The sequence below is a fragment of the Streptomyces sp. NPDC059224 genome (genome assembly GCF_042754285.1).
Classification (GTDB): domain Bacteria; phylum Actinomycetota; class Actinomycetes; order Streptomycetales; family Streptomycetaceae; genus Streptomyces.
In genome coordinates this window covers 74,698-185,787 of record NZ_JBHZAN010000019.1, presented here as the reverse complement: position 1 = coordinate 185,787, position 111,090 = coordinate 74,698, and the positions used below count along the sequence as shown (strand labels likewise).

Genomic DNA, 111,090 nt, shown 5'->3' with positions numbered 1-111,090 from the left:
ACAGCAACGACCGGCCTCGCAGCCGGTATGGCCCTGGGCTTCGCCGGTTACTTCGGCGGCTTCTGGGCGTTCCTGCTGGTGCTGGTCCTGGGTGCGGCGGGGCTGCTCGTCGGCCTCGTCGTACAGGGCGACCTCGACCTCCGGACACGGAGGCAGCGGTGAAGACCCTGCCCGGTTCCCCCGGCGAAGGGTCGGGCCCGCAGACGCCGGCCGCCGGGCTGCCGCCCCCGGCCGAGCGGGGCGCCACCGTCATCCCGGACAGGGTGGTCGCCCGTATCGCCGCGCAGGCCGCACGCGCGGCGCAGTCGCGGCGCGCCGCCGTACCGCCCGATCGGGGCGGACCTGCGCCACCCCACGCCACCGCCGCCGTCCGCAGCGGATCGGTGCGCCTGCATCTGACCATGGACCTGCCCTACCCCACCGACATCCCGCGTGTCTGCGAGCGGATCCAGCGGGACGTCGCCGAACGGGTCGCCCAGCTGACCGGGCTGCGGGTGGGAGAGGTCCTCCTCACCGTCCGGCGGCTGGTGACCGCCGCCGACTCCAGTCGGGGGCGGGTCCGGTGAGCGGCCGGGCGGCCCGGGCCGCCGGGCACGCCGTGCAGGAGGGGCGATCGCGATGACATCCGGTCCACGTCCTCCGGCCCGCGGCTCCGTGTCGTCCGCGCACCGTGCCGCAGTGCCGCTGACGAAGGAGCCCGACCCTCCAGAACGCGACGTGTCCGCCTCGGAGCTCACAGCCGGTGAGCGCGAGGAAGGGCACCGAACCCATCGCGGGTGGTCGGCGCGCCGCATCACGGCGGCGCTGGTCGCCGCGGTGATCCTCGTGGCCGCGGTCGCCACGCTCGTCGACGTCGTCGCCGTACGGGCGGGGCGTCCGGCCGCGGCCTGGCGACGGCACCTGGCCGACGAACTGGCAACCCGTCCAGTGGACGACGTGTGGATGCTGACGGGGGCCGCCGTGGCCGCCGCCGTCGGCGTCTGGCTGATCGTCCTGGCCCTCACCCCCGGCCGGCGCCGTTGGCTGCCCCTGCGCTCACCCGCCGGCTGCCCGCGAGTGCGGGCCTTCGTGGACCGCGACGGAGCCGCCGTCCTGCTGCGTGACGCCGCCATGCGGGTCCCCGGAGTCGGCGCGGCGCACGTCCTGGTGGGCCGCCACCGCATCAGAGCTCGCGCGGACGTCCGCTTCCGCGACCCCCGACAGGTGAGGGACGACCTCACGGCCGTCCTCGACGAGGAACGCGACCGGCTGGCCCTCGCACGTCCTCCCCGCATCGCCGTACGGGTGCGGCGACGCTCCCACTGACGCAGGACCCGTAACACCGGAGCCCGCCATGACACCGCGATCCGCACTCAACCGCACGCTGCTGGCCCTCGCCGGACTGGCCCTCCTCGGCGGCGGACTGCTCATCCTCTTCGCCGGACTGGACCTCTACCAGCGGCACGATCTGGCCCCGCCCGCCGGCTGGCCCCTGACCCATCCGGCCGACGTCCTGCTCGGCTCCGCCGACCGGGCTCGCTGGAGCGGCCAGGGCTGGTGGTGGTGGCCCGCGGTCATCGCCGCCCTCGTCCTCACCGCCCTGCTCGCCCTGTGGTGGCTGCTCGCCCAGCTGGGCCGACGCCGCCCCGGCTCCCTGACCGTCGGCCGCCCCGCCCCGCAGGAGGGTGTCGAACTGCGCGACCACGCACTCAGCGAAGCGATCGCGAACGAAGCCGGTGCCCTCCCAGGGGTAGGCCATGCGGCCGTACTCATCACCGGCCGACAGGGCCGCCCCCGCACCCACATCAAGCTCACCCTCACCCCCGAGGGCGCGCCCGGCGCCACTCTCGGTGCCCTGTGCGAAGGCCCGCTCAGCACCGCGCGTCGGTCCACCGGCGTCAGCGACATGGCCGCCGAGGTCCGCCTGCAGGTCAGCCGCCACGGGCCACACCGCGTGGAGTAAGGAGGAGAGAGAGCGGCCGTTCCCGCCGACGCCCTTGCGGCCCACAGCAGTTCGCGGGCGCGCCGACACCACTCCCCGGGGGAGAGATCGTGATCATCCTGGGCGCTTCGCCGACGGGCTGACAGAGGAGCGCGATGTCGGCGGCGAGGAATTCGGTGAGGAACAGCTCATCGGGTGGGTGAACCGCCTTGAGCCCACGGCCCGACAGATCCGGACACGGCCGACGGCACGCAACCTCCCGCCTGTGATGCTCACCGGCCCCGAGATCACCGCCGCCACCCAGGACAGCCGCTGGGGGATCCCGCCGTTCGCTCCCGACCAGGTCAACTCCCAACAGCTACAGCGCCCGACTCGGCCCCGCCCTGCTCACCCACGCACACCTCCGGCGTGCTCGATGCCCACCAGCCCAACCCCACCACCGAGTTCACGATCGGCCACGTCCTCCAGCCCGGCGAGCTCCACCTCGGCCACACACCCGAAGAGGTCGGCTCCGGCACCTTCGTCCCGCTGCCGGCGTGACGTGACGAACGATCCTCACGCCTGGGTCGTCCCGAGACTGACCGGACGCGCCAAGGCCGCGATGGCAGCCGTGGAGTACGACGAGTTCGGCGCCGGCCGGGCCGATCTCGTCCACGCCCGGCTGTTCACCGACCTGATGGCCGACCTCGAACCGGACAGCGCCTACGGGCGTTACGTCGACACGGCCGGCGCGGAGATGCCGACCAGCGTCAACCTCATGTCCCTGTTCCCTGTCCGGACTCCACCACGCGCTGCGCGGGGCACTGGTCGGTCACTTCGCGGCGGCGGAGACCACCTCGTCGCCCGGCTCACGGCGCGTCGCACACGGGCCGCGACGGGTCGGTGCGGACCCCGCCGCCGTCCACTTCCACACCGAGCACGTGGAACCTCCTCACCGCCCGGCGCGACGGCCGCACCGCACTGCGCACCCCGTTGCGCCCTCGACGCGTCCGCCGGACAGGCGAGGCGGCGCGTACGCCGTACAAGTGGACTGCCCGGGTACCCGAAGGCGGCGCCGCACCCTTCGCTCGGACGACCTGCGCGTGGGCGATGACACAGGGGGGTGAGTGGCGGTCGGGGATACCGCGGCGACCGCCACGCCCCACGAGGCAGTCGAGGAGAGGCATCGCGATGTCTGCACAGTCCGCGCCCGAGTCGGCTCGGGAGGAGCACGGTTCGCCGGACGGGACGGGCCCGAACGGGTCCCGCCCGAGCCCGGCCCAGCGCGAACAGGGGGGAGCGCCGCGGGAACCGTCGAACTCGGAGCCACGCGGCGCGCGCACCCGGTCCTGGGTGACGGTGGGTTTCGGTCTGGGGCTGGGGGCGAGCCTGGCGTGGCTCGCGGTGCAGACGGTCACGCGGGTCAGTTCGATGCTGACCCTGCTGATGCTGGCCGTGTTCATCGCGATCAGCCTGGAACCGATCGTCGCGTGGTTCACGCGCCGTGGGCTGCGCCGCGGCTGGGCCGTCGCGATCGTCCTGACGGGGTTCGTCGTCGTACTCGGCGGCTTCCTGGCCCTGGTCATTCCGCCCGTGACCAAGGAGGTCACCGCGCTGGTGAACGCGGTGCCCGGCTGGCTGAAGCAACTCCACGACCACCAGTCCACGATCGGCCACCTGGAGGACCGCTTCCACCTGGTCGAGAAGGGCAAGGAACAGATCGGTACGGGAGGCGGGGCGTCCGGCCTCGCGGGAGGGATCCTCGGCGCGGGCCAGAAGGTCCTGAGCACGGTCGCATCCACCGCCATCGTGATCACCGTGACCCTGTACTGCATGGCCGCGCTGCCGGCCATCAAGGAATTCTGCTACCGCTTCGTGGCGGCCAGCCGCCGCGAGCGCGTCGAGGGCGTGGCCGAAGAGATCATGAACCGGATAGGCAAGTTCATGCTCGGCAACCTCGCCACCTCGGGGATCGCCGGGCTGGCCACCTTCGGCTGGTGCGCGGCGACCGGCGTCCCGTACGCCGCCGCCCTGGGCGTCTTCACCGCCCTCATGGACCTGATCCCGATCGTCGGCTCCACTCTCGCCGGTATCGTCGTCAGCCTCGTCGCCCTGTCCGTGTCCCTTCCCATCGCGATCGCGACCGCGGTCTTCTACGTCGTCTTCCGCGTCGCCGAGGACTACCTCATCGTGCCGAGGGCGATGAAGTTCGCCGTCGACGTCCACCCGTTGGTCACCGTCCTCGCGGTACTGGTCGGCGGCGCGCTCCTGGGCATCATCGGCGCCCTCGTCGCCATCCCGGCGGCCGTCGCTGTCGGCCTGGTCCTCGACGAGTACGTGTTCCCCAAGAAGGAACGAAACTGACGGCGCGTCGTTCGTGGGCGATTCCGGACGCGGCGGTGGCCTGGGCTGACGGCGTTCTCCTGAGCCGTTCGGGAAGCTGTGCGTCGCGCCCTCGCGGTGCGCCGATCCCGACTGTGGTAGTCGACGGGTATGCCGAAGAAGTCGCCGACTGCCGCAGGCCGTTCCTCTCTCTTCGAGCGGCTGGGCCGCGTGTTCGGCCATTCACCGGTCGGACGCGGCTGGCGGCGCGGCAGCGATCTGCAGCTGGGGCAGCGCTCGCTGGGTTTCGCCGCCCTGGGATTTCTCACGCTGGTGCCGCTGCTGACCATTGTCTCCTCGGCCGACCCGGAGCACGGACGGGGATTCGCGCAGTGGCTGGGGGAAGGACTCGGCGTGTCGACGAACGCCAGGAGACATGTGGAGCAGTTGTTCACCAGCCCCACTCAGGCCCTGCGGACCACGACCGCCTTCGGAATCGCCGTCCTCGCCGCCTTCGGCCTGACCTTCGGGGCCGCCGTACAGTCCGGCTACGAAAAAGTCTGGGATCTGCCCCATGCCCGCTGGTGGGCCAGGTGGCGCCACGTGGTGTGGCTCGGTGTACTCGTCGGCTACCTCTTCGCCTCCGCCACCACCACGCTTCGAACCAAGTCCTTGGCCGGCACGTTCACCGCGTCAGTGAGCGCCGTCCTGTTCTTCTGGTGGTCGCAGCGCATACTGCTCGGCGGGCGGGTTCGCTGGCGTGACCTGCTGCCCGGCGCGGTTGCCACCACAGTCGGGCTGCTCGGTCTGAGGGTCTTCTCCCGGCTCGTCTACTCGCCGCTGATCGCGTCCAGCGTCATCACCTACGGTCCCGTCGGAACCGTCCTTGTCATCCAGTCCTGGCTGGTCGGTGTGGGTACTGTCGTCTTCGGCGGTGCTCTGGTCGGCCGGTTCCTTCGCGAGGAACTCCCACGCGTGGCGTGCGCGCTGAAGCGGCGCGGATGAGACCAGACCCCGAAGCTCGGGACTCCTAGACCGGCCTCGCCGATGGACGGTCCCCGTCCCTGAAGCCCACGTGGAGCGGGGATCACTCCTCCTCTTCTTCGTCCTCCTCCTCTTCCTCCTCGTACTCGTCCTCCGGCTCTTCGTCTTCTTCGTCCTCGTATTCCTCCCCCTCGTCCTCTTCCTCTGGGTACTCCTCGTCGCTGTCGTCCTCGGCCCCTTCTTCGTCCTCGGCCCCTTCTGCCTCGGCGGCCTCTTCTTCCTCGATGGCCTCTTCGTGGGTGCGGACCACTTCACCATCGCGGATTTCACCACGCCAGCCTTCCGGCTCCTCGTTGGTCAGGGTGACGTAGCGCTGGAAGTGCTTGAAATCCAGCCGCAGGCGCCGTCCCTGAGCGCGCCAGATGTTGCCGGTCTTCTCGAAGAAACCCGAAGGGTAGTACTCGACGACCAGGACGATGCGCGTCAGCGTGGGAGTCAGTTCATGGAAACTGACACAGCCGCGTGTGGTGCCCTTGGCCCCTTCCGAGGTCCACACGATGCGTTCATCCGGAATTTGTTCCTGAGTTGTGGCCTTCCATCCGCGGGTGGAGGGCCCGACCTTCACCTTCCAATCGCTGTCGGCCTCCTTGCCCTTGGAGGCGCTGCGGACGCCCTTGGTGAATCCGCTGAACTTCTCGTACTGGGTCCAGTGGTCGTAGGCGTCGCGTATCGGTATGCCTACATCCAGCACTTCAATGATGTTCATGACCTTCGTCGTGCCAGACCCACGGCCCTTGCCACCGCCGCCACCGAACGTCTCTTTGACCTTGCCGAACAAGTTGTCCTTGACGCTCTTCGCCTTCTCGCCGATCAGAGCCTTCAGCGGTGAATCACCTTGGAGCATCCGCATACCAGCCTTGGGGAGCACCCCGCCGTTCTCCACCACGCCCGTGAGGCCGCTGGTGATGTCACCCAGTTTGTCGCCGGCCTTGTCAGCCAGGTTCTCCACCTGAGCGCCCACGAAGCTCTTGACCGCGTCGCGCAGTTGGTCGAGTCCCGAGCCCTGCTCGCTTCCGGAGTCGCGCGCATGATCGGCCATGGTTCTACCTCCGCCGCCCGGGAGATGTCTTCTTCGCGGTCGTCTTCTTTGCCGTCGTCTTCTTTGCCGCGGCCTTCTTGGGCGGGACCGTGGACTTCCTCGCCCCTGGTGCCTTCTTCGAAGGCGCCGCCTTCTTTGCCGGAGTCGCCTTCTTCGCCGGCGTCGCCTTCTTCGCTGGCGTCGCCTTCCTCGCCGGCGTCGCCTTCCTCGCCGGACTCGCCTTCTTGGCGGGTGCCTCACGAGCGGCGGGCTTCCCGGCGCGACGCTCACGGCCGCGATCGTGCCGAGCGCTCCCCTTGTGATCCATGTCCTGCTTCCGGGCCGCACGGGGGCGTCGCGCGGGCTTTCGCGGCTCCTCCTCTTCTTCCGGCTCCTCTTCTTCTTCCGGCTCCTCCTCTTCTTCCGGCTCCTCTTCCTCCTCCGGCTCCTCTTCTTCCTCCAGTTCCTCCTCAGGTTCCTCTTCCTCGTCCTCTTCGTACGCGTCTTCGGCTTCTTCCTCTTCCTCCTCCGGCTCCTCCTCTTCCTCCTCGTACTCGTCCTCCGGCTCTTCGTCTTCGTCCTGCGGCTCCTCCTTGCCCCTGCCGCCTATGCGGTCGGTGCGCTGGTGGAGAGAGTCGGCCAGGTCGGCAAGCTTGCGGTCGGCTACCGCGCTCAGCGCCTTGCGCCCCGCGTCCAGCGCCTCGCCGCGGAGCTGTTCGTTGAGGTCGGCGAACTGGGGAAGCTCGCGTAGCCTCTTGACTCCCTCCGTCAGCAGCTGTTGTGGTTCCAGCCCGAACCGGCGGCCGGCGAGGTAGGTCGCCGCACCGAACGCGACCCGCCCTTTCTTCGTCCGGCCTAGCACGTACCCACCGAGAACGGCGGCGGCGAGAGCGATCTTGGGTACCTCAGCCATCAGACTTCCCTTTCGAAGGGCTGCCGGGCGAACGCTCCGGCAGGCGCGGGACGCCCTCGCAAGGGCTTCGCGCCTCGCAGGCGGAGGAATCGAATGGAGCAGCAGCCCACGGCCACGCTCATCACTCCGCCTCTCCCAGTCTGTGCGGAAACGCCAGCAACTGCACGCGGAGGGCGGAACCTCACCGGACGGCCGCACTCACCTGCCTTCAGCCGGCGGCGACAAGGACCGCCGCAGCTGGCAGGTGCGGGGCGGTCCCTGGACTCGCCGCTGGAAGGCGGCAGTTGAGATCGGCTCCCGGGCGACGGAGCGCTGCTCGGGCGGCGTTCGCTCCGGGAGCTCCGTGGACTCCGCCGCCGGGATGGGCGGCCGCGGAGGCGAGGTAGAGGCCCTGGGGACGGGACGGAAGACGGCCTGCTGGTGCGGCGCGGTGGTGCCGTTGTCGATGGCGCCGTTGTGGAGGTTCTCGTCCATCGCCTGGAGAGTGGTGGGGGCCAGGATCCTGCGGGCGAGGATCCGGGTGCGGAAGCCGGGCGCGAACCGCTCCACCTGGGCCTCGACCCGGTCCGCCATGGCCTGCTGCTCGCGGACGTCCCAGCGCCCGGTGATGCGGTCGGGGCCGGCGTCGGAGGTGATGTGCTGCGGGACGTGGGTGCAGGCCCACGCCGATTCGGTGCCGGCGGGCGAGCGGCTGGGATCTGCCCTGGTCATCTGTCCCAGCAGGGCGAACGGCTCATCGGGTGCCTGTCCCATGGCGATCTGCGAGGCGAACCGGGTCCTGAGCGGGTGGGCCGGCACGCGCGGGGCGTGGCTCCACCGCATTCCCTCCGCCGCGAGATCCAGCCGGGCGAGGACCGGGGACGCGGCAGCCAGCGGGTAGAAGGCGCTGAAGAGATCGGAGACGTCAACCATGGCGGTGAGTGACACCGCTCGGCGGACGAAGACGTCCGACGTTCCCGAGCGTTCCGGCCTCGTGCGAGCGCTGTGTGCCGGTGCGATCACAGGCAGGCGCTACCGGTGCCGCGGCAGAGGGGGCTCCTCCGTGGCCGCCCACCATCAGTTGATCCGGCGTCCTCCGCACGTCGTAGGGCGGTGCTGGCCGATCCCGCGTGCTACGGGAGTGGGTGGTGGGGCCCACCGGGTCCGTGCCGCTTCGACCGGACCTGGCCCGTCGTCGGTTCCAGGCTCCACTACACCGTGCGGCTGGGTCCCTGGTCGGCCCAGGGGATCACCACGGTCCGCCGCCAGGAATCCGGGAGCGAGCTGGAGCTGGAGGCCTCGTTCAAGCCGCTGGGCACTGCGAGGATCTTCCTCCAGTTCAGGCCAGGTTCGTGGAAGAGGGTCCCGCCGAGGAGGCTCACGCCGGGGCCGGCCATGCCTGACGCGGTGGTGATCGGCGCCGGCCCCAACGGGCTGATCGCGGCCAATCCGCTGGCGGATGCCGGGTGGAGCGTGGACGTCCTGGAGGCCCAGCAGGAGCCCGGGGGCGCCGTGCGCAGCGACCGCGGCGTCCACCCCGGCGCGCGCACTCGAATGCCCTCGCTTCTCCCCCGGGCCGGAGGGTCTCCGTGGAAAAGTGTGACCCGGCCTTCGTCGGCGCATTCCACCCCGTGCCTGGCCGCCCGGCGCCGAAGCAGCGGTTCCGGCCGCGCCGGTCGGCACGCCGCTCGCTGTTCTACGATGCCGTTGAGAACCGCCTCGGGCGGCGGTACCGGAGGGGCACATGGCGGAGCAGATCCGGAAGCCCGCAACGGACACGGGCCCGGACGCCGCACGGCAGCAGGCGGTGCGACGAGCCGGTCTTTCGACCGCCCCCGATACCGGCATGGACCGGTTCGCCCGGCTGGTGACACGACTGCTCCGCGTGCCCGTGGCCCTCGTGTCGCTGATGGAGCGGGACAGGGTGATCCTGCCCGGGATGGCCGGTCTGCCCGACCCCTGGGCAAGCAGCCGCGCGCTACCACTGTCGCATTCGCTGTCCCGGCACGTGGTGGCGTCCGGGCAGCCGCTGATCGTGCCCGATGCCCGTGCCGACGACCGGCTGCGCACCGACCCGGCGATCGCGGCCCTCGGGGTGGTCGCGTACGCCGGAATGCCGCTCACCGACGCCGACGGCCTTGTCCTTGGATCCCTGTGCGCCCACGTCCACGAGCCCCGCGCTTGGAGCGGCACCGAACAGCAAGACCTGGCCGACCTCGCAGCCGCCTGCTCCGCCGAACTGCGCCTGCGGATCCTGTCGGCTCAGCGCCGGTCCACGCAAAAAGTACTGGAGACCGCACGGGCCACCGCAGAACAGGCCCGGCGCGACGCGGAGCGCCTGGAGCACGAGGCCCAGGCCGGCCTCGACCACGCCGAGCTGCTCCTGAGAGCCTCGGAAGAGCTGGCTCAGACCTCCGGCCTCGAGGACGTCCGCCGGCGGCTGCGGGATCTGTTCAGCGGCGTCGGCAAGCCCGCGTACGTGGGACTGCTGGTCGCCGACGAGCAAGAGCTGCGCCGGATCCCCCACCCGGACATCGTGTACGCGCTGGAGCGGGAAGTCCCCCTCCTCGCCACTGACGCCGCCTTCCCGAGCGCCCTGGCCTTCCGTGAACGCCGGACGGTGTTCGTACCCGACCGCCAGGCGCTCGTCGCCGACCACAGCCCCGAGGCGGTCGCCGCCTTCGACCGCATGGGCTTCAGCACGGTGCTGTGCCTGCCACTCTGGGGCAGCCGCGCCCTGCTCGGAATCCTCACCATCTGCTGGACCAAACCACACCAGGTGAGCATCACCGAGCGGGCCACGCTCACCGCCGCGGCCGGCTACATCGCGCAGGCGGCGGAGCGTGCTCTCTACCTGGACGAGCGGATCTCGGTCGCCCGGCAGCTGCAGGAAGCCATGCTGACCGATCTCCACCTGGCCGACCACATCGAGCTCAGTGCGCTGTATCAACCGTCCGCGAACGACAACATGATCGGCGGAGACTGGTACGACGCCTACCACCTGCAATCCGCCCCCTCCGGCGGACCTGCTCCTCTCATGATCACGGTAGGCGACATCACCGGCCACGACATGCACGCCGCGACCGTCATGGGCCAGGTCCGCAGCATGCTGAGACAGGCCACCCTCGACCATCCCCCCTACAGCCCCGCAACCGCTGTCACCGCCCTGGAGGCGGCATGTGCCGTCCTGCCCATCGAGGCCGGCGGCACACTGGTCCACGCGCGCCTGGACCCCGTCCACGACGGCCCGGGCTGGAACCTGACCTGGTCCAACGCCGGACACCCCCCACCGCTCCTACGTACCCCTGACGCCCGCGTCGCCCTCCTCACCGAGCACGACATCCTCCTGCACCAGGACTTCGAACCGTCCCACCGCACCGAGCACCGGATCACACTCCCCCCGAACTCGACCCTGCTGCTCTACACCGACGGCCTCATCGAGCGCCCGGGCCACGACATCGACACCGCCATCGCGCAACTTGTCGCCCTGCTGGCCCGCCACGGGGACGAGCCGCTGCCCCAGCTGGTCCACCGGATCAGCAAGCGGCTGGCAGACCCGCGTCCCGGGGACGACGTCGTCGTGCTCGCCGTGCGCGTGCCCTGACGCCGTCGGGTCTCGTCGCCCACGTCGCGGTGTCTCCCGACGCACCATTCAGCACAGAAGTGGTATGTATCGGATAAAAGGGAACTCGGGCGAGGCCCCACCTCTCCGTAAGGAGCCTCACCCATGTTGGTGCCGGCCATTGCCGCTGCAGTGACGCGCTCATGGCGCGAGGCCGCCGTCCCAGCGAGCGCTTCGGCCCGGAATACGAACGGACCATGAAGGGATCCGACGGCCGGCTCGCCGCCGAACGTGAACTCAGGGAACGCGGGAAGCGGCACGACGGGGTGGACATCAAGCCACTCCGCGCCCCTCGAGCACTCCCGCGCCGCACACGGAGTGGAAGCCCTCAGCGCCCACAGCCAGGAGACGACCGAGCAACTGCGGGGTGCCATGGCGCACTACCGCAGTGAACGGCCCCTCCGGTCTCCCTCCGGCATTTCATACGCACCACCGCTCCGGCGGTTCAGCCGACCCCCCGGTGCGCGGCGGCCGGGCGGGACCGGGCGCCGGGGCGTCTTCCGTCGGGTCGCCAGCCCGAACCCACCTGTTCCTGCGTCACCCCGCGGCGGCGGTGAGCGCTCCGAGGGCGCTGGCCTGGGTCCGCCAGTCGGTCTGGTTGGGGCTGGTGCCGGCCCAGCGCTCACCGAGGGCGTTGAGGGAGGTCCGGTCCTGCGCCCACAGGGTGTCCGCCTGTTTCTGCGCGTAACTCCGGTACGTGCCCGAGCCGGTGACGGCCGCCAGGTCGGAGAGGTTCCGCATGAAGATGCCCTTGAACTGCTTCTGGTTGTCGTCGCAGGCCGCCGAACCGACGTCGCAGGACTCGGTGAGCACGCCGCCGACGGTCAGCGCCGCGTTGCCGATCGCCGCGTCGGCGAGGGTCCGCGCGGTGGTCAGCAGTGAGCCGTCCCCGGTCGACTTCCACAGTTCGGTGAAGCCGCCGATGGCCAGCCCCTGGTTGTAACTCCACACGGTGGAGCCGTTGTTGGTGCACGCCGAGGTCAGCCCGTCGTTCACCAGACCCGAAGAGCTGATCATTCCGCTCGACCTGTACCAGGCGGCGGACGTCTTCGCCCGCTGGAGCCAGACGGTGTCGCCCGGGATGCGCTGGTGCAGTGCGGTGGTCAGCCACAGGTACTGCCCGTTCGTCACGGCGTTCTTGTAGGTCCGTTCGCGGTCCCACCACACGCCGCCGCCGCAGGTGCCGGTGTCCCAGTACTGCTGGACGTAGCCGGCGATGGTGACGGCCTCGTCGAGATAGCGGGAGTCGTGGGTGTAGTCGTACGCGTCGATCCAGGCGATCGCCCACCAGCCCGAGTCGTCGATGGAACGGCTGATGAAGTCGCCCTCGATCGCGTCCGAACTGCGCACTCCGGCGGCGAAGACACCCTTGTTCCGGTCGAAGGTGCGCGCGATGACCCAGTCGTAGTCGTGCGTGCCGGAGGTCTTCGCGAAGTCGATGAGGGAGGTGAGGGTGGCGGCCGAGTTCCACCAACTGCTGGGCCACCAGCCGTTGTAGGGGTCGTACGAGGTCATCAGCGTGTCCGCCGCCGCGCGCGCCCTGGTCGGTGCGGGCCTGACCCAGGCGGTGCAGCTGCCCTCGTTGTGGCTCGCCTCCCGGCCGCAGGCGCGGACCGCGCCGCCGTAGAGCAGGCCGCGCGGGTCGCGGGTGGCGTACATCGCGGTCCGGGTGCCGGTGGCTCCGGACGGGGTGCTGGTACGGCCGAGGGACGAGCCGTCCGGCCAGGACGAGCCGCCGTCCCAGGAGCGGTCGAGCCAGATCTCGTCACCGGCGCCACCGGTGTCGATGCTCGCCCAGGCCATGGAGTTCTTCTGGTCGACGTGCAGGCGGATGGTGCGGCCGTAGAGGGTGGTGGACGGCACCGGCTGGTCGTCTCCGGCTGCCTGGCCGGCGCCGGTGCCGTCGCAGAGGGTGTCGCAGACGGTGGGACGGACCCAGTTCGTGCAGCCGACGCCTGCCGCGTCACCGCAGGCCCGGATAAGCCCCCGGCGGTGGTTGCGCGGGTCGGTGATGTTGTACATCAGCGTCCTGGTACCGGTCCAGGTGCCCGGAACACTCGCCTTGCCGAGCAGTCCCTCCCAGGTGGCGCCGCCGTCCCAGGAGCGGTCCAGCCACACCGAGTCGCCGGTCACGCCGTCGTCGATGCTGGCCCACGCCATGTCGTCGGCGTCGGACACGTGCAGTTGCAGGCGGCGGCCGTTGAGGTTCTTCTCCGGCACCGGGAAACCCTCCTGCCGGGCCTGCGAGGGGTCCAGTGTGTCGCAGGCGAGGACGCAGACCTGGGTGGCGGCGGACGCGGGTGCCGCGGCCGGCAGCAGGGCGGCGAACGCGAGCGCGACTGCCGGCAGGAGGCCGAGAAGACGTGATGTGACAACGATGTCTGAGCTGCGTGAGGACACCGGGACTCGCCTCGATTCCACGATGGGGACGACGGTCGGCGCGTGGGTGGCGGAGGCCGCGGGCTCTTGTCGAGCCGGGCCGGGTTCGAGCACCGGTCCGTACCTGTCTGCGAGGCAGTGAACCGGCTTGGCGAGTCCCTGTCAATGTCGCCGACGCGCCTTCGGGTCACTCCGGTTGTGCCACCGCGTCCCTCTGGAGTTGCACCGCCGCGAGCAGGCTCAGCTTCGGCTCCGCCTGCCGCAGTGCCTTCACCGCGGCGACGGAGGTGATGTCCCCGGTGAAGCCGACGGCCGCCAGCCGGGAACGGACCCAGCGGGCACGCAGCCCGCTCTCGGTGGCGCAGGCGGTGGACTCGACGAGCGCGACGGCTTGTTCCAGGCCCGGACGGTCCTCCGGCGGGGCTTCCGCCAGCGCCTGCCGCAGGGCCGCGGCGATCACGTCCGCGTCCCGGATGGCCAGCACGAACGTGTTCTTCTTGCTCAGTCCCGTGATTCCTGTCATGGGGAACAGCCTGGCGGTCATGCCCGCGCGGGCCAAGCGACTTGAGGAGGCTCAGAGGTGCCGTCGGGAGGGCGCGGGTTCGGCAGCCCCTCCCGGAGCGCGGAGTTCGCCGCGCCCTGCGGGCGTCGGGCCGATCCGGCCGGGACGGCTGATGCCTTTGCGCGGACCGTCGTTCCGGTGATGAGGTGGCAGGGTGACCGATCAGGATGACACGGGGGCCGTCCGGCCGTTGACCCTGGCCTGGGTGAACCGGCAGCTGAACCCCGGTGAGCGGGTCCTCAGGACGGAGGCGTTGCACGGCGGCATCACCGCCGAGATGCGGCGGCTGACCATCGGTACCCGGGACGGAGAGACCCGCAGCCTGGTCCTGCGGACCTTCGTCGACCCGTCCTTCGTGGCAGAAGCCGAGGACCTGCTGGAGCGGGAGGCCCGGGCCCTCGCCCTCCTCACCGCCACCTCCGTGCCGGCACCGAGGCCGGTCGCGTCCGATCCGACCGCCGCGCGGTGCGAGTACCCGTCCCTCCTGATGACACATCTGCCGGGCCGGACGGTCCTCGACGACCAGGACGTGGAGACGCGGCTGCGCCCGCTGGCCCGTCAGCTCGTCGCCGTTCACGCACTGCGCCCTGCCGAGCGTCCCCGGACGTACGGGGCGTGGACGAGCGCCGACGCCGTCACAGCTCCCGACGGCGCCGACGCGGCCGCGTGGGCCGCGGCGGCCGACGTGATCCGCAGGCCCGCGCCGCCGTACGACGGGCGGTTCCTGCACCGGGACTTCCACCCGGGCAACGTGCTGTTCGACGTGTCCGCCCCGAGCCCGGCAGGCCCCCGGATCACCGGGGTCGTCGACTGGGTGCAGACCTCCTGGGGGCCGGCGGACCTCGATGTGGCGCACTGCTCCACCAATCTCGCACTGCTGCACGGCCCGTCGTGGGGTCTGCGGTTCGCGGAGGCGTACGAGGAGGCCGGCGGCGTGCTGGCCGCGGCCGCGGACGAACGGTTGTACTGGCGGCTGCTGGACGCTCTGGCCTTCGCGTCGGATGTCTGCTCGGTGGCGAGGCCGTGGCGGCAGGCGGGCCGGGCGGAACTGACGACGCGGGCCGTGGAGCGGCGACTGGACGCGTACGTCACCACGCTGCTGTACGCGCTGGGCTGAGCCCGGGCCCCTGTCGGTCCCGGGCACGGCACGAGCCGCCGTTCCCGCACCGGACTGCGGGGCGCGGCAGCTACGGCGTGCGCACTCTTGGCGTGCGCGCGCGGCCGGGTCCGTCTCGTTTCGGGTGGCGGTGGCCTCGCCCGGTCCCGCCACCCGCCGGGACCACCGTAGGTCGTCGACTCCCCTGTGAGCGCGACAGGTTCACGTGCCTGCAAGGCGACCCCCTGGTGATCGGGTTCGTGAGCGGAGGGTCCACCCCGTTCCACACCTGTCTGCGACGGGCCGTGGTGAAGACCGCCAGGCACAGCTTCGCCAGGATCCTCACGGCGGACTCGCATCAGGACGCGGCACGGGAACTGTCCAACATCGAGGACATGACCGCGCGCAAAGTGGGTGTGATCATCATCCAGACGGTCAGCACCGACGCGCTGGAGAAGGACATCGCGAAAGCGGCGCCGCCTCCGGCCTGCTCGTCGGCGGCTCCACCAGGGCACTGCCGGCCAACGCGAAGGTGGTCGCCGCCCAGCCGGGCATGTTCGACGCGGCGAAGGCGAAGAGTGCCGCCGCAATCATGATCAAGCCCCGTCCCGACCTGGACTACGCGTTCGTCGCCAACGAGGAGACGGCCTTCGGCGTGCGCGAGGCGTTCGACGCGGCCGGGGCCACGGACGTCAGGATCGTCACCGTCAACGGCACGGACGAGGGCCTGGCCGCCCTCAAGGACGGCCGGTTCGCCGCCACGGTCTCCAACTCGGTCTCCGGCATGGGGCGGATGGCGGTGCAGAACACGATCGCCCCGCTGCACGACGAGCACGTGGACAAGATCGCCAAGGCGCGGATCAGGCTGGTCACCAAGGACAACGCGGGCACCGCCCCGCTGTACTGCCCCACGGACCAGTGACCGGCGGCCCTCAGTCGGCGTCACTGCCACGGGTGGGTGCGGACCCGGGCGCGTCGTCGTCGCGAGTGCGCCACGCAGCGACGGCTCGACGCCAGGAAACGATGACATCCGGCAGCTGGTCCAGCAGCTGCTTCACGCCGTATATGACGGCGGAGGCGACGCCGCAGGCCGCCAGCACGAAGAGGATCGACTGCTCCAACTTCCCGACTCCCGTCTTGTGAGCGGTAGTCGGGCTGGGACGCGGGCCGGGAAGAAACATGGCAGGTCTCAGATCGACCACCGCGGTATCCGCTGTGATCAACTGAGGCCCTGCCGACGTACAGGCCGCGTATGGAGTTGGGCTCGTTGCCGCGCGCAGTCCGGGTGACTGCTGGTCGGCCATGAGGACGTCGGACCGTTCCCCCCGAATGAGGCCGAGATTACGAAGGGTGCGCGGGTGATCGCAAGAGGGTGACGCCGATGCGATGCTCCTGTGGCGAGCTGCGCGTCGTGGGATCCGGCCGGAGCACACGCCGGCCGCTCGACGGCCCGGACTCCGGTGTCGCCGCCCGATGCCGGGCGTCGGCCACCTCGCCGTAGCGCCGGCCAGTGATCATTGTCTCGTGCCCCAGGGCGGCCCCGCGGGCTGTCCCGGCCGACGGCGCACTCCGCCCGCCCCGCCGCCGGCCTGCGGAAGGTCCACGAAAACCCTTTGCCGGCGGGTTCGTTGAGATCTTGGGGAACCGGCACCGGCCGCGGGCGGCCGGCACCCGCCCGAGCACGGTGTGCCGTGTGCGACACGTGTGGGGATACAAGGGGCAGCGGTTCAAGGGGAGGTACTGTGTTCGAGGCTCGAACGGTCCTCCGTGAGAACCGCGGTGACCACCGCGATGGGCAAGTCACCCGTCTGAGCCGCCTGCACGCGACCTCTGAAGATGGAGCCGATGAACGTGTCGACCGGCGGCAGACAGCTGCGCAGCCGTGCCGCCATAGCAGCCTTCGTCTGTGCGATCACCCTGTTACCCGGCCCGAGTTTCGCGGCCCCGGGCACACCCGATCCACGGAGCGACCAGTCGATCGAGGACATCCACAACGAGCTGAACGGCCTCTACCGCGAGGCGGAGGTGGCCACCGAGGCGTACAACACCGCCGACGTGAAGGCGACGGAGCAGGAGAAGCGGCTCACGTCGCTGCACAAGGACCTGGCCCGCGCCGAGAGCCGGCTGGATGATCTGCACACCCTCGTGGGCGTGGCCGCCCGGACGCAGTACCGCGGGGGCAATCTCGACGCCACGGGCATCCAGTTGCTGCTCGGCGACCACCCCGACCAGGCCCTCGACGAGGCCTCCCAGGCCCGCCAGGCGATGCGGAACCTGGTCAACGTCTCCGAGACGCAGAAGCGCGCCCGCGCGGAACTGGACCGGCAGACCGACGCCGCCGCCGACAAGCTGCGGGAGCTGAAGAGCAGCCGGGCGCGGCAGGCCGAGGCGAAGGGGAAGATCGAGAAGAAGATCGCCGAGGCCGAGCAGATCGAGGCGGGGCTCAAGAAGGAACAGACCCGCAAGCTCGCCCAGTTGGAGAACCAGGAGGCGCAGGAGGCCAAGTCCAAGTGGACGGGCCCCGGTTCCGGCGGCACCTCCACGGGTCCCGGCTCGGGCAGCGGTGGGCCGAAGGCGAGCGGCGCGGCCGCGAGGGCCGTCGACTTCGCGATGGCCCAGATCGGCAAGCCGTACGTGTGGGGCGCGGTGGGCCCCTCGTCGTACGACTGCTCGGGACTGACCTCCACGGCCTGGGCGGCGGCCGGACACCCCATACCCCGGACCTCGCAGGCACAGTGGCAGGGGCTGACCCGGGTCAGTCTCGCCTCCGTGCAGCCCGGGGACCTGATCATCTACTACGACGCCACCCACGTGGGCATGTACATAGGAGGCGGGCGGATCGTGCACGCCCCGCGTCCCGGACGCACGGTCACCATCGCGCCGGCCGCCTCCATGCCCATCGTCGGTGTCGTCCGACCCGGAGTCTGAACGGATGACCTACTCGCTGACCCCCCGTAACGAGGGAAACCTGCCCGCGCTCAGCGCACCGCCTCTGATCCGGCTCGACGCCTACGTGGCCGAGGACGGGTCGACGGTGGTCAACGGCCATCTGCTGGAGATGGGCGGCACGCGGCCCCCGAACGAGGCGATACTCGACGCCATCGCCATGTTCGCCCGCACCCTGCGGGCACCGGTGGCGGCCACCGTCATCGACCGGACCGTGCAGCAGGTCGCACGGCTGCGTGTGTACCCCGACGGCTCCAGCCGGACCATCGCCGACGAGGAGGACCTGCCGCCCGGCCGTGAGCGTACGGCCGCGGAGGAGGAGTCGTTCCCGCCGCTCGCCCGCGTCGAGCGGATCATCCAGCACGCGCAGCGCGAGGAACTGCACGCCGCGTTCGTCCTCGCCAGCGCGCTGCGCGAGCACCTCACGCTGCGCCGGGGCGCGGAGGACGAACTCTCGCTGGAGGCACGGGCGATCGAGGCGTACCTCGCGTACCAGCGGGGCGACTACATGCTCTCCACCGTCCTCGCGCTGACCGTCGCACGCATCCGCTGCCGCACCGATCTGAACCGGGCGGCACCCGAGGTGGCCCGCGCCACCGCGGCCTGGCAGCGGCTGATCGACGACGGCCAGGTGGCCACCCGGGGGCAGGAGCTGCTGCACATGTGGGAACACCTGTCCGCGGGCGGCGTACTGCTGGAACCGTCCCATCAGGCGATGGCCCAGGCCGTCCGGAGCCGGCTCGGCCGGGGCGGCCGGTCCGTACCGGCCCCGGCCACGGCACCGGCCGTGACCTCGGGCCAGGAGCCGCTCGCCCCCGAGGACAAGCCGCTCAAGCCCACGCGACGGGGACTCAGCCGCTTCACCCGGTGGCCCGGCCGGTCCACGGAGGCACCGTCCTAGCCGGGTTCGGCGACGCGCCGCCCGAGGGCACGGGTCAGCCCTCGGCGGCGCGGTGACCGTGCCGGCCTGCGCGGGTTCACCCGCGGCAGCGCGGGGTGCCGGGCCGGCTCAGAGCGTGAGCAGCTCCTCGTAGAAGCCGCCGAACTCCCGCCGCGGATCGATGAGATGGATCTCCAGGATCCAGTGGCAGGTACGGCCCGCCTTGTCGGTGCGGCGCAGCGGCGTGTCGTTGGCGGGTGCGATGTACGACTCGGTGTCCGCGCCGTCGATCTTCTCGTGCGGGAACTCGCCGACCAGGTGGCCGGCGTGCCAGCCGCCCAGCTCCCAGCCGGCCTCGGCGGCCAGCCGCTCCACCTCGGCGTACAGCCGATCCCCGGTGACGGCCGGGTCGGCCTCGAAGAACCGCTTGCCCGCGGCGAACACCTTCGGCAGGTCGTCGCGCAGCCGCCGCTTGACCGGGTCGTCGCCGAGTACGAAGGTCCGCCCGAAGTCCGCCTCGTACTCCTCGAAGATCGGCCCGAAGTCGGCGAACACGATGTCGTCCGCGCCGATCAGGCGGTCCGGCGGGTTCTCCCGGTACGGCTTGAGGGTGTTCGGGCCCGAGCGCACGATCCTCTTGTGCCAGTGCCGGGTCGTTCCGAAGAGTTCGTTCGCCAGGTCACGGACGCGGTCGCTGACCGCCCGCTCCCCTGCGCCCGGCGCCACCAGCCCCCGCTTCTCGATCTCGGTGAAGAGCCGCTCGGCCTTGGCCTGGGCGTCCAGCAGTCGGGCCGCCCGCGTGGGTTCGTCATGAGCCATAGCAGGGAAGCTAGGTTTGGCTGCGCTCGCCAGTCAAACACATTGAACGTCACCTTCGCCCCGTTCCCTGTCCCTGTCCCTGTCCCTGTCCCTGTGAGGCGCCTAGTCATGAGCCTGAGCATCCGCAACCAGATCCCCGGCACCGTCACCTCCGTGACCCCCGTGACCCCCGGCGAGGTGATGGCGACCGTGAAACTGCGCCTGGCCGGCGGCCAGGACCTCACCGCGGCCATCACCCTGGAGGCGGTCGAGGATCTGGCGCTCGCCGAGGGGTCGGCCGTCCGGGCCATGGTGAAGTCCACCGAGGTCGCCCTCGCCACCGGCCCGGTGACGGGGCTGTCCATCCGCAACCGGCTGCCCGGCACGGTGCGCGATGTCGCCGTGGGCGGGGCGATGGCCACGGTCAAGGTCACCGTCGAGGGAGGCGAGCTCACCTCCGCCATCACCAGGGACGCGGTCACCGACCTGGGTCTGCGGGCCGGGTCGCCGGTCGTGGCGCTGATCAAGTCGACCGAGGTGTCCCTCGCGACTGCGTGACCCAAGTCGTCCGTGGCCGGGCGTTGACCGGCCCGGCTCCCTCGCGCGGCGCCCGGGCCCCGCGCCCGTCGAAGGCGGCCAGCGCTCGACGGCGGAACGGGGGCGGTCCCCTCGCTCCGGCTGCCGCGGGTGCCCCGGCTGCTCGATGTGGCGACGGTGCCGGCCGTCCGGGTCCTGGCCGCCTCCAGCCGGGTGACCGCTCCCGAGTCGGGGACCTCGGCCGGCAGGGCCCACCGGCGGGTGGGGACCGGGGCGAGCGGCTGCCGCAGGACCTCAGCCCGCCCGCCGCGGGTCGGGCCCGCCGACTCGTCGTGACCTCAGCCCGCCCGCCGCGGGTCGGGCCCGCCGACTCGTCGTGGTGGTCGAGACCTCGTCGACGCGTGCCGCGTGCCCCGCGGCCGAGGGTACGCGCCGCCCGGGCCAGGCTCGCCGTACGTTCGCCGTCCTGGAGGGGCGGGGGCCCGCCTCGTACGGGCCGGTGCCGGCCACCGTGACGCCGTCTGCGCCGGCTCGCGGAGGATCGTGGCACTGCGCGTAGCCGAAGGCGCCGGCCTGCGGGCACCCGGCGCGCTCCGGTCCGGCCGCGCCCCGGGTGAGCGCCTACCCTGCGCAGGGAAGGCAACCGTCACCAGAGGGGATCCGCATGGCAAGCGACCGACCGGGCACGGTCGAGACCGCCGGCCGGATTCCGCCAGGCCGGCGCTGGTGCACGGCTGGCCGGTCTCGCACTACGGCCCGGTCCCCCGCTTCCGCCCCGAGCGCTGGAACCTGCGGGTCTTCGGCGCCACCGCCTCGGGCGGGACACACGAGTGGGGCTTCGACGGCCTCTCCGCCCTTCCCCACGTCACGGTCGTCGCCGACCTGCACTGCGCGAGCGGTCCCACCTCCGCCGGCCACGAGTGGTACGGCGTCCCCGCCGCCACCGTCCCTCGTCTGGTCCCGCCCGCCCCCGGGGCCACCCACGTCATGACCTGGGCCGAGTACGGCTTCTCCGCCAACCTGCGCCTCGCCGACCTCACCTCGCCGCACACCCTCATGGCCACCCACCACAACGGCGAACCCCTCACCGCCGAACACGGCTTCCCGCTGCGCCTGGTGGTCCCCCACCTGTACGGCTACAAGAGCCCCAAGTGGCTGCGCGGCATCGAGTACATGACCGCCGACCGCCGCGGCTTCTGGGAGGAACGCGGCTACCACAACATCGCCGACGCCTGGCAGGAGATGCGCTGGTCCTACCAGGAGGCAGAAACCGACTGACCGGCTCCCGCGGCTCCCTAGCGGCTCGGTCAGGTGGGGCGGGCGTGGCTCGCCGCCGGCCGGAGGGTCTCGGTGACCGCGCGCGGGATGTCGTCGGCCGGGAACGGGGGGGTACGGCCGCCGGCGCCCTCGCGCGGCAGCACGTTCCACCAGTACCCGAGGACCACGGCGGACTGGGCGGTCCCGCGGGTCTCGTGCGGCCGGACCAAGACCGGCGCGCTGTCCCGCTCGGACCGGACCGCCGAGGTCAACAAGCTCTTGCGGATCGACGAGGAACCGGGCGCGCTACGCGGGCGGGAGGCGCGCGGGCTGCGCCGCTGATCCGGGTCCCCCGCGGCGGGCCGGGGTCAGGAGGGCTGGTCGGCCGCCAGCAAGGAGAGGGACTCCGGGGTGATCTCTCCCTCGCAGTGCCCGCATCCGGACTCCATCCGCAGGAGGTGACCGCACTCGTGCCGGAAGGCGACGGCCGGGGTGTCCACGGCCCATCTGTCGCCCCATTGCAGCAGGCCGATCATGACCGGGAAGAGCTCCCGCCCCGCCTGCGTCAGGTGGTACTCGTGGCGGGGCGGGTGCTCGCTGTACTGCCGTCGCTCGATCACGCCCGCCGCCTCCAGCTTGCGCAGCCGGTCGGCGAGGATGTCGCGCGGTGCGCCCGTGTAGCCGGCGATCTTCGCGAAGCGGTGCACGCCGTACGCCATCTCGCGCAGCGCGAGCAGCGACCACCGCTCACCGACGATCTGCAGGGCGGCGGCCATCGAGCAGGGGCGCACACCCGCCGGTACGCCCGCCATCACTGAGGTCAGCGGCTTGGCGACGGTCGCGGTGCGGTCCGTCCGCGACTCCCCGGCCTGCTGCGGTTGTACGTCCATGAACCCACGTTACCCCCGGTTGGTTGTGGTTCACGACCCACTCGGGATAGCGTCCCTCTCAGTAAGTAGGAAAATCAAACTCACCTGTGAGGACACCATGGCTGTACCCGAGGGGGCCTCCACCGCCGCGGCTGCCGGGCCGGTGACGACGGAGGACCCGCTCCAGGACCCGGCCGCCCGCCGGCACGCGCTCCGGGTGCTGGTACTGAGCAGCCTCGGCGCGTTCGTGGTGTTCCTCGACACCACGATCGTCAATGTCGCCTTCGAGACCATCGGCCGGAGTTTCCACGCCACGGCCGGACACCTGGCGTGGGTGCTCAACGCCTACAGCCTGGTCTTCGCCGCCGTCCTGATCCCGGCCGGCCGGCTCGCCGACCGCTACGGGCGCAAGCGGGTCTTCCTCATCGGCATCGTCGGCTTCGCGGCGACGAGCGCCCTGTGCGGGCTGGCGCCCGGCGCCGGCACACTCATCGCGGGACGGGCCCTGCAGGCGGCGTTCGCCGCCCTGGTCACCCCGACGTCGCTGTCCCTGATCCTCCCGGAGTTCCCGGTGGCCCGGCGGCCTGTCGCGATAGGCACCTGGGGCTCCATGGGCGCGGCGGCCGCCGCGCTCGGCCCCACCCTGGGCGCGCTGCTGACCCAGTACGCCTCCTGGCGCTGGATCTTCCTGGTCAACGTGCCGATCTGCGCCGCGATCGCCTTCTTCGGTCTGCGGCTGCTGCGCGAGGCCCGCGACCCGCACGCCCACGGCCTGCCCGACCCGCTCGGTGTCCTGCTGATCGCCGCGATGCCCGCCGCGCTGAGCCTCGGCATCATCGAGGGACCGAACTGGGGCTGGTCCGATCCGCGGGTGGCCGGCGCCTTCGTGCTCGCCGCGCTGCTGCTCGCGGCCTTCGTCCTGCGCGACCGCGCCACCGCGCAGCCCGTGATGGACTTCGGCCTCTTCCGGGTCCGGCAGTTCCGGCTGGTCAACGCATCGACGCTGGTGTTCGCCGCCGCCTTCTACGGCATGTTGCTCAGCAACATCATCTTCCTGCAGACGGTGTGGCACTACTCGGTGCTGCGCGCCGCTCTCGCCACCGCGCCGAGCCCGCTGGTGGTCACCGCCGTGGCCCGCACCGCCAGCCGTCTCTCCCACACCTACGGGGCGCGCCGGGTGCTGTCCTTCGGCGCCCTCTCCTGGGCCGCCGGGCTCGCCCTCACCGCGGCCTTCGTGGGCGCCACCCCGCACTGGGCCACCCACTGGCTGCCCGCGGCACTGCTCACCGGACTCGGCGTCGGGCTCACCCTGCCCGTCCAGTCCGGAGCCGCCGTGCAGGCGCTGCCGCCGGGGCGGTTCGCGCTCGGCTCGGCGATCAACGCGAGCCTGCGCCAGCTCGGCGCGGTCCTCGGCATCAGCCTCTTCGTCGCCGTCCTCGGCACCACCACCGCGGCCACCGCCGTCGACTCCTTCCACCGGGTCTGGTGGCTCCTCGCCGCCCTCGGCCTGGCCTCCGGCGCCCTGCTGTGGACACCGAGCCCGCGCAGCGCACCCGAGGAGGCGCCCGGCCGCTGAGGACCGGCGGCCGAGGAGCGGGACCCGTGCCCCGGAGTCACTCCGGGGGCACGTCCGTGCCCGGCGCGCCGCCCGCCGACGGCTCAGCGCGGGGGCGGCACCGGGAAGAGCATGCAGCTGCTGGTGGCATGGGCCAGCAGCCGGTCCGTTCCGTCGACCAACTGGGCCTGCGCGAGGGCGGTTTGACGTCCCTTGTTGATCACCGTGCCGATGGCGCGCACAGTGCCGGTCTCCACGGTGATGCGGCGCAGGAACTTCACGGTCAGGTCGAGCGAGGTGTACGCCATGCCCTGCGGGAGGGTGGACTGCACGGCGCATCCCGCGGCCGAGTCCAGCAGGACGGCGAAGATGCCGCCGTGCACGCTGCCGATCGGGTTGTAGTGCTCCTCACCCGGGGTCAGGGAGAAGACCGCCCGCCCCGGCTCGACCTCGTCCAGGGCGAAGTCGACGGTGTGGTTGACCGGCGGTCCCGGCAGCCCGCCCGCCTGCAGCTCGCGCAGGAAGTCGATACCGGTCATGCGTCCGGCGGCTTCCGCCAGGACCGCGGGATCGTCCCACTGATACGTACGCGTCCGTCCCACAGCACTGAGCCCTTCCATCTGACTTTTTCAAGCGAAGCTAGCTTCCCGTTCACCTGACTGTCAATGACGAAGCCAGGCCCTTACGATGGCGTCATGGAGTGGCTAGAGGCGAGCACGGAGAACTGCCCCGTCCAGCGCACGCTCGACGTGGTCGGTGAGAAATGGACCCTGCTGATCCTGCGGGACGCGGTCAACGGGGTCCGCCGCTTCGACGACTTCCACCGGCACATCGGCCTGTCGGAGGCGGTGCTCAGCGACCGCCTCCGGAAGCTGATCGCGGCCGGCGTCCTGAAGACGGTCCCCTACCGGGAGCCGGGCAGCCGCGCCCGCAACGAGTACCGGCTGACCCGCAAGGGCTGGGACCTGTGGCCCGTCCTCCTGGCACTCAGCCAGTGGGGCGAGACATACACCCTCGGCCCTGGGGAGAGCCCCCCGCTGGACGTGCGCCACACCGGCTGCGAGGCTCCGGTCCACGTCGTCGTCCAGTGCTCCGCGGAACACACCGCCCTCGCCCCCGACGAGGTCACCGCCCGGGTGGGCCCGGGCGCCCGCCTCCGGCCGTAGGGCGCCGCGCCACCGCCCACGGCTCACGGTTCGGGCCCGGCGCCGGGCCCCGTCGGGTGCGGCCCGCCGACCGGCCCATGCTCCAGCGGCCCGGCCCCGGACGCCCGCCTCCGGGGCAAGGCGCCGGGCGGACGCCCGCGCACCGCCGCCCCCGCCCGGCCGTGCGGCGGGCGGAGGACCTCCCGGCCATGCGTGCCACCACCGGGCGACCCGTACGCGGGACCAGCCGGGCAGAAGCACCATGCCCGCCGCCCAGGACCCGGCGGCCTCCTCCGGACTGCCGCCCGCCACCCGCGGTCCGCCCGCCCGGGCCGGCGGTCGGGCACGGCCCGGCGTGGATGCCCGCCCCACCGAGGCCTCACCGGCCTCATCGCTCCAGTCCTCCGCAACGGAACGGGCGAGCGCGGCCACCGGCGCCACGCCCACCGCATCGCACCCGGACCGCCCCTGCCCACCACTCGCGCGCCCCGGTCGGCCACCAGGCACGGTCCGGAACGGACCGCCGAGCGCACCGAGCGCCGCGGGACCGCGGACCGCCGCGACGGAACGGCCGAGCGCCCACCAGGACGTACGCCGTCGGGCGAGCGCAGGTGCGGCCCGCCGTGCCTCTGCCGGCCGGGCGGCCGCCTCCGGGCCGGCGTCCGCGCGTCGCGGCCTGCGGAGTGCGGAGTGCGGTTCGCGGGGTCGGAGCAGGCCGACGGCCGACCGGCGTCCGTGTCCGGGGGCGTTCGGGGGGCCGCAGGGCGCCTCGGCGGGGCGTGTCACCATCGGCTGGCCCGTGTGTGACCGCCTGCCGAGGAGATACGCCATGTCCGCCCGCCCGAGCCTGCTGTACGTGACCGACCTCGCCTACCCGGCGCGCGGGCGGCGGTACGGCGACGAGGACGTGTTCCTGACCTCCCGGCTCCGCGCGGACTTCGACATCGCCCTGTGCCATCCGCTGGACGCCGCGGCCCTGATGGACCGCTTCGACGCGGTCGTGGTCCGCAACAGCGGTCCGGTACTGCACTACCAGCAGGAGTACGACGCCTTCCGCGACCGGGCCACGGCGTGCGGCACCCGGGTCTACAACCCGTTGCACGGCCGGGCCGACATGGCCGGCAAGGGCTACCTGCTGGACCTGACCGAGGCCGGGCACCCGGTCATCCCGACCGTCGACAGGGCGGACCGTCTGGACCGGCTGCCCGAGAGCGACCAGTACGCGGTCAAGCCCAGGACGGGTGCGGACTCCATAAGCCTGACCTTCGTGGACCGGGACGGGCTCGCGGACCTCGCCTACGGCGACATCCTGGTCCAGCCGCGCGTCGACTTCCGCTACGAGGTGTCCTTCTACTACGTCGACGACGCCTTCCAGTATGCGCTGTACGCACCCGACCCCGGCCGCCGCTGGGTCCTCGAACCGTACGAACCCTCCGCGGCCGACCTCGTCTTCGCCCGGCGTTTCATCGACTGGAACACGCTCGGCCACGGCATCCAGCGGGTGGACGCCTGCCGGACCCGGCAGGGCGACCTTCTCCTCGTCGAGCTGGAGGACCTCAACCCCTATCTCTCCCTCGACCTGGTCGACGACCGGACGCGCGACGTCTTCGTCACCGGCATGACCGCCTCGCTCCACCACTTCCTGGAGGCCGGTCCGCGCGGCTGACCCTAGAGCGCGTACGGACCGGGCAGGTTGACCACGATCGCCTCCTGGGTGCTGCGCGCGATGACGACCACCGCCTCGTCGTCGGAGTCGGGGTTCTCCTCCCGGTGCGGCACGAACGGCGGGTCGAAGACGTAGTCGCCGGGCGAGGTGCGCAGCCGTACCTCCTGCGGCTCCGGGCCCGAGTCGTCCAGGAAGACGAACTCCGGGTGTCCGCCGACCACATAGATCGCGGTCCCGGACTCGCCGTGCCAGCACCGCTCGGTCGCAGCCGAGGTCGTGACCTTCCTGGAGGCACTGCGGACCGGGCTGGTGCCCGCGATCACGGTGGAGTCGAGCGCCTGGTGACGGCCGCCACCGCGGGCCCCCGGCCTCGCCTCTCCCCCGACTGCCGAAAGGAAAGGGCATGACCGCCCCGATCCGCCGGAGTCCGTCGCCGTCGGCCACCGTCCCCGACGGCGCGGACGTCCTCCGCGACACCCTGCGCCGGCATGCCGCCGGAGTCACGGTGATCACCTTCCCGGGCCCCGTCGGCTTCACCGCCACCTCCTTCACCTCCGTCTCCCTGCGGCCTGCCCTGGTGTCGTTCTGCATCGGTCTCGAAGCGTCCAGCACCCCCGCGGCGCGTCTCGCGGACCGCTTCGCCGTCCATGTCCTCGGCACCGCGAACGCCGGCCTGGCGGCACGGTTCGCGCGCAGCGGGATCGACCGGTTCGCAGGGGTGCGCTGGCAAGCGCAGCCGGACGGTCTGCCGGTCCTCGACGACGTCACCGGCTGGCTGTCGGCCCGCGTCACGCTCCGTCAGACCATCGGTGACCACCTGCTGGTCGTCGGCGAGATCGACTCGGGCGCGGTGGCCGACGCCGCCCCGGCCCTCGTCCACCACAACGGTTCCTTCGCGTCGGCGCACCCACTGGTGTGACCCGGGGCGGCCGGGAACGGCCGGGGTACGGTGCGGGCCGGGGAGCAGGTGGCCCGGCTCACACCATCCGGATGACGGACATATCGCCGCTCTCCGCGGCGGTACCCCGTAGGCTGGGCGGCGCAGCTGGTTCGCCCCGTCCGCCAGGCGGGATGCGTCGTAAGAGGGAACCCGGCGGGAATCCGGGACTGCCCCGCAGCGGTGAGTGGGAACGAACGCCGTCATACGCACTGGGTCCGACGTACGGAGCTGGGAAGCGACGGCCGGTGGGGGTACGCCCGCAGACCCAGATCCACACCCACATGTGCTACGCCGAGTTCGGCGACATCGTCCAGGCCATCGACGACCTCGACGCCGACGTCATCAGCCTGGAGGCGGCCCGCTCGCACATGCAGGCCGCCCGCGAGCTCGCCGCGCACGGTTACCCGCGCGAGGCGGGACCCGGCGCGTACGACATCCACTCGCCGCGTGTCCCGAGCGCCGCGGAGGCCGCCGACCTGCTCCGTACCGTCCTGCTCCGTACCGGCCTGAAGGCGATCCCCGCCGAACGGATGTGGGTCAACCCCGACTGCGGCCTGAAGACCCGTGCCTGGCCCGAGACCCGTGCCTCCCTGGAGTACCTGGTCAGCGCGGCCCGCACGGTACGCGAGGAACTGCCGGCCTCCTGACGGCACCGGCCCCGCCGGGCCGGGGCACTCCCGGTGCACCGGCCCGGCGTGGTCACTTCCCGTGCGGCTTCGGCTGGTGCGGCTTCCTGCCGCAGTTCTTCACGTCGATCCGGACGACCTGGGGGTCGTGGTCGCTCGCCTGGTCGGCGAACTCGGCGTTGATGTGGACGACGTCGTAGTCGTAGTGGGTGAGGGAGGGGCTGGTCAGGATGTGGTCCAGGGTCTGGCTGTTGCCGTCGTAGACGTAGCTGTAACGCTGGGACACCGGGAGGGTGTTGATCAGGTCGGTGAGGTCGTTGCCGTTCCCGGTGAGGGTCTTGACGGCGTCGGAGAACTCGAAGTCGTTCAGGTCACCGGCGGCCACGATCCGGGCCCGGGGGTCGGCGGCGAGCAGCGACTGGACGAAGGCGTTCTCCACCTCGGCCTGGAGCCCCCGCTGTGTCTCCGAGGAGCGGGTCGGCTCCTGGTAGCGGCCGTGGACCGGGTCGTCGCCGCCCTTGGAGATGAAGTGGTTGGCGATGACGAAGACCGTCTTGCCCTGGAACACGAACTCGCCGACGAGCGGCTTGCGGCTGTCCGTCCAGGCGGCGCTCGCCGGGTCGATCCGGCCCGGGGAGGCGGACAGGTGGGCCTGGCCCTTGCGGTCCTTGACCACCGAGACGGGCGTGGTGGAGGCGTCGCCCGAGGCGGCGCGGTCCACGAAGGAGACCCGCTTGGGGTTGAAGAGGAACACCTGGCGGATGTTGCCGCCGGGCTCGCCGCCGTCCTTGTCGTCGACCGGGTCGACATAGCGCCAGGAGTACGTGGGGCCGCCGGCCGCGACGATCGCCGCGGTGAACTTCTTCAGGGTCGCCTCGGCGGAGACGGTGCCGTCGTCGGTGGCGCCGTTGTCGTCCTGGATCTCCTCCAGGGTGACGATGTCGGGCGAGGAGAGGTTCTTGACCACACCCCTGGCGAGCCGGGCGAACTTGTCGTCGCCGTCGGTCGGGTCGAGGTTCTCGACGTTGTAGGTGGCGAGCGCCAGTTCGTCGCGGGACTGCTTGCGCGTCACCTCCTGCTCGAGGCCGTTGTCGACGGCCGTGCCGGTGGTGGCCGCGGAGGGGGCGAGCAGGTAGCCGCCGAAGTCGGAGTAGTCGACCGGGCCGGTGGTGGTGCCGGACAGCTCGTCACCGACGTTCAGTACGGGGGTCGTTCCGTCGGCCGAGACGATCTCGATGCGGCCGGTGTTCTGCTGGTCGTAGCCGCCGTAGAGGGTGCCCCCGCGCCGGGTGGGGTTCTCGTGCGGCTTGGCCGTCACGAACATCTCGCCGTAGGTGTTCGTCGCGCCGACCACGCGGGCGTCGGAGACCGAGGCGCGCATGCCCTCGAGGGACTCGTAGAAGTCCTGGGAGTACACGGCCGGCCGGAGGGTGAGGCCCTCGATGCTGCCACCGTCGGCCGTGGGGGTGTACTCGCCCGGGACGGTGGAGGCGTTGAGCGCGACCGCGTCCGGGAGGGCGTTGCCGGTGGACAGGGTGGTGGAGACCGGGCTGCCCAGCTCGGTGACCGACTGGGCGGCGGAGGCCGGGTAGTACTCCGAGACCTTGCCGCTGACCAGGACCGAGTCGCCGACCGAGACGGTGGGCGCGGCCGAGCCGGTGTACACGAACAGTCCCTCGCTGGTGGCGGGGTCGGCGTCCGGGGTGGGGTCCTGGATCCAGTAGCCCTTGCTGCCGGTGGTGCGCACGGCGGTGACGATGCCGGGGACGCCCACCACGTTCTGGCCCTTCAGGGGCGAGAGGCGGGTGCTGCCCTGGATGTCGTGGATGCGGAAGGCGCCGGGCTCGGTCGGGCCGCCGGGGCCGCCGCCGGTGCCGCCGCTCGCGGTGTCGCCCGCGCTGTTGGCCGGAGTGGGCGTACCGGCCGTGAAGTCCGCGGCGTTGTCGTCGGTGTCGGCGAGCGAGGCGGCCCGGGAGACGGAGGTGGTGTTGCTCGTCGCCGGGGCGTCGCCGCCCTCGCGGACGACGGCGGTGCCGTAGCCGAGGAGGTCCACGACGTCGGTGTTGCCGGTGCAGTCGGCGGCCGTCTTGCAGGTCAGTGCCGTGGTGCCCCTGACCAGGGCCACGGTGCCGGCGGTGGCGGACATCGCGATGGTGCCGGTCGCGTCGGCGGCCGGCAGCGCGGTCGTGCCGCCGGCGCCCGCGCCCTCGCCGACCAGGTAGGTGCCGCCGGCGGGCAGTGCGCCGGTGAGCGGGGTGACCTGCCACGGCGAGCTCGCGGAGGCGGAGGCCGGGAGGTACTGGAGGCTGTAGCCGTCCAGGGAGTAGGCCGCCGTGGAGCGGTTGGCCAGTTCCACGAAGTCGTTGGTGAGCGTCGCCCCGGAGTTGCCTCCGCCGCCGTACGCCTCCGAGATGACCGCGCTCGCCGACGGGGTGGCGAACGCGACGGGCAGCGGCGCCACGACGACGGCCGCCGTGGCCGCCGCGGCCACGAACGCGGCGCCGGCTACCCGCGATGCGCTGGGTCTGTGAATCTGCACGAGGATGACTCCTTCAACGTCCGCCGGACAGCGCGCACATGACGTGCCGTCGACCGGTGGGATCCATGCGACCGGCTGAGGTTACGCGCGTAGAAATGGCGTAACAAGGTGTCCGCGGTTAAATCTGCGGGTCCACTCGCGCTCGCGCCGCCCGGACCCGGGCCTATCGCATCAGCCCCGCCTCGCCGAACGACCGCGGCAGGAAGCGTTCGGCCATGCGCGCGTAGCCGGCCGAGTTCGGGTGCAGGCCGTCGGGGAGGTCGGCGATGTCCTCGGGGCCGAACAGCGTGGTGCCGTCGATGAGGTTCAGGTGCCGGTCTCCAGCCTTGCGCCTGCGCTCGACGTGTTCGCTCAGCAGCTCCCGCACCCGCTTCAACGTCAGCGCGCCCGAGGCGAGTTCGGCGGGGCGGTCGAGGGTGTGGACCTTGCCGTCGGCGCCCGGCAGCGTGGGGCCGGGCCGGGTTTCGACGGCCGGGCAGACGACGGGGCTGATGACGAGGACCGGCGTGTCCGGGTGCCCGTCGCGGACGGTGTCGAGGAAGCCGTGGAACGCCGGGACGAAGGTGCGTTCCCGCATGGTGTCGCCGTTCACGATGTTGATGCCCACTTCGAGGCTGATCGCGTCGGCGGGCAGGTCGCGGATGGCCCGGGCCATGAAGGGGTCGAGGTGGCACTCGCCGCCCAGGCCGAGGTTGACGAGGGAGCGGCCCGCGCGCCGGGCGACGATCGCCGGCCAGGTTCCGGTCGGGCGGTCCGCCTCCGAGCACTGGCTGATCGAGCTGCCGTGGTGCACCCACACCGGGCCGCTCGCCGGGGCCGGGCGCACCGACGCCTCCCCGGGGGCCCGTACGTCGACGAGCAGGGCCGCCCGTGAGTTGGGCAGCCAGATCTCGACGCGGCGCTCCCGGGGCCGGGCGCCGAGCGGGAACCGTAGGGTGGCCGGCGGGGACGGGTGCTCGTCCATGGCCATGGTGGCGGGGTCGACGCGGATGAGGGTCTGGCCGGAGGTGGTGACGGGGGGCCGCAGTTCGCCGTCGACGACCAGGTCGAAGACCGCTTCGGACGGCTCGGATCCGGCCATCACGACCTGGGTGAGCTGGGCGTCCACTTCGATCTCGGTGGCGTCCGTGAGCATCTCCAGCCGTACCCCGGAGGGCATGACGCTGGCGATCTCATAGGCGGTGTCCGCCAGTTGGGCGCGTCCGGAGGCGGGAGCGCGATGCAGGGAGAACCCGGCGGGACCGGAGGTCTTCTCCAGTGCCCCGGCGACGCAGTCGAGCGCGAGAGTGAGGACGGAACGCACGTGGCGGCTCTCCTTGGGATGACGTGGGAGTGTGCTTCTTCCCCGGATACCGGCCCGTGCCCGCGATCCCGGCGCCGACCGGCTCCAGGACGGTGATCATGCCCGTTCCGGACCGCCGGGGCGCCGTCCTGGCAGGATGTCGGCATGGAACGTGTACTTGGAATCGGCGGATACTTCCTGCGGGCCAAGGACCCGGCGGCCCTGAGCACGTGGTACCGAGACTGCCTGGGCCTGGACACCGACGACCACGGGCTGTGGCGTCAGGAGGCCGGGTCCACCGTCTTCGCGGCCTTCGAGTCCGGGACCGACTACTTCGGATCCCCCACCCAGCAGACCATGCTGAACTTCCGGGTCCGCGACCTGGACGCCATGCTCGCACAGCTCCGTGCGGCGGGCGCGGACGTGGCCGAGGAGAGGCAGGACATGGACGGCATCGGCCGGTTCGGCTGGGTCACCGACCCCGAGGGCAACCGGATCGAACTGTGGCAGCCCGCCTGACCGTGCCTGGGCCGAGCGGCGGCTCGGGCTGCTGTCCGTGGGGCCGGCCGTACCGGCCGAGGGTCTCCACGGGGGCTCGGTACGACGGGTGGGCCCCAGGTGGCACTCCCGTCCGCGTCGGAGCGCCGGGACCGGCAGCCGCTGTCCTCCTTGCGCCGGCTCCCGGGGTCGTCCTTCCCACGCCTCGCCCCGGCCGTAGGGGTCGCGAGGAGCTGTCGCGTCGCCCTCACCGGTGTGGGCCTTCCCGTGGGCCGGCAGTTCCTCGCGGGCCGCTCGCCGGGCCGGCCGGGTCGACCACGGGCGGGGTGCCCGGGCCCTGCGGTGCCGGTTCGTCGGGCGTGGTGGTCATGGCGTCGTACGGCGGTGTCCTGCGGCCGTCAGGAGATCCGGACTCCGGGCCCGGCCCGAACGCGTCGCGGCGGCCGAACCAGGCACACCGTTTTCACGTCGTGAAGATCGGGTGGCCTGCCGGGGCTCGCGGCGGGCATGCGTACGACGAGGAGGTGTGACCATGACCGAGTACCCGAACGCCCCTGTCCCGCCGCCTGCCGACGCGGCCGAGGAGCAGCGGATCGTGGCGGAGCGCAACACGCGGCTGGCGCGTGCCGGTGTGGCCCGCGCCGAGGAGCTGTTGCTGAAGTACTACCGGCTCTCCTCGCACGAGGAGTCGTTCGAGCTGCTGCGTGACGCCTCCCAGCGGTTCAACCTCAAACTGCACACCCTCGCCGCCGGTGTCGTCCGGCTTCCGGCACCCGAGCCGACGGCCTTGCGCTGGGTGGCGGGCCGGCCGCACGGGGCCCCGCCCCCGGTACCCGCCCTGCACCTGGACGGCACCCGTCCGCAGAGCCGGGGCGCGGTCCTGGACGCCGCCCTGCAGCGCACCCTGCGCATCACCGGCACCCGGATGGGCAATGTGCAGCTGGTGGAGAACCGGCTGCTGCGCATGGTCCGGCACACCGGGCTGGACCAGCGGTTCACCGACTACTTCGCCTTCGTCGACAGCGGGACCACCTCGTGCGCGCAGGCGGCCGAGGAGGCACGGCAGGTCACCGTGAAGGACGTCCGCTCCTGCGACACCTTCGACGAGCGTTCCCGGCAGGTGATCCTGCAGGCCGGCAGCCGCGCCTGCCACAGCGTCCCGCTGGTCAGCCCGAAGGGCGCCGTGGTCGGCATGATCTCCGCGCACCACGAGCAGCCGCTGCACGAACTCACAACCGTCCAGCTGGCCGCGCTGGAGCGACTCGGCTGCGAGGTGGGCCGCTGGTTGCTCTGGCACCACAACACCGTGGTGGTCGACGCCCTGAACCAGCTCCATGTCCGGGCCGCCCACCGACACTGAGTCCCCCACCTGCCCGAGCCGAAGACCACGGAATGAGAGCATCCGTTTCATGGATGATGGAGGCGGCCGTACGGCTCGATGGTGGGCGGCGCTGCGCCGGACCCCGGTGTCCGTCTGGAACGACGACGTGACGGACTGGGCGGCCGCGCTGACCTATTACGCCGTCCTGGCGCTGTTCCCCGTCCTGCTGGTCATTCTCTCGGTCCTCGGTCTGACCATCCCCACGGCCAGACCGGAGGTCATCGACCGCATCACGCAGGCCGCCCCGCTCGCCTCCCGTGCCCTGCTGCGCAGCACCCTGCGGCAGATGTCCGGTCAGTCGTCCGCGGCCTGGGCGCTGATCGTGCTGGGCGGGGCGGCGGCGCTGTGGTCGGGGTCCAGCTATCTGAGTGTCTTCCGCCGGGCGTTGCACGCCATGCACCGGATCAGCTCGCACCGGCCGGTCTGGCGGACCGCGCCCCGCATCCTCACCACGGCCCTGGTCCTGATCCTGCTGCTGCTCATCTCCGTCCTGGCCCTGTTCCTCACCGGCAGCCTGGCCGATTTCCTGGGCCGCGCGCTGGATCTCGGAAGGGGGCCGCAGGCCGCCTGGCACGCGCTCCGGTGGCCGCTGGCGGTCGCGGTGGCCGTCGGCACGGTGCTCGTCCTCTACCACTCGGGGCCGAAGTCCTCCCGCCCGGTCCGGAAGATGGCGCCGGGCGGTGTGCTGGCGGTGGTCCTCCTGCTGGTCGTCTCGCTGGGCTGCACCGTCTACACCTCCCATGTCACCAGTTACAACCGGCTGTACGGCTCGCTGGGCGGCGTCGTGATCTTCCTGATCTGGCTGTGGCTGTCCAACCTGGCCCTGCTGATCGGCGCCCAGTTCAACGCGGAGCTGGAGAAGACCGCTCAGGAGGAGTGAGCCGGGCCCCGGGAGCCGCCGGTCTTCCAGTCCAGGCGCAGGACGGCGAGGTCGTCGGTGTGACGGTCGGCGTTGAGGGCGCGGGTGCGGGCGATGAGCCGGTCCAGGTGGGTGCCGGGGTCGGCTGTCGCCAGTGAGTCGATGATGCCCAGCAGGCCGTCCACCCCGAGCCGGGCGCCGGTCCCGTCCGCGAATCCCTCGATGAGTCCGTCGGTGTAGGCGATGAGCGCCCCGTCGCCGGGCAGCGCCAGCGTGGTGGCGGGCCAGTCGCCCACTCCGGGGGCGATGCCCAGCGCGATTCCGTGGGCGGCGGTGACCTGCCGGGTTCCGTCGGGGGTGACCATCAGGGGTTCGTGGTGGCCGGCCAGGTGCAGGGTGAGGGTGCCGGCCCGCGGGTCCAGGGTGATGAGCGAGCAGGTGGTGAACAGGTCGCTGCCGACGCGTTCGGCGATGTGTATCTGTTCCAGCAGGTGCAGCAGGTGGTGGGCGCGGTGCCCGCCGAGGGTGAGCGCGCGCCAGGCGATGCGCAGGCAGACGCCGAGCGCGGCGGCGTCCGGGCCGTGCCCGCTGACGTCTCCGATGATCGCGTGGACCTGGCCGTCGTCGGTCTGGACGACGTCGAGGAAGTCGCCGCCCAGCAGGGCCTGGGCCCGTCCGGGGTAGTAGCGGCTGGAGGCGGTGACGGCCGGCGAGGACAGCAGGGGTTCGGGCAGCAGCCCGCGTTCCAGCCGGGCGTTCTCCTCCGCGCGCAGCCTGCCCATCTGGAGGGCGGCGTTGGCGAGTTCGGCCTGCTTGCGCTGGACCGCGTAGCGGACGGCGCGCTGCATCAGGTCGGGTTCGACCTTGCCCTTGACGAGATAGTCCTGGGCGCCGACGGCGAGCGACTCGACTCCGGCGCGGGGCTCGTCCAGCCCGGTCAGGACGATGATCGCGGCGTGGGTGTCGGCCTGGATGGTCTGGATCGTCTCCACCCCGGACGCGTCCGGCAGGTGCAGGTCGAGCAGGACGCAGTCCACGGGGCCGGCATCGAGTGCCCGGTGGGCCTCGGCGGCGGTGTGGCACCGTGTCAGGGTGTACGGCAGATCGGTGTCGTGGAGGAGCTCCTCGACCAGCAGGGCGTCGCCGTCGTCGTCCTCCACCAGCAGGACGTCGTACTGCTCGGCCACCTGCTCGCCGCGGCCTGAGGATGGACCGGTCACGACTGTGTCTCTCTGTCCGGTACGGCCGTCGCGGCCGTGGGGGCGGGTAGGGCGGGCAGGGTGAACAGGACGCGGGTGCCGGTCGGGTTGTCGGGGTCGATCGCGATGGTGCCGCCGTGGAACTCCACGACCTTCTTGCACATCGCCAGCCCGATACCGGTACCCGGATAGGCGTCCTTCGTGTGCAGCCGCTGGAAGATCACGAAGACTTTCTCCTGGAACTCCGGCGCGATCCCGATGCCGTTGTCGCGGACCTCGAACTCCCAGATCCCCTCGGCCTCCTGCGCGCCGACGTGGATCCGCGGCGACCGGTCGGGGTGACGGAACTTGATCGCGTTGGAGAGCAGGTTCTGCAGCAGCATGCCCAGCTGGGTCGTGTCCCCGAGCACGGACGGCAGCGGGTCGTGGGTGATCTCGGCGCCGGTCTCCTCGACGGCCACGCTCAGGTCGTCCAGGGTCGTGCTCAGCACGCTCTCCAGGTCCACGGTCCGCTGCTCGTTGTGGACGCGGCCCACCCGGGAGAAGGCCAGCAGGTCGTTGATGAGGTTCTGCATGCGGTTGGCGCCGTCGACGGCGAAGCCGATGTACTGGTCGGCCTTGTCGTCCAGTTGTCCGCCGTAACGCCGTTGCAGGAGCTGGGTGAAGCTGGACACCTTGCGCAGCGGTTCCTGGAGGTCGTGCGAGGCCACGTAGGCGAACTGCTCCAGTTCCGCGTTCGACCGCTTCAGGTCCGCCGCCTGCCCGTCCAGCAGCCCGCGGGCCTCCTCGCTGAACCGCAGCTCCGCCACCAGCCGCAGACGCATCGACTCCACGTCACTGGCGAGCCGGCGCAGGTCCGCGGGGCCGGTGCCGACGAGGGAACGGTCGAAGCGGCCCTGCGTCACGTCACGTGCGGCCGAGCCGAGCCTGCTGAGGGGCCCGGTGACGCCGCGTCGCAGCCCCTCGAAGACGAGTCCGGCCACCAGGAGGATGAGGGCCGCGATGACGGCGAACACCCAGTTCCGCAGGGTCACCGCCTGCCGCAGCTGACGGGTAGCCACCGTCCGCTCCTGCTCCAGGTGGGCCTGCTGGCGGGTCATCGCGCGCCGCAGGGAGTCGAACGCGGTCTTGCCCTCGGCGGCGCGTGCCGCGGTGATCTGCGCGGCCTGGGCGGGGGAGGCCGCCGCGACCGGCCGCGCGACGCGCTCCTGCCAGGTCCCGGCGAGTCTCTCCACCTCGGCCAGGTCGGCACGGGCCCGGCCGTCGCCGGTGAGCAGCGGCCGCAGCCGCTCGAGCGCGGCCCGCTCGCCGGTCACGCCCTGCGCGTAGGGCTGCAGGAAGTCCCGCTGCCCGGACAGCCCGTAGCCGCGGACGCCGGTCTCCTGGTTGACCAGCGCCTCCTCGACCCGCATCGACTCGATCAGGGCGGGCGAGCGCCGGTCCACCAGCGCGGACGTGATATGCGAGGTTCGCCACATCGCCCAGCCACCCAGCGACCCGAGCACCGTCAGGACGACCAGGGTGGCGGCCACGCCCACCCGCAGCCAGCGCCGGGTCGTCCAGTCGGCGAACGCGCCCGCGGCGCCTGACGGCTTGCTTGTCATCGCGGTGCGCTGCTCCCTCGGCCTGCCGTCCGGGCCGCACCTGGGCGCGCGGCAGAGACACTGTACTCGGGGCCGACAACGCATGTTGTCCCTCCCTGGATCAACGCCCTAGGGTGAGGCCATGCCCGCTCCCTCTCCCCCTCCCGGTCCCGTGAGCGGGGACACGGACGTGCTGGTGACCCAGGTGGTGGACGAACTCGCCCGGCTGCTCACGCAGGCGGCCACCGCCCCGGCGGCGGACCCCGTCGACGTGGCGGGCGAGGCCCGCTGGCATGCTCTGCTGCGGTTGCGGGTACTTGCCCGGGTCAAGCAGACCGTCCGGCACCTGGAGGACCAGGCCGCCCACGCCGCCGCCGAGAGCGGCGCCGGCTACCCGGAGATCGGCCGGGCCGTGAGCATGAGCCGCCAAGGAGCCCGGCGCCGCTGGCCCGGGCTCATCACCAACAGCACAGACCACTCCCGCCCCACACCCCGGAGCTCCCCCATCATGGCTGCCGCCACAATCCGTCCGTACGACGTGCTGCTGGTCGAGGACGACGTCGCCGACGCGATGCTCATCCAGGACGCCCTCACCGAGCGCGGTACGCGCAATCTCACCCAGGTCTCCGACGGCGTCGAGGCCCTCGACTACCTGCGCGACCCGGACAACGAGCGCCCCGACCTCATCGTGCTCGACCTGAACATGCCCCGCATGAACGGGCGCGAGTTCCTCGCCGTGGTCAAGGAGGACGCGGAACTGCGGACCATCCCGGTCGTCGTGCTGACCACGTCCGTGGCCCCCGACGACGTCAACGGCGCGTATCACCACCACGCCAACGCCTACGTCACCAAGCCCGTCAACCTGGCGGAGTTCGAGACGGCGGTGCGCAGCATCGACGCCTTCTACCTCGACATCGCCGTCAAGCCCCCCAAGGAGTAGGGGGCAAGCAGGGGGCGTCCTTACGGAGTCGTGACATGCGGGCCCGGGCACGTGGTCCGGTGGCCGTGCGGGCCTAGCGTGGCCGTATGCGTGTACTGGTCACCGGCGGTGCCGGGTTCATCGGGTCCCATGTCGTCGAGGCGCTGACCGCTCACGGCCACGAGGCGGTCGTGTTCGACGTGCGCGCCGATCCGGGCGCCGACGTGCGCAATCCGGCGGCGGTCGGGCGGGCGCTCACGGGCGTGGACGCGGTCTGCCACCAGGCCGCGATGGTCGGGCTGGGCGTGGGCTTCGGGGACGCGGCGGAGTACGTCTCCCGCAATGATCTCGGTACGGCCGTGCTGCTGGCCGCGATGGCCGAGTCCGGGGTACGGCGCCTCGTGCTGGCCGGGTCGATGGTCGTGTACGGGGAGGGACGGTACGCCTGCCCGCACCACGGTGCCGTACGGCCCGGGCCGCGCGCGGTCGCCGACCTGGAGGCGGGCCGGTTCGAACCGGCATGCCCGGTGTGCGGTGCCGAGCTGGCACCGGGACTGGTCGCCGAGGACGCGCCGGCCGATCCGCGCAACGTGTACGCCACCACGAAACTGGCCCAGGAGCATCTGGCCGCCGCCTGGGCCCGGTCGACCGGCGGGTCCGCCGCGGCCCTGCGCTACCACAACGTGTACGGGCCCCGGATGCCCCGTGACACCCCCTACGCCGGCGTGGCCGCGCTCTTCCGCTCCGCGCTCGCCCGCGGCGAGGCGCCCCGGGTGTTCGAGGACGGTCGGCAGCGCCGCGACTTCGTGCACGTCCGGGACGTCGCCGCGGCCAACGTGGTGGCCCTGGAGGCCAGGCCGGAGCCGGGTGCGCTGAGCGCGTACAACACCGGCAGCGGCGAGCCGCACACCGTGGGCGAGATGGCCCGCGCGCTGGCCGAGGCCCATGGCGGGCCCGCGCCGGTGGTCACCGGGGAGTTCCGGCTGGGGGACGTACGGCACATCACCGCCGACTCCTCGCGGCTGCGGGCCGAGCTGGGCTGGAAGGCCGAGGTCGGGTTCGCGGAGGGGATGCGGGAGTTCGCGCGGGCCGGGATGCGGGGAGCGTAGCCCTCCATGGACCGGTGGTGCTGTCCACGATCAGGAAGCGGCGGTGGGCAGCACCACCTCGAAGCAGCAGCCGCCGGGAATGTTGCGGACGGTGGCCCGCCCCTGGTGGGCCTCCACGATCCCGCGCACGATGGCGAGGCCGAGTCCCGCTCCGGCCGGGGGCGTGCGGGCGTGGCTGCCGCGCCAGCCGGTGTCGAAGACGCGCGGCAGGTCCTCCTCGGGGATGCCGCCGCAGCCGTCCGTGACGGACACCACGACGCCCTCGGGACCGCGCTCGGCGGCGACCGCGACCGTGCCGTCGGGCGGCGTCCGGCGGATGGCGTTCACCAGCAGATTGCCCAGCACCCGGCTCATCTCCTTGCCGTCCACCTCGACGGGCACCGGCTCCACGCGGTGGCCGACCAGGCGTACGCCCTGTGCGCGGGCCAGCGGGTCGGCGCCCGCGAGGGCGTCGCCGACGAGGTCGTACAGCGACATCCGGCTCGGGGTCAGCGCGAGCGCTCCCGCGTGGATGCGGGAGAGTTCGAAGAGGTCGCCGACCATGTCGTTGAGGCGCTCGACCTCGGTACGGATCTGCTTCAGGTAGCGGTCCGGGTCGGTGGCCACCCCGTCCTCCAGCGCCTCCGACATGGCCCGCAGACCGGCCAGCGGGGTGCGCAGGTCGTGCGAGATCCAGGCGACCAGCTCCCGGCGCGAGGTCTCCAGGGCGCGTTCGCGCTGCCGGGATTCCGCGAGCCTCGCGCTGGTGGCCGCCAACTCGCGGCTCAGTTCCGCCAGTTCGGCGGTGGCCGGGACAGCCGGCGCGGCGAAGTCGCCTTCCTCGCCGAACGAGCGTGCGGCGAGGGCGAGCTCACGGCTTCGGGCACCGACCCAGCGGCCCAGTATCAGCGCGCTGCCGAGCGAGACCGCGGCCGCCATCGCCACCACCGTCGTCACCACCGACAGGTCGTGCGAGGAGAGGAACATCGCCCAGGCGACGGCCAGGGTGCCGGCGAGCATCGCGACCACGCCGACGGCGGCGACCACGGCGATGGACACGGTGAGCGAGCGCCGCCGCAGCAGCCGCAGCGCGGCCGCTCCGGCGAGCCCGGTGAGGGCGGCACCGGCCAGCGCGTACAGGGCGATCAGCAGGGTGTCACGCATGCCGGCCCGCCTCCTGCCCGTCGGCCTCGGGGGCGAAGCGGTAGCCGACGCCCCACACCGTCTGGATCAGGCGCGGCCGGGCCGGGTCGTCCTCGACCTTGGCGCGCAGCCGGCGGACATGGACCGTCACGGTGGACAGGTCACCGAAGTCCCAGTCCCACACCTCGCGCATCAGGTCCTCCCTGCTGAACGCCCGTCCCGGGTGCCGCAGGAAGAAGGCGAGGAGGTCGAACTCGCGCAGGGTGACGGCGAGTTCGGTGCCGTTGCGGGTGACGCGGCGGGCGCCCGGATCGAGGGTGAGGCCGGCGGTGGAGAAGGAGTGCGCGGCGGGCGCGGGGCGGGCGCGGCGCAGCACCGACTCCACCCGCAGCACCAGTTCGCGGGGGCTGAAGGGTTTGGTGACGTAGTCGTCGGCACCGACCTCCAGGCCCAGGATCCGGTCGTCCTCGTCGCCGCGCGCGGTGAGCATGATGACCGGGACGGAGGCGCGGCCACGCAGCCGCCGGCAGACCTCCAGGCCGTCCATGCCGGGCAGCATCAGGTCGAGCACCACCAGGTCCGGCCAGTGGGCGGCGGCGCGGGTCAGGGCGGTGGGGCCGTCGTCGGCGTGGTCGACCAGGTACCCGGCACGGTCGAGGTATCCGGTGACGACCTCGGCGACGGTCGGATCGTCGTCGACGACCAGGACCCGCGCGGCGACGGGGGCGGCCCGGTCCTCGGTGAGCTCGTACGGCTGATGCATGCCTCCACCCTCGCACCGGGCCGTCGCGGGTGTCGCGCCCGCGGGTGGCGGCGGGCCGCGACGTCCGCGTTTCGTAAGGAGCCGAGGCCCGTTATGTCTGGTTCGCGTTCGTAGGGTGACACCGTGACCACCTCACCGATCTCCCCCACGACGGACGTGGACGTCGTTCTTCCCTGTCTGAACGAGGCCGATGCGCTGCCCTGGGTGCTCGGCCGGATCCCGGCGGGCTGGCGGGCCCTCGTGGTCGACAACGGCTCCACGGACGGCTCGGCGGACATCGCCCGGTCGCTCGGCGCGACCGTCGTCCACGAGGCGCGGCGCGGCTTCGGCGCGGCATGCCACGCGGGGCTGACCGCCGCGACCGCCGGCATCGTCTGCTTCTGCGACTGTGACGCCTCGCTTGATCCGGGGCTCCTCGTGCCGTTCGTGCGCGAAGTCCACGACGGCGGGGCGGACTTGGTGCTCGGCCGACGGCGGCCGCAGGGCCGGGGGGCGTGGCCGGCACATGCCCGGGCCGGGAACCTGGCGCTGGCGCGGATGCTGCGGCGCCGGACCGGGCTGCGGCTGCACGACCTCGGTCCGCTGCGGGCCGCCCGCCGGGAGGCGCTGCTCGCACTGGACCTCGACGACCGGCGCAGCGGCTATCCGCTGCAGATGGTGGTGCGGGCCGCCGACGCGGGCTGGCGGATCACCGAGCACGAGGTGCCGTACCGGCCGCGTACCGGAGTCTCGAAGGTCACCGGCACCTGGCGGGGCACCTGGCAGGCGGTTCGGGACATGAGCCGGGTACTGCAGGAGGCGCCCCGGGTGCGGGCCGGTGGGGGTTGAGCGCGCCCACGCGGCGGAGCCGCACATCACCGGGGCCCCGCGCCCCCGAAGGACGCGTTCGCCTGCCTCCGCTTTCCCGCCTGACCAGTCAAGGGACCCCCGTATGACCACCCTCCTCGTGATCGCGAAAGAGCCCCGGCCCGGCAGGGTCAAGACGCGGCTCACCCCGCCCTTCTCCCCCGAGCAGGCCGCCGCCCTCGCCGAGGCGTCCCTCGCCGACACCCTGGACGCCGTCGCCGCGGCCCCCGCCACCCGCCGGGTCCTGGTGCTCGACGGAGACCCCGGCCCCTGGGTGCCGGCCGGCTTCGACGTCCTGCCGCAGTGCGCGGGCGGCTTGGACGCGCGTCTGGCCGACGCCTTCGGCCACTGCTCCGGCCCGGCCCTCCTCATCGGCATGGACACCCCCCAGGTCACCCCGGCCCTGCTCACCGTGGACCTCGCAAACCTCGACGCCTGCTTCGGGCCCGCCGAGGACGGCGGGTTCTGGGCGCTGGGGCTGGCCGACCCGGATCCCGCGCTGCTGCGCGGGGTGCCGATGTCCACGCCGGAGACCGGCGCGATCCAGCGTCGGCGGCTGGTCGCCGCGGGACTGCGGGTCGGGGACCTGCCACGGCTGCGGGACGTGGACACCGCCGAGGACGCGGCCGCCGTCGCCGCCCTCGTCCCGCACGGCCGCTTCGCCGCTCTCCTGGCCCGGTGCACGGCGGACAGCAAAACGGGCCGCCCGTGACCACCTCACCGCCCGTCGCCTGGACCGGCGCCGACCCCTACGCCACCGCCCTGCGGACCGGCCGGGGCCCGCTGTTCCTGCGCCGCACCGACGGTTGGCTGCTGCCCCTGGAGGTCGAGCGCTGGTGCGCACGGGCCGACCCGGTCGACCGGCAGGCCCTGGACCGCTGTGAAGGGGCCGTCCTCGACGTCGGCTGCGGCCCGGGGCGGCTCGTGGCCGAACTCGCCGCCCGGGGCCGTACCGTCCTCGGAATCGACGTCAGTGCGGCGGCCGTCGAGCACACCGTGCGCCTGGGCGGCCAGGCACTGCGCCGCTCGGTCTTCGAGCCGCTGCCCGGCGAGGGCCGCTGGGGCACGGTGCTGCTGATGGACGGCAACGTCGGGATCGGCGGCGACCCCCGCGACCTGCTCGACCGGGTGGCCCAGCTCCTCGCGCCGGGCGGGCTGCTGATCGCCGAGACCGCTCCGGTGGACGTCGACGAACGCGCCCGGGTCCGTCTCACCGACGCCCATGAGGCCGTCGGTGCCCCCTTCCTCTGGGCGCGGCTCGGCACCGCCGCCCTGCTGCGGCACGCGCGGGGCTGGGAGCGGGCCGGTCAGTGGGCGGCCGGCGGGCGCCGCTTCGTCGCCCTGCGCAGCCGGTACGCCAGCAGCAGCGCCGAACCGCCGAAGAGCACGGCGGTGATCAGCAGCCAGCGGGCCAGGAAGCCGTCCGCGGACCGGCCGGTGGCCGACCGGTAGTGGCCGGCCACCATCCCGCTGATCAGCGGGAACCACACCAGCAGGAGCAGCGCGGAGAACGCGGCCGGGACCCGGACGTACACCGCCCACCGGCGCCGGCCCGTCGCCCCCAGCCCCCGGAGGACCGCCCGGTCGGCCAGCGAGTACAGCGGCAGCAGCACGAGGTCGTGCAGCAGGGCCGCCCCCACCACCCACAGCGCCACGCCCAGCCAGTCACCCGAGAGCAGCCGTACACCGGCGTAGGCGGCGAGCGCGAACGAGCAGCCCAGCAGGAGGATCTCCAGGGGGCTGCCGACGACGGGGCGGGTACGCATCACAGGTCTCCGAAGGTCATCCGGGCCACCCACTTGGTGTTGAGCACACCGGGCGCGGCGGGCACGATCACACGCGCCGGGTAGCCGTGGTCGGGGGACAGGTCCTCGCCGTTCACCGTCAGGGCGAGCAGGGAGCGCGGGTCGGCGACCTGGTTGGCGCGCAGGGCGGCGCGGCGGAAGGCGCCGTGCAGCTGGATCGACTCCACGAGCACGTCCGGCGGGTCACCGTCGTAGCCGACGAGTGCCGCCAGGTCGCGCAGCCGCACCCCGCGCCACCACTGGTCGGCGGTGGACCAGCCCTCGACGCAGGCGATGGGCAACGCGGCGCTGTGCAGGGGCAGTCGCAGGAGCTCGGTGCGGCCGAGGCGGACCGTCCGGCCGTCGCGTCCGGTGACGACGAGCCGCCAGGCGTCGGCGCCGGTGGCCCGGGCGTCGATCCCGGCGTAGGCGGCCGTCTTGTTGATCTGGAAGCCGTTGGGCCCGCTGCCGGGGTCGGCGCCACCGTGCGGCGCGAGCAGGGCGGTGCGCCGCAGCGCGCCTCCGATGCTCTGCCCGGCCGTGGTGACGAGCAGCAGCAGGGACGCGCCGCCGACGAACCACAGCGCCCCGCGCCGGGACACGGTCGGCTCCTCCGGGCGGGCGGCCGCCAACTCGCCTTCGTCCCGCCGCCGCCCGCGGACCGCCCGGAGGGCCGTCGGGGTCTTCAGCGCCGCGTGTGCCACGAAGGCGGCGAAGAACACCCAGGCGCCGTAGAAGTGCAGGGGATAGAAGGAGCCGGGGAAGACGTAGTCGAGCTGGACGTTGAGAACGCCGGTGGTGAACTCGAAGAGGCCGCCGCCGACCAGCAGCAGCAGCGAGATCCGCTCCAGCGCGTGGGCGAGCGAGCGGGCCGGGGGCAGCGTGAACAGCTTCGGCACCACCGACCACAGCTTGGCGAGCAGCACCGGGATCAGGGTGACGCCGAGCGTGACGTGCAGGCCCTGGGTGAACCGGTAGAGCCAGGACGGGTCCGTCGGCCAGGAGAACAGGTAGAAGCCGAGGATGCCCTTGTCCGGGGTCTGGTCGTTCACCGGGGCCAGGTCCGGGTTGTAGGCGGCGTACGACACCAGACCGGTCACGAACAGTACGGTGACACCGCCGAGCAGCACGAGGCCGAGCACCGCGGTGAACCAGGTGCCGCGCAGCGGGCTGCGCCAGAAGCCGGGCGAGGTGGGAAGTCGTGGGTCGTCGTGTCGCATGGTCCGACCGTAGGCCGGGCAGACCCCCGGGACGGCCGCGCGACCCATGACGAAAGTCTGACGTCAGCCGCTTGATCCAGGCTTTCGTCCACTCACCGGCCTAGCGTTCCGGTGTGACCCGCGCTCCTCACCGTGCTCGCTCCGCCGATCTGTACGCCGTCCTCGCCGCCGCCCTGCTGGTGCTCCTCGCCGTTCTGGTCGGCCGGCACCTCCAGGACGCCTACCGCGTCCTGTTCGTGCACTGGCCGCCGCTGTTCGCCGACTGGGACCCGCACGTGGGCCCGGGCACCCCGGCCGCCGTACTGGTCGCGGCCGCCGTGGTCGCGTACGGGCCGAACCTCGCGGAGCGGCTGCCCTGGCGCGGGCTGCTCGCGGCGGCCTTCGGCGCGTGTCTGGCCTGGACGTGGTCGCTGGCGCTGGTCGACGGCTGGCGGCGGGGCGTGGCCGGCCGGCTCACCAGCCCGAACGAGTACCTCACGGTCATCGGCCGCTTCCACGACATCCCGGCGACCCTGCGCGACTTCACCCACCACATCGTCAGCGGCACGCCCGCACCCTGGCCCGCCCACATCGCCGGGCATCCGCCGGCGGCCACCCTCACCTTCGTCCTCCTCGACCGGGTCGGGCTGAGCGGCGGCGGCTGGGCGGGCGCCTGGTGCATCACCGTCGGGTCGTCGGCCTGTGTCGCCGTGCTGGTCGCGGTGCGGGCGCTGGCCGCCGAGCGGCTCGCCCGGCGGGCCGCGCCCTTCCTGGTCATGGCCCCGGCCGCGGTCTGGGTGGGCGCCTCGGCCGACGGGTACTTCGCGGCGGTGGCCGCCTGGGCGGTGGCACTGCTGGCCCTGGCTGTGACCGGACGCTCCATGACGGGCTGGGCGGCGGGCGCGGGGCTGCTGTACGGGCTGACCTGTTATCTGTCGTACGGCCTGACGCTCTTCGCGCTCATCGGGGCCGCGGTGCTGGTGCTCGGCCGGCGCCGGGTCCGGGCACGGCCGGTGGTCCTCGTGCCGCTGGTGGCGGGGGCGGCGGTGGTCCCCGTCGTGTTCACGCTCGCCGGGTTCGACTGGTCGGAGGGATACCGGCTGCTGGTCACCCGCTACTACCAGGGCGTCGGCGGCACCCGCCCGTACGGCTACTGGGTGTGGGCCAACCTGGCCTGCACGGTGGTCGTCATCGGACCGGCGGCGGTGGCCGGGCTGCGGCGGGCCGGTGCGGCCCTGCTCCGCCGCCGTACGACGGACTCCGCACCCGTCCGGCTGGCCTTCCTGGTGGCGGTCGCACTGGTCGCGCTGCTGGTGGCCGACGTGTCGGGAATGAGCAAGGCGGAGACGGAGCGCATCTGGCTGCCGTTCGCGATGTGGCTGCTGCCGGCGGCCGCGTTCCTGCCCCGGCCGCGCGTGTGGCTGGCGGCGCAGGCACTGCTCGCGCTGCTGGTGAACCATCTCCTGTTCACCGGGTGGTGACACCTCACCGCGGGTGTGCGCGGGTGTGCGCGGGAGAACGTGCGCGGGGCGTCACGCGGGCCGGGCCGGATCAGCAGGCGGGCGAGCGCTCCTTCGTCGGCCGTCCCGGCGAGCAACCGGGCCTGGTCGGTGCGGACCCGGTGGGCGGCGCGCCGGTACAGGCCGCACGCCGCGGGGGGTGAGATGGAGCAGGACGCGGCGGCGGTCGACCATGCGGTCCACGGGGGTCCGGTCGTCGGCACCACGGACCGCGCACCACGGCCCCCCGGCCCCGGCCGGCGCGGGCGGCCCGGGCGGGCGGCCGGGGCGGGGGTCAGACGTGTCCGGATGCCGGGGTCACGCCACCCTTCACCTCGACGCACGGCTCTTCCTCCTCGACGCCCGTCAGGCTGGCGGGCAGCAGGGAGAGGTGGGCCATGTCGCCGGGCAGGGGCGTCCGCGGCGACCACAGCGGCGGAGGGGTGCCGTCGGCGACGGCGGCCGGGGCGTCGGTGAGGTTCATGCGCTCGCGCAGCCGGCCGTAGAAGTCCATCGGCGCCAGCCTGACCACCCGCAGCCGGGCCGGGGCGGCGTACACACCGATCCAGTCGCCCGGCTCCAGTACCCCGCGCACCTGTCCGTCGACGCTGACCGCGGCCTGCCCCGAGCGTTCCAGGACGCGCAGGCCGACCGCCTCGTTCGGGGCGGTGACGACCGAGCGGTTGAACGTCATGTGCGGGGCGACCGGGGTGAAGACGAGTGCGTCCGCGACGGGCGACACGACGGGACCGCCGGCCGCGAAGCTGTAGGCGGTCGAGCCGGTCGGCGTCGCCACCAGCAGCGCGTCGGCGGAGTAGGAGGCGAGCAGCCGGCCGGAGATGTACACGCCGACGGACACCTGGCGGTCCCGGGACAGCTTCTCCAGTACGACGTCGTTGACCGCGAAGACGTGCAGGGGCACACCCCACTCGGTGTCCTCCGTGCAGTCGGTGCGCACCTCAGGCGGCGGCAGCAACGGCCCTCGGCCGTAGCGCATCAGACCCTCCATGTCGGAAGGCACCTCCAGCCGGCGGGAGGCCCGCATGGTGAGCAGCATGCGGCTGTCGACGGTGAACCGGTCCTCGCGGATCGCGTCCAGCGCCTCCCGCACCGAGCAGTCCGCCACCTCGGTCAGGAAGCCGACCCGGCCCAGGTCGACGCCGAGGACCAGGGCGTCGCTGTGGGCGGCGAGCCGAGCGCCGCGCAGGAAGGTGCCGTCGCCGCCGAGGGTCACGATCAGGTCGGGATCGCCCGCGGCCGCGACCTCCTCCCCCGAGCTGTGCCGTCCGCCGTCGTTCCATACGTCGATGTCCGTGCACGGCACGTCGTGCTCCGCCGCCCACGCCCGCACCGTTCGGGCGGCGTCCACCGCCTCCGCCCGGCCTCCGTGCACCACCAGTCCGAGCCCGTTCACCGTCATCTCCGCCTCCAGGACACCGTGCGCAGCCGTTGTTCCCACGCTGTCACGGCCGGGCGTGTCTCACAGACCAAGAGAGACGGCCAGGCGGGTGAGCTCGGCCGTGGTGTTGATGTCGAGCTTGGCACGGATCCGGCGGAGGTAGGCGTCGACGGTGTGCCGGGAGAGCCCCATCAGGCGTGCGGCCTGCAAGTACGTGCAGCCCGCGGCGATGTGCTTCAGCGTCTCGCGCTCACGCGGGGCCAGCGCGACGGCGGCGGTCTCGGTGTGCTGGGTGACAACGGTGAAGCTCATGAGGATTCCCTGGGCGAATTGACCGATAGTAGCTATTTGTCTGTTTACAGAACCCTCACAAGCCGACGTCATGGCGGCGTCCGCCGTCCGTCACAGGCGTGTCACAGGAGCCCGGGGGTGCGTATGCCGACGACGGCCGGCGGACAGCGGCGACTGGTGCTCCGTGTCGGCCGGGATCATCCTGGGAGAAGAGCCGGCCGTGCAGGTTCCGCGAAGGATGAGCGGCATGGAACGACGTCCCACCCCTCCCAGTACCCCGGCACTGACCCACGCTGTACCGCAGGGGGCCTACACCGCCGCGGTGACCGTCGACGAGCGGGGTGCCGTGACCGGCTGGAGCGACGGGGCCAGGCTGCTGCTGGGCTACCCGCCCGCCGAGATCCTGGGGCAGGACGCCGCCCGTCTGCTCGCCGAGCCGGACGGGGGCTGCTGGCGCGAGGCGGCCGCCGGTCCGCGGTGGAGCGGGACCGCGGCCCTGCGCCACCGGGACGGACACCGGCTGGACCGGGACGTGCTCGTGCACCGCCGGGCCTCCGGCGACCGGCCGGGCGGCGCGGAGTGGCGGGTGGTGTCGGCCGTCACCGGAGCGCCCGCGGGCGCCGACCGGACCCTCGGGGAATGGGCCTTCGACCAGTCCCCGTGCGTCGCCGCCGTCTTCGACGACGGACTGCGGCTGGTGCTGGCCAGTGTCGGGATGCAGCGCAGCCTGTCCCTCCCGGAGGGCACGATGCGCGGGCTGCGGCTGACCGACATCGCACCGTACGAGGGCGGCGTCGAGGCCGAGGCCGGCATGCGGCGGATCCTGGACGGCGGCGGCGCCGAGGACGTCCACCTGCGTCTGGACCCGGACGCCCCCGACCACGACTGGCACGGACGGCTCGCCCCGCTGACGGACGCGGACGGATGGGTGCGGGCGGTGACGTTGACGGCCCACGCCGATCCGTCCGAACAGCTGGTGTGGCGCCGGATGCTGCTGCTGAGCGATGCCGGAGTGCGTATCGGCACCAGCTCCGACGTGCAGCGCACCGCGCGGGAGCTGGCCGACGTCGTCGTGCCCGCGTTCGCCGACGCCTGCGCCGTGGACCTGCTGGACGCGGCCAGGCCCGGCGCGAGGGCCGCGGACGGCCGCGCGCTGCGCCGGGCGGCCGTACGGGTGTCGCCGCACGGCCCGCCGTTCCCCCGTCTCACCGGCGAGGTGCTGCGCTGCCCGCCCTGGTCGCCGTCGGGGCGGTGCCTGAGGGAGGAGCGGGGCACGGTGTACACGAGCGACGACGAGGTCGTTGCCCGCTGGGCGCGGGAGGATCCGCAGGCGGCCGCGTGGGTCAGGGAGAGCGGGGCGCACTCCCTGATGACGGTGCCGCTCCGGGCGGCCGGCACCACCTTCGGGGTCGCCCTGTTCGGGCGGAACCTACGCAACGAGCCGTTCGACCCGGACGACCTGTGGGTGGCCGAGCAGCTGGCGGCCCGTACGGCCACCAGCATCCAGAGCGCCGAACGCGCCCAGCGTCAGCACACCACCACGATGACGCTCCAGCGCAGCCTGCTCCCGCAGTCGCTGCCCGAACAGGCGGCGCTGGACATCGCCAGCCGCTATCTGCCCTCGGCCAGCCAGGCCGGGGTGGGCGGCGACTGGTTCGACGTGATCCCGCTGTCCGGGACCCGGGTCGCGCTCGTCGTCGGCGACGTGGTCGGCCACGGGATGCGGGCCGCGGCCACCATGGGCCGGGTCCGCACCGCCGTCCGTACCCTGGCAGACGTCGACCTGCCGCCCGACGAACTCCTCAGCCACCTCGACGACCTGGTCGTCCATCTCTCCGCCGAGGAGGCCGGCGCCGACAACGCCGAGGAGACCGCCGGCGGTGTCGGCACCACCTGCCTGTACGGCGTGTACGACCCGGTCACCCGCGGGTTCACCGTCGCCCGGGCCGGACACCCGCCGCCCGCCGTCGTCACCTCGGGCACCGTCCGATTCCTCGACGTGCCCGCCGGGCCTCCGCTGGGCCTGGGCGGGCTGCCCTTCGAGTCCTTCGAGACCGAACTGCCCGAGGGCAGCCTGATCGCCCTGTACACCAACGGCCTGCTCGAACCCCGCGACCACGACATCGACGAGGCCCTGGACATGATGTTCGGCGCGCTCGCCCGCCCCGCCCAGAACCTGGAGACCGTCTGCGACCGGGTCCTGACGACCATGCTCACCCACCGCCCCGACGACGACATCGCCCTCCTCGTCGCCCGCACCCGGGCCCTGCACGGGGACCGGGTCGTCACCTGGGAGCTGCCCTTCGACCTGGCCGCCGTCGCCGACGCCCGCAAGCAGGCCACCGACCAGCTCATCGCCTGGCGGCTGGAGGAGGCCGCGTTCATCACCGAGCTGATCGTCAGCGAGATGGTCACCAACGCGTTCCGGTACGGCCGGCCGCCCGTCAGACTCCGGCTCATCCACGACGACCACACCCTCACCTGCGAGGTCTTCGACTCCAGCAACACGGCCCCGCACATGCGACGGGCGCACACCTACGACGAGGGGGGACGCGGTCTGCTCCTCGTCGGGCAGCTCACCCAGCGCTGGGGCACCCGCCACGCCACCACCGGCAAGACCGTCTGGGCGGAACAGTTCCTCACCGGGGGCTGAGAGTTCCCGGCACACCCGGCGGGCCCGGAGGTCTAGGGACCGAACACCGGGCGGGCCCAGGGGGGCGGCCCGGGGACGGGGGCGGTGTCCCGGCGGACCGTGGGGGTCCGGTGCGCGGGCACCTGCCGCGAGGCCTCCTGCGCCGGTGCGACGCCGTACGCGGCGAGCCGCAGCGCGCCCACGAACTCCAGGCAGGAGCCGTATCGGTCCTCGGGGACCTTGGCCAGCGCCTTGGCGAACACCTCGTCCAGCCCCGGCGGCAGCCCGGACCGCACCTCGCTCAGGGCGGGCGGCCGGTCGTACTGATGCGCCCACAGCAGAGCGATGTCCTCGTCCCGGACGAACGGCGGACCGCCCGCGAGCATCTCGAAGACCACGCAGCCGAGGCTGTAGAGATCGCACCGGCCGTCGACCGGGCGGCCCGAGATCTGCTCCGGCGCCACGTAGTCCAGGGTGCCGACGAACTCGCCGACCGTCGTGAACCCCGTCAGCGACAGCGACTTCTTGGTGAGCCCGAAGTCCGTGAGGTAGACGTGCTCCGGGTGGTCGCTGTCGGTACCCCGCGCCACCAGCACGTTGCCGGGCTTCACGTCCCGGTGCACCAGATCGTGCTCATGGGCCGCGTCCAGCGCCGAGGCGACCTGGGTGGCGATCCGCAGGGCCGCGGCCACCGACAGCACGCCCTCCTGGTCGAGCAGCGCGCGCAGGTCCGGGCCCGACACGTACCGCATCGCGATGTACAGCACGCCGTCCGTCTCGCCGGCCTCGAAGATCGGCACGATGTGGGGATGGTCGAGGGCGGCCGCCACCCGCGACTCGTGGGTGAAGCGGCGGCGGAAGGTGTCGTTGCGGGCCATCTCCGGGGCGAGCAGCTTCAGCGCGACGGTGCGGTCCAGGCGCAGGTCCTTCGCACGGTAGACGACGGCCATTCCGCCCCGCCCGATCTCGCCCTCGACCTCGTAACCCGCGATGCGCGTCGCCATGGCATGTCCACCCGTAGCGTTCCGGACCTGCCTGCATCGTATCCAGCGCCACGGTGTCCCGCTAAAGGACGGCCGCCTGCCAGCCGGTCCAGTGCGACACGGTCACGCGGATGACCCGGTCGTTCGGCGGGTGTTCCCGGTACTGCGGGTACTTCTCGCGCAGGGGCTGGATAACCGCCGGGTCGGCGGGAGTCACCCGCGCCTCACCGTCCGCCCGGACCCACCACAGGCGGTCCCAGTTCTCGTCGTACTCGTCCACGAGCAGGCTCACGCACGGCTGGGCCGCGATGTTGCGCAGCCGCTTGAGCCGGGGCGTGGTCTTGGGCTTGTGGTCGACGGCGGTGACGATCCCGTCGGCCCCGTACCGCGCGAAGACGACCGGCACCAGATGCGGGCGACCGCTCTCGTCGACGGTGGCGAGCCGTGCCACGCGCGCCCCGGCGAACCGCCGCCGCGCCTCGTCCTCCGTCAGTTCCGGCACCGCGTCCCCTTCTTGTCGGCTTCTCGTCGGCTTCTTGTCGGCTTTCCCCCCAGGCGTCGCGCGGCGCGTCCGGCACGTCGGCGTCCGTCAGCTGCCGGCGGCGAGCGCGTCCGGGGAGTCGGGCGCGCCGACGGGGACGGCGAGCACGGTCCGGGCGGGGCCGCGGCCCCGTACGTGGCGCGGCGCGAACGGTGGAGCCGGTGGCCGGGCCGTCGTCGACGACGGCGCAGTTCGCGCCGCTCCCGTTCCACCACGGGGGCCAGGCGTCCTCGCCCAGGCCCAGGGGGGCCGCGGTCGCCCGGCCGGGGAGCTGTGGGTCGTCCCCGGCGACCGCGCCGACACCGAACTCCTCGTGGTGCCGGGCTCCGATCGTGCGTACGACGAGCACGTCGAGCGGGGCGGCCGCCCCGCCCCGCGGCGGCGCCGGCACGACCGGGTCCGGCAGGTCGGCCTCGTCGCTCGGCTTCACCAGCGCGGCGGCGAGTTCACGACCGGCCTCGGGACGGTACCGGTAGCGCACGGCTCGTCCTCTCCGGTCGGTATCGGCCCCTCCCCCATGCTCACACCTGGACGTGTCGAGGACCGAGTCCACCGCCGGGAGATTCGTACAGGTTTTCTATTGTGCGTATCGTCCCGGCGTGCCGCTCCAGGGACGGCGTGGTCGTCGAGCCGTACGCCTTCGCCGCCCGAGGCGCCCGGCCCTTCCGGGGTCCCGGCGGTGGGGTCCGGTCAGAAGAGCGTCCACCACCCTTCGCGGGCCGCCTGCCCGGCCGTGTAGGACACCCCGTGCACCTTGAGGCCGGCGGCGTCCAGGAGGGTGATCTCGCCGCCGTGGTTGCCGAGTCGGGCGCCGCCGGACAGCGGGACGGCGAGGACGGCACCGGAGGCCAGCGGGCCGGGCGGCACCGGGGAAGCCTGGCCGATGCGGTCCAGCAGGCGCCAGCCGGTGAGGTCGGCCGGGGCGGGCGAGGCGTTGAGGAGAGTGACGGTCTCCGCCTCGGGGGCGGGCCCGGTCGGGTTGACCAGCGCGGCGACGATCCGCACCGGCCGGTCGCCGGGGGCCGGCCGGGAGGTGTCGACGCCGCCGAGGGCGTGGCCGGTGACGTCGTCGGTGTGCCAGGCCTGGTTCTGGAAGGCCAGGAATATCCCGACCCAGCGGTCCGCGCCCTGGCCGTCGCCGGGGAGGCGGATCAGCAGCCCGCCGTCCTGCCACACCCCGTCGTCGCCGCTGAAGCGGCCGCTGTTGCCCTGGTTCATGTGGATGTCGTGGACGCCGTCGCCGGGCAGGAAGCCGAAGATCTTGTCCTTGACGCCGGTCTCGGGCCCCCAGCGTTCACCGAAGAGGTACAGCCGGGCGCGGGGGTCGCCGACGGCACGGCGCACGTAGTGGTCGAGCAGGTCGGCGAGGTCGTTGTCGGGGCCGGAGCGGTCGGCGGGCAGGACGCGCATCTTCGCCGGGTCGAAGAGGTTGCCGCGCACGAAGTCGAGGCCCGGGCCGCCGGGCCCGGACGGCAGGGTGTTCCAGCCGTCCCTCAGGTCCTCCAGGCGGGCGGTGAGCGGGTGCCCGAAGTCGTCGTCGACGAGGTAGAGCAGTTCGGCGGGTTTCTGCTGCGAGAGGACGTTGACCGCGGCCCGGTAGTGGACTCCCGTGTCATCCGTGAGGTGGATCTGGTAGTGCGGGCTGTCGCCGGCGCCCTCGCGCCGGACGTCGACGGCCCGGGCGATCAGTACGCCATAGGTCTTCAACGGCATGTCGACCAACTCCCCGTGAGGGCAGGCGGTTTGCCCGCCCATGGCGGGAATCGTACGGGCCCGGGGCCGGTTCCGGCCCGTCTTGGACGTTTTCTGACGGTCCTGTGCACAGACGATGCGCGGCCTGCGGAGCCTGGCCGATTCCCTACGATCGTTCCGTGGTCACCTTCCTTCTCCAACGCACGGCTCCGCTGCCGATCGACGAGGCGTGGCGCCGGCTCACGGAGTGGTCCGCGCACGCCGATGCGGTCCCGCTGACGCGCATCACCGTGCTCACCGATCCGCCGACCCGTCAGGGCACGGTCCTCGTGGCCCGTTCCGGGCTCGGACCGCTGTTCTTCGAGGACCCGATGGAGGTGACCGTCTGGGAGCCCCCGGACGACGGCGGATCCGGCCGGTGCCGCCTGGTCAAACGCGGCCGGGTGGTGCTCGGCTGGGCCGAACTGGAGGTGCATCCGGGGCCCGGCGGCCGCACCCGGGTGGTCTGGTACGAGGAACTGCGGGTGCGGGGTCTGCCGTCGGCCCTCGACCCGCTGGTGCTCAGGACCTCCCGGGCGGTGTTCGGCCGGGCGGTCAACGCGCTGCTCCGCGGGCCGTAACCGCCGCCCGGACCGGCCCCCCTTGGCAGACCACGGCCGCACGATGGACAGTGGCTCTCCGGTGCCGAACCGTCACCGTGGGGCGATGTGGCCGGGGAGGCTCGGAGGGGGCGTTCTTCTCGCCCGGGGAGGCCGAGCCGCTGCGGGAGGCCGGGCACCCGCGCGGGTGGGGCCGCGGCGAGGTGCTGATGCGGGAGGGCGAGGAGGCCCGCTTCGTCGTCCTGCTGACGGCCGGCCTGGTGAAGGCGACGGTCGACTCGGCCAACGGCTGCACCAGCCTGCTCGCCCTGCGCGGCCCCGGTGAACTCCTCGGCGAACTCACCTGCGTCGACGGCGGTCCGCGGGGCGCGACGGTCACCGCGATGCGCCGCTCGGAGGGCGTGGTGGTCGCCGCGGACGCCTTCCTGCGGCTCCTGGAGCGGGATGCGGGGCTCTGCCTGTCCGTCCTGCGCGGTGTCGTGGGCCGGTTGCGGGACTCCGACGTGCTGCGCGCCGAACAGGGCGCCCGCACCACCCGGGCCCGGGTGGCCGGGCTGCTGGTGAAGCTGGCCGTGCAGTACGGCTCGGCCGCGCCGGAGATCCTGCCGGATGCCGTCTCCGTCCAGGTCAACCAGCGTGAACTGGCCGCCGCCACCGGGGCGTCCAGGGAGTCGGTGGTGCGCTGCCTGCGGGCGATGCAGCAGGAGGGCCTGGTGGCCACCGGGCGGGGCCGTACCGTCGTACTCGATCTGGCGGGGTTACGCCGCTGGGCCGGGGAGTGAGCGGTCGCGCGGCCGTGCACCGCGACCGCATCGGAGCGGAACTCCCCCTGCCGAATGCGTCATTTGACGCTGTACGACACTCGTGAACGCGCTTCCATCGTCCCCTGGCGCCCGGACCGGTACGACGATCGGGGGAACGGACCGGGCGCTCCGCTCCCTGCGGGGTGGCCGGATCCGGGGGGAGTCAGGCCACCGACCCGATCCGCCGCGCCGGCACCGATGCCGGGTCGTGGTGGATCGGGGTGTGGGCGCCGGTCAGGGAGAGACCGCTGCCGCCGCGGCGGTCGGCGACGACCTCGGCCGCGATCGACAGGGCGGTCTCCTCGGGTGTACGGGCGCCGAGGTCCAGGCCGATCGGAGACCTGAGGCGGGCCAGCTCCGACTCGGTGACACCGACCTCGCGGAGCCGCCGGTTGCGCTCCAGGTGGGTGCGGCGGGAACCCATCGCGCCGACGTACGCGACCGGCAGCCGCAGGGCGAGCCGGAGCAGCGGGATGTCGAACTTGGCGTCGTGGGTGAGGACGCACAGGACGGTGCGGCCGTCCACGCGCGTGCGCTCCAGGTAGGTGTGCGGCCACTCGACGACGATCTCGTCGGCCTCCGGGAAGCGGGCCTCGGTGGCGAAGACCGGCCGCGCGTCGCACACGGTCACGTGGTAGCCGAGGAACTTGGCGACGCGGACCAGCGCCGACGCGAAGTCGATCGCCCCGAAGACGATCATCCGTGGCGGTGGGACGGACGACTCCACCAGCACGGTGACCGGTGCTCCGCAGCGGGAGCCCTGCTCCCCGATCTCCAGCGTGCCGGTGCGGCCCGCGTCCAGGAAGGCCCGGGCCTCGGCGGCCACCGTGCGGTCCAGCTCGGGGTGGGCGCCGAAGCCGCCCCGGTGGGCGCCGTCGGCGTCCACCAGCAGGGCGCGCCCGAGGAGTTCGGCAGGCCCGGTGACGATCCGCGCGACGGCCGCCGCCTCCCCCCGCGCGGCGGCGGCCAGCGCGGCCTCGGCCACCGGCCGGGCGGGGTCGCCCGCCCGGACCGGGGTGACGAGGACGTCGATGACACCGCCGCAGGTCAGGCCGGCGGCGAAGGCGTCCTCGTCGCTGTAGCCGAAGCGTTCGAGGACGGTGCCGCCGTCCTCCAGCGCCTGCCGGCACAGCTCGTACACGGCGCCCTCCACGCACCCGCCGGAGACCGAGCCCACCACCGTGCCGTCGGCGTCCACCGCGAGGGCGGCGCCGGGCCGGCGCGGGGCGCTGCCGCCCACCGCCACCACCGTGGCCACGGCGAAGTCACGGCCGTCCGCGACCCACCGGCTCAGCTCCTCGGCGATGTCCAGCATCTCTCGGTCTCCTTCCGACAGGGTCGGGTACGGCGCGCCCCCTGAGGGCGCGGGGAACCGCGCAGCGGAGCGTCTAGTGGACGCCGAGCCGGCTCTCGATGGGATGGAGGGCGAAATAGACCAGGAAGATCACTGTCAGGCCCCACATGAATGCCCCGATCTCCCGGGCCCTGCCCTGAGCTGCCTTGATGGCGGTGCAGGAGATGACTCCGGCGGCCACACCGGTGGTGATGGTGTAGGTGAAGGGCATCAGGACGACCGTGAGGAACACCGGGATGGCGGTGGCCCGGTCGGCCCAGTCCACGTGCCGGGCGTTCATCAGCATCATGGCGCCGATGACCACCAGGGCGGCCGAGGCGACCTCCTGCGGGACGATCGCGGTGAGCGGGGTGAAGAACAGGCAGGCCGCGAAGAACAGGCCGGTGACCACCGAGGCGAGCCCGGTGCGGGCGCCCTCGCCGACGCCGGTCGCCGACTCGATGAACACGGTCTGCCCGGAGCCGCCGGCCACGCCGCCGACGGCGCCGCCCGCTCCGTCGATGAACAGTGCCTTGGACAGGCCCGGCATCCGGCCCCTGTCGTCGGCGAGCTTCGCCTCGGTGCCGACGCCGATGATGGTGGCCATCGCGTCGAAGAACCCGGCGAGCACCAGGGTGAAGACGATCATCGCGACCGTCATCGCGCCGACCTCGCCCCAGCCGCCGAACTCCACGTGCCCGAAGAGCGAGAAGTCCGGCATGGAGACGGCGGAGCCGTGCAGTTCGGGGGCGCCGTTGGCCCACTGTTTCGGGTCGATGACACCGAGGCCGTTGAGCACGGCGGCCACGAGGGTGCCGCTGACGATGCCGATCAGGATGGCTCCGGGGACGTTCCGCGCCTGCAGCATGAAGATCAGCAGCAGGGTGCCGGCGAAGAGCAGCACGGGCCAGCCGGTGAGTTCGCCCGCCGGGCCGAGACTGAGCGGGGTGGCCTTGCCCTGGTGCACGAAGCCGGACTTGTAGAGACCGATGAGCGCGATGAACAGGCCGATGCCCATGGTGATGCCGTGTTTGAGCGCCAGCGGGATGGCGTTCATGATCATCTCGCGTAGGCCGGTGACCACCAGGAGCATGATGACCACGCCGTACAGCACGCACATGCCCATCGCCTGCGGCCAGGTCATCTGCGGGGCGACCTGCGAGGAGAGCACGCCGGAGACGGACAGGCCGGCGGCGAGCGCGAGCGGCACCTTGCCGACGAAGCCCATCAGCAGCGTGGTGAAGGCCGCCGCGAACGCGGTCGCGGTGATCAGCGCCTTCTGTCCGAGGGTGTCCCCGGCCACGTCCCTGCCGGACAGGATCAGGGGGTTGAGCAGAAGGATGTACGCCATCGCCATGAAGGTGGTGACGCCGCCGCGGACCTCTCGCGCGACGGTGGATCCTCTGCGGGATATGTGGAAGTACCGGTCGAGCCAGGACCGTCCGGCGGGGACGCGGGTTCCCGCGCCCGCGTCGTCGGCGACGGTCTCCGGCTCCAGTGACTGCTGGGTCATATGGGCCTGCTCCCAAGGTTCAAAGGGGCACCCGCGCATGCCTGCGGCGACGAGCGGGATTTGGGGAGGTGCCCGACCCGGGGGACGGCCCGAGGCGAACATTCGAAGGGGTCCTGGGGGACGGAAGTCCCCCAGGACGGCTTACCGGTTCAGACCCCGGAGGGGCCGGTGCCGGTGAGGTGTTCCGGTCGGACCGGCGTGCGGTTCAGCTCCAGGCCCGTCGCGTTCCGGATCGCCGCGAGGACGGCCGGGGTCGACGACAGGGTCGGGGCTTCGCCGATGCCACGGAGCCCGTAGGGGGCGTGGTCGTCGGCGAGTTCGAGGACGTCGACCGGGATGGTCGGCGTGTCGAGGATGGTCGGGATCAGGTAGTCGGTGAAGGACGGGTTCCTGACCTTCGCGGTCTTCGGGTCGACGATGATCTCCTCCATCACCGCGACACCCAGGCCCTGGGTCGTACCGCCCTGGATCTGGCCGACGACGGAGAGCGGGTTGAGCGCCTTGCCGACGTCCTGGGCGCAGGCCAGCTCGACCACCTTGACCAGGCCCAGCTCGGTGTCGACCTCGACGACCGCGCGGTGCGCGGCGAAGCTGTACTGGACATGGCCGTTGCCCTGGCCGGTGCGCAGGTCGAAGGGCACGGTCGGCCGGTGCCGCCACTCCGCCTCGATCTCGACCGCCTCGTCGCCGAGCACGTCCGCGAGGCCCGCGAGCACCTCGCCGCCGTCGGTGACCACCTTGCCGCCCTCCAGGAGCAGCTCTGCGGTGGCCCAGGCGGGGTGGTACGTGCCGAACTTGCGGCGTCCCAGCTCCAGCACCTTCTCGCGGACGAGCTCGCAGGAGTTCTTGACGGCGCCGCCGGTGACGTACGTCTGGCGCGAGGCCGAGGTCGAACCGGCGCTGCCCACCTGGGTGTCGGCGGGGTGGATGGTGACCTGGGCGACGCCGAGTTCGGTGCGGGCGATCTGCGCGTGGACGGTGACCCCGCCCTGGCCGACCTCCGCCATCGCGGTGTGCACGGTGGCGACCGGCTCCCCGCCGACGACCTCCATCCGCACCTTGGCCGTGGAGTAGTCGTCGAAACCCTCGGAGAAGCCGACGTTCTTGATGCCGACGGCGTAGCCGATCCCACGGACGACGCCTTCGCCGTGCGTGGTGTTGGACAGGCCGCCGGGCAGCTGCCGTACGTCCGCCTCCTCGCCGGCCGAGAGCCACTGCTGCGCGGGCGGCAGGGGCATCGCCTTGACCCGGCGCAGGAGTTCGGCGACCGGGGCCGGTGAGTCGACCGGCTGGCCGGTGGGCAGGAGGGTGCCCTGCTCCATGGCGTTCAGCTTCCTGAACTCCACCGGGTCCATCCCGAGTTGCGCCGCCACCTTGTCCATCTGCGCCTCGTAGGCGAAGCACGCCTGGACCGCGCCGAAGCCGCGCATCGCGCCGCAGGGCGGGTTGTTGGTGTAGAGGGCGATGGCCTCGACCTCCACGTCGTCGACGGCGTAGGGGCCGATGCCGAGCGAGGAGGCGTTGCCGACGACGGCCGGGGAGGCGGAGGCGTAGGCGCCGCCGTCGAGCACGATCCGGCACTTGACGTGCGTCAGCTTGCCCTCACGGGTGGCCCCGTGCTCGTAGTAGAGGCGGGCCGGGTGCCGGTGGACGTGCCCGAAGAAGGACTCGAAGCGGTTGTAGACGATCTTGACCGGCTTGCCGGTGCGCAGCGCCAGCAGACAGGCGTGGATCTGCATCGACAGGTCCTCGCGGCCGCCGAAGGCGCCGCCGACGCCGGACAGTGTCATCCGTACCTTGTCCTCGGGCAGGCCGAGGACCGGGGCGATCTGGCGCAGGTCGGAGTGGAGCCACTGGGTGGCGACGTAGAGGTGGACGCCGCCGTCCTCCTCGGGCACCGCGAGGCCGGACTCGGGGCCGAGGAAGGCCTGGTCCTGCATGCCGAAGTAGTACTCGCCCTTGACGATGACGTCGGCCCTCGTGGCCGCCTCGTCGGCGTCGCCGCGGACGATCGGCTGCCGGTGCACGATGTTCGGGTGCGGGACGTGGCCGATGTGGTGGTCGTCGCGGTTCTCATGGAGGTGCGGGGCGTCCGGGGCGGTCGCGGAGGCCTCGTCGGTGATGACGGGCAGCTCGCGGTACTCGACCTTGATCTTGGCGGCCGCGCGGCGGGCGGTCTCCGGGTGGTCGGCGGCCACGATCGCGACCGGCTCGCCGTGGTGGCGTACCTTGCCGTGCGCGAGGACCGGGGTGTCCTGGATCTCCAGGCCGTAGTTCTTCACCTCGGTGGGCAGGTCGTCGTAGGTCATGACGGCGTAGACGCCGGGCTGGGCGAGGGCCTCGCCGGTGTCGATCGACACGATCTCGGCGTGGGCGACCGTGGAGCGCAGGATCTGGCCCCAGAGCATGTCCTCGTGCCACATGTCGGACGAGTACGCGAACTCGCCGGTGACCTTGAGGGTGCCGTCCGGGCGCAGCGTGGACTCGCCGACGCCGCCCCTGGTCCGGGAACCCTGGGTGATCTTGGTGGGAGTGCCGATGGTGGGCATGTGCTCAGACCGCCTCTCCCTGCCGGGCGGCCGCGAGGCGCACCGCGTCCATGATCTTCTCGTAGCCGGTGCAGCGGCACAGGTTGCCCGACAGCGCCTCCCGGATGTCCGCGTCGGTCGGCGTCGGGTTGTGCTCCAGCATCTCGTCGGCGGCGACCAGCAGGCCGGGCGTGCAGAAGCCGCACTGCACGGCGCCGGCGTCGATGAACGCCTGCTGGATGGGCGAGAGTTCGGTGCCCTCGCCGGTCCGGAAGTCGGCGGCGGGCCTGGCCTGCCAGCGCTTCGCCTCGTCGAGCGTCGTACCGCCGGAGCGGTCCTTGGCGTAGTCCGCCAGGCCCTCCACGGTGACCACCTCGCGGCCCTCTGCCTGGCCGGCCGCGACCAGGCAGGAACAGACCGGGACGCCGTCGAGACGGACCGTGCAGGAGCCGCACTCGCCCTGTTCGCAGGCGTTCTTGGAGCCGGGCAGGCCGAGGCGCTCGCGCAGGACGTACAGCAGGGACTCGCCCTCCCAGACGTCGTCGGCCTCCTGGGGACGTCCGTTGACAGTGAAGTTGACGCGCATTACGCGGCTCCCTCCGTGAGGCGGCGGGTGCCGCGGTACGACTCCCAGGTCCAGGTGAGCGTGCGGCGGGCCATCACACCGACCGCGTGCCGGCGGTAGCCCGCGGTGCCCCGGACGTCGTCGATCGGGTTGCAGGCGGCGGCGCACAGGTCCGCGAACTGCTTGGCCACCGACGGCGTGATGATCTTTCCGTTGTCCCAGAAGCCGCCCTCGTCGAGCGCCGCGTTCAGGAAGTCCTCGGCGGTCCTCGCGCGCACCGGCGTCGGGGCGGCCGAACCGATGCCCGTACGGACCGTGCGCGTCTCGGGGTGCAGGGCCAGTCCGAAGGCGCACACCGCGATCACCATCGCGTTGCGCGTACCGACCTTCGAGTACTGCTGCGGGCCGTCCGCCTTCTTCACGTGCACCGCGCGGATCAGCTCGTCCGGCGCCAGGGCGTTGCGCTTCACGCCGGTGTAGAAATCGTCGACGGGGATGAGCCGGGTGCCCCGCACCGACTCGGCCTCGACCTCGGCACCCGCCGCGAGCAGCGCGGGGTGGGCGTCACCGGCCGGGGAGGCGGTGCCCAGGTTGCCGCCGACGCCACCGCGGTTGCGGATCTGCGGGGAGGCGACGGTGTGCGAGGCGAGGGCCAGCCCCGGCAGCTCGGCCCGCAGGTTCTCCATGATCCGGGTGTACGGCACGGAGGCACCGAGCCGTACGCTCTCCTCGCCGGCCTCCCATTCGTAGAGTTCGCCGATGCGGTTGAGATCGAGGAGGTACTCGGGCCGGCGGTGGTCGAAGTTGATCTCGACCATCACATCGGTGCCACCCGCGATCGGCACTGCGGTGGGGTGCTCGGCCTTCGCGGCGAGCGCCTCCTCCCAGCTGGCGGGGCGAAGGAAGTCCATGACCGGCTCTCTTCTCCGTCTCGTTACGTCTCGTGAGTCGTGCGGATTGAGCCAATCCGTGTGCGGCGGGCCCGGCTCGTTCATGTCCTGTTAACGCGGAACGACGCCAGTACACCGCCCCGTACTCCACTGGGGTCAGTCACCGAAACCATGAAGGAGTTGGCTGGCCAGCAAAGGCATCTTGTAGATTCGTATGAACGGAGGTCCTCAGTAACCTCCTGGCTTTCCAGTGGAAACGATGGAAACGCCCAGGTACCTCGTGATCGCGGTCCGTGACCTCGCACACCGGACGCCACCTCCACGACACTGCAAGATTCATCGTAGATTTCGAGACACAGAACGGCGGCGACGAGATGCGGCTGCGCGCACTGCTGGACACCGATGCGCTGGGCCTGCGGCTGCTCGGCGGCGAGGACGAACTGGACCGCACCGTGCGCGGGGTGATGACCACGGACCTGCGCGACCCCAGCCGCTACCTCTCCGGCGGTGAACTGGTGCTGACGGGCCTGGCCTGGCGCCGGGACGCCGCGGACTCCGAGCCGTTCGTACGGCTCCTGGCGCAGGCCGGGGTGGCCGCGCTGGCGGCCGGTGAGGCGGAGCTGGGGGACATCCCGGACGACCTGGTGACGGCCTGCGTCCAGCACCGCCTGCCGCTCTTCGCGGTGCACGAGTCGGTGGCGTTCGCGACGATCACCGAGCACGTCGTACGGCAGGTCAGCGGTGAGCGGGCCGGGGACCTGGCGGCCGTCGTCGACCGGCACCGCCGGATGATGACCTCGGGCCCGGCCGGCGGCGGCCCGGACGTGGTCCTGGACCTGCTCGGCTCGGACCTCGACCTGCGGGCCTGGGTGCTCTCCCCGACCGGCCGCCTGATCGCGGGCTCCAAGGTGTCCGGGCCCGCGCTGCCGGCCGACACCTGCGCCCGGCTGGCCGCCGAGCACCTGGCCGCGACCCGCACCGGCCGCCGGGGCCCGCACCGGCTGCTGCTCGACGGCAGCACGTACTCGCTCTTCCCGATCCGGTCCTGGGGGCACCGCCCGGCGGCGGGGGGAGGCCGCTCCCCGCAGGGCGCCCGGGACGTGCGCGAGACCGTGCTCGCGGACTGGCTGCTGGCCGTCGAGGCGGACGCCGGCGACTGGCAGGGCGAGCGCCTCGACCTGCTCCAGGGCGTCACCCAGCTGATCGCCGTCGAGCGCGACCGCCGCGACGCGGCCCGCACGGTACGGCGCCGGCTCGCCCAGGAGGTGCTGGAGCTGGTCCAGACCGGGGCGGCCCCGGCCGAGATCGCCGCGCGGCTGCGGGTGGCCGCGCCCGTCCTGCTGCCGGGCCTCGGCGCGGCCCCGCACTGGCAGGTGGTCGTGGCCCGCGTGGAATGGGACGGCGGGGAGGTGGAGGGCGGCCCGGTCGCCCAGTCGCTGCTGGAGGAGATCCTGGTCGACCCGCAGGCGACCGGCCCCGAGCAGTCCGACCGGATAGCGGTGGCCCACACCGGCGACGAGGCGATCGCCCTGGTCCCGCTCCCCGCGGTCTCCGCCGAGCACGACGGCTCGGAGGCCGGTGTGCACGCAGACGCGCTGCTGGAGTCGGTGCGGGGCCCGCTCTCCGCGGGCCTGGACGACGACGGCCGGGTCACCCTCGGCGTCAGCGCGGCCGTGCACTCGGCGGAGGGGCTGCGCGGGGCCCTGGAGGAGGCCCGGCACGCCCGCCGGGTGGCCGCCGCCCGCCCCGGCCGGGTCTGCGCGGCCGGCCACCAGGAGCTGGCCTCGCACGTCCTGCTGCTCCCCTTCGTCCCCGACGACGTCCGCCGCGCCTTCACCGCCCGCCTGCTGGACCCCCTGCGGGACTACGACCGCCGGCACCGTGCCGAGCTGATCCCGACCCTCGAGGCGTTCCTCGACTGCGACGGCTCCTGGACCCGCTGCGCCACCCGGCTCCACCTGCACGTCAACACGCTGCGCTATCGCGTGGGCAGGATCGAGCAGTTGACGGGCCGGGACCTGTCCCGGCTGGAGGACAAGCTCGATTTCTTCCTGGCATTGCGGATGAGCTGACGTCACGCGGGCGGGTGACCGGCTCGCGCCAAGTGCGGCCGCCGTCCCACGACTTTGTGAAATTATTCACCCACCCTCTTGGCCCCGCGTGGCGATCAGTGCTGGAATGCGGCCACCACTTCACAGCTCGACGGCGCGCTGGGCCTGCCCTTCGGATCAGGTCGGTGTCGAGGCACCCCGCCTCGCGACACCGATGAGCGGGGTGTGGTGCGTGCAGCTGCAAGGCGGAGGAGGGAGCCGGCGCGGAGCGTCGGTGACCGACGACAACGCCGCAGATGCGCGTGCCGCACCCCGCGACCCCGGGCTGAGCCGAAGGGCAGGACCCTGGGGAGGGCAACGTGGCGTACTCCGCCATGTCTGGGAACGGAACGAACGCCGGTGACGATCCGCTCCAGACCGCGGTATGGCGGCTGCGCTCGCGGGCCTGCTGGGCCGACGCGGCGGCACTTCTGCCGACGGACACGCCGACCTCCACGCTGCAACGGGCGGGGCTGATGGTCGAACGGTGCCTCTACACCGAGGGCGGCTGGAGCGAGGCGGAGGACGCGCTGCGGACGGCGGAGGCGGTGGCCCGCACCGACGAGGAACGCGGCGCCGCCGCGTGCGAACGCGGCCAACTCGCCTACGCGGCCACGCTGCACGGGGTGCGGGACCGGGCCGACGAGGCGCGGGCCGCGCTCGGCAGGGCGGCGGCGCTGATCCCTCCAGGGGCGCCCGGGCGGGCCCTCCTGGACTTCCGCCGGGGCCTGCTGGCGGAGAACCTGACCCGCTCCCCGCAGGCGGCGCGGGCGGCCTACCGCCGGGCCCACGCGGCCGCGACGGCCCACACCGACCCGCTGCTGCTGTCCTTCACCTGGCGTCATCTGGCCGGACTTGCCCTGCGGGACGGCGAGTTGGCGGAGGCCCGGCACGGCTTCGCGGAGTCGCTGCGGATCAGGGAGGAGCTGGGTTACCTGGTGGGCACCGCACCGGCACTCGCGTCCCTGGCCGAGACGGAGTCCGAGCCGGAGGCGTCACGGCTGCGGGAGGAGGCGGGCCGCCTGTTCCGCCTCCTGGGCGGCGTCCCGACCTGGCTGGCGGCCCAGTTGACCCCACCGGCCCCGGGCGCGGCGACCGCGTGATCTGCGGCCCGGTGTGGGGTGTCGCGTAGTTCCCCGCGCCCCTTCGGGGGCGCAGACGACCGCGTCTTCCAGGGGCGCGGGGAACGACGCGATCGGCCACGACGTACCCGCACCCGGGTGCCGGCCGACGCCCCCACGTCGGGCCGCCGCGCGAACCGGCCGCCCCCCTCAACCCGCGGTGGTGAAATGCCCTGTCACCAACCGCCGCACCACGTCCAGCTCGCCCGCGATCAGCGCGTCCAGCAGCGCCGTGTGCTCACCCGCGTCCGCCATCAGGTCGGCCCGGCCCCCGTGCAGCGGAACCGCCCGCCGGTGCAGGTCCTCCGCGATCTGCACCAGCTGCTCGTTGCCCGCGAGGGCCAGCACCGCCCGGTGGAACGCCCGGTCGGCCTCCGCGTAGGTCGCCTTGCATCCCAGCGCCGCCGCCCGCGCCGACTCCTCGGCCAGCGGCCGCAACGCGTCCCACCGCTCGGCCGGCACGCTGCGCGCCAGCCGCATCATCACCGGCACCTCGATCAGCGCCCGCACCTCGGCCAGTTCGGCGAGCTCCCGGGCCCCCCGGCGCACGACCCGGAAGCCGCGGTTGGGCACGACCTCGACCGCGCCCTCCAGGGCCAGCTGCTGCATCGCCTCGCGCACGGGCGTCGCGGAGACCCCGAACCGCTCTCCCAGCGCCGGCGCCGAGTACACCTCACCGGGCGTCAGCTCTCCGCTCGCCAGTGCGGTACGCAGCGCGTCCAGGATCTGCCCGCGTACCGACGCCCGCTGCACGACGGGCCTGGGCCGCTGGATCGGCGGCTCGCCGTGCGTGTGCTCGCCGCGCGCGGCAGGCGTGCCGGCGGGATGCCCGCCCGCCTGCCAGGCCGGCTCCTCGGACCGCGTCTGCGCCGGCACCCTGGCCGTCCCGGCCGGAGCCGGGTGCGCGCGATGGTCCACGGGTCCTCCTCCGACTCGTCGGGACTTGGGTCATTAACGGTGGGTTGTTACTCGTCCGTCAAGCACCTTAGGCGCCCCGGGCGATAGTTCAAATTTCCGAACGAGTGGATAAGGTAAGCCTTACTTATCCTGCTGTCGGCCCGTACCCGATCGGTGGTAGCCCATGCCCTCTCCCGTCTCCGCCGCCTACGCCCGCCTGACCGAGGTCTGTCCCGGCCTGGTGGTCACGGTGCTCGGCCAGGGCGAGCCCGCACCCCGGGGCGGCGACTGGGTCGGCGCCGCCGAGCTCGCGGCGGGCGGGGCCGGCCTGGACACCTTCCTGGCCTGGGACGAGGACCAGATCCTGCGGGACCACGGGCAGCCGGGACGGCCGGACGTGGTGGCCGGCTTCGGCCTGCACCGCTACGGCTGGGCCGCCTGCCTCCTGATCACCCTCCCGTGGTTCCTGGACCGCCGGGTCCCGCGGCTGCCCGTGACGCACGTCTCGTACGACCGCGTGGCCGGCCGCATGGCGGTGCGTGTCGCCTCCTTCGCCTGCCTGCCGGACGACCCGGCGGCTGCGCTGCCCGGCGCGGTCGTCGTCGCCGACGAGGAGGCGCTGCGGGCCGAGGTGCGGGCAGCCGTCGCCGAACACCTGGAACCGGTCCTCGGCGCCTTCGGGCCGCGGATGCGGCGGCGCGGGCGGGCGCTGTGGGGCATGGCCACCGACGAGATCGTCGAGGGGCTCTGGTACATCGGCGAACTGCTCGGCGACGAGGAGCGGGCCGTACGCGAACTCGGCCGGCTGCTGCCGGGCGCCACCGAGCCGTACGTCGGCTCGGCCGCCTTCCGGCTGCTGACCGGCCCGGCGGGCGAGCCGCTGCCGACCCGGGACCGGGCGAGCTGCTGCATGTACTACACCCTGCGCCCCGAGGACACCTGCGTCACCTGTCCGCGGACCTGTGACGACGAGCGGATCGCCAAAATCACCGCGGCCGCGGCGACCTGAGGCACCTTCAGGACCGTCCCGGCACGGAGCACCCCTTGGGATCCACTAAGATCACCGAGGGCGGGACCACCCTTGCGCCGACAGGGAATTCACAACTTCCTCACTTGTCGCAGGAACTTTCCGAGGAACCACCCGTATGGGTACTCTTACTCGAACTCAACTCCCGCCCCTCATACGGCAGTTCGAGCAGAATGCCGCCCTGGGCCAAGCCCTTGCACTTCCTTGGCGGTCTCTTGCCCCGAAACCCCCTGAGGGCCGGCGGGACTGGGCCACTATGGCGGGCGATACGCCCTATCCCAATGCAAGGGACCCCTAGATGAGACTGACCGACATATCGCTGAACTGGCTGCTTCCCGGCGCCGTACTGCTCCTGGGCATGCTGGTCGCGGTGGCGGTGCTCGCGCGCTCCAAGCGGTCCGGCGGGGAGCACGCGAAGGACGACTCATGGGAGCGTAGCGAGGAGCGCCGCAGGCGCAAGGAGGCCATTTACGGCACCGTCTCCTACGCGCTCCTGTTCTGCTCCGCGGCGGTCGCCGCGGCGCTCTCGTTCCGCGGTCTGGTCGGCTTCGGCCAGCAGAACCTCGGACTCTCCGACGGCTGGGAGTACCTCGTGCCGTTCGGTCTGGACGGCGCGGCGATGTTCTCCTCCGTTCTCGCGGTGCGCGAGGCGAGCCACGGTGACGCGGCCCTCGGCTCCCGGATACTCGTGTGGACGTTCGCGGGCGCCGCGGCCTGGTTCAACTGGGTGCACGCGCCCAGGGGCGTGGACCACGCGGGCGCTCCCCAGTTCTTCGCCGGCATGTCGCTGTCCGCGGCCGTCCTCTTCGACCGCGCGCTGAAGCAGACCCGCAAGGCCGCCCTGCGCGAGCAGGGCCTGGTGCCGCGTCCGCTGCCGCAGATCCGTATCGTGCGCTGGCTGCGGGCTCCCCGTGAGACCTACAGGGCCTGGTCGCTGATGCTCCTGGAGGGCGTGCGCAGCCTGGACGAGGCGGTCGACGAGGTGCGCGAGGACAAGCGCCAGAAGGAGACGAACCGGATGCGCCGCCGCGAGCAGGACCGCCTGGAGCGGGCCCAGCTCAAGGCCATCAGCCGGGGCCACCGGGGCTTCGTCGGACGGGGCCGGCAGGACGAGGTGCACCAGGTCGAGCGCGCCTCCCAGCCCACTGCGGAGCCTGCCATACCGGCGCCGGAGCTCCCCGTACGCCAGCGGCCCTCCCTCCAGCCCGTCCGCAAAGGGTCTGACCCGATCACGGTCGACCTGACCGCGGAGGACGACACAATGGCGCTGCCGCGCCTGGACTCCCTGGAGCGCAAGCTCAAGGACCTCGAGCAGCAGTTCGGCTGATCGTCTGCTGCCGGACGGCACCTCGGGACGGGGGCGTGACCTTAGAGGTCGCGCCCCCGTCCCGTTGTACGCAGGTGCCTTCAGGCGGCGTCCGCATCCAGTTCGAACCACACCGACTTGCCCACCTCGTGCGGCTGGACGCCCCAGGCGTCCGCGAGGGAGTCGACCAGCACCATGCCCCGGCCGTGCGTGCCGTCGCCGGTGTCCGGGGCGCACACGCGGGGCCTGCGCCCCACGAAGTCCCGCACCTCCACACGCAGTTGGCTCGGTCCCACGACGGCCGTCAGTACGGCCTCACGGTCGGTGTGGACGAGGGCGTTGGTGACGAGTTCGCTGGTGAGCAGTTCCGCGATCTCCGAGCGGCCCGGTTTTCCCCAGTGTCGTAGCAGTTTCCGCAGCTCCCGTCGGGCCTCGGGCACCGCCCGCAGGTCCGACCGCCCCAGCCGGCGCCTGAGCTGTGACGGGTGTCCCCGTTCCGTCGTGTCGGTGTCTTCCCCCGCCGCCTGCGCCGAGGAGGCCCCGATGGCCACGGGACCGCCCCCTCGTGCCTGACTGTTCATGACCCCCGCCCGCGCGCTGTTGCCGGATCCCCTCCTGATCGAACACGTTCACGGGGATCCATGCCCGCTCGGGCACGGGCCAGTCATGTCACGCCGATGACGGCCGGGTGTTCGGCCATGTCCTGAACCGGCCCCGGTCCGTACGTCGTCTCCCGGACCGCCCCGTACGCGCCAACGGTGCCGCGGACCCGGCGCGAAACAGCCGCTCACACAACGGCCCGAGCTGTTTCACGTGGTTCGCGGCACCGCCGATTCTGGCCGAAACCTACCCTTCCGCCTACTTGCTCCCGAGACCCTTGGTGCCGATGTGAGTGATCTTGTGGGAGTCGCGGGTCATGTCGACGTACAGCTTCGTGGTCGTGTTCCGGCTCCAGGTGAGGGTGACGACGGCCTCGGTGCGGTTCTTCACCGTGCCGTTGCCGGTGACCTTCCACTTGAGCGGGGTGTTCTGGGCCCGGAGCACCCCGTCGGCGTGCTCACGCTGCTCCCAGGCCTTCAGCGCCTTCAGGTAGGTCGGGTCGAGGTAGTAGGCACGCAGCGCGGTGGGCAGGCCGCCGCTTCCGTCCGGGTCGCTCTCGGCGTCGACGTAGGCGCCGTAGAAGTCGGCGATCCGGGTGAGGTTGTCCGACGGGTCGCCGGCGACGCTGCGCGAGGCGCCGGCCGAGGCCTGGGCGGTGACGCCGAGCCCGAGGGCCGCGGCGAGCAGGCCGGCGGTCAGGACGGTGCGGGTCTTGGTGCTCATGTCTGATTCCCCGTTGTCTGTGATGAGGTGCTTGTGGTGAGTTGGCTGTGGTGAGTTGGCTGTGCAGATGGCCGATGGCAGATGGCTGTCGGGGCCGTCCTCCCCTCCCCCGGGCGGGAGGACGGCCCCGACCCATCAGTGGAGCTTCTTCACGGCCGTGACGGTCGTCTTCTTGAACGCCTTCACCGGCGCGTCCTGGAAGCCGCCCAGCTGCCCCCAGTCCACGACCGTCACGGTCCTCCCCTCCCGGCCGAGCGACAGCAGCCGGATGTCACTGGCGCCCCAGGAGGTCTCGGTGTGCAGGGCGTAGACATGGGCGCCGTCCCCGACGCGCAGGTCTCCGTGGTCCTGGAAGTCGGCCCGGGTCTCCGGGTCGTCCATCTCGATCCGGTCCGCGCAGGACACGATGTCCTCGTCGAGCTTCGCGACCCGGCCCTTCGCCGCGCGGACGTCGGGCAGTTCGACGCTGACCTGACGGGCGCCGGTGTCCAGGTCGGTCCGGAACTCCCGGTACCAGGTGTGCCGGCCACCGCCGAGGGCGACGCCGAGGCAGGTGTCCTGCCTGACCGCCTCCGGTACGCCCGCGGTGACCCGGCCGGCCGTCCAGGACGAGCCCGGACGCGGCGGCAGGTCGGACGCCGCGAGGAAGCCGGGCGGCTCTGGGGCGGCCGCCGCCGGGACGGCGAGCGAGCCGCCCACGGCGAGGGCGGCGCCGGCGAGTACGGTGAGCGCGCCTGCTCGGGTGCGCTTGGGCATGGATGGTCCCCCGTCGGATCGGTGCATGGGTGTGGGATGCCGCGGACGGCGCCGGCTGGTCGGGCCGGCCCTGGTCGGTGCGACACCAGAAGCATCGGCCGTCCGCCGCGGCAACCGCAACGGCAACCGCCCGTTCCGCCGCCCTGGAACCATCCCAGCCCATGTGACGTGCAGGTATATGAATGCCTGGGATACGGACGACCGGGGGAAGGTGCCCGTGCGCGAGGACGTCGAGGAGTTCGCGGCGCTGCTGCGGCAGTTGAAGGACCGTACGGACCGGAGCTACGGCTCGCTGGCCCGCCGCCTGAACATGAACACCTCCACCCTGCATCGCTACTGCGCGGGCGAGGCGGTACCGCTGGACTTCGCTCCGGTCGAACGTCTGGCCGCGTTCTGCGGGGCGAGCCCGCAGGAGCGGCTGGAACTCCACGAACGCTGGTTACGGGCGGTGGCGGCACGGCAGCGGCCACGGACCGCGGAGGACACCGGGACCGGCGAGCCGGAGGCCGTCGCCGGGAGCGGCACGGATCCGGCGCCCGAGCCCGGACCCGTGCCCGAGCCCGCGCCCGAGCCCCGCCCCTGGTACCGCCGGCGCCGCACCCTGGTCGGTTCTGCAGTGGCCGTCGTCCTGCTGGTGACGCTGGGCAGTCTGATCGCCCCCTCGGACGACCGGCCGCCCGCCGGCACCTCGGCCCGGTCCGCGGGTTCCTCCCCCACCACCGCCGCCGGGGACGCCCGGCGCCCCGGCCCGACGGCCACCGGGCCATCACCGGAGGACTCCGGCTCGCCGGTCCGCCGCTCGCCCTCCCCCTCGCCGCACGGCACCAGGACCCCCGCCCCCTCCGGCCCGGCCACGCCCGGCGCCTCCGCCCCGGCCACCGTCCCGCTCGCCTGGACCGCCGGCTCCCAGGTCTGGGAACTGGGCTGCGACCACGACTACGTCATCGACAAGCAGCCGGCCGAGGTCCCGCCGCCGCCGGTCCCGCAGGACGCAGGCACCTGGGCAGCCACCCAGAACGCGGTGCACGGCCACGACACGATCGTCCAGATCTCGGTGCAGGGCCGCTCGTCCACGGCCGTCGTCCTGGAGGACCTACGGGTGCGGGTCGTCGGCCGTACCTCCCCGGCACCCGGCATCGCCTACTCCATGGCCGACGGCTGCGGCGGCGGTCTCACCCCGCGCTACTTCGACGTCGACCTGGACAAGGACCGCCCCCTCGCCCGCCCGGTGGCCGGCGAGGGCCCGGACGGCCGGACCGTCTCGACCATGCGGCTGCCCTACCGGGTCTCGTCCACCGACCCGGAGGTGCTCCGCGTCAACGCGCACACCGAGGGCTGCGACTGCCGCTGGTATCTCGAACTGGACTGGTCCTCACAGGGCCGCTCGGGCACGGTCCGGATCGACGACCACGGACGGCCGTTCCGCACCAGTTCCATCAAGGGCCTGCCGCACTACTGGTACGGCTTCGTCGACGGCGTCCGCCAGTGGGTGCCGGTCGAGGGCTGAGCCGGACGGCACCCGCTACGGCCTCGGCATGTTGCGCAGGTTGGAGCGGGCCATCTGGACCATCCGGCCCACGCCGCCGTCCAGGACCATCTTGGACGCGGAGAGCGCGAAGCCGGTGACCATGTCGGCACTGATCTTCGGCGGGATGGACAGCGCGTTGGGATCGGTGACCACGTCGATCAGGGCCGGGCCCCTGTGCTTGAAGGCGTCCTTCAGCGCACCGGCGAGCTGGCGGGGCTTCTCGACCCGCACCCCGTAGGCACCGCAGGCCCGGGCGACGGCGGCGAAGTCGGGGTTGACGTTGGTGGTGCCGTACGAGGGCAGGCCCGCCACCAGCATCTCCAGTTCCACCATGCTGAGGGCCGAGTTGTTGAACAGGACGACCTTCACCGGCAGGTCGTACTGCACGAGGGTCAGGAAGTCGCCCATCAGCATGGCGAAGCCGCCGTCCCCGGACATCGACACGACCTGGCGGCGGCGGTCGGTGAACTGCGCGCCGATCGCCATCGGCAGCGCGTTGGCCATCGAACCGTGCGAGAAGGAACCGATCACCCGGCGGCGGCCGTTGGGCGTGACGTACCGGGCGGCCCAGACGTTGCACATGCCGGTGTCCACCGTGAACACGGCGTCCTCGTCGGCGAGTTCGTCGAGCACGGAGGCCACGTACTCGGGGTGGATCGGGACGTGCTTCTCCACCTTGCGGGTGTACGCCTTCACCACCCCCTCCAGCGCGTCCGCGTGCTTCTTGAGCATCCGGTCGAGGAACCGCCGGTTCTCCTTGGTCCGCAACCGCGGCACCAGACAGCGCAGCGTCTCGCGCACATCGCCCCACACGGCGAGGTCGAGACGGGAGCGGCGGCCCAGTACCTCGGGGCGCACGTCGACCTGGACGATCTGCACGTCGTCGGGGAGGAAGGCGTTGTAGGGGAAGTCGGTGCCGAGCAGGATCAGCAGGTCGCACTCGTGGGTGGCCTCGTAGGCGGCGCCGTAGCCGAGCAGTCCGCTCATGCCGACGTCGTACGGGTTGTCGTACTGGATGTGCTCCTTGCCGCGCAGGGCGTGGCCCACCGGGGACTTGATCTTCCCGGCGAGCTCCATGACCTCCGCGTGCGCGCCCGCCGTGCCGCTGCCGCAGAACAGCGTCACCTTGTCCGCCGCGTCGATCATCGCGACCAGCTTGTCGAGTTCCTCGTCCCCGGGACGGACGGTGGGCCGGGAGGTGACGATCGCGTTCTCGAGGGGCTCGTCCGGAGCGGGCTCGTCGGCGATGTCGCCCGGCAGGCTCACCACGCTCACCCCGCTGCGGCCGACCGCGTGCTGGATGGCGGTCTGGAGCAGCCGGGGCATCTGCCTGGGGCTGGAGATCAGCTCGCTGTAGTGGCTGCACTCCTGGAAGAGCCGGTCGGGGTGGGTCTCCTGGAAGTAGCCCAGGCCGATCTCGCTGGAGGGGATCTGCGAGGCGAGGGCGAGCACCGGGGCCATCGAACGGTGCGCGTCGTACAGGCCGTTGATGAGGTGCAGGTTGCCCGGTCCGCAGGAGCCGGCGCAGGCTGCCAGTCTCCCGGTGACCTGGGCCTCCGCGCCGGCCGCGAAGGCGGCGGTCTCCTCGTGGCGGACGTGGATCCAGTCGATGGCGGAGTTGCGGCGGACGGCGTCGACCACCGGGTTGAGGCTGTCACCGACGACGCCGTAGAGGCGGCGGACTCCGGCTCGGACGAGGATGTCGACGAACTGCTCGGCGACGTTCTGCTTGGGCATGACGGACGGGTGCCCCTTCCCTGTGGGCGGATACCTCCCCATCCACGCACAGGGACCGGCGTCACGCCTCCCAGACGACCGCCGCCGTACGGTCGTCGGCGTAACCCTTCACCCGCACCTGGGTGTCCGCGAGGAACGCGGCGAGACCCGGCGGAGCGCCGCCGGACCAGCGCCGGGCCAGATAGGCGCAGAGGGCGGGCTCACCGCGCAGCGGATCGGCGAGGCCGCCGCTGCACATCACCAGCGCGTCACCCGGGCGGGCTACCGAGGCCCGGAAGAGGAAGGGGGCGCGGGGCGGTTCCGGAGCGGGTTCGTAGGGGCTCGGCGGGGTCGGTATGCCGAGGTCCATGGTGAGCCGGTCGCCCTCCGGGGTCTCGGCGGGCGGCGAACCGTAACCGACCACGGGCTCTCCGACGGTCTCGGTGCCGGCGCGCGGTTCGATGTCCTGCCACTCGCCGTCCCGGAGCCGGAACAGTCCGCCCTCCCCGGCCCCGAAGAAGACCCGGGTACGGCACTGGGGGTGGGTGGGGACGAGCAGGCAGCGCAGGCTGGCCGCGTACTCGTCGGCGGCGACGCCCCGTTCGGCCGCGCCGGCCCGGAGCCGGCCGAGGCTGCGGTCGGTGAGCCGGTGCAGCCCGGACTTGAGGTCGCCGCGCCGGGCGGCCTGGATGTCCTCGGTGAGCCGCTGGTGGCTGCGGCCCACGGCCCGGGCGATCCACTGGCAGACCTCGGCGGCGGCCCGGTGGGCGCCGGGGGCGCCCCGGGCACCGGTGGCCAGCGCGACCAGGAGCAGCGCCCGGTCGCCGGACCCGAACCGGGCGGTGAGCAGGGCGTCGCGGCGCGGCTCGCCGCGGTACCGGGTGGAGTCACCGCGCTGGGAGACGGCCCGCAGGGTGCAGATGCCGTAGCGGGCGCCGTCCAGCACGGTGTCGGCGACCAGGTCGTCGAGTCCGTCGGGGTCGGCGGCGGGCAGCGCGGTCGGTTCGGCGTCGTAGGTGGGCGGCCCGGAGCCGACGTACTCCACGGAGGAGGCCGGGGCGGAGTACGGCGGGGGCGCGGCCAGGTCGGGGCGGGTGGCGGGGTGCGCGCCGGCCCAGGCGTCGTCCTCCGCCTCCGCGGACTCCGGGTCCTCCTCGTCCCAGGGCCAGGGCTTCCGGGCGGGGGCGGCGTCCTCGCCCGGTGCCCCGGCGGCAGCGCGTTGCGCGGGCACGGCGGGCGGCTGCTGGCCCGACGACGGCTCCCGGCCGGCCGGCGGGGCCGGCAGCGGAGGCGGCCCGCCGGCCGCCGCGGAGGCCGGTACCTTCGGGGGACCCGGCGGGCCGGCCGGGACCGGCGGGACCCCGGCGGCCGACGGCCCCGCTGCGGCCAAGGACCCGGGCGGGCTCGGCTGCACCGGCACGGTCCAAGGACCGGGTGCGGCCGGTGAGTCCGACGCGTCCGGCACACCGGACCGCCTCGGCACCGCCGGCGGGACCGGGGGCGGATCCGGCGGGACCGGGGGCGGATCCGGCGGGACCGGGGCGGCCGGTGGCGCCGGATCGGTGCCCGGTTCCTCCGGGGCTGCCCGCCGTCCCCGCCCCGCCACCGTGTTCTTCGCCGAGGCGAACCGGTCGTCCAGGGAATCGGGCGCGGCCGTGGGGCCGGTGTCCTCGGTGGAGTCGTCGTACAACTGCCCCCACCAGTCGTCCTCATGACGGGCGGGCCTACCCCCTGGCTGGCTCATGCCCCTCATTGTCACCGCGGGAGCCGGATGAAAACGGGGCATCAGGAAAATCCCGTACACGAGTCGGTATCGAACGCCGTGCCGAGTGACGTACTGAACACTCGTGCGGGGAAATGGGCTCGACGACACGTACGGGGGGAACGGTACGCGTGACACGTGTGAGTCGCCGGGTGGTCCCACCCCCCACGGGAGAACCACCCGGCGACAGCTGAGTGACCCGGCCCCGGATACCCTGCGCGCGTGCGCGTCACGGGCCCGGGTCACCGTTTCGCACGGCCGGACGCGGTGACGTCCCGGCCGGAGACCAGATGGTGACGGGTGTTCCTTGCGACCAGCTGTGAATCGCGGATCCGGATACCCGGTGAAGGTGCCGTGGTGACGTGATCTTGGCAGAGTGACCGCCGGTACGGCGATGATGTGCTGCGGCGGGTTTGCGCCGTGGCCGGTTCCCGCCATGGGGCCCGATTTCAAGGGAGGAACGCGGGTCGATGCTGGCAGCGCTCGGGCTGGACGAGAAGGACGAGTCGGCGTACCGGACGCTGGTCTCCGTGGGCGCCGCCGATGTGCCCGATCTGGCGCGGCGGCTGACGCTGGCCGAGCCGGACACCGAGCATGCGCTGCGCCGGCTGGAGCGGCACGGCCTCGCGGCCCAGTCCTCGGGCCGGCCGGGCCGCTGGGTGGCCGCGCCGCCCGGGGTGGCGCTGGGCGCGCTGCTCACCCGGCAGCGGCACGAGCTGGAGAAGGCCGAGCTGGCGGCGGCGCTGCTCGCCGAGGAGTACCGGGCCGCGGCGGCCGAGCCGGCGGTGCACGACCTGGTGGAGGTGGTGACCGGCGCCCCGGCCGTCGCCCAGCGTTTCCTCCAGCTCCAGCTGGGCGCCGCCGACGAGGTGTGCGCACTGGTCACCGGCAACCCGACGGTGGTCTCCGGAGTGGAGAACGAGGCCGAGGAGCAGGCGGCCGGCCGGGGGGTGCGCTACCGGGTGGTGGTGGAGCGTGCGGTGCTCGATCTGCCGTACGGGATCACGGAGTTGACGGCGGCACTGGGCCGGGACGAGCAGGTGCGGGTGGTGGACCGGGTCCCCACCAGGCTGGTCGTGGCGGACCGCGCCCTCGCGATGGTCCCGCTCACCTCCCGGACCTCGGAACCCGCCGCGGTGGTGGTGCACGCCAGCGGCCTGCTGGAGCTGCTGTCCGAACTGTTCGAGTCCGTGTGGCGGACGGCTCTGCCGCTGCGCCTGGGCGCGTCCGGAGTGACCGAGGACGGGCCGGACGCCCCCGACCCCACCGATCTGGAGGTGCTGTCGCTGCTGCTGGCCGGGCTGACCGACGCGAGCGTGGCCAAACAGCTCGACCTGGGCCTCAGGACCGTGCAGCGCCGGGTGAAACGGCTGATGGAGCTGGCCGGGGTGACGACCCGGCTGCAACTGGGCTGGCACTCCTACGAGCGGGGCTGGGTGGCCCGGGACTGACCCGCGCGGCACCCTGGGCAGATGGGAGCAGGGGAACTCCTGCTGGTCGGCCTGGTGCTGGTGATCGGCCTGTGCGGAGTACTGGTGCCCGGCGTGCCGGGTTCGTGGCTGGTGTGGGCCGCCATGCTGTGGTGGGCGCTGTACGACCCGCGCCCGGTGGCCTGGGCGGTCCTGGTCGGCGCCTCGGTCGTGCTGCTGCTCGCCCAGGTGGTCCGCTGGACCCTGCCGCCGCGGCGGCTGCGGGCGGGCGGTGCCACCGCCGGCATGGGCGTGTACGCCGGGACGGGCGCCGTCCTCGGCTTCGTCCTGCTCCCCGTGATCGGCGCGATCCCCGGCTTCATGGCCGGGATCTACCTGCACGAACGCCTCCGTCTCGGCCGCCGCGCCGAGGCGCTGGCCGCACTGCGCACGACGATGGAAGCGGGCGGCTCCAGCGTGCTGGCCGAACTGTTCGCCTGCCTGCTGGTCGCGGCGGGCTGGCTGGTGGCGGTGGTCCGGGGCGGGTGAGTGCTCAGAGCAGGTCGACGAGGCGGACGGCGGCGGCCAGGGCGCGCATGCCCGCGTCGTTGAAGTGCAGATGGTCGCCGGGGTCGTAGCCGGGCCGGATCCGCGTCGGCCGCCGCGGGTCACGGACGACGGCGTCGAAGTCGACGTACGCGTCGAAGACGTGCCGGGTGCGGATCAGCGCGTTGACCCGCTGCCGTACGGCCTCCCGGGCGTCGGTGTAGCCACTGAACCCTTCGTAGGGCGTGAGCGTCGCGCCCACGACCCGGATCCCGCGGGCATGGGCGCGGGCCACGACCGTCCGGTACGCCCGCACGAAGTCGTCGGGGTCGGTCGCCTCGGGGGTGCCCTTGATGTCGTTGATGCCTTCGAGGAGGACCAGGGCCCGGACACCCGCCCGGGTCAGCCCGTCGGCGTCCAGCCGGTTCAGGGCGCCCGGTCCCCCGGTGCTGTCGAGCAGCAGCCGGTTGCCGGAGATCCCGGCGTTGAGGACGCCGATCCGGAAGGGGCGCAGCCGTTCCGCGAGGCGGTCGGGCCAGCGGTGGTTGGTGCCGAAGCTGGAGCCGTTGCCGTCGGTGAGGGAGTCGCCGAAGGCGACCACGGTGCCGAGGGTCACGGCGCACACGTCGACACCGGTGACGTAGTACCAGTTCCCGGTGGTCCGGGTGAACGCGTCCCCGTGCTCGTCGGCGGCCCGGCCGGTGCCGCGCCCGGCGAGGTAGCTGGTCTGGAGCGCGACCCGGTGATAGGTGGCGGGGCCGGGGTCCCCCGGCGTCTCGACGGTGACCAGCAGGTCGGCGGCGGCCGGGACGGGGAGCGGCACCGGGTCGCTGACCAGGTCCTGTCCGACCGGTACGGCCGCGGTTGTGGCCCCGCCGAAGGTGGCGCCGCGCATGGACCCGGGTACGGCGTCGGGGCCGGTGCCCCGGCGCAGCGCTACGGTGACGGCGCCGAGCCGTAGCGGCGCGCTGCCGAGCCGGTTGCTGACGCGGATCCGTACCGCGCTGCCTCCGACGCTGAGATGGACGACGTTGCGGTAGGCGGCCCCGGGAACCGCGGGGACGGTACCGGAGGGCGCGGCCTCCCAGCTCCCCGCCCAGAGCGAGGGGCCGGACTCGGCGCCGGCCCGCCCCGTCGTACCCACCGCGATCAGCAGCGCCGCGCCGAGGACCCGCCCGACCTTGCGCATCCGCACCTGCCCTTCCCTAGGTCCACTGGAGGGGAAGGTGACATACGGATGCCGTGCGGGGCAGCAACTCGACCGGGGGCACCACTCGGCTGGCGCAGCGCGTGCCCGGCGGCACGGCACCCCTGAACGGCGGGCGGCAGGCGGCTGCCCGCGCTCCTGCCGGGGTGTCTCAGTCCCGGCCCACCACTCCCTCCAGCGTCAGCAGCCGTACCTTGCGCTCAAGTCCCCCCGCGTACCCGGTCATCGATCCGTCCGCCCCGATCACCCGGTGACAAGGCCGCACGATCAGCAACGGGTTGGCCCCGATCGCCCCGCCGACCGCCCGAACCGCCGTCCTGGACGCCCCGATCCGCGCGGCGATCTGCCCGTACGTCGTCGTCCCCCCGTACGGAACACCGTCCAGCGCGCTCCACACCCGCTCCCGGAAGTCGGTCCCGTGGGTACTCAACTCCAGACGGAACTCCTCCAGTTCACCGGCGAAGTACGCGGCGAGCTGCTGCTCGGCCGCCCGGAAGGGCCCCGCGTCCGCGAGCCACCCCGCCTCCACGCTCCGGGCGCCCTTCTGCCCGGGGACGGACAGGGAGGTCAAGGCCCCGCGTCCGTCCGCCGTCAGGAGCAACTCCCCGACCGGCGACGCGATCCGGGTCCAGTACGTGTCACCCATCAGTTCCTCAGCTCTCCTTCCACCAGCAGGTGCCGGGCGGCGTACGACCGCCAGGGCCGCCAGCCCTCCGGTACGTCCCGGCCCGGCCCGGCAACGTCGGGGTCGCCGAGCGCGCGGACGCGGATCTCGGCGACCACCTCCGGCCGCATCCCGGGCAGCGCCCGCAGGGCGGCCACCGCGTCGTCCCGGTCGGCGCCCGGGTCCAGCCGTACGGCGCCGTCCGCCAGCGCGGTGGCGAGCGCGCCGAGGGTGCCCTCCGGCTCCGCGCCGGCAAGCACGGCGGGCTCCGGGAAGAGGCGGGTGAGGCTGCCGGCCGGCGCGTCCAGCACCTTCCCGTACCGCTGGACCAGCCACTCCGCGCCCCCGGTCCCGACCAGGGCCCGTACCGCGGCCTCGGCCGGATCCGCGGTGCCGGGCGAGCGCAGCCCCGGCCGGGCGGCGACCAGCGGGGCGAGCCGTGCGTCCTCGGCGAGCCGCTCGTCGACCGCGTACGGGTCGGCGTCGAGGTCGAACAGCCGCCGCAGCCGCTGTACGCCGGTGGTCAGGTCGCGCGGGTCGGTGAGTCGCAGCCTGGCGTCGAGCCAGCCGCCGGGACGGGCACCGCCGTTGGCGGCACCCGTCCGCTCCTCGACGGCGACGACGGCATGGCCGTAGGGAAGTCGCAGGGTGCGGCGGTAGGTGCGGGCGCCCAGGGCACCGGCCACCTCCTCGATGCCGGGTACGGCCTCGCGCTCCAGCAGGTCGAAGACGGGGCCGGCCTGGTAGGGGCCGCGGTGGGCGAGCCGCAGCGGGATCCCGGCGGCCGGCGAGCCGCGCCGGGCGCCCCGGCCACCGGGCGCCGCCTCGCGCAGCCCGCTCGGGGTCGTGGCGTACACGTCACGGACGGTGTCGTTGAACTGCCGCACGCTCGCGAAGCCGCTCGCGAACGCGATCTCCGTGATCGGCAGCTCGGTGGTCTGGAGCAGCAGGCGCGCGGTGTGGGCGCGCTGGGCCCGGGCGAGGGCGACCGGGCCGGCGCCGAGTTCGGCGGTGAGCTGCCGTTGCACCTGGCGGGCGCTGTAGCCGAGCCGCCCGGCGAGGCCGCCGACCCCCTCCCGGTCCACGACGCCGTCGCCGATCAGCCGCATGGCCCGGCCGACGACGTCGGCGCGGGCGTTCCACTCGGCGGATCCCGGCACGGCGTCCGGCCGGCACCGGCGGCAGGCCCGGAAACCCGAGCCCTGCGCCGCGGCGGCGGTGCGGAAGAAGCGGACGTTGTGCCGCTTCGGGGTGACGGCGGGGCAGCTGGGACGGCAGTAGATGCCGGTGGTCCGCACGGCGAAGAAGAACGCGCCGTCGAACCGCCCGTCCCGGCTGCGCACCGCCTCGTACCTGGTCTCTTCGTCCATCACTCGTCAAGTGTGAGCGATGAGCGCGGGTGGGGCTGGCGGGAATCGGACACCGAGCCGACGGGCAGGGCAGCGCGGCCGCCCCACCCGCCCGCACTCATCCCGCTACCGCCACCGTCCCCGCTTCGCCTCCATCGCCGCCTTCCCCTCCGCCCCCCTCTTCTTCCAGTCCTTCTTGATCTCGGAGCGGAGCCGCGCGTCCGTCTTCGCGACGATCCACTGGTTCTCCCGCATCAGCTTGCGGTAGCTCTCCAGCCTGCGCACGGGCAGTTCCCCGGTCTCCACCGCGTGGCGCACCGCACAGCCCGGTTCGCTCTCGTGCCCGCAGTCGGCGAACCGGCACCGCTGCGCCAGTTCCTCGATCTCGGAGAACACCTGCCCGACCCCGGCCCCGGCGTCGAACAGGCCCACGCCGCGCAGCCCCGGCGTGTCGATCAGGACACCCCCGGCCGGCAGCGCCAGCAGGTTGCGGGTGGTCGTGGTGTGCCGGCCCTTGCCGTCGACGTCCCGGGCGGCCTGGACGTCCATCACCTCCTCGCCGACCAGTGCGTTGGCGAGGGTGGACTTGCCCGCGCCGGACTGTCCGAGCAGAACGGACGTACCGGAGCGGACGAGCGAGACGAGGAGGTCCAGGCCGTCCCCCTCCAGCGCGCTGACGGTGAGGACGGGCACGCCGGGGGCGCTGGTCTCGACGTCCTGGACGAGATGCGCGAGCGTCACCGGGTCCGGGACCAGGTCGGCCTTGGTGAGGACCACGACCGGCTGGGCCCCGGACTCCCAGGCCAGCGCCAGGAACCGTTCGATCCGGCCGAGGTCGAGTTCGACGGCGAGGGACACCGCGACGATCGCGTGGTCGACGTTGGCCGCGAGGATCTGCCCCTCGGACCGCTTGGAGGAGGTGGAGCGCACGAAGGCGGTACGGCGCGGCAGATACGCGCGTACGTAACGGGGGTTACCGCCGGGTTCCACGGCGACCCAGTCGCCGGTGCACACGACGCGCAGCGGATCGTGCGGGGTGACGAAGGCCGTGTCGGCGCGCAGCGGCCCGCCGGCGGTGACGATGTCGCACTGCCCGCGGTCGACACGGACGACCCGCCCGGCCAGCAGGCCTTCGGCGGCATAGGGGGCGAACTCCTTCGCCCAGGTCTCGTCCCAGCCGTAGGGAGCGAGCGCGGAGAAGACAGCAGCGGAGCTGGAAGACAAGGGTGACCCTTCACAGGGCGGCCCCGGGAATACGGGTAGGTCAGCCGGTGGCCGCGGAGGTGGAATGGATGAACTTCTGGTCACGGGCAGCGCCCATCGCAACGACAGCCATCGGTCACACCTCCTGCGCGTCAATCGGCCAACAGCGGCGGCGAATCCGAGCCGCCGCACCGAGCGACCTCACCTTAGAGGGCACGCGCACCGGGACGCCAACGCTTTTCCCCGGCTGCGTCCCGGGCCGTGCCGGCCGAGGAGCCGTGCCGGACCGCGGGCGGTGTCGTACCGGGCACGGAATGGTTGCGGCATGGGCTTACCGGCATGCGGCGCCGGGGCTGCGGGCAGCATGACGGGCCATGAGCAGAGACCGTTACGTCGACTTCCTGCGCGCGTGGGCCATCGTGCTGGTGGTCCTCGGCCACTGGCTGATCACGGCCCTGGTCCGGGAGCCCGGTGGACGAATCACCGCCCCGGAGCTGCTGGCGACCGTGCCCTGGACCCAGTGGCTGACCCTGGTGTTCCAGATCATGCCGCTGTTCTTCCTCGCCGGGGGTCATGCGGCCGGCGGTTCCTGGCCGCGGCACCGGGCCGCCGGGGGGACGGCCGCCGGGTGGCTGGGGCGGCGGGCGCTGCGGCTGCTGCTGCCGACGAGCCTGTACAGCGGCCTGGTGCTGCTCGCCGTCGGTGTCTGTTCGGCGGCGGGCGTGGACGCGGGCACGCTGTCGCTGGTGGGCTGGGCGATGGCGATGCAGTTCTGGTTCCTCCCGGTGTACCTGCTGCTCAGCGCCCTGACACCGCCGATGCACGCGGCGCACCGGCGCTGGGGCGGGCGCGTCCCGGCGGTGCTGGGGGCGGTCGCCCTGGCCGTGGACGTGCTCGTGGTGAGGGTGCACGCGCCGTACGCGGGGCTGCTGAACTACGTGCTCGTGTGGGGTGTCGCCTATCAGCTGGGCTTCTGCTGGCGGGACGGTCTGCTGACCCGGCGGCTGGTGCCGGTCCTGATGGCGGCGGGCGGTGCGGGGGCCTTCGCGGCGCTCGTGGCCTTCGGGCCGTTCCCGGTCAGTCTGATCCTGGTGACCGGGCAGCACCCCGGCAACACCGATCCGCCGTCGGCCGCGATGCTGGCGTGGGTGGTGGCCCAGGTCGGGCTGTGTCTGCTCGCCGCGCCGGCGGTGCGGCGGCTGCTGGACCGCGAGCGGGTGTGGCGTGTGGTGCGCCCGGTGGGGGCCACCAGCATGACGCTCTACCTGTGGCACATGCTGCCGGTCCTGGTGGTCGCCGCCGCGTTCTACCTGACCGGCCTCGCGCCCGAGCCGGCGCTCGGGTCCGCCGCGTGGTGGGCGCTGCGGATCCCGTGGCTGCTGGTGCTCGGTGTCGTCCTGGCCGGTGTCGTGTCCGCGCTCCGGCCCCTGGAAAGCGGGCTGACCGTGCTGTACGAACGGACGGGTCCGGACGCGGCCCTGCGGCACGCCTGGCCGCTGTGGCTCGGCCTGGCCATGGACGTCGCCGCTCTCAGCCGATTCGCCGTGCGGGGGTTCGCACCCGACGGCCGGTTCCCCGTCCTGCCGGCCGTGGGCCTGGCACTGGGCACGACGCTGGTGATGCTGACCCGGCGAGCTACGGCACACCGCCCGGAACGGCGCGCCGCGGCCCGGGCGACGGGCCGCGCGTGAGAGCGGGTTCCAGGGGTTCGGCACCGGCTGGCCGAGCCGGTGCCGGCCGGGGCGGGCGGCGGTTGTCCGGACGCGGTGTGACCGGCAGCCGGGACGGTCCGGCTACGCGGCGAACGGCCCCGGCAGCTCTCCCGACCCCCGCTCGATCAGCCGGGTCGGCATGACGACGGTGCGTGGTGGTGAGACGTCGCCGTGGATGCGGGCGAACAGCAGATGCGCCGCCCGGGTCGCGAGGCCCACCGGGTCCTGGGCGATCACGGTGACGGGCGGCGTCAGCCGCTCGGCGAGTGCGAAGTCGTCGAAGGCGATGAAGGCCAGGCCGGCGGGGAGGACGGTGAGGGCGCTGAAGGCGAGGATCTCGTTGCCGGCCAGCAGGGCGGTGGGCGGGTCGGGCCGGTTCAGCATCTCCGTGACGGCCCGGGCCGCCTCCGGGCCCGACCGCAGACCGTCCCTGACCAGTGCCGGGTCGGCGGTGATGCCGGCCGCGGCCAGCGCCGCCAGATACCCGCGCCGGCGTTCGCCGAACGTCCAGATCCGCGGGGTGTCGCCGAGGTAGCCGATCCTGCGATGGCCGTGTGCCGCCAGCCGCCCGACCGCCTCGCGCACCGCGCCGAAGTTGTCGACCACCACGGCGTCGACGTTCAGCCCGGGTGCCGCCCGGTCCACGCAGACGATCTTCGTGCCCTGTGCCTGCGCGGGGCGCAGGAAGCGGTGGCTGCCGGCGGCCGGGGTGAGGATCAGGCCGTCCACGCGGCGGGCGGTGAACGCGGCGATCACCTCGCGTTCCCGGCCGAGGTCGGCGCGGCTGGAGCCGATGAGCATGACGCTGCCGCGCTGCCGGGCGACGTCCTCGGCCGCGGAGGCGACCGCGGCCATGAAGGGGTCGGCCACATCATCGACCAACAGCCCTATGGTCTGGCTCAGTTCGTGGGTCCGGCGTAACTGGCGGGCCACGTCGTCACGTTGGTAGCCGAGTTTGCGGACCGCGGCCTCCACCCGCGCGGCGGTGCGCGGGGCGACGGCCGCATCGCCGTTCACGACCCGGGACACCGTCATCGCGCTGACGCCCGCTTCCGCGGCAACGTCCTTCATGGTCGGCCGGGTGGCTGCCACGCCACGTCCTCCACCTGCGTCACGTTTGAGCGTCGACCGGTTAACGTTACCAACTGGACGGCATATCAACAGACCTGCGAATACGTGGAGTTGAGAGGCCCTGGGGACCGACGCGGGATCGGCTGCACCACCCTTGACACCCCGCTGCGGGCACCCCAAGAATCAGCCAAGCTGTTAACGATACCAACCAGAAGGCACAACATGGCCTCTGCAAGGGAACCACTGCTCACCGCACATGGCGTGGTCAAGCGTTTCGGTCACGTCCAGGCGCTCCAGGGCGCCGATTTCACGGCATACCCCGGCGAGGTCGTCGCCCTCATCGGCGACAACGGCGCCGGCAAGTCCACTCTGGTGAACGTCCTGTCGGGCGTCCTCTCCCCCGATGCCGGCGAAGTCCGCCTGGACGGCGAGCCGGTGCGGTTCTCCGGGCCGATGGACGCACAGCGGCACGGCGTGGAGACGGTGTACCAGGACCTTTCGCTGGCACCGGATCTGGACGCGGCGGCCAACCTCTATCTCGGCCGCGAGATCGTGCGCGGAGGCCTGCTCGGGCGGGTCGGCATCCTCGACCGGCCCGCGATGCGCCGGGAGGCGGTCAGGGCCTTCGCCGAGCTCGGTGTGGAACTCAAGGATGTGACGGCTGCTGTGACAACGTTGTCCGGCGGGCAGCGGCAGTCCGTCGCGGTGGCCCGGGCGGTCGCCTTCGCCAACAAGGTCATCTTCATGGACGAGCCGACCGCCGCCCTCGGGGTGGTGCAGCGCGCTCGGGTCCTGGAGACCGTCCGCAGGGTCGCCGAACGGGGCATCTGCGTGGTGCTGATCAGTCACAACATGCCCGAGGTGCTGTCGGTCGCGGACCGGGTGGAGGTACTGCGGCTGGGCCGGCGCGTCGCGTCGTACACCGCGGCGGAGACCACGATCGAGGAGCTCGTCGGGGCGATGACCGGGTCCCTGGACGGGCCGGTCGGGGGCAAGGAAGCGGAGGGCGCACGATGACGGCCGAGAGCGACCAGGCCCCGGTGGCCGCGGGCAGCCGTGCCGGGGTGCCGGACTGGCTCCGGCGCGCGGCGACACTCAACGAACTGTGGACCTTCGTGATCCTCCTGGCGCTGGTGGTGTTCTTCACCATCGCGGCGCCGGGCAAGTTCTTCACCACGTACGACATCACCCAGATCGCCGTGAACGCGGCCATCTACCTGGTGCTCGGCGTCGGCATGACATTTGTGATCATCACGGCGGGCATCGACCTGTCGATCGGGTCGGTGCTGGTGCTGGCCGCGGTGGCGGCGGGTGAGTACAACATCCATCACGGCGGTCCGGCGTCGGGCTGGGGCACGGTCGCGCTCTGCGTCGTGATCGCACTGGCCGTGGGCACGGCGTGGGGCGCGCTGCAGGGGGTGGTGGTGGCCAGCGGCAAGGTGCCACCGCTGATCGTGACGCTGGGCGGGCTGGGCGCAGCGCTGGGGATCGCCGAACTCGCCACCGGCGGCCAGGACCCGGCCGGCGCGGCCTCCACGCATCTGCAGAACAGCCTCGGTTTCGGCAAGCTGCTCGGGATCCCCTGGATGGTGATCCTGGCCGCCGTGGTGACCGCGATCTTCGGCGCGGTGCTGGCCGCGACCCGCTTCGGCGAGCACACGCTCGCGATCGGGTCGAACCCGACGGCCGTACGGCGGGCGGGCATTCCGGTGGGCCGGCATCTGGTGAAGGTGTACGGCCTGATGGGACTGCTGGCCGGGCTGGGCGCCGTGATGTGGCTGGCCTCGTACGGCACGACGTCGATCGCCGGGCACTCCACCGACAACCTCAAGGTGATCACCGCGGTGGTGCTGGGCGGCACCAGCCTCTTCGGCGGCCGGGGTTCGGTGCTGGGCACGGTCATCGGTGTGTTCATCCCGGCGGTGCTGACCACCGGGCTGATCGTGATCGGCGTCCAGCAGTACTGGCAGGACGTGGCGGTGGGCGTGGTGCTGGTCGTGGCCGTCTACGTCGACCAGATGCGCAGGAAGACCCGGGAACGCGCATGACGCCGTCGGGCACGCCCGCGGCGCGCGGCACGGGATCGCACAGGACAACTCGATCGCCCAGGACAACTCGTTCGCGTACGACAAGGAGAACTCTGTGATGGGGAGCATACGCAGCAGGCGCGGGTTGCTGGTCGCGGTGGGCACGGTGCTGGCCCTCGGCGCGGCCTCGGCATGCGGTTCGTCGGACGACAGCGGCGGCTCGGGGAGTGCGGGCGGCGCCAAGGGCAAGAAGGTCCGGCTGATCACGGGGGTGAAGAGCGACCCCTTCTACATCACCATGACCTGCGCCGCGCAGCAGGAGGCCAAGGCCAAGGGGATGGACTTCACGGCCGACGGTTCCGCGCAGTGGGACGTGTCGGTGCAGCGCCCGCTCCTCGACTCGGTGGCGGCGGCCCGGCCCGACGGGCTGCTGATCTCGCCGGTGGACACCGGCGCGCTGACGCCGTCGCTCAAGCAGATCCAGTCGGCGGGCACCAAGGTGGCGCTGGTGGACACGACGGTGAGCGACGACTCCGTCGGGATCACCCGGATCTCGTCGGACAACGAGAAGGGCGGCCGGGTCGCCGCCGACGCGCTGGCCAAGCTGATGAACGAGAAGGGCTCGGTCATCGTCATCAGCGTCAAGCCCGGTGTGTCGACGACGGACGCCCGGATCAAGGGCTTCACCGAGGAGATGGGCAAGTACCCGGACATCAAGGTGCTGCCGACGCTCTACGACAACGACCTGCCGGCCACCGCGGCCTCCCAGATCCAGTCGACGCTCGCCGCCCACCCGGACCTGGGCGGGGCGTTCGCGGGCAACACCAACACCGGTACGGGCATCGCCACCGGGCTGAAGCAGGCCGGCAAGCAGGGCAAGGTGAAGGTGGCCGCGTTCGACGCCGAGCCGGACGAGGTCGCCGCGCTGAAGGCGGGCACCCTCCAGGTGCTGGTCGCCCAGGACCCGGCGTCGATCGGCCGGCAGGCGGTGGACCAGCTCGCGGCCGCCTTCGAGAACAAGACGGTGAGCAAGACGATCGGCACGAACATGGTGGCGATCACGAAGGACAACATGGGCGACCCGTCGGTCAGCAAGTACTTCTACAAGTCGCAGTGCTGACCCGGCCGTCCGAAATGCCGGGCTGACACACGGTCAGCGGCCGGCCGGACCCGCCCACCCGGGTCCGCCCGGCCGCCGGTCGCGGCACCACTCGGGCTCAACGCGACGAGCAGGAGCCGCCGTTCAGCGTGAAGGCGTAGGGCGCGGTGTTCTTGCCGCTCCAGGTGCCGAGGAACCCGAAGGAGAGGGTGCCGTCCGGGGAGACCGACTGGTTGTAGTCGGCGGAGTCCGCGGTGACCCGGCCGCCGCTCTGGCTGACGCTCGCGTCCCACATCTGGGTGACCTTCTGGCCGTCCCGGAAGGACCACTGGACCCGCCAGCCGGACAGGGCCCGGGTGCTGGTGACGGTGACGGTGGCCTGGAAGCCGTCGGTCCACTGGTTGACCAGGTCGTAGGAGACCCGGCAGGTGGCCGCGGCGGAATGCGATGGCGAGGCGGACGGCGAGGCGTGGCCGGTCTCCTCGGTGCCGGTGCCCGCCGTCGCGGTGGAGGTGCCCTGCGGCTCCGGGTCGGGGTTCTTGTCGGCAGGCCTGCTCGCGGAGGCCGACGCGGACGGGGAGGCGGAGGCGCTGTGGGTGGCGGGCCGCGGGGTGGACGGGGCCAGCGAGGTGGGGTCGGCGACCGGCTGCCGGTCGTCGTGGGAGGCGGTGGCCGCGCCGTCGCCGTCGCCGCTGCCCATCGGCATCATCGACACGCCGAGCGCCACCAGCGAGATCAGGACCGCCGCGCCGAGCAGCCCGTGGCGCAGCACCCGGCTGCGGCCGGCGCCCTCCTTGGGGTGGCCGCCGTCGTGGTCGCCGGCGCCCGGGCGGCCGGGGCCGAGCCGCACCTCGGCCGCGCGGCGGCGGCGCTCCAGGTAGGCGAGGCCGCCCCAGCCGATGACCCCGCCGGCCAGCGCCGCGGGCAGTCCGCCGCCGTGCAGCCGCAGACAGGCGGCGGCCTCGGCGCACTGCACACAGGTGGCGAGGTGCCGGGAGAGGTCGTCGGGCGTGTCGGCCGCGGCGGACCGGGTCACCGCGTCCAGGAGGCGGGCGTAGCTGCGGCACTCGGCGGCCATCGGTGTGTCGAGGTGCGCGCGATGACAGCGGTCCCGGAACAGACCGCGCACCTGCTCCAGTTCCTGGGCGGCGACGGCCGGGTCGAGACCGAGCCGGCGTGCCACCGAGGACAGCGGCAGCGCCTCCACCTCGGCCAGCCACAGCAGTGCGGCATCCGCCTCCTGCATGTCGCGCAGGCCGCGCAGCGCGACGGGCCGCTGCAGGGGCAGGCCCGTGTACCGCGCGGCCTTCTCGGAGTTGAGCCACAGCCTGAGGTCCGGGTCGAGTCTGTGGCCCCGTCCGTCCGCCTCCCAGCCGGCGGCCGTGTTGCGGACGGCGGTGAGCAGCAGCGGGATCATCGGCAGCCGGGCGGAGCGCCGTCCGCCGCTGCGGGCGGCGGTGAAGTCCGTGTCACGGGCCTCGCGCATGCCGAGGGCGAAGGCCTCGGTGGCCAGTTGATTGGCCGTCAGAGAGCCGGACGTGCACAGGTCGGCGTAGGAGAGCACCGCGTCCCAGCATTCGGAGAACAGCGCTGCCTCGGCGGCGTCCTGGGGGATCGGCAGGTCGGGCATGGGTCTCCTGCATCAAAAGCGAGGTCAACTCACCACATCGGCAATGGAGTTGGGGGGAACCTCGCGGCAGGACCCGAGCTTTTCACGTCTCCTGCACAACTGACAAGCGGCCTATTCAAAACCGGTTACCGATGGTCGTGCCACGGATTCTCCCCGTCACCCGCATCACCGGTCTCCGGCGTGGCGTCTGCCGCTCCGCCGTGGCCCGCAACTCCGAGCTGTTGTACGCACCGCAACCGCGTTCCGACTCACCGTCCTCCTCGATCCCTCGCACAGCAAGCCCGGGAGGCAAGCGCGGTCGCCGCGGGGAGCCGGCAGCCCGGCCGGGACCCCTCCGGAACGCCGAGGAGGGCGCCGGCGATCCGCCTGACGCCCTCCTGTGTCCGGTGGCCCGCAGGGGTCACACCTTCGTGGGTTCCTCCGCGGGCAGACTGTCCATGAAGGAGCTGACGGAGAAGACGGCGTTGCCGGGACCGGGCGGGCCGTAGCCGGGGGGCGAGGACAGACCGAAGTCCTCCATCGTCTGCCGGTAGGCCTGGAGCAGGCGGATGTGGTACTCCAGCGGAGCGCCGTGCGGGTTGGCCTTGCCGAGCGGGGTCGTCGGCTCCGGACACCAGGTGGTGAAGCGGGGTGTGATGCCGTGCGACATGAAGAAGCGCAGGCCCTCGGTGGTGGACGCGATCGCCTCGTCGACGGTCTTGAACCCGAACGGCTCGGCCATCTCCACGCCCGCCACGAAGTTGGGGATCACGTTGCGGGGGCCGAAGATCTCGGCCGAGTCCAGGATCCGCTTGTGCCACTCGTCCCGGCCGACGTACCGCTCCTTGCCCGGGCAGTACATCTTGAACAGGTACTCGTCCCACACCTCGTAGTTGGGGTGGTAGATCTGCACGCCGTAGTCCTTGAAACGCCGGACGTCGTCCTTGGGCAGTGCCTGGGCGACGACCTTGCCGATCCAGCGGTTCGGGAAGTGCTCCTCGATGGCCTTGGCGTACATGCCGTAGAAGTCGGCCTCGTCCCGGCCCTGGAGCCTGGAGGTGATCGCGCCGCCGGTGAGGGTGTAGGCGGTGGAGGTCTTCGCCGTGTCGTACCGGTCGATGATCTCCAGGGCCTCCAGCACCTCGTCGACGTCCTTGACGCCGGTGTACGGCCGGCCCGCGGCCTTGTGCTGGCGCCAGTTGTGGTTGATGTCGCAGTACTGGCACTCCTCCTTGGCGCCGAAGTACTGGCAGACCCGGAAGACGGTGAGGTAGATCAGGTAGCCCCACTGGATGGTGGGGGCGACCTCCATCACGGACTTCCCGTTGGCGAGCTTGTGCCGGTAGTACTCCGGCATCGGCGGCACCCCGACGTCGGCGATCCGCTTGCCGTCGAGGTAGAGCCCGAGCAGCCCCTCCTCGTCGGCGGCCACCCGGTACGGCGAGGCGGGGTTCACCCGTACCGACACGACGGTGCGGCGCAGGTCGTACGGGCCGCCCGTGAGGATGATCTCCTCCGGCGGCCGGCGCAGCGCGGCCTCGCCCAGCTCGGGCAGGGTGCCGTGGTCGAAGGAGAAGATGAAGTACGACTTCGGCTTCACCTCGCCGCTCTCGTTGTCGCTCAGGGCCGACGGGTCGAAGGCGACACCGCCCCGGAGCAGGTCCTCCTTGAAGACGGCTTCCCTCGGTACGTGCGGGAACCTCTCCATCAGATCCTCGACCAGCGCGGTACGACTGCCCATCCCGTGTCTCCTTCCGACTCAGGCGTTCGACTCCTCACGGTATGCCCCCGCTCGTTCGCCGGCCGTGCCGGGTCCCCTCACGCCGTGCGATTCATACCGGTTGACGCCGTTTCGTCCGCGCTCTCGGCCGGCGGTGAGCGCGGGGTGGACGTCCCGGCCCGCTGCCCGGGTCCACCCCGCCACCGCCCGACCCTTCGCCAGGTCTGAGGGGCACCCCGTGAGACGGCCGTCACGCCGCCCGTTCGAGGACCGAGGGGTCGACCCCGTAGCGCAGTCCGTCGCCGGCCGTCAGGCGTTCGGCCTCCGTCACGACGGTGAGGCCGAGCCGCGCCAGCTCGTTGCCCTGCGAGCCGGCCAGGTGCGGGGTGAGGAAGGCGTTGGGGAGGTCGAACAGCGGGGAGTCCGCGGGCAGCGGCTCGGGGTCGGTGACGTCGAGGATCGCGGTCAGGCGGCCGGCGCGCAGCTGCCCGGCCAGGGCGTCGTGGTCGACCAGCGAGCCCCGCGCCGTGTTGATCAGCACCGACCCGTCCGGCATCAGGGCGAGCTCGCGGGCACCCACCAGACGGTGGGTCTCCGGGGTCTGCGGTGCGTGCACGGTGACGATGTCCGAGGTGCGCAGCAGCTCGTCCAGCGGCAGCAGCGGCACGCCGAGCCGGGCGGCCTCCGCCTCGTCCACGTACGGGTCGGCGAGGCTCACCACCAGGTCGTGGGGGCGCAGGAGCTCGATGAGGCGGCGGCCGATGCGGGAGGCGCCGACGACGCCGACACGGCGGTGGTAGTTGCCGATGCCGGGGACGATGCCGCCGTAGGGGTGGCCGCGCCGGCTGCGGAGCAGGTCGCGGGAGGCGAAGACGTCCTTTCCGGCCAGGAGGATCATCGCGAGGGTGTATTCGGCGACGGGCAGCGCGTTGGCGGCGGCCGCCGAGGAGACGAGGATGCCGCGCCGCCAGACCTCGGGCGTGGTGAAGCCCTTGACCGAGCCGGCCGCGTGCAGCACCGCGCGCAGTGCGGGCATGGCGTCCAGGGCGGCCGTGTCCAGGGTCGGGCAGCCCCAGCCGGTGACGAGGACCTCGGCGCGGGCGAGCGCCGCCCGGACCCGGGGGTCGGCGAAGTCGTCGACCACCGCGGTGGGATCGATGTCCACGCACGCGCGCAGGCGCGCGAGCACCTCCGGGGGGAAAACGTGCGGAATGTTCTCGGCTGTCATGGCGAACACGGCTGGGGGACGCTCGGGCAAGGAAGGGGCCTTCCGGCTCGGTGACGCGCGGACAGCAACCGGTCTCCACCGTAGATCTCCGCGAATGAGAGGGTCAACGCACACGCACTCCCCCGAAGGACGGGAGGCGGCGTACGACAGGGATGGAACGATCGCGATGACGGATCCGGCGCAGACGGTCACCAACTGGGCGCGCAACATCACGTACACGGCCAAGGAATTCCACCGCCCGGACTCGCTCGACGCGCTCCGGTCGCTGGTGGCGGGCCGTGCACGGGTGCGGGTGCTGGGCAGCGGACACTCCTTCAACCGCATCGCCGACCCGGGTCCGCAGGGTCTGCTGGTCTCGATCGCCGGGCTGCCACCGGTGATCGAGGTGGACACGGCGGCCCGCACCGTCCGGGTCGCGGGCGGAGTGCGGTACGCCGAACTGGCCCGGACGGTGGACGCGTACGGCCTTGCGCTGCCCAACATGGCCTCGCTGCCGCACATCTCGGTGGCCGGTTCGGTGGCCACCGGCACCCACGGCTCCGGCGTGACCAACGGGTCGCTCGCGGCGCCCGTGCGCGAGGTGGAGCTGGTCCTCGCCGACGGCGAATCGATCTCGATCGCCCGCGGCGACGCCCGTTTCGAGGGTGCCGTCACCTCGCTGGGCGCGCTCGGGGTGGTCACCGCGCTCACCCTCGACCTGGAGCCGGCCTACCGGGTCGCGCAGACGGTGTACGTCGGACTTCCACTGGCCGGGCTGGACTTCACGGCCGTGTCCGGGGCCGGTTACAGCGTGAGTCTGTTCACCGACTGGCGGGAGCCCGGCTTCAGGCAGGTGTGGGTGAAGCGGCGCACCGACCGGCCGGCCGTCGACTTCGGCTGGGCCGCGCCCGCGACGGAGGCGATGCACCCGGTGCCGGGGATGCCGGCGGGCAACTGCACCGAGCAGTTCGGGGTGCCCGGGCCCTGGCACGAGCGGCTGCCGCACTTCAGGGCGGAGTTCACGCCGAGCAGCGGGGACGAGCTCCAGTCGGAGTACCTGCTGCCGAGGTCGACGGCCGTCGAGGCGCTGCACGCGGTCGACGCCGTCCGGCAGTCGGTCTCCCCCGCACTGCTGACCAGCGAGGTGCGGACCATCGCCGCCGATCCGCAGTGGCTCAGCCCCGCCCACGACCGGGACTCCGTCGCCCTGCACTTCACCTGGGTCGACGACCTGGCGGCCGTACTGCCCGCGGTGGGCCTGCTGGAGGAGGTGCTGGCGCCGTTCGAGCCGCGTCCGCACTGGGGCAAGGTGCACAGCGTCCCCGGTGAGGTGCTCCGCGACCGCTACCCCCGGCTCGCCGACTTCCGCGCACTGGCCCGGACCCTGGACCCGGACGGGAAGTTCGCCAATCCCTTCGTCCGCGACGCGCTGGCTCTGTGACGCGGCCGCGACGCGCCGGCGCTGCCGCGGAGCCGATGTCACGGACTTAATAAAGCCCTTTTCCTAATACCTTGTCGAAAGCCCGCCGCAGCCCATAGCCTTGCGCCGTGTGAAGCACACATCACGGGACATCCGTACCGCGAACCGCTACGAGGTGCTGCGGCACATCATCGCCGAGTCTCCCACCTCCCGGCAGGAGTTGGCGTCCGTCACCGGGCTGAGTCTGGCCACGGTCGCCACCCTCGTCGGCGAACTGCTCGACCTGCGGACGATCACGGAGGTCGGCTTCGAGGACTCGGCCGGCGGCCGGCCCCGGGGGCTGGTGGCGGTCAACGCCTCCGGGGGCGCGCTGATCGGCGTCGACATCGCGGAGACGTACGTCCACGTCGAGCTGTTCGACCTCGCGCTGAACGTGCTGGCCCGGGCCGAGGAGGACCTGCGGCCCGGCGAGCACCGTCCCGAGCAGGTGGTCGGCCATGTCGCCGTCGCCGTCGGCTCGGTGGTCGCCCAGGCCGGGGTGGAGGGCGCGCGGGTGCTGGGGGTCGGAGTGAGCGCGCCCGGGCAGGTGGACCGGCACACCGGCATCGCCGAGTACGCGCCCAACTGGGACTGGCACGACGTGCCGTTGCTCGGCCTGCTCTCCGAACACATCGCCTACCCGCTTCACCTGGACAATCCGCTGCGCGCCTGCGCGGTGGCCGAGCAGTGGTTCGGGGCGGCGCGCGGCCGCGGCGACACGGTGGTGGTGAACCTGGGCACCGGGGTCGGCGCCGGGCTCGCGCTCGGCGGCGGGCTGCACCGGGGGGTCAGCAACAGCGCCGGGGAGTGGGGGCACACCACGCTCGTCCTGGACGGGCGGCCCTGCCACTGCGGCAACCGCGGCTGCGTGGAGACCTATGCCGGCGCGCCCGGCATCATGCTGAACCTGCGCGAGTCGAGCCCGGACAGTCCGCTGCTGCACCCCGACGACCAGACGGCCACGATCGAGGCGCTGGCCCGGGCGGTGGCCGACGGTGACCCGGTCGCGGTCCGGGTGGTGCGCGACACCGCCCGGTACATCGGCGCCGGGGTCGCCAACCTGGTCAACCTGCTCAACCCCGAACTGGTCGTGCTCAGCAGCTGGGTCGCCCGCAGGCTCGGTGAACCGCTGCTCGACGAGGTCCGCGAGGCCGTCCGGCTCCATGCGCTCGGACGGCCGTTCGCCGCCACCGAGATCGTCCTGTCCCCCATCCCCACCGACCCGGTCTGCCTGGGCGCGGCCACCTTCGCGCTGGAGGGGGCGCTGCGGTCCGTGGGACAACGGGACGGGACGCGCCCGGGCCGTACCTCGTCCGCCTCCCGGTGATCGATCAGTCCAACCCGCCGCTCCTTTAATCCATTGCCGGGCCCCTCGGCGCCCTGCGACCGTCGTTGCGTATCCGCGGCCGGCCGGCCTACCGAACCGGCCGGCCGTACGTCGCGCACGGAACGAGGGAGTCACCCAGCGTGGCCGCAAGCATCGAGGTCCGCGGTCTGTCCCGCACCTTCCACACCACCGTCCGGCGCCCGGGTCTCTCCGGCGCCCTGCGGTCCCTGGTCAACCCCGAGCGCGTCGAGAAGCACGCGGTCTCCGACATCACCTTCGACGTCGCCCCCGGCGAACTCCTCGCCCTGCTCGGCCCGAACGGCGCGGGCAAGTCGACCACCATCAAGATGCTCACCGGCATCCTCACCCCGAGCTCCGGCCACGCCCGGGTCGCCGGCGTGGTGCCGTACCAGGAGCGGGAGCGCAACGCCCGCAACATCGGGGCGGTGTTCGGGCAGCGCACCCAGCTGTGGTGGGATCTGCCGGTCCGGGAGTCGTTCGCGATCCTGCGGGACATCTACGAGGTGTCCAGGGCCGAACACGCGGCTCGCCTGCGGGAGTTCGACCAGCTGCTCGACCTCTCCGCGTTCTGGGACACCCGGGTGCGGCACCTCTCGCTCGGGCAGCGGGTGCGCTGCGACCTGGCGGCCGCCCTGCTGCACGATCCGCCGGTGGTGTTCCTGGACGAGCCGACCATCGGCATGGACGTGGTGGTCAAGGAGCAGGTGCGCGAGTTCCTCCGCCACCAGGTGGCCGAGCGCGGCCGTGCCGTCCTGCTGACCACGCACGACATGACCGAGGTCGAGCGGCTCGCCGAGCGGGTGGTGCTGGTCAACCACGGGCGGCTGGTGCTCGACGGCACCCTGGACGAGATCCGCCGCACCTTCGGCTCGACCTGGCAGGTGCGGGCCACCCTCGCCGACCCGCACACGCCGGTCGGCCCGCTGCCGGGCATCACGCTGGTCCGTCGGGACGGCCCCCAGGTGGTGTTCGGCCCGGACGGCCCGGCCGCGCCCACGGTCCACACGGCGCTGAAGCTGGTCATCGAGCGGTACGAGGTGACGGGCGTGGCGGTGGACGAGGCCGACCTGGAGGACGTCATGCGGGCGGCCTACGTGCACGCCGAGGCGGTCTGAGATGGCCCTGTCGCACGGCTGGCGGGCCGCCCGGGTCACCCCGCTCGGCGAGCTGTACTCCCCGCCCCGGATCACCGGGGTCCTGCTGCGGCTGACCGTGCAGGTGGTGCTGGTGGCCTCGCTGTGGCGCGGCCTGTACGACCGGTCCGGTACGACCGCGGGTCTCGACCGCGGCCAGGCGGTGACGTACGCGGTGATGGCCGTACTGGCCTCCCGGCTGCGGGAGCTGGACCAGTACGCGGGCCGGGACACGGTCATGCAGCACATGCACTTCGGCACGATCGTCTACTGGTACCTGCGCCCGCTGCCACCCCGGCGGTTCCACGCCCTGCGCGCGATCGGCGAGCAACTGTACGGCCTGGCCTGGGCGTCGACCGGGTACGTGGTCTGTCTCGCGGTCGGTGTCGTGCGGCCGCCGGTCTCGGCGGCGGTGGCCGGTGTGTTCGTACTCTCCCTCGTCCTCGGCCAGTTGGTCCTCTACCACGTCATGCTCCTCATCGACCAGCTGTGCTTCTGGACGCTGCGGAACACCGCCGCGATGCTGATCCTGGTCTTCGCGCAGAACCTGCTGTCCGGGGTGTACGCGCCGCTGTGGTACTTCCCGCACTGGTTCATCACGCTGAGTTCCTTCCTGCCCTTCCAGGCGACGCTGAGCGTGCCGCTGTCGCTGTACGTGGGCCGGATCCCGCCGTCGGACGCCCCCTTCCAGCTCGGCGTCCAGGCCGCGTGGGCCGTGGCCCTCTTCCTGTTCACCCGGTTCGTGTGGCGGCGGGCCGCCCGCCGCGTGATCTCGCAAGGAGGCTGAGCCCGATGAACGCCGTACGGATCATGTGGCGCATCACGCGCCTCAACTTCCGCGCCCAGCTGGAGTACCGCACCGAGTTCCTGATGATGATCGCGATCGGCGCGGTATGGCAGGTGTCGGTGATCGTGTTCGCGACGGTGCTGCTCACGCGGTTCGCCGGGATGGGCGGCTGGGACAGCAGCGACGTCCTGCTGATCCCCGCGACCCGCATGCTGGCGCACGGCCTGTTCGTGCTCTTCCTGGGCCGGGTGCACGGCCTGGGACGGAGCATCCAGGAGGGCAGGATCGACGCCTACCTGCTGCGCCCGCTGCCCGTCCACCGCCAGGTCCAGCTGGAGTTCTTCCCCACCAACGCGATCGGCGACCTGACGGTGGCGGCCGGCCTGATGGCGGGCGCGCTCGGCCGCAGCGACCTGGACTGGACGGCGGGCCGCATCGGCTACCTGGTCGCGGCGGTCCTGGGCGGGATGCTCCTGGAGGCGGCCCTCTTCACGGTGGTGGCCTGCGCTTCGCTGCGCTACCCGGCCGCCGACTACTGGGGCCGCTGGCTGGAGGAACTCCTCGGCACCTTCGGCAGCTACCCCCTCAACGTCCTCCCCCGTGCCGTGGGCGGCCTGCTCACCTACGGCCTCCCCCTCGCCTTCGTCGCCTACTTCCCGGCCGCGGTCCTCACCGGGCACGGCCACGCGACGGGCGTCCCCTACTGGCTGGCGGCCGGATCCCCGCTCCTCGGCCTGCTCGCCTACCTGGCGTCCCGCCGGCTGTGGCGGTGGGCGCTCGGCCACTACACGGGGGTGAACGGCTGACCGGCCGGCGGGACGGTCAGCCGAGCAGGACCTCCCCGACCCGGTCCGCGAAGCCGGCCGGGTGCTGCACGGTGCCCAGGTGCCCGCCGGGGAACTCGGCGAAGGTGGCGCCGGTGTGCCGGGCGACGGACTCGGCCGTGTCGTGGAGCAGTTGGCCGCGGGAGTCGGTTCCGGCGGCCACCTGAGACGGGGCAGGCCGGTCCGCGGCCGGTAGGCGGTGAACGGGCGCAGGACGTGGTCGAGGAAGACCGTGAAGGGCGTCGGTTCACCGGCGGCCGGACGGCCGTGCTCCAACTGCCCGATCAGCTCGGCCCGCAGCCGCTCCCCGTCGGGCAGCAGCGTGACGCGCCGCCCCGCGTCCGGCCGTCCGGCCGGGCTCAGTCCCGCGCGATGTGCTCCACCGCCACTCCGTCGTCCTGCCAACGGACCCGCAGTCCCGGCCCCCCGGCCCACAGCACGGTCAACTCACGCTCCCCTTCGGCGTGTACGGTCACCGTCTCCCCCAACCGCGCGGCGTTCGCCGTTCCGGTGAGCCGGCTCAGCGCGACGAACAGGGTCGCGCCCTCGCCCGTGACCCCGCTCAGCGTCTCGTCGAGGCCGACGGCGGGCAGCAGTTCGGCCCGGAGCCCCTCCGGTGCGGCCCAGCCGGTCACCCGCACCGGCGTCCCCGGCGCCGCCCCGGCCACCAGGAAGGCCCGCACCTCCGCGGCCCCGCGCACGAGTACGGCGCTCGTCACCCGGGCGCCCGAGCCGGCCGTGTGCCGCGAGGCCGCCCACTCCTCGCCGACGCCCAGCGGCTCGATGTCCGTCCGGCCCGGATCGCCTCCGACGATCACACTGTTGTCGTACGACGCCGAGGGCTGTGTCACGGTCGAGTAGCCGAGCCGGGTGTAGTAGGGGTCGTAGCGGACGTCCTCGCTGCCGTGGTTGTGCAGGCGCACGATCCCGTCCGAACTCGTGGACTGGAGGAGCCAGTTGGCCGGCGCGATCGGCGTGACCGCGTCCGTACGCTCGGCCGGCCCCGGTTCCTCCACCGCCGTCCACACGTCGTGCTCCGCGGGGAGCAGCAGGCCGAGGAAGCCCTTGCTCGCCCAGTACGGGGAGGCGGGGCCCGAATATCCCTGGAGGACGGCGCGGTCGGGGCCGTGCCAGCCGAGAGTCAGCAGCCCGTGGGCGTCCACCGCGCCGCGGTCCAGGAAGTACCTGAGCGCGCCGGAGGCCAGCCGCCGGGTCTCCCCGGGGGTCAGGGGCGTGCGTCCGGTGAGGGCGCCCAGCCAGAGCGGGGCCGTGGCCGCGAAGCGGTAGGTCAGTGAGCGGCCCTGGTGCATGGGGGCGCCGTCACCGCCGAACAGCCGGGCGTAGTCCGCGAGATGGCGTTCCAGACGGCCGCCGTACAGGTCGAGGAGTTTCTCGTCGCCGGCCAGCCAGGCGTGCAGCACCGGGTAGAGGTGCATCGCCCAGCCGTTGTAGTAGTCGTACTTGCGGCCGTCGCCGTCGGTGTACCAGCCGTCGCCGGCGTACCACTCCTCGATACGGGCCAGGCCGTGGTCGACCGCCCGGTGCGCGGCCTCCGTCTCGTGGCCGACCTCGGCGAGGAACCCGCCGACCGTCACCGGGAACAGCTCCCAGTTGCAGGGCCAGGGTTCGGCGGTGAGCGCGTCGGCGAGCCAGACCGCGGCGCGCTGACGCACCGCGTCGTCGAGGCGATCCCACAGCAGCGGGCGGGTCAGCCGCAGGGCGAGGGCGACGGAGGCCGCCTCGACCAGCGGCTGGCTCCGGTCCTCGACGCGCGGCCAGCCGCCCGCCACGCCGGCCGCGAGTCCGTCCGCGTACCGCTGGAGCACGGTCTCGTCCCGGCGGAAAGCGGCGAGGAGCAGGGTGCGCGCGTAGCCCTCCAGGCCGTCGGAGAGGCGTCCCGACCAGCTCGGGTGGTCGCCGGGCAGGTGGTAGAGGGCGCGGTCCGGGGTTGCGTACGGCTCCACGGCGGCGAGCAGGGCGTCGGCCGCGGCCTCCCAGTGCGTGCGGGTGTAGCCGGTGCGCGGGCTGGGACCGCGGTCCCCGGGAGGCATCTGCATCGGTGCCCTTCCTCGCTCGTACCGAACCTCGTACCGGACCCCGCGCCGGACCGCCCGCCGTTCAAGACCTGGGGCGCCCCGGTTCCGGTCGGGACGCCCCAGGGGCTCGTGCCACCCGCACGGTGCCCCGCGGGACCAGGTGCCGGGCGAGCAGTTCGTAGGAGGTGGGCGTGTCGTCCTTCTTCTCGTCGTACAGGTGGAGCCGCGGCGGCCGAGCGGATCACCTCAGGATGATTGACGCCGAGCCCGTTGACCAGAAGCGCGATGCCGTTGTCTCCGGATTCGCGCGGTAGGCCGCCTCGTCGCTCGTCCTGTCGTTGTACGCCGGATGGATCAGGACCTGCCCGAAAGGGTGGCCCGCCGGATCGAGCAGGACACGGACGTGGTCCCGCGGCTGGTGCGCGGCCGGTGTCGCGCCCAGGGCGACGGCGTCGGCCACCGCCAGGTCCAGGTCGTCCATCTGGAAGTCGAAGCGCATCATCGTGCGCTGCTCACCGTGCACCGGCGGCCAGGCCGGCGCACGGTGACCGGCGGCCTCCTGGAAAGCGATGTGCACGGCTCCCTGCGGCGGGGCCACCACCGCCGTCCCGGGCTCCTGGTGACGATCGGCCGCTCCAGCAGCTCGGCGCAGAAGCGGGCCGGGGCGGCCGCGTCCGGCGCTTCGACGGCGGTTCCCACCGCACCGCGTTCACCCGAGATCGCATGCCGCCCGGCCTTGTCCCGGCCCTGCCCCAGAACCCCTGGGGCCCCGAGGCCGCGCCCCCTCAGCGCCGGGTCAGGCGCCCGCGGCGTGCCGGGCGTGCGAGTGCGCGCGCATTCCGACGCCCACCGGCGCGGACGGCTCCTCGACGGACGGCGGCACCAGGGGGGCCGGGGCATCGAGAGCCGGGCCCTTCGGGCCCGCCGTCCTGCTCTCGCCGGTGACGGGGCCCCGCTCCAGGGGGTAGGCATAGTGACCGAACAGGACGGCCGTCAGCCCCAGCAGGCTCCACAGAACGAGGACGGCCACGTGGCCCGCACTGTCGCTGCCGTCGAAGTAGGCCGTACCGCGCACGAGGCTCGCACCGGCACCCGGCGGCAGCCACTGGCCGATGACATGGGCCGCCCCGGGCAGCAGTTCCGGTGCGGACGTGCTGCCCGCGAACGGATTGCCGACGAAGACCATGAGCGCCGCGCTCGGCGCGAGCCCCCCTGACCCCACCAGCGTGACCATCCCGGCGGTGGTGGCGCTCATGGCGAGGATGGTGAGCGCCAGGGAGGCCCAGGTCGCCAGGTGGTCGTGCGGCAGGGCGCCGAGATACCCCTGGGCGATCACGTAGACGCCGAGGGCCGCCGCTCCGCTCACCACGACCAGGGCCAAGGCACGCACCACGGGTCGCAGCCGCAGTGCCAGCACGACGACCAGGGCGATGACGATGCTGCAGATGGTCATCGGGAGAAGCGACGCGCTGAAGACCACGCCCCGGGGGTCGTCCGCCGAGATCCGGACGACATCCGCGGTCTTCACCTTCACCGGCGCCGGCTTGCCGGCAGCAGCCGCGGCCTTGCCGTCCTTCGCGTCGGCGGTCTTGGTGCGGGCCGACTTGGCGTGGGGGGACTTGGCGTGCGCGGACGCGTCGTGGGCGGCCGCGGCAGCACGCTCCGCGGCCGCCCTGGACGCCCGGGCGGCCAGCTGCACACCCGTCTTGTCCAGCAGCTGGGCGACGGTCGGGCTCGCGGCGGTGGACTCCAGCACGGTGAGGCTGCCGGGAGTCACGGCGAAGGCACCGTAGATGTCCCGCTCCTTGATGGCCGCACGCGCCGACGCCTTGTCGGGGTAGAGACGGAAGTCGAAGGCCCCCGGTTCGCCGTGGGCCAGCCCCTCCACCACCCCCTGGCTCGCCGTACTCGTGCCGACGATCCCCACCGGCAGGTCGCGCGGGGCGATGCGCGCCGCGGGCCAGGCATAGGCCAGCACTGCCACTGAGATCACCAGCGGCAGCGCCACTGCCATGATGGCCAGACGACGCCATGACTGATTTCCCGCCAACGGGGACTTCACGATCCCGCCTCCAAAAACGAATGATCATTCTCTGGCGAGCCAGTCTGCTAGGCTCAGCGATCCCGAGTCAAGATGAACATTCGTTTTTCTTTGGAGGATGCCCCCATGCCGAAGGTGTCCCAGGAGTACATGGACGCTCGCCGTGCCCAGATTCTGGACGCGGCCCGGCGGTGCTTCCTGCGCGACGGATTCCATTCGACGTCGATGCAGGACCTGTTCGCGGAGTCCGGGCTCTCGGCGGGCGCGGTCTACCGGCACTTCGCGAGCAAGGACGAGATGATCCTCGCCATCGCCGAGGAGAACATGCGCGACGTCCTGGCACTGGTCCACACGGTCGCCACGACCCGGCCCGCCGGTTCCGTGGGGGCCGTCCTCGCGGAGGTCCTCGACCTCCTGACGTCCCGGTCCGCGGCACAGGACACCTCACGGCTTGCCGTGCTGGCCTGGTCGGAGGCCCTGCGCAATCCCGCGCTGGCCCGGCAGTTCAGCACTCTGCTGGCCCAGATGCGCTCCGACCTCGCGGAGGTCGTGCGAGAGCACCAGGAGAGCGGCGCCCTGCCCGGCGAGGTGACCGCCGAGAAGATCGCCGGTGCGCTGGTCTGCCTGCTGCCCGGCTACATCCTCCACATGGCCGTGCTGGACCCCGCGCTCATGGCCGGGGTGAGCGAAGCCGTGCGGGCCCTGTGGCCGGAGCAGGCCACCCCCTGATCCGCCCCGCCGGCGGGCCAGCAGGACCGACCACCCGGCCACGCCGATCAGCCCCGGGTTGAGGGTCCGGTAGAGAAGGTCGGCGGCCGTGGCGTCGGCCATCGGCATTCCGCCGCGATGCAGGGTCAGCACCAGAGCCGCGTCCAGCGGTCCGAGCCCCGCGGGCAACAGGGGCAGCGCCGACATGGCCGTCATCGCGGCCACGTAGGCGAGCAGCACCCCGCCCGGGGCCGGCGCGTGGCCCACCGCATGACACACGGCGAGCACGCACAGGAGGTCGCCGACCCAGTTGACCAGGGCGGCGCCGAGCCCCAGGACCCAGAAGCGCGGCGGAGGCCGCAGCGCGGCCAGCTCTCCCAGCAGGCCGTCGGCCGACGTCTGCCGGCCCTCGCCGCGCCGCAGCCTCCGCCACCCCCGGAGCAGGGCGCCCACCGGACGGCGCAGCACACCGGCATGCCGGACGAGGACGAGCGCGACGGCGATGCCGCCACCGGCCGCCGCCACCTGAACGGCCGCCCCGGTGAGCCGGGCGCCGTCCCCCGCCAGCAGCGCGCCGAACCCCCCGAGCATGACGAGCGTGACCGTGCCCAGCACCCCGGTGACCGCGTGGGTGAAGCCGATCAGCGGCACGCCGGCGCCCCAGGCACGCATGCGCCGCGTCCGGTAGGTGACCGACACCAGGCTGCCGCCCGGCAGCGTCGCGCTGAGGGCGTTTCCCGCGAACACGGCGGAAGCCGCGGCACGCAGTCCCACCCGCAGCCCGCCCACCCCGAGAGCCAGGCGCTGCAGACGGGCGAAGGCCGCCATCGACATCACCTCCGCGGCGACGGCCGGCAGGAACCAGGCAGGCCGAGCGTGGGCCAGCCGCCCCGCCGCACGGCACGCGTAGGGCGCGGCGAACGCCAGCTCGGCACCGAGCAACAGCACGACGGCGCCCGTGACGAGCGCGACGCGGGACCGGGCGTGCGACCACACCGGCCCCCTGGCCCGCACCGAGCCCATGCCGCCACCCTCCGTTATCCGGAATGATCGTTCTGTTTTCGCGCTCCATCCTGCGGGTTCCGGCGAGAGCGAGTCAAGATGAACATTCGTTTTTCTTGGCCGGATGATCGATCAGGGCTTGTAAAAAAGAACTGTTCGTTTTATTTTCGGAAGGCAGGCGTCAAGGGACGGCCGCCTGCGGTCCGCCCCCCGTGCAGTGATGGGGGGCGGATGGCCCCGCCCTCCCGCGAGCGGTCCTAGCGGAGACCGCCGCGGGGCGGGGCCCTTTCGCTCGGGCGCCGGCACTCAGGCGGTCATGGCGGCGAGTTTCGCCGGGTTCATCATGACCATCACCCGGTCGATGCCGTCCGGGGTGACGCTCACCGTGAGGACGGCGAACACGGCGCCGTCGCGGGACAGACTCACCGCCGGCTTGCCGTTCGCCTCGGCCGGCTCCACCGTGACGCCGACCCAGAAGCGGTCCGCGAACGCGTGGTAGTACTTCGCCACGCGATGACGGCCCACCACCGGGAACTTGGACGCCCGCACGACGCCTCCGCCGTCCGAGTACGAGACGACGTCCTCCGTGAACAGCCGCTCCAGCACGGCCACTTCCCCTTCCTGGGCGGCTGCCACGAACGCCGTCAGGAACCTCTGGTGGTCCGCGGCCGGGACACCGGCCCGCTTCTCCGCGGCCAGGTGTTTGCGCGCGCGGCTCACGAGCTGGCGGGCATTGGCGTTGGTCTGGCCGATGACCTCCGCGATCTGCTCGTACGGATAGTCGAACGCCTCCCGGAGGACGTAGGCCGCGCGTTCGGTGGGGGTGAGCTTCTCCAGCAGCATCAGCACCGCGACCTCCAGCGCCTCCGTGTTCTCGGCACCCAGCGCCGGGTCGCCGCTGGTGTCGACCGGCTCGGGAAGCCACGGCCCGACGTACGCCTGCCGGCGGACCCTCGCCGACTGCAGCACATTGATCGCGAGTCTGGTCACGGTCGTCGTGAGGAACGCCCGTGGGCTGTCCACCCTGGACCGGTCGTAGGTCTGCCAGCGGATCCAGGCCTCCTGAAGGACGTCCTCCGCCTCAGCGACGCTGCCGAGCATCCGGTAGGCGATCCCGAACATGGCGCCGCGAGCGTCCTGGAAGACCGCCTCCGCCTCCCGGAGGTCCTCGGAGCCGTCCGGTGGGTTGCTGTTCGTCGGCATCGCGCAGATTCCTTGCTGGTCGACAAGTTCCCCGGCATCCCCGGCGATGGATATGTCCTTTACATAGCTTTATGCGCCGCCCCCTCCCCCGCAAGGAGTCAAGGCACCGGCGCACGCTTCCCCCGAATCCGGCCGAGTGACGCTGTCACACATCGGAGTGGAGCCCGGTCTAGAGACAAAACCACGCAAACGACACCGAACCGGCGTTCGCATCTGCGTCTGGATCCGGGACCGGAGACGAGGCACGAACAGCGTCCCTCCGCCCCATTCACCTAAGGACAAGAGCTCGATGCGCAGCACTCACACGGCGACACTCGACAGGCAGCCGACCACCCACGAGATGTCCGACTCCGCCATCGCGATGGTCGACGAGCAGGGGACGGTGCTCGGCTGGACCCAGGCCGCCGAGCGGCTCGTCGGATACCCCGCCGGGGACATGGTGGGCCGGTCCGCCGCCCTGGTGGTGCCGTCCTTCGAGGAGGCGCCGACGATATCGGCGTTCGTCGAGCGATGCCGTGCCCGCAAGGGCTGGTCGGGCACGACGGCGGTACGCCACCGGGACGGCCGGCAGCTCACCGTCAGCCTGCGGATCTCGATGCTGCGCGGGCAGGACGGAGCGGTCCGGTGGCTGGTGTCCGTGACCGACGTCCGCAAGCTCTCCCGCGAAGCGGCGAACGGATCGGTGCGGGAATCGCTCCTCACCCGCTCACCGATCGGCATCGTCGTCCGCGACTCGCAGCTGCGCTGCACCTGGGTCAACGACACGATGGAGAGCCACGACGGCGTCTCCCCCGAGCAACGGCTCGGACGGCGGTCCACCCACACGCTGCCCGCCGCCAAGGCCAGGGCGTTCGAGGCGGCGATGCGGCAGACCCTGCGCACCGGCACACCCGGCGTCCACGAGTTCCGCAGGTGGCTGTCGGCGAGTCCGCGCCGGGAGCACATCCTCATGGCTTCCTTCTTCTGCCTCCAGGACGCCGAAGGGCGGGCCGTCGGGGTGTGCACGATCAGTGTCGACGTCACCGAGAGCCGCCGGGCGCAGGAGCGCCTCGCGATCCTCAGTGAGGCCGGCACCCGTCTTGGCAGCACCAAGGACGTGATGCGGACCAGCCAGGAACTGGCCGATCTCGCCGTGCCCCTGTTCGCCGACTACGCCGTCGTCGACCTGGAGCACTCGGTCCCGACGGGAGAAGGGCCCGCCGTCCGTATCGGCCCGGCGGGCGAGCGCCTCCCCGTCTTCCTGCGCGCCGGGCTGGCCTCGATCCGCCAGGGGGTCCCGGAATCCCCGTGGGAGCGCGGCGAGGCGGTCCCCGTGCCGCCCGCCGCGCCGTTCACCGACGTCCTGCGCACCGGGAGATCCCACCTGGAGCCGGTCCTGGACACCGCTCCGGGCACCTGGCCCGACCAGGACCCGGTACGGGCGCGGAAGATCCACGAGAACGGCATGCACTCGCTGATGGTCGTCCCCATTCGCGCGAGGGGTGTGCTGCTGGGAATGGCGCTGTTCATCCGCACCGAGGACCCGGCGCCGTTCCAGGAGAACGACCTGCTGCTCGCCGAGGAGCTCGTCAGCCGCGCGGCGCTGTCCCTGGACAACGCCCGCCTGTACGCCCGCGAACACGCGACGGCCCTCGCGCTCCAGTGCAACCTGCTCCCGCAGCGTCTGCGGGGCGGCACGGCGGTCCAGGTGGCCTCCCGCTATCTGCCCGCCGACCTGGACATCGGCGTCGGGGGCGACTGGTTCGACGTGATCCCGCTGTCCGGCGCGCGGGTCGCCCTCGTCGTCGGCGACGTGGTCGGCCACGGCATCAACGCGACCGCCGCCATGGGCCGGCTCCGCACCGCCGTACACATGCTCGCCGAGATGGAGCTGCCGCCCGACGAGCTGCTGACCCGCCTCGACGACACGCTGGAGCGGCTGGGCGAGGACGTTGGGGACATCCCGGACCAGCTGGCCGCCGTGATGGGCGCCACCTGTCTGTACGCCGTCTACGACCCGGCCACCCGCAGGTGCACCATGGCCGGGGCCGGGCACCCTCCGCCCGCGATCGTCGACCCGCAGGGCCGGGTCACCTTCCCCGACCTTCCCACCGGCACCCCGCTCGGCGTCGGGCTGGGGGCCCCCTTCGAGGCCGTGGAGCTGGAGCTGCCCGAGGGAAGTCTCCTCGCCCTGTACACCGACGGCCTGATCGAGACCCGCGACCACGACATCGAGGCGGGGATGAACCACCTGGGCGCCGTGCTGTCGGAACCGGCGGGCTCCCTGGAGGACCTCTGCGACCGCGCGATGGAGACCCTCCCGGGCCCGGCACCGTCCGACGACGTCACCCTGCTCCTGGTGCGCACCCTCTCACTCGGTCCCGCCCAGGTCGCCTCGTGGACGCTGCCGGGTGACCGGACCGCGGTCCGCAGCGCCCGCCGCCTGACCGCCGGTCAGCTGGCCGAATGGGGCCTGGAAAGCCTGGAGGACTCCACGGAACTGATCGTCAGTGAACTGGTCACCAACGCCGTCCGCCACAGCAGCGGCCCCATCGGTCTGCGACTGATCCAGCACCAGGTCCTGACCTGCGAGGTCTTCGACACCACCGACTGCCTCCCGCGTCTGCGCCGCGCACGCACCACCGACGAGAACGGCCGCGGCCTGTTTCTGGTGGCCCAGTTGTCGCGCCGGTGGGACTCCCGCCCGGAGTCCGGCGGCAAGGTCGTCTGGTCCGAACAGGACCTCGGCCGGCCCTCGCCGGTCCGCCCGCAGGGCCGGCCGGGCGGCGCGTGTGCGGCCCGGGCGTGGTGACCGGGACCGGGGGGCGGACACCGTCGGCCGCTCGCTGCCGGGTCGGCTAGCGTCGGGGCATGAACAGCGACGACTCCCCCGGCATCGCCGACGCCCTCGCCGCCGGGACGGTCGTGCTCGACGGCGGTATGTCCAACCAGCTGGCGTCCGCCGGACACGCCCTGAGCGACGCGCTGTGGTCGGCACGGCTGCTGGCCGACCGGCCCGACGCGGTGGGCGACGCGCACCTCGCGTACTTCGGGGCAGGCGCGGACGTCGCGATCACCGCCAGTTACCAGGCCACGTTCGAGGGGTTCGCGCAGCGCGGGATCGCTCACGAGGAGGCCGCCCGGCTGCTCGCGCTGAGCGTGCGGCTGGGCCGGGACGCGGTTCGGCGGGCGCGTGCCGAGGGGATCGTACGGCCGTTGTGGGTGGCCGCCTCGGTCGGGCCGTACGGGGCGATGCTCGCGGACGGCTCCGAGTACCGCGGGCGGTACGGGCTGAGCGTCGGGGAGCTGGAGCGGTTCCACCGGCCCCGCCTGGAGGTGCTGGCCGGGGCCGGGCCGGATGTGCTCGCGCTGGAGACCGTGCCCGACGCCGAGGAGGCGGCGGCCTTGCTGCGGGCGGTGCGCGGGCTGGGGGTGCCGGCCTGGCTGTCGTACAGCGTGGCGGGTGGGCGGACTCGGGCGGGACAGCCGCTGGCGGAGGCGTTCGCCCTGGCCGCCGACGCGGACGAGGTGATCGCGGTGGGGGTGAACTGCTGTGCGCCCGAGGACGTGGACCGTGCGGTGGAGGTGGCGGCGCGGGTGACCGGGAAGCCGGTGGTGGTCTATCCCAACAGCGGGGAGGTGTGGGACGCGGCGGCGCGGGCGTGGACGGGACGGTCGACGTTCGCGGCGGATCAGGTCGCGGGGTGGCGGGCCGCGGGGGCCCGGTTGATCGGGGGCTGCTGCCGGGTGGGACCGGAGGCGATCGCCGGGATCGCCCGGGCGGTCCGGGGCCCGCAGGACCGCTGACCACCGCGCGCGGGTCCCCGCGCTGCCGCGGGGCTCAGCGGCGGCGTACCGCGGCCACCGAGCGGCGCAGCCGGCGTACGGCCGTGGCCGGTTCGGCGGTCCGCTCGGACCGCGGCACCGCACCCGGTGTCCAGAGGGCGAACTCACGGTCCCGGGGACCGGACACCGTGCGGGGCTCACCGTCGCCGAGGACACGGACCGGATGGGTGTCGTCCCAGGACCGCCAGCCGGGGTCCCCGGTGGCGGCGAACCGCACCCAGGCGCCGTGCGTCTCGTCGGCCAGCCGCTGCGGGGCGCCCTCACCGGCCAGCCGGGCCGCGTCGGGCCCGTCCCCGGTGTCGAACACGAAGCCCAGCTCCAGGGCGTGGCAGGCGCCGAGCCGGGGGCGGTTGGAGGGCCAGGCGAACTCGTAGAGGTACGACGAGCCCGGCCGGGCCTCGGCCAGCCGGTGCAGCGGACGGCGGAGCAGGTGGTCGGTGACCATCTGGCCGACGGTCTCGGCGGTGCCGGCCTCGGGGTGCAGGAGGCGGTAGCCGCGGGGCACCTCGTGGCCGGCGTGGCAGCGGGCCATGGCACCGGCCAGGGCGACCGGGCCGAGCCGGTCGACGTGGTCGAGCAGGCCGCCGGGGACCAGCCAGAGCCGGTACTCGTCGCGGGTCCAGCCCATGAGGAGGTCCACGCCGTGGGCCGCTTCGCCGTCGAGGAGGGCCTCCAGGGGGTCGCGCGGGACGAGGTCGCCGTCGACGACGATCCCGAAGGCGGGGCCGCCCAGGACCGGGCTGCTCAGCCGGCCGACCTCGGCCTGGGTGCGCAGCAGTAGCTCGCGGTCGACCTCGGCGAAGGCCTGGGCGGTGGCGGGGACACGCAGCCGGTTGGCCATCCGGCGGACCATGCGCCGCACCTTGTCGCGCTCCGCGGCCTCGGGCGGGCCGCTCTGCAGCACGGCCCGGCGGATCAGCCCCTGGGCCTGGGGCGCGGCCAGCAGGGCGCCGGCGCTGATGGCTCCCGCCGACTGGCCGCAGAGGGTGATGCGGTCGGGGTCGCCGCCGAACCCGGCGACGGTGTCGTGGACCCAGCGCAGGGCGGCGAGCTGGTCGCGCAGGCCGGGGTTCGGCGGGGTGTCGGGGAACAGGCCGTACCCCTCGACCCCCAGCCGGTAGTTGACGGAGACGAAGACCACCCCGTCACGGGCGAACGCGTGGCCGTCGTACACGGGTACGGCGGACGATCCCCGGGTCAGGGCGCCGCCGTGCAGCCAGACCAGGACCGGGAGCCGGGCGCCGCGGCCCGGCTCCGGGGTCCACACGTTGAGGTTGAGGCAGTCGTCGCCGGGGATCACCGGGTCGGACAGATACTCCGCGAACGCCTCCGAGTACGGCGGTTTGGGGGCCGTCGGCCCGAAGTCACCCGCGTCCCGGACGCCGTCCCAGGGCTCGGGCGGCACGGGCGGACGGAACCGGTGCGCCCCGAAGGGCGGGGTGGCGTAGGGGATGCCGCGGAACACCGCGACCCCGTGTTCCCACCTGCCGCGGACCGCCCCGTACGGGGTGCCGGCCACGGGTCCCGTCGGGTCCGTCCGGTCTGCCGTCATCCGCCCACCAGCTCCTCCCGCCGCACGCCACGACACCGGTTGGAAAAGAGCACCACATCCAGTTCCAGTATTCCGCCGTACACGGCGTCCCGGCGGATACGCGCGGCTACTCGGCGTACCGCGGGCGGCCGGCCGCTTCCCGGCTCGAGATCGTTTTCTGTGCACGAATCCGACCTTGCGCGCCACGGCGGCCTGTGCCCCGGCCGAGCACCACGCCACGGTGGCCGCCCCGGACGACCGGCACGACCCGAAGGAGGACGTGGAGCTGGACGACGAGGGCCGCCCGGACACGAGCGAGGAGTGAGCCGGAACGCCCCGTCAGGAGCGGTGGGGGCCCCCCCCCCCCCGCACCACCGCCCCCCGGGTTCCCCCCCCCCCCGCCAAAAAAAGGCGTCGCGCAGAGGGTGTATAATATAAA

The 111,090-nt window shown here is 72.8% G+C and carries 95 protein-coding genes, 9 pseudogenes and 1 riboswitch (1 of these 105 only partly in view); of the genes and pseudogenes, 55 read left to right on the top strand and 49 right to left on the bottom strand.

Annotated elements, in window-relative coordinates:
• The 8 genes and pseudogenes from ACFXI4_RS22525 to ACFXI4_RS22490 form a co-directional block, all read left to right on the top strand.
• Nucleotides 1-162 carry the 3' portion of a hypothetical protein gene (locus ACFXI4_RS22525; protein WP_384993636.1) on the top strand. The gene continues 6 nt to the left of window position 1, outside the view, so only the last 162 of its 168 coding nucleotides appear in the window; its start codon lies beyond the left edge, outside the window; its stop codon occupies nucleotides 160-162.
• The gene (locus ACFXI4_RS22520) at nucleotides 159-566 is read left to right on the top strand and encodes an Asp23/Gls24 family envelope stress response protein (RefSeq protein WP_384993633.1); all 408 of its coding nucleotides are present in this window, start codon (nucleotides 159-161) and stop codon (nucleotides 564-566) included. The genes ACFXI4_RS22525 and ACFXI4_RS22520 overlap by 4 nt, the downstream gene beginning before the upstream one ends.
• A gap of 112 nt (nucleotides 567-678) precedes the next feature.
• A complete protein-coding gene (locus ACFXI4_RS22515; RefSeq protein ID WP_384993630.1) occupies nucleotides 679-1,305 on the top strand; it encodes a DUF6286 domain-containing protein in 627 nt (208 codons plus the stop codon).
• Nucleotides 1,306-1,333: 28 nt separating this feature from the next.
• Nucleotides 1,334-1,942, top strand: a complete 609-nt coding sequence (locus ACFXI4_RS22510) for an alkaline shock response membrane anchor protein AmaP (RefSeq protein ID WP_384993628.1) — start codon at nucleotides 1,334-1,336, stop codon at nucleotides 1,940-1,942.
• Nucleotides 1,943-2,186: 244 nt separating this feature from the next.
• Nucleotides 2,187-2,452: pseudogene (locus ACFXI4_RS22505) on the top strand (dCTP deaminase); the annotation flags it as partial.
• A gap of 19 nt (nucleotides 2,453-2,471) precedes the next feature.
• Nucleotides 2,472-2,847, top strand: a pseudogene (locus tag ACFXI4_RS22500) (iron-containing redox enzyme family protein); the annotation flags it as partial.
• A gap of 244 nt (nucleotides 2,848-3,091) precedes the next feature.
• The gene (locus tag ACFXI4_RS22495; protein ID WP_384993626.1) at nucleotides 3,092-4,264 is read left to right on the top strand and encodes an AI-2E family transporter; all 1,173 of its coding nucleotides are present in this window, start codon (nucleotides 3,092-3,094) and stop codon (nucleotides 4,262-4,264) included.
• Between the two features lie 129 nt (nucleotides 4,265-4,393).
• Nucleotides 4,394-5,227 carry a YhjD/YihY/BrkB family envelope integrity protein gene (locus ACFXI4_RS22490; protein ID WP_384993623.1) on the top strand — a complete coding sequence of 278 codons (834 nt, stop codon included), beginning with the start codon at nucleotides 4,394-4,396 and terminating at the stop codon, nucleotides 5,225-5,227.
• Between the two features lie 82 nt (nucleotides 5,228-5,309).
• Here ACFXI4_RS22490 and ACFXI4_RS22485 read toward each other — a convergent pair whose 3' ends face one another.
• From ACFXI4_RS22485 to ACFXI4_RS22470, 4 genes and pseudogenes are all read right to left on the bottom strand, one after another.
• A complete protein-coding gene (locus ACFXI4_RS22485; protein ID WP_384993621.1) occupies nucleotides 5,310-6,305 on the bottom strand; it encodes an SRPBCC family protein in 996 nt (331 codons plus the stop codon).
• Between the two features lie 4 nt (nucleotides 6,306-6,309).
• Complete coding sequence (locus ACFXI4_RS22480) at nucleotides 6,310-7,197, bottom strand: histone protein (protein ID WP_384993618.1); 888 nt, start codon at nucleotides 7,195-7,197, stop codon at nucleotides 6,310-6,312.
• 208 nt (nucleotides 7,198-7,405) lie between these two features.
• Nucleotides 7,406-7,974 (bottom strand): annotated as a pseudogene (locus tag ACFXI4_RS22475) (phytoene desaturase family protein); the annotation flags it as partial.
• 413 nt (nucleotides 7,975-8,387) lie between these two features.
• Nucleotides 8,388-8,573: a hypothetical protein gene (locus ACFXI4_RS22470; RefSeq protein ID WP_384993616.1), complete on the bottom strand. Its 186-nt coding sequence runs from the start codon at nucleotides 8,571-8,573 to the stop codon at nucleotides 8,388-8,390.
• On the opposite strand from ACFXI4_RS22470, the pseudogene ACFXI4_RS22465 reads away from it, so the two are divergent.
• Both ACFXI4_RS22465 and ACFXI4_RS22460 read left to right on the top strand, forming a co-directional pair.
• Nucleotides 8,572-8,766, top strand: a pseudogene (locus ACFXI4_RS22465) (FAD-dependent oxidoreductase); the annotation flags it as partial. The gene ACFXI4_RS22470 and the pseudogene ACFXI4_RS22465 sit on opposite strands and share 2 nt — an antisense overlap.
• A 154-nt stretch (nucleotides 8,767-8,920) precedes the next feature.
• On the top strand, nucleotides 8,921-10,780 hold the full coding sequence (locus ACFXI4_RS22460; protein ID WP_384993613.1) for a GAF domain-containing SpoIIE family protein phosphatase: 1,860 nt from the start codon (nucleotides 8,921-8,923) through the stop codon (nucleotides 10,778-10,780).
• A gap of 555 nt (nucleotides 10,781-11,335) precedes the next feature.
• On the opposite strand, the gene ACFXI4_RS22455 is transcribed toward ACFXI4_RS22460, so the two are convergent.
• Nucleotides 11,336-12,958, bottom strand: a complete 1,623-nt coding sequence (locus tag ACFXI4_RS22455; RefSeq protein ID WP_384993699.1) for a glycoside hydrolase family 76 protein — start codon at nucleotides 12,956-12,958, stop codon at nucleotides 11,336-11,338.
• 406 nt (nucleotides 12,959-13,364) lie between these two features.
• Entirely contained in the window at nucleotides 13,365-13,700 is a 336-nt protein-coding gene (locus ACFXI4_RS22450; protein WP_384993611.1) for a hypothetical protein, read from the bottom strand.
• Nucleotides 13,701-13,893: 193 nt separating this feature from the next.
• Between ACFXI4_RS22450 and ACFXI4_RS22445 the strand changes: the two genes are divergently transcribed.
• On the top strand, nucleotides 13,894-14,856 hold the full coding sequence (locus ACFXI4_RS22445) for a phosphotransferase family protein (protein WP_384993608.1): 963 nt from the start codon (nucleotides 13,894-13,896) through the stop codon (nucleotides 14,854-14,856).
• A 532-nt stretch (nucleotides 14,857-15,388) separates the two neighbouring features.
• Nucleotides 15,389-15,757 carry a sugar ABC transporter substrate-binding protein gene (locus tag ACFXI4_RS22440; protein ID WP_384993696.1) on the top strand — a complete coding sequence of 123 codons (369 nt, stop codon included), beginning with the start codon at nucleotides 15,389-15,391 and terminating at the stop codon, nucleotides 15,755-15,757.
• Nucleotides 15,758-15,767: 10 nt separating this feature from the next.
• Here ACFXI4_RS22440 and ACFXI4_RS22435 read toward each other — a convergent pair whose 3' ends face one another.
• The gene (locus ACFXI4_RS22435) at nucleotides 15,768-15,956 is read right to left on the bottom strand and encodes a hypothetical protein (protein ID WP_384993606.1); all 189 of its coding nucleotides are present in this window, start codon (nucleotides 15,954-15,956) and stop codon (nucleotides 15,768-15,770) included.
• Between the two features lie 724 nt (nucleotides 15,957-16,680).
• On the opposite strand from ACFXI4_RS22435, the gene ACFXI4_RS22430 reads away from it, so the two are divergent.
• Complete coding sequence (locus tag ACFXI4_RS22430) at nucleotides 16,681-17,763, top strand: NlpC/P60 family protein (RefSeq protein WP_384993603.1); 1,083 nt, start codon at nucleotides 16,681-16,683, stop codon at nucleotides 17,761-17,763.
• A gap of 4 nt (nucleotides 17,764-17,767) precedes the next feature.
• Nucleotides 17,768-18,682 carry a hypothetical protein gene (locus ACFXI4_RS22425; RefSeq protein WP_384993600.1) on the top strand — a complete coding sequence of 305 codons (915 nt, stop codon included), beginning with the start codon at nucleotides 17,768-17,770 and terminating at the stop codon, nucleotides 18,680-18,682.
• Nucleotides 18,683-18,790: 108 nt separating this feature from the next.
• Here the strand turns inward: ACFXI4_RS22425 and ACFXI4_RS22420 are convergent, their stop codons facing one another.
• Nucleotides 18,791-19,480 (bottom strand): M24 family metallopeptidase, encoded by a 690-nt coding sequence (locus tag ACFXI4_RS22420; protein ID WP_384993598.1) that lies wholly within the window; start codon nucleotides 19,478-19,480, stop codon nucleotides 18,791-18,793.
• A gap of 108 nt (nucleotides 19,481-19,588) precedes the next feature.
• Here ACFXI4_RS22420 and ACFXI4_RS22415 point away from each other — a divergent pair, with 108 nt between their 5' ends.
• The 3 genes and pseudogenes from ACFXI4_RS22415 to ACFXI4_RS22405 all read left to right on the top strand — a co-directional run bounded on the left by ACFXI4_RS22415 (nucleotide 19,589) and on the right by ACFXI4_RS22405 (nucleotide 21,595).
• The gene (locus tag ACFXI4_RS22415) at nucleotides 19,589-20,017 is read left to right on the top strand and encodes a molybdopterin-binding protein (RefSeq protein ID WP_384993595.1); all 429 of its coding nucleotides are present in this window, start codon (nucleotides 19,589-19,591) and stop codon (nucleotides 20,015-20,017) included.
• Between the two features lie 643 nt (nucleotides 20,018-20,660).
• Nucleotides 20,661-21,274, top strand: a pseudogene (locus ACFXI4_RS22410) (molybdopterin-dependent oxidoreductase).
• 72 nt (nucleotides 21,275-21,346) lie between these two features.
• Nucleotides 21,347-21,595, top strand: a complete 249-nt coding sequence (locus ACFXI4_RS22405) for a hypothetical protein (protein ID WP_384993592.1) — start codon at nucleotides 21,347-21,349, stop codon at nucleotides 21,593-21,595.
• Between the two features lie 26 nt (nucleotides 21,596-21,621).
• Here the strand turns inward: ACFXI4_RS22405 and ACFXI4_RS22400 are convergent, their stop codons facing one another.
• A complete protein-coding gene (locus ACFXI4_RS22400; RefSeq protein WP_384993589.1) occupies nucleotides 21,622-22,143 on the bottom strand; it encodes a winged helix-turn-helix transcriptional regulator in 522 nt (173 codons plus the stop codon).
• Nucleotides 22,144-22,240: 97 nt separating this feature from the next.
• Here ACFXI4_RS22400 and ACFXI4_RS22395 point away from each other — a divergent pair, with 97 nt between their 5' ends.
• Nucleotides 22,241-23,698: an MFS transporter gene (locus ACFXI4_RS22395; RefSeq protein ID WP_384993586.1), complete on the top strand. Its 1,458-nt coding sequence runs from the start codon at nucleotides 22,241-22,243 to the stop codon at nucleotides 23,696-23,698.
• A gap of 83 nt (nucleotides 23,699-23,781) precedes the next feature.
• On the opposite strand, the gene ACFXI4_RS22390 is transcribed toward ACFXI4_RS22395, so the two are convergent.
• On the bottom strand, nucleotides 23,782-24,279 hold the full coding sequence (locus tag ACFXI4_RS22390) for a PaaI family thioesterase (protein ID WP_362733178.1): 498 nt from the start codon (nucleotides 24,277-24,279) through the stop codon (nucleotides 23,782-23,784).
• 93 nt (nucleotides 24,280-24,372) lie between these two features.
• On the opposite strand from ACFXI4_RS22390, the gene ACFXI4_RS22385 reads away from it, so the two are divergent.
• Nucleotides 24,373-24,843: a winged helix-turn-helix transcriptional regulator gene (locus ACFXI4_RS22385; RefSeq protein ID WP_384993584.1), complete on the top strand. Its 471-nt coding sequence runs from the start codon at nucleotides 24,373-24,375 to the stop codon at nucleotides 24,841-24,843.
• An 808-nt stretch (nucleotides 24,844-25,651) separates the two neighbouring features.
• Nucleotides 25,652-26,488: a hypothetical protein gene (locus tag ACFXI4_RS22380; RefSeq protein WP_384993581.1), complete on the top strand. Its 837-nt coding sequence runs from the start codon at nucleotides 25,652-25,654 to the stop codon at nucleotides 26,486-26,488.
• Nucleotides 26,489-26,490: 2 nt separating this feature from the next.
• Here the strand turns inward: ACFXI4_RS22380 and ACFXI4_RS22375 are convergent.
• Nucleotides 26,491-26,736, bottom strand: a pseudogene (locus ACFXI4_RS22375) (cupin); the annotation flags it as partial.
• 1 nt (nucleotide 26,737) lies between these two features.
• On the opposite strand from ACFXI4_RS22375, the pseudogene ACFXI4_RS22370 reads away from it, so the two are divergent.
• From ACFXI4_RS22370 to ACFXI4_RS22360, 3 genes and pseudogenes are all read left to right on the top strand, one after another.
• Nucleotides 26,738-26,833: pseudogene (locus ACFXI4_RS22370) on the top strand (alpha/beta hydrolase); the annotation flags it as partial.
• A 58-nt stretch (nucleotides 26,834-26,891) separates the two neighbouring features.
• A complete protein-coding gene (locus ACFXI4_RS22365; RefSeq protein ID WP_384993579.1) occupies nucleotides 26,892-27,407 on the top strand; it encodes a flavin reductase family protein in 516 nt (171 codons plus the stop codon).
• Nucleotides 27,408-27,567: 160 nt separating this feature from the next.
• A riboswitch (cobalamin riboswitch) is annotated at nucleotides 27,568-27,695 on the top strand.
• Nucleotides 27,677-28,075 (top strand): annotated as a pseudogene (locus ACFXI4_RS22360) (5-methyltetrahydropteroyltriglutamate--homocysteine S-methyltransferase); the annotation flags it as partial. (Overlaps the previous riboswitch by 19 nt.)
• Before the next feature lie 52 nt (nucleotides 28,076-28,127).
• Here the strand turns inward: ACFXI4_RS22360 and ACFXI4_RS22355 are convergent.
• Together ACFXI4_RS22355 and ACFXI4_RS22350 are read right to left on the bottom strand one after the other, a co-directional pair.
• A complete protein-coding gene (locus ACFXI4_RS22355) occupies nucleotides 28,128-30,593 on the bottom strand; it encodes an endonuclease/exonuclease/phosphatase family protein (protein WP_384993576.1) in 2,466 nt (821 codons plus the stop codon).
• A 163-nt stretch (nucleotides 30,594-30,756) separates the two neighbouring features.
• Entirely contained in the window at nucleotides 30,757-31,896 is a 1,140-nt protein-coding gene (locus tag ACFXI4_RS22350) for an SGNH/GDSL hydrolase family protein (RefSeq protein WP_384993574.1), read from the bottom strand.
• A 144-nt stretch (nucleotides 31,897-32,040) separates the two neighbouring features.
• On the opposite strand from ACFXI4_RS22350, the gene ACFXI4_RS22345 reads away from it, so the two are divergent.
• From ACFXI4_RS22345 to ACFXI4_RS22335, 3 genes are all read left to right on the top strand, one after another.
• Complete coding sequence (locus tag ACFXI4_RS22345; protein WP_384993572.1) at nucleotides 32,041-32,394, top strand: VOC family protein; 354 nt, start codon at nucleotides 32,041-32,043, stop codon at nucleotides 32,392-32,394.
• Between the two features lie 511 nt (nucleotides 32,395-32,905).
• Nucleotides 32,906-33,733 carry a GAF and ANTAR domain-containing protein gene (locus ACFXI4_RS22340; protein ID WP_384993569.1) on the top strand — a complete coding sequence of 276 codons (828 nt, stop codon included), beginning with the start codon at nucleotides 32,906-32,908 and terminating at the stop codon, nucleotides 33,731-33,733.
• A 49-nt stretch (nucleotides 33,734-33,782) separates the two neighbouring features.
• Nucleotides 33,783-34,634, top strand: a complete 852-nt coding sequence (locus ACFXI4_RS22335) for a YihY/virulence factor BrkB family protein (protein WP_384993566.1) — start codon at nucleotides 33,783-33,785, stop codon at nucleotides 34,632-34,634.
• Here ACFXI4_RS22335 and ACFXI4_RS22330 read toward each other — a convergent pair.
• Both ACFXI4_RS22330 and ACFXI4_RS22325 read right to left on the bottom strand, forming a co-directional pair.
• Nucleotides 34,622-35,833: a PP2C family protein-serine/threonine phosphatase gene (locus ACFXI4_RS22330; protein ID WP_384993564.1), complete on the bottom strand. Its 1,212-nt coding sequence runs from the start codon at nucleotides 35,831-35,833 to the stop codon at nucleotides 34,622-34,624. The two genes, ACFXI4_RS22335 and ACFXI4_RS22330, sit on opposite strands and share 13 nt — an antisense overlap.
• Nucleotides 35,830-37,416 (bottom strand): ATP-binding protein, encoded by a 1,587-nt coding sequence (locus ACFXI4_RS22325; protein ID WP_384993561.1) that lies wholly within the window; start codon nucleotides 37,414-37,416, stop codon nucleotides 35,830-35,832. The genes ACFXI4_RS22330 and ACFXI4_RS22325 overlap by 4 nt, the downstream gene beginning before the upstream one ends.
• A 121-nt stretch (nucleotides 37,417-37,537) precedes the next feature.
• Here ACFXI4_RS22325 and ACFXI4_RS22320 point away from each other — a divergent pair, with 121 nt between their 5' ends.
• Nucleotides 37,538-38,335 carry a response regulator gene (locus ACFXI4_RS22320; protein WP_384993558.1) on the top strand — a complete coding sequence of 266 codons (798 nt, stop codon included), beginning with the start codon at nucleotides 37,538-37,540 and terminating at the stop codon, nucleotides 38,333-38,335.
• Between the two features lie 86 nt (nucleotides 38,336-38,421).
• Nucleotides 38,422-39,423: an NAD-dependent epimerase/dehydratase family protein gene (locus tag ACFXI4_RS22315; RefSeq protein WP_384993556.1), complete on the top strand. Its 1,002-nt coding sequence runs from the start codon at nucleotides 38,422-38,424 to the stop codon at nucleotides 39,421-39,423.
• A 30-nt stretch (nucleotides 39,424-39,453) separates the two neighbouring features.
• Here the strand turns inward: ACFXI4_RS22315 and ACFXI4_RS22310 are convergent, their stop codons facing one another.
• Nucleotides 39,454-40,566, bottom strand: coding sequence for a sensor histidine kinase (locus ACFXI4_RS22310; RefSeq protein ID WP_384993553.1), 1,113 nt, complete (start codon nucleotides 40,564-40,566; stop codon nucleotides 39,454-39,456).
• Nucleotides 40,559-41,308 carry a response regulator transcription factor gene (locus ACFXI4_RS22305; RefSeq protein ID WP_384993550.1) on the bottom strand — a complete coding sequence of 250 codons (750 nt, stop codon included), beginning with the start codon at nucleotides 41,306-41,308 and terminating at the stop codon, nucleotides 40,559-40,561. The genes ACFXI4_RS22310 and ACFXI4_RS22305 overlap by 8 nt, the downstream gene beginning before the upstream one ends.
• A 123-nt stretch (nucleotides 41,309-41,431) precedes the next feature.
• On the opposite strand from ACFXI4_RS22305, the gene ACFXI4_RS22300 reads away from it, so the two are divergent.
• The 3 genes from ACFXI4_RS22300 (at nucleotide 41,432) to ACFXI4_RS22290 (ending at nucleotide 43,606) form a co-directional block, all read left to right on the top strand.
• Nucleotides 41,432-42,136 carry a glycosyltransferase family 2 protein gene (locus ACFXI4_RS22300; RefSeq protein WP_384993547.1) on the top strand — a complete coding sequence of 235 codons (705 nt, stop codon included), beginning with the start codon at nucleotides 41,432-41,434 and terminating at the stop codon, nucleotides 42,134-42,136.
• Between the two features lie 103 nt (nucleotides 42,137-42,239).
• Nucleotides 42,240-42,866, top strand: a complete 627-nt coding sequence (locus tag ACFXI4_RS22295; protein WP_384993544.1) for a DUF2064 domain-containing protein — start codon at nucleotides 42,240-42,242, stop codon at nucleotides 42,864-42,866.
• On the top strand, nucleotides 42,833-43,606 hold the full coding sequence (locus ACFXI4_RS22290) for a class I SAM-dependent methyltransferase (protein WP_384993541.1): 774 nt from the start codon (nucleotides 42,833-42,835) through the stop codon (nucleotides 43,604-43,606). The genes ACFXI4_RS22295 and ACFXI4_RS22290 overlap by 34 nt, the downstream gene beginning before the upstream one ends.
• A gap of 313 nt (nucleotides 43,607-43,919) precedes the next feature.
• Here ACFXI4_RS22290 and ACFXI4_RS22285 read toward each other — a convergent pair whose 3' ends face one another.
• The gene (locus ACFXI4_RS22285) at nucleotides 43,920-45,158 is read right to left on the bottom strand and encodes a molybdopterin-dependent oxidoreductase (protein ID WP_384993538.1); all 1,239 of its coding nucleotides are present in this window, start codon (nucleotides 45,156-45,158) and stop codon (nucleotides 43,920-43,922) included.
• Nucleotides 45,159-45,271: 113 nt separating this feature from the next.
• On the opposite strand from ACFXI4_RS22285, the gene ACFXI4_RS22280 reads away from it, so the two are divergent.
• Nucleotides 45,272-46,618 carry a hypothetical protein gene (locus ACFXI4_RS22280; protein ID WP_384993536.1) on the top strand — a complete coding sequence of 449 codons (1,347 nt, stop codon included), beginning with the start codon at nucleotides 45,272-45,274 and terminating at the stop codon, nucleotides 46,616-46,618.
• Between the two features lie 313 nt (nucleotides 46,619-46,931).
• Here the strand turns inward: ACFXI4_RS22280 and ACFXI4_RS22275 are convergent, their stop codons facing one another.
• Nucleotides 46,932-48,056, bottom strand: a complete 1,125-nt coding sequence (locus tag ACFXI4_RS22275) for an NAD(+)/NADH kinase (RefSeq protein WP_362731859.1) — start codon at nucleotides 48,054-48,056, stop codon at nucleotides 46,932-46,934.
• A gap of 60 nt (nucleotides 48,057-48,116) precedes the next feature.
• Nucleotides 48,117-48,347, bottom strand: a complete 231-nt coding sequence (locus ACFXI4_RS22270) for a helix-turn-helix transcriptional regulator (RefSeq protein WP_362731857.1) — start codon at nucleotides 48,345-48,347, stop codon at nucleotides 48,117-48,119.
• A gap of 226 nt (nucleotides 48,348-48,573) precedes the next feature.
• Between ACFXI4_RS22270 and ACFXI4_RS22265 the strand changes: the two genes are divergently transcribed.
• Entirely contained in the window at nucleotides 48,574-50,979 is a 2,406-nt protein-coding gene (locus ACFXI4_RS22265) for a SpoIIE family protein phosphatase (protein WP_384993532.1), read from the top strand.
• A 32-nt stretch (nucleotides 50,980-51,011) separates the two neighbouring features.
• On the opposite strand, the gene ACFXI4_RS22260 is transcribed toward ACFXI4_RS22265, so the two are convergent.
• From ACFXI4_RS22260 to ACFXI4_RS22250, 3 genes are all read right to left on the bottom strand, one after another.
• Nucleotides 51,012-51,962, bottom strand: a complete 951-nt coding sequence (locus ACFXI4_RS22260) for a serine/threonine-protein kinase (protein ID WP_384993530.1) — start codon at nucleotides 51,960-51,962, stop codon at nucleotides 51,012-51,014.
• A gap of 61 nt (nucleotides 51,963-52,023) precedes the next feature.
• Nucleotides 52,024-52,443, bottom strand: coding sequence for a TIGR03668 family PPOX class F420-dependent oxidoreductase (locus ACFXI4_RS22255; protein ID WP_384993528.1), 420 nt, complete (start codon nucleotides 52,441-52,443; stop codon nucleotides 52,024-52,026).
• Between the two features lie 729 nt (nucleotides 52,444-53,172).
• Complete coding sequence (locus ACFXI4_RS22250) at nucleotides 53,173-54,195, bottom strand: DUF2278 family protein (protein ID WP_384993693.1); 1,023 nt, start codon at nucleotides 54,193-54,195, stop codon at nucleotides 53,173-53,175.
• Nucleotides 54,196-54,353: 158 nt separating this feature from the next.
• On the opposite strand from ACFXI4_RS22250, the gene ACFXI4_RS22245 reads away from it, so the two are divergent.
• On the top strand, nucleotides 54,354-54,794 hold the full coding sequence (locus ACFXI4_RS22245) for an SRPBCC family protein (protein WP_384993526.1): 441 nt from the start codon (nucleotides 54,354-54,356) through the stop codon (nucleotides 54,792-54,794).
• A 77-nt stretch (nucleotides 54,795-54,871) separates the two neighbouring features.
• Nucleotides 54,872-55,555 (top strand): Crp/Fnr family transcriptional regulator, encoded by a 684-nt coding sequence (locus ACFXI4_RS22240; RefSeq protein ID WP_384993524.1) that lies wholly within the window; start codon nucleotides 54,872-54,874, stop codon nucleotides 55,553-55,555.
• Nucleotides 55,556-55,739: 184 nt separating this feature from the next.
• On the opposite strand, the gene ACFXI4_RS22235 is transcribed toward ACFXI4_RS22240, so the two are convergent.
• The 5 genes from ACFXI4_RS22235 to ACFXI4_RS22215 form a co-directional block, all read right to left on the bottom strand.
• A complete protein-coding gene (locus ACFXI4_RS22235) occupies nucleotides 55,740-56,891 on the bottom strand; it encodes an XdhC family protein (protein ID WP_384993522.1) in 1,152 nt (383 codons plus the stop codon).
• 73 nt (nucleotides 56,892-56,964) lie between these two features.
• Entirely contained in the window at nucleotides 56,965-58,422 is a 1,458-nt protein-coding gene (locus ACFXI4_RS22230; RefSeq protein ID WP_384993520.1) for an NCS2 family permease, read from the bottom strand.
• A 149-nt stretch (nucleotides 58,423-58,571) separates the two neighbouring features.
• Nucleotides 58,572-60,971, bottom strand: a complete 2,400-nt coding sequence (locus ACFXI4_RS22225) for a xanthine dehydrogenase family protein molybdopterin-binding subunit (protein WP_384993518.1) — start codon at nucleotides 60,969-60,971, stop codon at nucleotides 58,572-58,574.
• A gap of 4 nt (nucleotides 60,972-60,975) precedes the next feature.
• Nucleotides 60,976-61,536, bottom strand: coding sequence for a (2Fe-2S)-binding protein (locus ACFXI4_RS22220; protein ID WP_384993515.1), 561 nt, complete (start codon nucleotides 61,534-61,536; stop codon nucleotides 60,976-60,978).
• Nucleotides 61,536-62,426, bottom strand: coding sequence for an FAD binding domain-containing protein (locus ACFXI4_RS22215; RefSeq protein WP_384993512.1), 891 nt, complete (start codon nucleotides 62,424-62,426; stop codon nucleotides 61,536-61,538). Before ACFXI4_RS22215 ends, ACFXI4_RS22220 begins: the two co-directional genes overlap by 1 nt.
• 353 nt (nucleotides 62,427-62,779) lie before the next feature.
• Here ACFXI4_RS22215 and ACFXI4_RS22210 point away from each other — a divergent pair, with 353 nt between their 5' ends.
• Nucleotides 62,780-64,477 (top strand): PucR family transcriptional regulator, encoded by a 1,698-nt coding sequence (locus ACFXI4_RS22210; RefSeq protein ID WP_384993690.1) that lies wholly within the window; start codon nucleotides 62,780-62,782, stop codon nucleotides 64,475-64,477.
• 353 nt (nucleotides 64,478-64,830) lie between these two features.
• A complete protein-coding gene (locus ACFXI4_RS22205; RefSeq protein ID WP_384993510.1) occupies nucleotides 64,831-65,598 on the top strand; it encodes a hypothetical protein in 768 nt (255 codons plus the stop codon).
• A gap of 168 nt (nucleotides 65,599-65,766) precedes the next feature.
• Here ACFXI4_RS22205 and ACFXI4_RS22200 read toward each other — a convergent pair whose 3' ends face one another.
• On the bottom strand, nucleotides 65,767-66,534 hold the full coding sequence (locus ACFXI4_RS22200) for a GntR family transcriptional regulator (protein ID WP_384993508.1): 768 nt from the start codon (nucleotides 66,532-66,534) through the stop codon (nucleotides 65,767-65,769).
• A 163-nt stretch (nucleotides 66,535-66,697) separates the two neighbouring features.
• Between ACFXI4_RS22200 and ACFXI4_RS22195 the strand changes: the two genes are divergently transcribed.
• The gene (locus tag ACFXI4_RS22195) at nucleotides 66,698-67,522 is read left to right on the top strand and encodes a (2Fe-2S)-binding protein (RefSeq protein ID WP_384993505.1); all 825 of its coding nucleotides are present in this window, start codon (nucleotides 66,698-66,700) and stop codon (nucleotides 67,520-67,522) included.
• A gap of 316 nt (nucleotides 67,523-67,838) precedes the next feature.
• Entirely contained in the window at nucleotides 67,839-68,867 is a 1,029-nt protein-coding gene (locus tag ACFXI4_RS22190; protein ID WP_384993502.1) for a DUF2637 domain-containing protein, read from the top strand.
• A gap of 80 nt (nucleotides 68,868-68,947) precedes the next feature.
• Here ACFXI4_RS22190 and ACFXI4_RS22185 read toward each other — a convergent pair whose 3' ends face one another.
• The 3 genes from ACFXI4_RS22185 to ACFXI4_RS22175 form a co-directional block, all read right to left on the bottom strand.
• Nucleotides 68,948-69,397, bottom strand: a complete 450-nt coding sequence (locus ACFXI4_RS22185; protein ID WP_384993499.1) for an ATP-binding protein — start codon at nucleotides 69,395-69,397, stop codon at nucleotides 68,948-68,950.
• Between the two features lie 307 nt (nucleotides 69,398-69,704).
• Entirely contained in the window at nucleotides 69,705-70,169 is a 465-nt protein-coding gene (locus tag ACFXI4_RS22180) for a hypothetical protein (protein ID WP_384993496.1), read from the bottom strand.
• 135 nt (nucleotides 70,170-70,304) lie between these two features.
• Nucleotides 70,305-70,925, bottom strand: coding sequence for a hypothetical protein (locus ACFXI4_RS22175; protein ID WP_384993494.1), 621 nt, complete (start codon nucleotides 70,923-70,925; stop codon nucleotides 70,305-70,307).
• Nucleotides 70,926-71,103: 178 nt separating this feature from the next.
• Here ACFXI4_RS22175 and ACFXI4_RS22170 point away from each other — a divergent pair, with 178 nt between their 5' ends.
• Nucleotides 71,104-72,432, top strand: a complete 1,329-nt coding sequence (locus tag ACFXI4_RS22170; RefSeq protein WP_384993492.1) for a helix-turn-helix domain-containing protein — start codon at nucleotides 71,104-71,106, stop codon at nucleotides 72,430-72,432.
• Nucleotides 72,433-72,447: 15 nt separating this feature from the next.
• Here ACFXI4_RS22170 and ACFXI4_RS22165 read toward each other — a convergent pair whose 3' ends face one another.
• Together ACFXI4_RS22165 and ACFXI4_RS22160 are read right to left on the bottom strand one after the other, a co-directional pair.
• Nucleotides 72,448-74,190, bottom strand: coding sequence for a pyruvate dehydrogenase (locus ACFXI4_RS22165; protein WP_384993490.1), 1,743 nt, complete (start codon nucleotides 74,188-74,190; stop codon nucleotides 72,448-72,450).
• 61 nt (nucleotides 74,191-74,251) lie between these two features.
• Nucleotides 74,252-75,913 carry a protein phosphatase 2C domain-containing protein gene (locus tag ACFXI4_RS22160; RefSeq protein WP_384993487.1) on the bottom strand — a complete coding sequence of 554 codons (1,662 nt, stop codon included), beginning with the start codon at nucleotides 75,911-75,913 and terminating at the stop codon, nucleotides 74,252-74,254.
• 488 nt (nucleotides 75,914-76,401) lie between these two features.
• Here ACFXI4_RS22160 and ACFXI4_RS22155 point away from each other — a divergent pair, with 488 nt between their 5' ends.
• Nucleotides 76,402-77,382 (top strand): helix-turn-helix domain-containing protein, encoded by a 981-nt coding sequence (locus tag ACFXI4_RS22155; RefSeq protein ID WP_384993484.1) that lies wholly within the window; start codon nucleotides 76,402-76,404, stop codon nucleotides 77,380-77,382.
• Between the two features lie 21 nt (nucleotides 77,383-77,403).
• The gene (locus ACFXI4_RS22150; protein WP_384993482.1) at nucleotides 77,404-77,889 is read left to right on the top strand and encodes a DUF456 domain-containing protein; all 486 of its coding nucleotides are present in this window, start codon (nucleotides 77,404-77,406) and stop codon (nucleotides 77,887-77,889) included.
• A gap of 4 nt (nucleotides 77,890-77,893) precedes the next feature.
• On the opposite strand, the gene ACFXI4_RS22145 is transcribed toward ACFXI4_RS22150, so the two are convergent.
• The 4 genes from ACFXI4_RS22145 to rsgA all read right to left on the bottom strand — a co-directional run bounded on the left by ACFXI4_RS22145 (nucleotide 77,894) and on the right by rsgA (nucleotide 82,330).
• Entirely contained in the window at nucleotides 77,894-79,075 is a 1,182-nt protein-coding gene (locus ACFXI4_RS22145) for an SGNH/GDSL hydrolase family protein (RefSeq protein ID WP_384993687.1), read from the bottom strand.
• Nucleotides 79,076-79,244: 169 nt separating this feature from the next.
• Nucleotides 79,245-79,739 (bottom strand): methylated-DNA--[protein]-cysteine S-methyltransferase, encoded by a 495-nt coding sequence (locus tag ACFXI4_RS22140; protein WP_384993479.1) that lies wholly within the window; start codon nucleotides 79,737-79,739, stop codon nucleotides 79,245-79,247.
• The gene (locus ACFXI4_RS22135) at nucleotides 79,739-81,127 is read right to left on the bottom strand and encodes a bifunctional transcriptional activator/DNA repair enzyme AdaA (protein ID WP_384993477.1); all 1,389 of its coding nucleotides are present in this window, start codon (nucleotides 81,125-81,127) and stop codon (nucleotides 79,739-79,741) included. The genes ACFXI4_RS22140 and ACFXI4_RS22135 overlap by 1 nt, the downstream gene beginning before the upstream one ends.
• Before the next feature lie 105 nt (nucleotides 81,128-81,232).
• Nucleotides 81,233-82,330: a ribosome small subunit-dependent GTPase A gene (gene rsgA, locus ACFXI4_RS22130; protein WP_384993475.1), complete on the bottom strand. Its 1,098-nt coding sequence runs from the start codon at nucleotides 82,328-82,330 to the stop codon at nucleotides 81,233-81,235.
• Between the two features lie 353 nt (nucleotides 82,331-82,683).
• On the opposite strand from rsgA, the gene ACFXI4_RS22125 reads away from it, so the two are divergent.
• The gene (locus ACFXI4_RS22125) at nucleotides 82,684-84,000 is read left to right on the top strand and encodes an acyltransferase (protein ID WP_384993473.1); all 1,317 of its coding nucleotides are present in this window, start codon (nucleotides 82,684-82,686) and stop codon (nucleotides 83,998-84,000) included.
• Nucleotides 84,001-84,102: 102 nt separating this feature from the next.
• Here ACFXI4_RS22125 and ACFXI4_RS22120 read toward each other — a convergent pair whose 3' ends face one another.
• A complete protein-coding gene (locus tag ACFXI4_RS22120) occupies nucleotides 84,103-85,113 on the bottom strand; it encodes a LacI family DNA-binding transcriptional regulator (RefSeq protein WP_384993471.1) in 1,011 nt (336 codons plus the stop codon).
• Between the two features lie 201 nt (nucleotides 85,114-85,314).
• Between ACFXI4_RS22120 and ACFXI4_RS22115 the strand changes: the two genes are divergently transcribed.
• The 3 genes from ACFXI4_RS22115 (at nucleotide 85,315) to ACFXI4_RS22105 (ending at nucleotide 88,239) form a co-directional block, all read left to right on the top strand.
• Nucleotides 85,315-86,109, top strand: a complete 795-nt coding sequence (locus ACFXI4_RS22115; RefSeq protein WP_384993469.1) for an ATP-binding cassette domain-containing protein — start codon at nucleotides 85,315-85,317, stop codon at nucleotides 86,107-86,109.
• Nucleotides 86,106-87,140, top strand: a complete 1,035-nt coding sequence (locus ACFXI4_RS22110) for an ABC transporter permease (protein WP_384993467.1) — start codon at nucleotides 86,106-86,108, stop codon at nucleotides 87,138-87,140. Before ACFXI4_RS22115 ends, ACFXI4_RS22110 begins: the two co-directional genes overlap by 4 nt.
• Nucleotides 87,141-87,237: 97 nt before the next feature.
• Nucleotides 87,238-88,239, top strand: a complete 1,002-nt coding sequence (locus ACFXI4_RS22105) for an ABC transporter substrate-binding protein (protein WP_384993465.1) — start codon at nucleotides 87,238-87,240, stop codon at nucleotides 88,237-88,239.
• A gap of 97 nt (nucleotides 88,240-88,336) precedes the next feature.
• On the opposite strand, the gene ACFXI4_RS22100 is transcribed toward ACFXI4_RS22105, so the two are convergent.
• The 3 genes from ACFXI4_RS22100 to ACFXI4_RS22090 all read right to left on the bottom strand — a co-directional run bounded on the left by ACFXI4_RS22100 (nucleotide 88,337) and on the right by ACFXI4_RS22090 (nucleotide 92,805).
• The gene (locus ACFXI4_RS22100) at nucleotides 88,337-89,848 is read right to left on the bottom strand and encodes a cellulose binding domain-containing protein (protein ID WP_384993463.1); all 1,512 of its coding nucleotides are present in this window, start codon (nucleotides 89,846-89,848) and stop codon (nucleotides 88,337-88,339) included.
• A gap of 400 nt (nucleotides 89,849-90,248) precedes the next feature.
• Nucleotides 90,249-91,568: a radical SAM protein gene (locus ACFXI4_RS22095; RefSeq protein WP_384993460.1), complete on the bottom strand. Its 1,320-nt coding sequence runs from the start codon at nucleotides 91,566-91,568 to the stop codon at nucleotides 90,249-90,251.
• A 229-nt stretch (nucleotides 91,569-91,797) separates the two neighbouring features.
• Entirely contained in the window at nucleotides 91,798-92,805 is a 1,008-nt protein-coding gene (locus ACFXI4_RS22090) for a hydroxyacid dehydrogenase (RefSeq protein WP_384993458.1), read from the bottom strand.
• A gap of 136 nt (nucleotides 92,806-92,941) precedes the next feature.
• On the opposite strand from ACFXI4_RS22090, the gene ACFXI4_RS22085 reads away from it, so the two are divergent.
• From ACFXI4_RS22085 to ACFXI4_RS22065, 5 genes are all read left to right on the top strand, one after another.
• The gene (locus ACFXI4_RS22085) at nucleotides 92,942-94,195 is read left to right on the top strand and encodes an FAD-binding protein (protein WP_384993456.1); all 1,254 of its coding nucleotides are present in this window, start codon (nucleotides 92,942-92,944) and stop codon (nucleotides 94,193-94,195) included.
• A 109-nt stretch (nucleotides 94,196-94,304) separates the two neighbouring features.
• A complete protein-coding gene (locus ACFXI4_RS22080; protein ID WP_384993454.1) occupies nucleotides 94,305-95,540 on the top strand; it encodes an ROK family transcriptional regulator in 1,236 nt (411 codons plus the stop codon).
• Nucleotides 95,541-95,680: 140 nt separating this feature from the next.
• Entirely contained in the window at nucleotides 95,681-96,676 is a 996-nt protein-coding gene (locus ACFXI4_RS22075; RefSeq protein WP_384993451.1) for an ATP-binding cassette domain-containing protein, read from the top strand.
• A gap of 1 nt (nucleotide 96,677) precedes the next feature.
• A complete protein-coding gene (locus ACFXI4_RS22070) occupies nucleotides 96,678-97,481 on the top strand; it encodes an ABC transporter permease (RefSeq protein ID WP_384993448.1) in 804 nt (267 codons plus the stop codon).
• A 5-nt stretch (nucleotides 97,482-97,486) separates the two neighbouring features.
• Nucleotides 97,487-98,287: an ABC transporter permease gene (locus ACFXI4_RS22065; protein ID WP_384993445.1), complete on the top strand. Its 801-nt coding sequence runs from the start codon at nucleotides 97,487-97,489 to the stop codon at nucleotides 98,285-98,287.
• A 16-nt stretch (nucleotides 98,288-98,303) separates the two neighbouring features.
• On the opposite strand, the gene ACFXI4_RS22060 is transcribed toward ACFXI4_RS22065, so the two are convergent.
• The 4 genes from ACFXI4_RS22060 to ACFXI4_RS22045 form a co-directional block, all read right to left on the bottom strand.
• Complete coding sequence (locus ACFXI4_RS22060; protein ID WP_384993443.1) at nucleotides 98,304-98,468, bottom strand: hypothetical protein; 165 nt, start codon at nucleotides 98,466-98,468, stop codon at nucleotides 98,304-98,306.
• Nucleotides 98,469-98,664: 196 nt separating this feature from the next.
• Nucleotides 98,665-100,362, bottom strand: coding sequence for a DUF2264 domain-containing protein (locus tag ACFXI4_RS22055; RefSeq protein ID WP_384993441.1), 1,698 nt, complete (start codon nucleotides 100,360-100,362; stop codon nucleotides 98,665-98,667).
• Nucleotides 100,363-100,582: 220 nt separating this feature from the next.
• A complete protein-coding gene (locus ACFXI4_RS22050) occupies nucleotides 100,583-100,918 on the bottom strand; it encodes a VOC family protein (protein ID WP_384993438.1) in 336 nt (111 codons plus the stop codon).
• Nucleotides 100,919-101,137: 219 nt separating this feature from the next.
• Nucleotides 101,138-102,355: an ABC transporter permease gene (locus ACFXI4_RS22045; protein WP_384993436.1), complete on the bottom strand. Its 1,218-nt coding sequence runs from the start codon at nucleotides 102,353-102,355 to the stop codon at nucleotides 101,138-101,140.
• 120 nt (nucleotides 102,356-102,475) lie between these two features.
• Here ACFXI4_RS22045 and ACFXI4_RS22040 point away from each other — a divergent pair, with 120 nt between their 5' ends.
• Nucleotides 102,476-103,111 carry a TetR/AcrR family transcriptional regulator gene (locus ACFXI4_RS22040; RefSeq protein ID WP_384993433.1) on the top strand — a complete coding sequence of 212 codons (636 nt, stop codon included), beginning with the start codon at nucleotides 102,476-102,478 and terminating at the stop codon, nucleotides 103,109-103,111.
• Between the two features lie 72 nt (nucleotides 103,112-103,183).
• Here ACFXI4_RS22040 and ACFXI4_RS22035 read toward each other — a convergent pair.
• Both ACFXI4_RS22035 and ACFXI4_RS22030 read right to left on the bottom strand, forming a co-directional pair.
• Nucleotides 103,184-104,113: pseudogene (locus ACFXI4_RS22035) on the bottom strand (YbhN family protein); the annotation flags it as partial.
• Nucleotides 104,114-104,398: 285 nt separating this feature from the next.
• Entirely contained in the window at nucleotides 104,399-105,295 is an 897-nt protein-coding gene (locus ACFXI4_RS22030; RefSeq protein ID WP_384993430.1) for an RNA polymerase sigma-70 factor, read from the bottom strand.
• Nucleotides 105,296-105,584: 289 nt separating this feature from the next.
• Between ACFXI4_RS22030 and ACFXI4_RS22025 the strand changes: the two genes are divergently transcribed.
• Complete coding sequence (locus tag ACFXI4_RS22025; protein ID WP_384993427.1) at nucleotides 105,585-108,086, top strand: SpoIIE family protein phosphatase; 2,502 nt, start codon at nucleotides 105,585-105,587, stop codon at nucleotides 108,084-108,086.
• A gap of 59 nt (nucleotides 108,087-108,145) precedes the next feature.
• Nucleotides 108,146-109,081 carry a homocysteine S-methyltransferase gene (mmuM, locus tag ACFXI4_RS22020; protein ID WP_384993424.1) on the top strand — a complete coding sequence of 312 codons (936 nt, stop codon included), beginning with the start codon at nucleotides 108,146-108,148 and terminating at the stop codon, nucleotides 109,079-109,081.
• A gap of 34 nt (nucleotides 109,082-109,115) precedes the next feature.
• Here the strand turns inward: mmuM and ACFXI4_RS22015 are convergent, their stop codons facing one another.
• On the bottom strand, nucleotides 109,116-110,672 hold the full coding sequence (locus tag ACFXI4_RS22015) for a carboxylesterase/lipase family protein (protein WP_384993422.1): 1,557 nt from the start codon (nucleotides 110,670-110,672) through the stop codon (nucleotides 109,116-109,118).
• A 175-nt stretch (nucleotides 110,673-110,847) separates the two neighbouring features.
• Here ACFXI4_RS22015 and ACFXI4_RS22010 point away from each other — a divergent pair, with 175 nt between their 5' ends.
• Nucleotides 110,848-110,976, top strand: coding sequence for a hypothetical protein (locus ACFXI4_RS22010; protein ID WP_384993419.1), 129 nt, complete (start codon nucleotides 110,848-110,850; stop codon nucleotides 110,974-110,976).
• Nucleotides 110,977-111,090: the final 114 nt, after the last annotated feature.

Excerpts from the sequence above, each read along its gene's own strand:
- ACFXI4_RS22510 (WP_384993628.1), top strand. The coding sequence starts at position 1,334 with ATGACACCGCGATCCGCACTCAACCGCACGCTGCTGGCCCTCGCCGGA.
- ACFXI4_RS22495 (WP_384993626.1), top strand. The coding sequence starts at position 3,092 with ATGTCTGCACAGTCCGCGCCCGAGTCGGCTCGGGAGGAGCACGGTTCG.
- ACFXI4_RS22490 (WP_384993623.1), top strand. The coding sequence starts at position 4,394 with ATGCCGAAGAAGTCGCCGACTGCCGCAGGCCGTTCCTCTCTCTTCGAG.
- ACFXI4_RS22485 (WP_384993621.1), bottom strand. The coding sequence starts at position 6,305 with ATGGCCGATCATGCGCGCGACTCCGGAAGCGAGCAGGGCTCGGGACTC.
- ACFXI4_RS22480 (WP_384993618.1), bottom strand. The coding sequence starts at position 7,197 with ATGGCTGAGGTACCCAAGATCGCTCTCGCCGCCGCCGTTCTCGGTGGG.
- ACFXI4_RS22470 (WP_384993616.1), bottom strand. The coding sequence starts at position 8,573 with ATGGCCGGCCCCGGCGTGAGCCTCCTCGGCGGGACCCTCTTCCACGAA.
- ACFXI4_RS22460 (WP_384993613.1), top strand. The coding sequence starts at position 8,921 with ATGGCGGAGCAGATCCGGAAGCCCGCAACGGACACGGGCCCGGACGCC.
- ACFXI4_RS22455 (WP_384993699.1), bottom strand. The coding sequence starts at position 12,958 with ATGGCGTGGGCCAGCATCGACGACGGCGTGACCGGCGACTCGGTGTGG.
- ACFXI4_RS22450 (WP_384993611.1), bottom strand. The coding sequence starts at position 13,700 with ATGACAGGAATCACGGGACTGAGCAAGAAGAACACGTTCGTGCTGGCC.
- ACFXI4_RS22440 (WP_384993696.1), top strand. The coding sequence starts at position 15,389 with ATGTTCGACGCGGCGAAGGCGAAGAGTGCCGCCGCAATCATGATCAAG.
- ACFXI4_RS22430 (WP_384993603.1), top strand. The coding sequence starts at position 16,681 with ATGAACGTGTCGACCGGCGGCAGACAGCTGCGCAGCCGTGCCGCCATA.
- ACFXI4_RS22425 (WP_384993600.1), top strand. The coding sequence starts at position 17,768 with ATGACCTACTCGCTGACCCCCCGTAACGAGGGAAACCTGCCCGCGCTC.
- ACFXI4_RS22420 (WP_384993598.1), bottom strand. The coding sequence starts at position 19,480 with ATGGCTCATGACGAACCCACGCGGGCGGCCCGACTGCTGGACGCCCAG.
- ACFXI4_RS22415 (WP_384993595.1), top strand. The coding sequence starts at position 19,589 with ATGAGCCTGAGCATCCGCAACCAGATCCCCGGCACCGTCACCTCCGTG.
- ACFXI4_RS22400 (WP_384993589.1), bottom strand. The coding sequence starts at position 22,143 with ATGGACGTACAACCGCAGCAGGCCGGGGAGTCGCGGACGGACCGCACC.
- ACFXI4_RS22395 (WP_384993586.1), top strand. The coding sequence starts at position 22,241 with ATGGCTGTACCCGAGGGGGCCTCCACCGCCGCGGCTGCCGGGCCGGTG.
- ACFXI4_RS22385 (WP_384993584.1), top strand. The coding sequence starts at position 24,373 with ATGGAGTGGCTAGAGGCGAGCACGGAGAACTGCCCCGTCCAGCGCACG.
- ACFXI4_RS22380 (WP_384993581.1), top strand. The coding sequence starts at position 25,652 with ATGTCCGCCCGCCCGAGCCTGCTGTACGTGACCGACCTCGCCTACCCG.
- ACFXI4_RS22365 (WP_384993579.1), top strand. The coding sequence starts at position 26,892 with ATGACCGCCCCGATCCGCCGGAGTCCGTCGCCGTCGGCCACCGTCCCC.
- ACFXI4_RS22345 (WP_384993572.1), top strand. The coding sequence starts at position 32,041 with ATGGAACGTGTACTTGGAATCGGCGGATACTTCCTGCGGGCCAAGGAC.
- ACFXI4_RS22340 (WP_384993569.1), top strand. The coding sequence starts at position 32,906 with ATGACCGAGTACCCGAACGCCCCTGTCCCGCCGCCTGCCGACGCGGCC.
- ACFXI4_RS22335 (WP_384993566.1), top strand. The coding sequence starts at position 33,783 with ATGGATGATGGAGGCGGCCGTACGGCTCGATGGTGGGCGGCGCTGCGC.
- ACFXI4_RS22325 (WP_384993561.1), bottom strand. The coding sequence starts at position 37,416 with ATGACAAGCAAGCCGTCAGGCGCCGCGGGCGCGTTCGCCGACTGGACG.
- ACFXI4_RS22320 (WP_384993558.1), top strand. The coding sequence starts at position 37,538 with ATGCCCGCTCCCTCTCCCCCTCCCGGTCCCGTGAGCGGGGACACGGAC.
- ACFXI4_RS22315 (WP_384993556.1), top strand. The coding sequence starts at position 38,422 with ATGCGTGTACTGGTCACCGGCGGTGCCGGGTTCATCGGGTCCCATGTC.
- ACFXI4_RS22310 (WP_384993553.1), bottom strand. The coding sequence starts at position 40,566 with ATGCGTGACACCCTGCTGATCGCCCTGTACGCGCTGGCCGGTGCCGCC.
- ACFXI4_RS22305 (WP_384993550.1), bottom strand. The coding sequence starts at position 41,308 with ATGCATCAGCCGTACGAGCTCACCGAGGACCGGGCCGCCCCCGTCGCC.
- ACFXI4_RS22295 (WP_384993544.1), top strand. The coding sequence starts at position 42,240 with ATGACCACCCTCCTCGTGATCGCGAAAGAGCCCCGGCCCGGCAGGGTC.
- ACFXI4_RS22285 (WP_384993538.1), bottom strand. The coding sequence starts at position 45,158 with ATGCGACACGACGACCCACGACTTCCCACCTCGCCCGGCTTCTGGCGC.
- ACFXI4_RS22275 (WP_362731859.1), bottom strand. The coding sequence starts at position 48,056 with ATGACGGTGAACGGGCTCGGACTGGTGGTGCACGGAGGCCGGGCGGAG.
- ACFXI4_RS22270 (WP_362731857.1), bottom strand. The coding sequence starts at position 48,347 with ATGAGCTTCACCGTTGTCACCCAGCACACCGAGACCGCCGCCGTCGCG.
- ACFXI4_RS22265 (WP_384993532.1), top strand. The coding sequence starts at position 48,574 with ATGGAACGACGTCCCACCCCTCCCAGTACCCCGGCACTGACCCACGCT.
- ACFXI4_RS22260 (WP_384993530.1), bottom strand. The coding sequence starts at position 51,962 with ATGGCGACGCGCATCGCGGGTTACGAGGTCGAGGGCGAGATCGGGCGG.
- ACFXI4_RS22250 (WP_384993693.1), bottom strand. The coding sequence starts at position 54,195 with ATGCCGTTGAAGACCTATGGCGTACTGATCGCCCGGGCCGTCGACGTC.
- ACFXI4_RS22235 (WP_384993522.1), bottom strand. The coding sequence starts at position 56,891 with ATGCTGGACATCGCCGAGGAGCTGAGCCGGTGGGTCGCGGACGGCCGT.
- ACFXI4_RS22230 (WP_384993520.1), bottom strand. The coding sequence starts at position 58,422 with ATGACCCAGCAGTCACTGGAGCCGGAGACCGTCGCCGACGACGCGGGC.
- ACFXI4_RS22225 (WP_384993518.1), bottom strand. The coding sequence starts at position 60,971 with ATGCCCACCATCGGCACTCCCACCAAGATCACCCAGGGTTCCCGGACC.
- ACFXI4_RS22220 (WP_384993515.1), bottom strand. The coding sequence starts at position 61,536 with ATGCGCGTCAACTTCACTGTCAACGGACGTCCCCAGGAGGCCGACGAC.
- ACFXI4_RS22215 (WP_384993512.1), bottom strand. The coding sequence starts at position 62,426 with ATGGACTTCCTTCGCCCCGCCAGCTGGGAGGAGGCGCTCGCCGCGAAG.
- ACFXI4_RS22210 (WP_384993690.1), top strand. The coding sequence starts at position 62,780 with ATGCGGCTGCGCGCACTGCTGGACACCGATGCGCTGGGCCTGCGGCTG.
- ACFXI4_RS22205 (WP_384993510.1), top strand. The coding sequence starts at position 64,831 with ATGTCTGGGAACGGAACGAACGCCGGTGACGATCCGCTCCAGACCGCG.
- ACFXI4_RS22195 (WP_384993505.1), top strand. The coding sequence starts at position 66,698 with ATGCCCTCTCCCGTCTCCGCCGCCTACGCCCGCCTGACCGAGGTCTGT.
- ACFXI4_RS22190 (WP_384993502.1), top strand. The coding sequence starts at position 67,839 with ATGAGACTGACCGACATATCGCTGAACTGGCTGCTTCCCGGCGCCGTA.
- ACFXI4_RS22180 (WP_384993496.1), bottom strand. The coding sequence starts at position 70,169 with ATGAGCACCAAGACCCGCACCGTCCTGACCGCCGGCCTGCTCGCCGCG.
- ACFXI4_RS22175 (WP_384993494.1), bottom strand. The coding sequence starts at position 70,925 with ATGCCCAAGCGCACCCGAGCAGGCGCGCTCACCGTACTCGCCGGCGCC.
- ACFXI4_RS22170 (WP_384993492.1), top strand. The coding sequence starts at position 71,104 with ATGAATGCCTGGGATACGGACGACCGGGGGAAGGTGCCCGTGCGCGAG.
- ACFXI4_RS22165 (WP_384993490.1), bottom strand. The coding sequence starts at position 74,190 with ATGCCCAAGCAGAACGTCGCCGAGCAGTTCGTCGACATCCTCGTCCGA.
- ACFXI4_RS22160 (WP_384993487.1), bottom strand. The coding sequence starts at position 75,913 with ATGAGCCAGCCAGGGGGTAGGCCCGCCCGTCATGAGGACGACTGGTGG.
- ACFXI4_RS22155 (WP_384993484.1), top strand. The coding sequence starts at position 76,402 with ATGCTGGCAGCGCTCGGGCTGGACGAGAAGGACGAGTCGGCGTACCGG.
- ACFXI4_RS22150 (WP_384993482.1), top strand. The coding sequence starts at position 77,404 with ATGGGAGCAGGGGAACTCCTGCTGGTCGGCCTGGTGCTGGTGATCGGC.
- ACFXI4_RS22145 (WP_384993687.1), bottom strand. The coding sequence starts at position 79,075 with ATGCGCAAGGTCGGGCGGGTCCTCGGCGCGGCGCTGCTGATCGCGGTG.
- ACFXI4_RS22140 (WP_384993479.1), bottom strand. The coding sequence starts at position 79,739 with ATGGGTGACACGTACTGGACCCGGATCGCGTCGCCGGTCGGGGAGTTG.
- ACFXI4_RS22135 (WP_384993477.1), bottom strand. The coding sequence starts at position 81,127 with ATGGACGAAGAGACCAGGTACGAGGCGGTGCGCAGCCGGGACGGGCGG.
- ACFXI4_RS22125 (WP_384993473.1), top strand. The coding sequence starts at position 82,684 with ATGAGCAGAGACCGTTACGTCGACTTCCTGCGCGCGTGGGCCATCGTG.
- ACFXI4_RS22115 (WP_384993469.1), top strand. The coding sequence starts at position 85,315 with ATGGCCTCTGCAAGGGAACCACTGCTCACCGCACATGGCGTGGTCAAG.
- ACFXI4_RS22110 (WP_384993467.1), top strand. The coding sequence starts at position 86,106 with ATGACGGCCGAGAGCGACCAGGCCCCGGTGGCCGCGGGCAGCCGTGCC.
- ACFXI4_RS22105 (WP_384993465.1), top strand. The coding sequence starts at position 87,238 with ATGGGGAGCATACGCAGCAGGCGCGGGTTGCTGGTCGCGGTGGGCACG.
- ACFXI4_RS22100 (WP_384993463.1), bottom strand. The coding sequence starts at position 89,848 with ATGCCCGACCTGCCGATCCCCCAGGACGCCGCCGAGGCAGCGCTGTTC.
- ACFXI4_RS22095 (WP_384993460.1), bottom strand. The coding sequence starts at position 91,568 with ATGGGCAGTCGTACCGCGCTGGTCGAGGATCTGATGGAGAGGTTCCCG.
- ACFXI4_RS22085 (WP_384993456.1), top strand. The coding sequence starts at position 92,942 with ATGACGGATCCGGCGCAGACGGTCACCAACTGGGCGCGCAACATCACG.
- ACFXI4_RS22070 (WP_384993448.1), top strand. The coding sequence starts at position 96,678 with ATGGCCCTGTCGCACGGCTGGCGGGCCGCCCGGGTCACCCCGCTCGGC.
- ACFXI4_RS22065 (WP_384993445.1), top strand. The coding sequence starts at position 97,487 with ATGAACGCCGTACGGATCATGTGGCGCATCACGCGCCTCAACTTCCGC.
- ACFXI4_RS22055 (WP_384993441.1), bottom strand. The coding sequence starts at position 100,362 with ATGCAGATGCCTCCCGGGGACCGCGGTCCCAGCCCGCGCACCGGCTAC.
- ACFXI4_RS22045 (WP_384993436.1), bottom strand. The coding sequence starts at position 102,355 with ATGGCAGTGGCGCTGCCGCTGGTGATCTCAGTGGCAGTGCTGGCCTAT.
- ACFXI4_RS22040 (WP_384993433.1), top strand. The coding sequence starts at position 102,476 with ATGAACATTCGTTTTTCTTTGGAGGATGCCCCCATGCCGAAGGTGTCC.
- ACFXI4_RS22030 (WP_384993430.1), bottom strand. The coding sequence starts at position 105,295 with ATGCCGACGAACAGCAACCCACCGGACGGCTCCGAGGACCTCCGGGAG.
- ACFXI4_RS22025 (WP_384993427.1), top strand. The coding sequence starts at position 105,585 with ATGCGCAGCACTCACACGGCGACACTCGACAGGCAGCCGACCACCCAC.
- mmuM (WP_384993424.1), top strand. The coding sequence starts at position 108,146 with ATGAACAGCGACGACTCCCCCGGCATCGCCGACGCCCTCGCCGCCGGG.
- ACFXI4_RS22015 (WP_384993422.1), bottom strand. The coding sequence starts at position 110,672 with ATGACGGCAGACCGGACGGACCCGACGGGACCCGTGGCCGGCACCCCG.